The sequence below is a fragment of the Brevibacterium sp. NPDC049920 genome (assembly GCF_040656435.1).
In the GTDB taxonomy this organism is placed as follows: Bacteria; Actinomycetota; Actinomycetes; order Actinomycetales; family Brevibacteriaceae; genus Brevibacterium; species Brevibacterium pityocampae.
Genome location: NZ_JBFAMF010000004.1, coordinates 1 through 115,343, shown reverse-complemented (window position 1 = coordinate 115,343; position 115,343 = coordinate 1). Strand labels below are relative to the sequence as shown.

The 115,343-nt window shown below is 69.6% G+C and carries 94 protein-coding genes, 3 tRNA genes and 1 pseudogene (1 of these 98 running past the window's edge); 52 read left to right on the top strand and 46 right to left on the bottom strand.

What is annotated here, in order from left to right:
* Positions 1-1,262 carry the 3' portion of an aspartate aminotransferase family protein gene (locus AB0I45_RS05115; protein WP_247424286.1) on the top strand. It extends 124 nt beyond the left edge of the window, so 1,262 of the gene's 1,386 nt are visible here — the last part of the coding sequence; the start codon falls outside the window, past its left edge; it ends in the stop codon at positions 1,260-1,262.
* Between the two features lie 42 nt (positions 1,263-1,304).
* Here the strand turns inward: AB0I45_RS05115 and AB0I45_RS05110 are convergent, their stop codons facing one another.
* Both AB0I45_RS05110 and AB0I45_RS05105 read right to left on the bottom strand, forming a co-directional pair.
* Positions 1,305-2,522 carry an FAD-dependent monooxygenase gene (locus tag AB0I45_RS05110; protein ID WP_345029113.1) on the bottom strand — a complete coding sequence of 406 codons (1,218 nt, stop codon included), beginning with the start codon at positions 2,520-2,522 and terminating at the stop codon, positions 1,305-1,307.
* Between the two features lie 181 nt (positions 2,523-2,703).
* Positions 2,704-2,946, bottom strand: coding sequence for a hypothetical protein (locus AB0I45_RS05105; protein ID WP_345029112.1), 243 nt, complete (start codon positions 2,944-2,946; stop codon positions 2,704-2,706).
* Here AB0I45_RS05105 and AB0I45_RS05100 point away from each other — a divergent pair.
* The 3 genes from AB0I45_RS05100 to AB0I45_RS05090 all read left to right on the top strand — a co-directional run bounded on the left by AB0I45_RS05100 (position 2,945) and on the right by AB0I45_RS05090 (position 6,461).
* Positions 2,945-3,631 (top strand): hypothetical protein, encoded by a 687-nt coding sequence (locus AB0I45_RS05100; RefSeq protein ID WP_101652931.1) that lies wholly within the window; start codon positions 2,945-2,947, stop codon positions 3,629-3,631. The genes AB0I45_RS05105 and AB0I45_RS05100 overlap by 2 nt on opposite strands.
* Before the next feature lie 160 nt (positions 3,632-3,791).
* On the top strand, positions 3,792-4,784 hold the full coding sequence (locus AB0I45_RS05095) for a bile acid:sodium symporter (RefSeq protein ID WP_345029110.1): 993 nt from the start codon (positions 3,792-3,794) through the stop codon (positions 4,782-4,784).
* 33 nt (positions 4,785-4,817) lie between these two features.
* Positions 4,818-6,461: a gamma-glutamyltransferase gene (locus tag AB0I45_RS05090; protein ID WP_345029108.1), complete on the top strand. Its 1,644-nt coding sequence runs from the start codon at positions 4,818-4,820 to the stop codon at positions 6,459-6,461.
* A 73-nt stretch (positions 6,462-6,534) separates the two neighbouring features.
* On the opposite strand, the gene AB0I45_RS05085 is transcribed toward AB0I45_RS05090, so the two are convergent.
* Positions 6,535-6,942 carry a metalloregulator ArsR/SmtB family transcription factor gene (locus AB0I45_RS05085; protein WP_295687141.1) on the bottom strand — a complete coding sequence of 136 codons (408 nt, stop codon included), beginning with the start codon at positions 6,940-6,942 and terminating at the stop codon, positions 6,535-6,537.
* Positions 6,943-7,022: 80 nt separating this feature from the next.
* Here AB0I45_RS05085 and arsB point away from each other — a divergent pair, with 80 nt between their 5' ends.
* Both arsB and AB0I45_RS05075 read left to right on the top strand, forming a co-directional pair.
* Positions 7,023-8,171, top strand: coding sequence for an ACR3 family arsenite efflux transporter (gene arsB / locus AB0I45_RS05080; RefSeq protein ID WP_345029107.1), 1,149 nt, complete (start codon positions 7,023-7,025; stop codon positions 8,169-8,171).
* A 59-nt stretch (positions 8,172-8,230) separates the two neighbouring features.
* Positions 8,231-8,674 (top strand): low molecular weight phosphatase family protein, encoded by a 444-nt coding sequence (locus tag AB0I45_RS05075; RefSeq protein ID WP_345029105.1) that lies wholly within the window; start codon positions 8,231-8,233, stop codon positions 8,672-8,674.
* A 66-nt stretch (positions 8,675-8,740) separates the two neighbouring features.
* Here the strand turns inward: AB0I45_RS05075 and AB0I45_RS05070 are convergent, their stop codons facing one another.
* The gene (locus tag AB0I45_RS05070) at positions 8,741-9,172 is read right to left on the bottom strand and encodes a DUF1772 domain-containing protein (protein ID WP_137318541.1); all 432 of its coding nucleotides are present in this window, start codon (positions 9,170-9,172) and stop codon (positions 8,741-8,743) included.
* A gap of 70 nt (positions 9,173-9,242) precedes the next feature.
* On the opposite strand from AB0I45_RS05070, the gene AB0I45_RS05065 reads away from it, so the two are divergent.
* The 3 genes from AB0I45_RS05065 to AB0I45_RS05055 all read left to right on the top strand — a co-directional run bounded on the left by AB0I45_RS05065 (position 9,243) and on the right by AB0I45_RS05055 (position 12,551).
* Positions 9,243-9,977: a TetR/AcrR family transcriptional regulator gene (locus AB0I45_RS05065; protein WP_254668901.1), complete on the top strand. Its 735-nt coding sequence runs from the start codon at positions 9,243-9,245 to the stop codon at positions 9,975-9,977.
* Positions 9,978-10,117: 140 nt separating this feature from the next.
* Positions 10,118-11,419 (top strand): TRAP transporter substrate-binding protein DctP, encoded by a 1,302-nt coding sequence (dctP, locus tag AB0I45_RS05060; RefSeq protein WP_345029103.1) that lies wholly within the window; start codon positions 10,118-10,120, stop codon positions 11,417-11,419.
* Positions 11,420-11,843: 424 nt separating this feature from the next.
* Complete coding sequence (locus AB0I45_RS05055) at positions 11,844-12,551, top strand: M23 family metallopeptidase (RefSeq protein ID WP_345029102.1); 708 nt, start codon at positions 11,844-11,846, stop codon at positions 12,549-12,551.
* Between the two features lie 90 nt (positions 12,552-12,641).
* Here AB0I45_RS05055 and AB0I45_RS05050 read toward each other — a convergent pair whose 3' ends face one another.
* Positions 12,642-13,946 carry a C4-dicarboxylate ABC transporter substrate-binding protein gene (locus AB0I45_RS05050; protein ID WP_345029100.1) on the bottom strand — a complete coding sequence of 435 codons (1,305 nt, stop codon included), beginning with the start codon at positions 13,944-13,946 and terminating at the stop codon, positions 12,642-12,644.
* Positions 13,947-14,473: 527 nt separating this feature from the next.
* Between AB0I45_RS05050 and AB0I45_RS05045 the strand changes: the two genes are divergently transcribed.
* Positions 14,474-16,126 (top strand): DEAD/DEAH box helicase, encoded by a 1,653-nt coding sequence (locus AB0I45_RS05045; RefSeq protein ID WP_345029097.1) that lies wholly within the window; start codon positions 14,474-14,476, stop codon positions 16,124-16,126.
* Between the two features lie 54 nt (positions 16,127-16,180).
* Here the strand turns inward: AB0I45_RS05045 and AB0I45_RS05040 are convergent, their stop codons facing one another.
* Both AB0I45_RS05040 and AB0I45_RS05035 read right to left on the bottom strand, forming a co-directional pair.
* Positions 16,181-18,217: an N-6 DNA methylase gene (locus tag AB0I45_RS05040; RefSeq protein ID WP_345029096.1), complete on the bottom strand. Its 2,037-nt coding sequence runs from the start codon at positions 18,215-18,217 to the stop codon at positions 16,181-16,183.
* Positions 18,218-18,219: 2 nt separating this feature from the next.
* Positions 18,220-18,708, bottom strand: a complete 489-nt coding sequence (locus AB0I45_RS05035) for an NYN domain-containing protein (RefSeq protein WP_345029095.1) — start codon at positions 18,706-18,708, stop codon at positions 18,220-18,222.
* A 349-nt stretch (positions 18,709-19,057) separates the two neighbouring features.
* Here AB0I45_RS05035 and AB0I45_RS05030 point away from each other — a divergent pair, with 349 nt between their 5' ends.
* Positions 19,058-19,411, top strand: coding sequence for a hypothetical protein (locus tag AB0I45_RS05030; RefSeq protein WP_345029093.1), 354 nt, complete (start codon positions 19,058-19,060; stop codon positions 19,409-19,411).
* A 161-nt stretch (positions 19,412-19,572) separates the two neighbouring features.
* On the opposite strand, the gene AB0I45_RS05025 is transcribed toward AB0I45_RS05030, so the two are convergent.
* The 13 genes from AB0I45_RS05025 to AB0I45_RS04965 form a co-directional block, all read right to left on the bottom strand.
* Positions 19,573-20,529 (bottom strand): VOC family protein, encoded by a 957-nt coding sequence (locus tag AB0I45_RS05025; protein WP_345029091.1) that lies wholly within the window; start codon positions 20,527-20,529, stop codon positions 19,573-19,575.
* A 188-nt stretch (positions 20,530-20,717) separates the two neighbouring features.
* Positions 20,718-21,542, bottom strand: coding sequence for an endonuclease/exonuclease/phosphatase family protein (locus tag AB0I45_RS05020; protein WP_345029089.1), 825 nt, complete (start codon positions 21,540-21,542; stop codon positions 20,718-20,720).
* 63 nt (positions 21,543-21,605) lie between these two features.
* Positions 21,606-22,955 carry a replicative DNA helicase gene (gene dnaB, locus AB0I45_RS05015; RefSeq protein WP_345029087.1) on the bottom strand — a complete coding sequence of 450 codons (1,350 nt, stop codon included), beginning with the start codon at positions 22,953-22,955 and terminating at the stop codon, positions 21,606-21,608.
* 186 nt (positions 22,956-23,141) lie between these two features.
* Positions 23,142-23,996: a MerR family transcriptional regulator gene (locus AB0I45_RS05010; protein ID WP_345029779.1), complete on the bottom strand. Its 855-nt coding sequence runs from the start codon at positions 23,994-23,996 to the stop codon at positions 23,142-23,144.
* 183 nt (positions 23,997-24,179) lie between these two features.
* Entirely contained in the window at positions 24,180-25,490 is a 1,311-nt protein-coding gene (locus AB0I45_RS05005) for a DUF445 domain-containing protein (protein ID WP_345029086.1), read from the bottom strand.
* Positions 25,491-25,834: 344 nt separating this feature from the next.
* The gene (rplI, locus tag AB0I45_RS05000) at positions 25,835-26,293 is read right to left on the bottom strand and encodes a 50S ribosomal protein L9 (RefSeq protein WP_295687190.1); all 459 of its coding nucleotides are present in this window, start codon (positions 26,291-26,293) and stop codon (positions 25,835-25,837) included.
* Between the two features lie 19 nt (positions 26,294-26,312).
* Positions 26,313-26,552 carry a 30S ribosomal protein S18 gene (gene rpsR / locus AB0I45_RS04995; RefSeq protein WP_137318531.1) on the bottom strand — a complete coding sequence of 80 codons (240 nt, stop codon included), beginning with the start codon at positions 26,550-26,552 and terminating at the stop codon, positions 26,313-26,315.
* Between the two features lie 28 nt (positions 26,553-26,580).
* On the bottom strand, positions 26,581-27,225 hold the full coding sequence (locus AB0I45_RS04990) for a single-stranded DNA-binding protein (protein WP_247424337.1): 645 nt from the start codon (positions 27,223-27,225) through the stop codon (positions 26,581-26,583).
* A 34-nt stretch (positions 27,226-27,259) separates the two neighbouring features.
* On the bottom strand, positions 27,260-27,550 hold the full coding sequence (rpsF, locus tag AB0I45_RS04985) for a 30S ribosomal protein S6 (protein ID WP_137320359.1): 291 nt from the start codon (positions 27,548-27,550) through the stop codon (positions 27,260-27,262).
* 115 nt (positions 27,551-27,665) lie between these two features.
* Positions 27,666-29,039 carry a hypothetical protein gene (locus AB0I45_RS04980; protein WP_345029080.1) on the bottom strand — a complete coding sequence of 458 codons (1,374 nt, stop codon included), beginning with the start codon at positions 29,037-29,039 and terminating at the stop codon, positions 27,666-27,668.
* A 111-nt stretch (positions 29,040-29,150) separates the two neighbouring features.
* Positions 29,151-31,520, bottom strand: coding sequence for a transglycosylase domain-containing protein (locus AB0I45_RS04975; RefSeq protein WP_345029078.1), 2,370 nt, complete (start codon positions 31,518-31,520; stop codon positions 29,151-29,153).
* Between the two features lie 137 nt (positions 31,521-31,657).
* Positions 31,658-33,370: an AMP-binding protein gene (locus AB0I45_RS04970; protein ID WP_345029076.1), complete on the bottom strand. Its 1,713-nt coding sequence runs from the start codon at positions 33,368-33,370 to the stop codon at positions 31,658-31,660.
* Between the two features lie 96 nt (positions 33,371-33,466).
* On the bottom strand, positions 33,467-34,936 hold the full coding sequence (locus tag AB0I45_RS04965) for a CCA tRNA nucleotidyltransferase (protein ID WP_295690802.1): 1,470 nt from the start codon (positions 34,934-34,936) through the stop codon (positions 33,467-33,469).
* Between the two features lie 134 nt (positions 34,937-35,070).
* Here AB0I45_RS04965 and AB0I45_RS04960 point away from each other — a divergent pair, with 134 nt between their 5' ends.
* The 7 genes from AB0I45_RS04960 to AB0I45_RS04930 all read left to right on the top strand — a co-directional run bounded on the left by AB0I45_RS04960 (position 35,071) and on the right by AB0I45_RS04930 (position 44,934).
* Complete coding sequence (locus AB0I45_RS04960) at positions 35,071-35,559, top strand: NUDIX hydrolase (RefSeq protein WP_137318527.1); 489 nt, start codon at positions 35,071-35,073, stop codon at positions 35,557-35,559.
* Positions 35,556-37,928 carry a DUF6049 family protein gene (locus AB0I45_RS04955; protein ID WP_345029074.1) on the top strand — a complete coding sequence of 791 codons (2,373 nt, stop codon included), beginning with the start codon at positions 35,556-35,558 and terminating at the stop codon, positions 37,926-37,928. The genes AB0I45_RS04960 and AB0I45_RS04955 overlap by 4 nt, the downstream gene beginning before the upstream one ends.
* A gap of 8 nt (positions 37,929-37,936) precedes the next feature.
* Entirely contained in the window at positions 37,937-39,577 is a 1,641-nt protein-coding gene (murJ, locus tag AB0I45_RS04950) for a murein biosynthesis integral membrane protein MurJ (protein WP_137318525.1), read from the top strand.
* A 61-nt stretch (positions 39,578-39,638) separates the two neighbouring features.
* Complete coding sequence (locus AB0I45_RS04945; protein WP_137318524.1) at positions 39,639-42,278, top strand: hypothetical protein; 2,640 nt, start codon at positions 39,639-39,641, stop codon at positions 42,276-42,278.
* 165 nt (positions 42,279-42,443) lie between these two features.
* Positions 42,444-43,385, top strand: a complete 942-nt coding sequence (gene trxB, locus AB0I45_RS04940) for a thioredoxin-disulfide reductase (RefSeq protein ID WP_247424355.1) — start codon at positions 42,444-42,446, stop codon at positions 43,383-43,385.
* A 1-nt stretch (position 43,386) separates the two neighbouring features.
* Positions 43,387-43,707 (top strand): thioredoxin, encoded by a 321-nt coding sequence (gene trxA, locus AB0I45_RS04935; protein ID WP_137318522.1) that lies wholly within the window; start codon positions 43,387-43,389, stop codon positions 43,705-43,707.
* 87 nt (positions 43,708-43,794) lie between these two features.
* Complete coding sequence (locus tag AB0I45_RS04930; RefSeq protein ID WP_247424358.1) at positions 43,795-44,934, top strand: peptidoglycan-binding protein; 1,140 nt, start codon at positions 43,795-43,797, stop codon at positions 44,932-44,934.
* A 494-nt stretch (positions 44,935-45,428) separates the two neighbouring features.
* On the opposite strand, the gene AB0I45_RS04925 is transcribed toward AB0I45_RS04930, so the two are convergent.
* From AB0I45_RS04925 to rpmH, 8 genes are all read right to left on the bottom strand, one after another.
* A complete protein-coding gene (locus AB0I45_RS04925; protein ID WP_345029067.1) occupies positions 45,429-46,823 on the bottom strand; it encodes a ParB/RepB/Spo0J family partition protein in 1,395 nt (464 codons plus the stop codon).
* Positions 46,816-47,715, bottom strand: coding sequence for an AAA family ATPase (locus tag AB0I45_RS04920; RefSeq protein WP_247424367.1), 900 nt, complete (start codon positions 47,713-47,715; stop codon positions 46,816-46,818). Before AB0I45_RS04920 ends, AB0I45_RS04925 begins: the two co-directional genes overlap by 8 nt.
* A 158-nt stretch (positions 47,716-47,873) precedes the next feature.
* Positions 47,874-48,494, bottom strand: coding sequence for a 16S rRNA (guanine(527)-N(7))-methyltransferase RsmG (rsmG, locus tag AB0I45_RS04915; protein WP_345029065.1), 621 nt, complete (start codon positions 48,492-48,494; stop codon positions 47,874-47,876).
* A 146-nt stretch (positions 48,495-48,640) separates the two neighbouring features.
* Positions 48,641-49,159 carry a R3H domain-containing nucleic acid-binding protein gene (locus AB0I45_RS04910; protein ID WP_137318517.1) on the bottom strand — a complete coding sequence of 173 codons (519 nt, stop codon included), beginning with the start codon at positions 49,157-49,159 and terminating at the stop codon, positions 48,641-48,643.
* Between the two features lie 15 nt (positions 49,160-49,174).
* The gene (yidC, locus tag AB0I45_RS04905; protein WP_137318516.1) at positions 49,175-50,134 is read right to left on the bottom strand and encodes a membrane protein insertase YidC; all 960 of its coding nucleotides are present in this window, start codon (positions 50,132-50,134) and stop codon (positions 49,175-49,177) included.
* Positions 50,135-50,542: a membrane protein insertion efficiency factor YidD gene (gene yidD, locus AB0I45_RS04900; protein ID WP_137318515.1), complete on the bottom strand. Its 408-nt coding sequence runs from the start codon at positions 50,540-50,542 to the stop codon at positions 50,135-50,137.
* Positions 50,539-50,877 carry a ribonuclease P protein component gene (rnpA, locus tag AB0I45_RS04895; protein WP_137318514.1) on the bottom strand — a complete coding sequence of 113 codons (339 nt, stop codon included), beginning with the start codon at positions 50,875-50,877 and terminating at the stop codon, positions 50,539-50,541. The genes yidD and rnpA overlap by 4 nt, the downstream gene beginning before the upstream one ends.
* A gap of 2 nt (positions 50,878-50,879) precedes the next feature.
* The gene (gene rpmH, locus AB0I45_RS04890; RefSeq protein ID WP_137318513.1) at positions 50,880-51,017 is read right to left on the bottom strand and encodes a 50S ribosomal protein L34; all 138 of its coding nucleotides are present in this window, start codon (positions 51,015-51,017) and stop codon (positions 50,880-50,882) included.
* Between the two features lie 526 nt (positions 51,018-51,543).
* On the opposite strand from rpmH, the gene dnaA reads away from it, so the two are divergent.
* From dnaA to AB0I45_RS04835, 11 genes are all read left to right on the top strand, one after another.
* Positions 51,544-53,199 carry a chromosomal replication initiator protein DnaA gene (dnaA, locus tag AB0I45_RS04885; protein WP_247424373.1) on the top strand — a complete coding sequence of 552 codons (1,656 nt, stop codon included), beginning with the start codon at positions 51,544-51,546 and terminating at the stop codon, positions 53,197-53,199.
* Between the two features lie 545 nt (positions 53,200-53,744).
* Positions 53,745-54,890 carry a DNA polymerase III subunit beta gene (gene dnaN / locus AB0I45_RS04880; protein ID WP_295689085.1) on the top strand — a complete coding sequence of 382 codons (1,146 nt, stop codon included), beginning with the start codon at positions 53,745-53,747 and terminating at the stop codon, positions 54,888-54,890.
* Complete coding sequence (recF, locus tag AB0I45_RS04875; protein WP_345029058.1) at positions 54,890-56,017, top strand: DNA replication/repair protein RecF; 1,128 nt, start codon at positions 54,890-54,892, stop codon at positions 56,015-56,017. The genes dnaN and recF overlap by 1 nt, the downstream gene beginning before the upstream one ends.
* The gene (locus AB0I45_RS04870) at positions 56,014-56,532 is read left to right on the top strand and encodes a DciA family protein (protein WP_295689088.1); all 519 of its coding nucleotides are present in this window, start codon (positions 56,014-56,016) and stop codon (positions 56,530-56,532) included. Before recF ends, AB0I45_RS04870 begins: the two co-directional genes overlap by 4 nt.
* Positions 56,533-56,542: 10 nt before the next feature.
* Positions 56,543-57,256 carry a M50 family metallopeptidase gene (locus AB0I45_RS04865; protein WP_345029056.1) on the top strand — a complete coding sequence of 238 codons (714 nt, stop codon included), beginning with the start codon at positions 56,543-56,545 and terminating at the stop codon, positions 57,254-57,256.
* Positions 57,257-57,462: 206 nt separating this feature from the next.
* Positions 57,463-59,460 carry a DNA topoisomerase (ATP-hydrolyzing) subunit B gene (gene gyrB / locus AB0I45_RS04860; RefSeq protein ID WP_345029054.1) on the top strand — a complete coding sequence of 666 codons (1,998 nt, stop codon included), beginning with the start codon at positions 57,463-57,465 and terminating at the stop codon, positions 59,458-59,460.
* Between the two features lie 106 nt (positions 59,461-59,566).
* Complete coding sequence (gene gyrA, locus AB0I45_RS04855; RefSeq protein WP_265809772.1) at positions 59,567-62,182, top strand: DNA gyrase subunit A; 2,616 nt, start codon at positions 59,567-59,569, stop codon at positions 62,180-62,182.
* Positions 62,179-63,006, top strand: a complete 828-nt coding sequence (locus tag AB0I45_RS04850; protein WP_345029052.1) for a DUF3566 domain-containing protein — start codon at positions 62,179-62,181, stop codon at positions 63,004-63,006. Before gyrA ends, AB0I45_RS04850 begins: the two co-directional genes overlap by 4 nt.
* A 515-nt stretch (positions 63,007-63,521) precedes the next feature.
* Positions 63,522-63,595: transfer RNA gene (locus tag AB0I45_RS04845), tRNA-Ile, on the top strand.
* 154 nt (positions 63,596-63,749) lie between these two features.
* Positions 63,750-63,822 (top strand) — tRNA-Ala (locus tag AB0I45_RS04840).
* Positions 63,823-63,976: 154 nt separating this feature from the next.
* Complete coding sequence (locus AB0I45_RS04835) at positions 63,977-64,642, top strand: lysophospholipid acyltransferase family protein (RefSeq protein ID WP_295689097.1); 666 nt, start codon at positions 63,977-63,979, stop codon at positions 64,640-64,642.
* 35 nt (positions 64,643-64,677) lie between these two features.
* On the opposite strand, the gene AB0I45_RS04830 is transcribed toward AB0I45_RS04835, so the two are convergent.
* The 4 genes from AB0I45_RS04830 to AB0I45_RS04815 form a co-directional block, all read right to left on the bottom strand.
* Complete coding sequence (locus tag AB0I45_RS04830; protein ID WP_295689099.1) at positions 64,678-64,995, bottom strand: SMR family transporter; 318 nt, start codon at positions 64,993-64,995, stop codon at positions 64,678-64,680.
* The gene (locus tag AB0I45_RS04825; protein WP_345029043.1) at positions 64,995-65,429 is read right to left on the bottom strand and encodes an SMR family transporter; all 435 of its coding nucleotides are present in this window, start codon (positions 65,427-65,429) and stop codon (positions 64,995-64,997) included. The genes AB0I45_RS04830 and AB0I45_RS04825 overlap by 1 nt, the downstream gene beginning before the upstream one ends.
* A 33-nt stretch (positions 65,430-65,462) precedes the next feature.
* Positions 65,463-66,965, bottom strand: coding sequence for a tryptophan-rich sensory protein (locus AB0I45_RS04820; protein WP_345029041.1), 1,503 nt, complete (start codon positions 66,963-66,965; stop codon positions 65,463-65,465).
* Between the two features lie 89 nt (positions 66,966-67,054).
* Positions 67,055-67,441 (bottom strand): hypothetical protein, encoded by a 387-nt coding sequence (locus tag AB0I45_RS04815; protein ID WP_345029039.1) that lies wholly within the window; start codon positions 67,439-67,441, stop codon positions 67,055-67,057.
* 46 nt (positions 67,442-67,487) lie between these two features.
* On the opposite strand from AB0I45_RS04815, the gene AB0I45_RS04810 reads away from it, so the two are divergent.
* Positions 67,488-67,910: a ChaB family protein gene (locus AB0I45_RS04810; protein ID WP_345029037.1), complete on the top strand. Its 423-nt coding sequence runs from the start codon at positions 67,488-67,490 to the stop codon at positions 67,908-67,910.
* 72 nt (positions 67,911-67,982) lie between these two features.
* Here the strand turns inward: AB0I45_RS04810 and mgtE are convergent, their stop codons facing one another.
* Positions 67,983-69,299 (bottom strand): magnesium transporter, encoded by a 1,317-nt coding sequence (mgtE, locus tag AB0I45_RS04805; protein ID WP_345029034.1) that lies wholly within the window; start codon positions 69,297-69,299, stop codon positions 67,983-67,985.
* Between the two features lie 241 nt (positions 69,300-69,540).
* Between mgtE and AB0I45_RS04800 the strand changes: the two genes are divergently transcribed.
* Positions 69,541-72,141: a hypothetical protein gene (locus AB0I45_RS04800; protein WP_360317155.1), complete on the top strand. Its 2,601-nt coding sequence runs from the start codon at positions 69,541-69,543 to the stop codon at positions 72,139-72,141.
* 3 nt (positions 72,142-72,144) lie between these two features.
* The gene (locus AB0I45_RS04795; protein ID WP_345029030.1) at positions 72,145-72,996 is read left to right on the top strand and encodes a lytic murein transglycosylase; all 852 of its coding nucleotides are present in this window, start codon (positions 72,145-72,147) and stop codon (positions 72,994-72,996) included.
* Between the two features lie 103 nt (positions 72,997-73,099).
* Here AB0I45_RS04795 and AB0I45_RS04790 read toward each other — a convergent pair whose 3' ends face one another.
* Complete coding sequence (locus AB0I45_RS04790) at positions 73,100-73,915, bottom strand: hypothetical protein (RefSeq protein ID WP_137318471.1); 816 nt, start codon at positions 73,913-73,915, stop codon at positions 73,100-73,102.
* A 245-nt stretch (positions 73,916-74,160) separates the two neighbouring features.
* On the opposite strand from AB0I45_RS04790, the gene AB0I45_RS04785 reads away from it, so the two are divergent.
* The gene (locus AB0I45_RS04785) at positions 74,161-74,703 is read left to right on the top strand and encodes a peptidylprolyl isomerase (protein WP_137318470.1); all 543 of its coding nucleotides are present in this window, start codon (positions 74,161-74,163) and stop codon (positions 74,701-74,703) included.
* A gap of 52 nt (positions 74,704-74,755) precedes the next feature.
* A complete protein-coding gene (locus tag AB0I45_RS04780; protein WP_345029027.1) occupies positions 74,756-75,574 on the top strand; it encodes a rhomboid family intramembrane serine protease in 819 nt (272 codons plus the stop codon).
* A 102-nt stretch (positions 75,575-75,676) separates the two neighbouring features.
* On the opposite strand, the gene AB0I45_RS04775 is transcribed toward AB0I45_RS04780, so the two are convergent.
* Both AB0I45_RS04775 and AB0I45_RS04770 read right to left on the bottom strand, forming a co-directional pair.
* Positions 75,677-76,321, bottom strand: coding sequence for a hypothetical protein (locus AB0I45_RS04775; RefSeq protein ID WP_137318469.1), 645 nt, complete (start codon positions 76,319-76,321; stop codon positions 75,677-75,679).
* Complete coding sequence (locus AB0I45_RS04770) at positions 76,318-77,277, bottom strand: cell division protein CrgA (RefSeq protein WP_345029026.1); 960 nt, start codon at positions 77,275-77,277, stop codon at positions 76,318-76,320. Before AB0I45_RS04770 ends, AB0I45_RS04775 begins: the two co-directional genes overlap by 4 nt.
* Before the next feature lie 145 nt (positions 77,278-77,422).
* Between AB0I45_RS04770 and AB0I45_RS04765 the strand changes: the two genes are divergently transcribed.
* From AB0I45_RS04765 to AB0I45_RS04750, 4 genes are read left to right on the top strand one after another with little or no spacing between them, the layout of a single operon-like run.
* Positions 77,423-78,139, top strand: coding sequence for a DUF881 domain-containing protein (locus AB0I45_RS04765; protein ID WP_345029024.1), 717 nt, complete (start codon positions 77,423-77,425; stop codon positions 78,137-78,139).
* Positions 78,139-79,368 carry a class E sortase gene (locus AB0I45_RS04760; protein ID WP_345029023.1) on the top strand — a complete coding sequence of 410 codons (1,230 nt, stop codon included), beginning with the start codon at positions 78,139-78,141 and terminating at the stop codon, positions 79,366-79,368. Before AB0I45_RS04765 ends, AB0I45_RS04760 begins: the two co-directional genes overlap by 1 nt.
* Positions 79,368-79,541: a hypothetical protein gene (locus tag AB0I45_RS04755; protein ID WP_175406846.1), complete on the top strand. Its 174-nt coding sequence runs from the start codon at positions 79,368-79,370 to the stop codon at positions 79,539-79,541. Before AB0I45_RS04760 ends, AB0I45_RS04755 begins: the two co-directional genes overlap by 1 nt.
* Entirely contained in the window at positions 79,538-80,191 is a 654-nt protein-coding gene (locus tag AB0I45_RS04750) for a gamma-glutamyl-gamma-aminobutyrate hydrolase family protein (protein ID WP_137318465.1), read from the top strand. Before AB0I45_RS04755 ends, AB0I45_RS04750 begins: the two co-directional genes overlap by 4 nt.
* 146 nt (positions 80,192-80,337) lie before the next feature.
* Here AB0I45_RS04750 and AB0I45_RS04745 read toward each other — a convergent pair whose 3' ends face one another.
* The 8 genes from AB0I45_RS04745 to AB0I45_RS04710 form a co-directional block, all read right to left on the bottom strand.
* Positions 80,338-81,114 (bottom strand): hypothetical protein, encoded by a 777-nt coding sequence (locus tag AB0I45_RS04745; protein ID WP_345029021.1) that lies wholly within the window; start codon positions 81,112-81,114, stop codon positions 80,338-80,340.
* Between the two features lie 102 nt (positions 81,115-81,216).
* Complete coding sequence (gene pknB, locus AB0I45_RS04740) at positions 81,217-83,217, bottom strand: Stk1 family PASTA domain-containing Ser/Thr kinase (RefSeq protein WP_345029019.1); 2,001 nt, start codon at positions 83,215-83,217, stop codon at positions 81,217-81,219.
* On the bottom strand, positions 83,214-85,064 hold the full coding sequence (locus AB0I45_RS04735) for a protein kinase (RefSeq protein ID WP_345029017.1): 1,851 nt from the start codon (positions 85,062-85,064) through the stop codon (positions 83,214-83,216). The genes pknB and AB0I45_RS04735 overlap by 4 nt, the downstream gene beginning before the upstream one ends.
* A 17-nt stretch (positions 85,065-85,081) precedes the next feature.
* Positions 85,082-86,551, bottom strand: coding sequence for a penicillin-binding protein 2 (locus AB0I45_RS04730; protein WP_137318461.1), 1,470 nt, complete (start codon positions 86,549-86,551; stop codon positions 85,082-85,084).
* Positions 86,548-88,212: an FtsW/RodA/SpoVE family cell cycle protein gene (locus AB0I45_RS04725; RefSeq protein ID WP_345029014.1), complete on the bottom strand. Its 1,665-nt coding sequence runs from the start codon at positions 88,210-88,212 to the stop codon at positions 86,548-86,550. The genes AB0I45_RS04730 and AB0I45_RS04725 overlap by 4 nt, the downstream gene beginning before the upstream one ends.
* Positions 88,212-89,882: a PP2C family serine/threonine-protein phosphatase gene (locus AB0I45_RS04720; protein ID WP_345029012.1), complete on the bottom strand. Its 1,671-nt coding sequence runs from the start codon at positions 89,880-89,882 to the stop codon at positions 88,212-88,214. The genes AB0I45_RS04725 and AB0I45_RS04720 overlap by 1 nt, the downstream gene beginning before the upstream one ends.
* Entirely contained in the window at positions 89,879-90,418 is a 540-nt protein-coding gene (locus AB0I45_RS04715; protein WP_345029010.1) for an FHA domain-containing protein, read from the bottom strand. The genes AB0I45_RS04720 and AB0I45_RS04715 overlap by 4 nt, the downstream gene beginning before the upstream one ends.
* Positions 90,415-91,248 (bottom strand): DUF3662 and FHA domain-containing protein, encoded by an 834-nt coding sequence (locus AB0I45_RS04710; RefSeq protein ID WP_345029008.1) that lies wholly within the window; start codon positions 91,246-91,248, stop codon positions 90,415-90,417. The genes AB0I45_RS04715 and AB0I45_RS04710 overlap by 4 nt, the downstream gene beginning before the upstream one ends.
* 449 nt (positions 91,249-91,697) lie before the next feature.
* Here AB0I45_RS04710 and AB0I45_RS04705 point away from each other — a divergent pair.
* From AB0I45_RS04705 to AB0I45_RS04670, 8 genes are all read left to right on the top strand, one after another.
* Positions 91,698-91,781: transfer RNA gene (locus AB0I45_RS04705), tRNA-Leu, on the top strand.
* 136 nt (positions 91,782-91,917) lie between these two features.
* The gene (locus tag AB0I45_RS04700; RefSeq protein ID WP_345029006.1) at positions 91,918-93,339 is read left to right on the top strand and encodes a TIGR01777 family oxidoreductase; all 1,422 of its coding nucleotides are present in this window, start codon (positions 91,918-91,920) and stop codon (positions 93,337-93,339) included.
* A 194-nt stretch (positions 93,340-93,533) separates the two neighbouring features.
* The gene (locus tag AB0I45_RS04695; RefSeq protein ID WP_345029005.1) at positions 93,534-95,237 is read left to right on the top strand and encodes an amino acid carrier protein; all 1,704 of its coding nucleotides are present in this window, start codon (positions 93,534-93,536) and stop codon (positions 95,235-95,237) included.
* 260 nt (positions 95,238-95,497) lie between these two features.
* Entirely contained in the window at positions 95,498-97,051 is a 1,554-nt protein-coding gene (locus AB0I45_RS04690; RefSeq protein ID WP_345029003.1) for a DUF3375 domain-containing protein, read from the top strand.
* The gene (locus AB0I45_RS04685) at positions 97,048-97,767 is read left to right on the top strand and encodes a DUF4194 domain-containing protein (RefSeq protein ID WP_345029001.1); all 720 of its coding nucleotides are present in this window, start codon (positions 97,048-97,050) and stop codon (positions 97,765-97,767) included. Before AB0I45_RS04690 ends, AB0I45_RS04685 begins: the two co-directional genes overlap by 4 nt.
* Positions 97,764-101,255 carry an SbcC/MukB-like Walker B domain-containing protein gene (locus AB0I45_RS04680; protein ID WP_345029000.1) on the top strand — a complete coding sequence of 1,164 codons (3,492 nt, stop codon included), beginning with the start codon at positions 97,764-97,766 and terminating at the stop codon, positions 101,253-101,255. The genes AB0I45_RS04685 and AB0I45_RS04680 overlap by 4 nt, the downstream gene beginning before the upstream one ends.
* Complete coding sequence (locus AB0I45_RS04675) at positions 101,252-102,556, top strand: Wadjet anti-phage system protein JetD domain-containing protein (protein ID WP_345028998.1); 1,305 nt, start codon at positions 101,252-101,254, stop codon at positions 102,554-102,556. The genes AB0I45_RS04680 and AB0I45_RS04675 overlap by 4 nt, the downstream gene beginning before the upstream one ends.
* A gap of 164 nt (positions 102,557-102,720) precedes the next feature.
* Positions 102,721-103,809 (top strand): Fic family protein, encoded by a 1,089-nt coding sequence (locus AB0I45_RS04670; RefSeq protein WP_345028997.1) that lies wholly within the window; start codon positions 102,721-102,723, stop codon positions 103,807-103,809.
* 33 nt (positions 103,810-103,842) lie between these two features.
* On the opposite strand, the gene AB0I45_RS04665 is transcribed toward AB0I45_RS04670, so the two are convergent.
* Positions 103,843-104,367 carry a DUF1801 domain-containing protein gene (locus AB0I45_RS04665; RefSeq protein ID WP_345028995.1) on the bottom strand — a complete coding sequence of 175 codons (525 nt, stop codon included), beginning with the start codon at positions 104,365-104,367 and terminating at the stop codon, positions 103,843-103,845.
* 383 nt (positions 104,368-104,750) lie between these two features.
* Here AB0I45_RS04665 and AB0I45_RS04660 point away from each other — a divergent pair, with 383 nt between their 5' ends.
* Positions 104,751-105,029, top strand: a complete 279-nt coding sequence (locus tag AB0I45_RS04660; RefSeq protein ID WP_137318450.1) for a glutaredoxin domain-containing protein — start codon at positions 104,751-104,753, stop codon at positions 105,027-105,029.
* Between the two features lie 163 nt (positions 105,030-105,192).
* The gene (locus AB0I45_RS04655; RefSeq protein WP_360317135.1) at positions 105,193-105,660 is read left to right on the top strand and encodes a GNAT family N-acetyltransferase; all 468 of its coding nucleotides are present in this window, start codon (positions 105,193-105,195) and stop codon (positions 105,658-105,660) included.
* Between the two features lie 52 nt (positions 105,661-105,712).
* Here the strand turns inward: AB0I45_RS04655 and AB0I45_RS04650 are convergent, their stop codons facing one another.
* Positions 105,713-106,387 (bottom strand): GntR family transcriptional regulator, encoded by a 675-nt coding sequence (locus AB0I45_RS04650; RefSeq protein ID WP_360317132.1) that lies wholly within the window; start codon positions 106,385-106,387, stop codon positions 105,713-105,715.
* A gap of 107 nt (positions 106,388-106,494) precedes the next feature.
* On the opposite strand from AB0I45_RS04650, the gene AB0I45_RS04645 reads away from it, so the two are divergent.
* The 4 genes and pseudogenes from AB0I45_RS04645 to AB0I45_RS04630 all read left to right on the top strand — a co-directional run bounded on the left by AB0I45_RS04645 (position 106,495) and on the right by AB0I45_RS04630 (position 115,084).
* On the top strand, positions 106,495-107,514 hold the full coding sequence (locus AB0I45_RS04645) for a 1-aminocyclopropane-1-carboxylate deaminase (protein WP_360317129.1): 1,020 nt from the start codon (positions 106,495-106,497) through the stop codon (positions 107,512-107,514).
* A gap of 309 nt (positions 107,515-107,823) precedes the next feature.
* Positions 107,824-110,312: pseudogene (locus tag AB0I45_RS04640) on the top strand (pyruvate dehydrogenase).
* 48 nt (positions 110,313-110,360) lie between these two features.
* Positions 110,361-111,293, top strand: a complete 933-nt coding sequence (locus AB0I45_RS04635) for a hypothetical protein (RefSeq protein WP_345028987.1) — start codon at positions 110,361-110,363, stop codon at positions 111,291-111,293.
* A 260-nt stretch (positions 111,294-111,553) separates the two neighbouring features.
* Complete coding sequence (locus tag AB0I45_RS04630; RefSeq protein ID WP_345028986.1) at positions 111,554-115,084, top strand: TM0106 family RecB-like putative nuclease; 3,531 nt, start codon at positions 111,554-111,556, stop codon at positions 115,082-115,084.
* Positions 115,085-115,343 lie beyond the last annotated feature (259 nt).

Below are 115,343 nucleotides of genomic sequence, written 5' to 3'. Positions count from 1 at the left end.
GACCGTTCTCCCCGATGACGGTGCTCCGGGCCGAGGGTTCCCGGGTGTGGGACGGCGAGGGGCGCGAGCTCCTCGACTTCTCCTCCCAGCTCGTGAACACGAACATCGGGCATCAGCACCCGGCCGTCGTGGCCGCGATCCAGGAGCAGGCGGGGAAGCTCTGCACCATCGCCCCGCAGCACGTCAACGATGCCCGCTCCGAGGCTGCGCGCCTCATCACCGAGCTCACACCGGACGGGCTCGACCACGTGTTCTTCACCAACGGCGGGGCGGATGCGAACGAGCACGCGATCCGCATGGCGCGGCTGCACACGGGCCGTCACAAGGTGCTCTCGGCGTACCGCAGCTATCACGGCGGGACGCAGCTCGCGGTCAACGTCACCGGTGATCCGCGCCGGTTCCCCAACGACTACTCGGCCGAAGGCGTCGTCCATTTCATGCCCGCCTACCCGTATCGGAGCTACTTCGGATCGGAGACCGAGGAGCAGGAGACCGAGCGGGCGCTGCGCCACCTCGAGGACATGATCCTCCTCGAGGGACCGGACCGGATCGCCGCCCTGGTCCTCGAGACCGTGCCCGGCACGGCCGGGATCTATGCGCCGCCGCCGGGGTACCTCGCAGGCGTCCGGGAGCTCACCCGGAAGCACGGGATCGTCTACATCGCCGATGAGGTCATGGCCGGGTTCGGGCGGACCGGCGCCTGGTTCGCCGTCGACCACTGGGACGTCGCCCCGGACCTCATCACCTTCGCCAAGGGGGTCAACTCCGGGTACGTGCCGCTGGGCGGGGTGGCGATCTCCCGGCCGATCTACGAGACCTTCGTCGATCGCACCTATCCGGGCGGCCTGACCTACTCGGGTCACCCGCTCGCCTGCGCGGCGGCGGTCGCGACGATCACCGCGATGCGCGAGGAGGGGATGGTCGAGAACGCCGCACGGCTGGGGACCGATGTCATCGGCCCGCGCCTGCGGGAGATCGCCGAGCGCCACCAGTCCGTGGGTGATGTGCGCGGTCTCGGGTGCTTCTGGGCGGTCGAGCTCGTCAAGGATCGGACGACCCGGGAGCCGCTGGCGCCCTACGGCGGCAGCTCGAAGGCGATGGCGGAGCTCATGAAGGCACTGCTGGCCGGCGGTGTGCTGGCGTTCGCGAACTTCAACCGCATCCACGTCGTGCCGCCGCTCAACACCCCGGACGAGGACGTGATCCGCGGTCTCGAGGTGCTCGACGAGGCGCTCGCAGTGGCAGACGCGCACGTGGCCTGAGGGGCGTGGGCCGAGGGGCGCCGAGCGGCCCTCGGCCCGCCCTCACCCCGCCGGCGGCTCCCAACCCTGCACCTGTCGGATCTGCCGGACGAGCGCGCGCTCCGGGGTGAGGCGGAGCACCTGGTCTCGGACCCGGCTCACCGCAGCACCCCTCACGTGCCCCATCTGTCCCACCAGGCGCGACATCCGGGCGATGCGCTGGGAGCGCGGTCGGCGCAGGGCGTCGTAGCGGGCGAGCGCGGAGCCCACTTGCACCGGATCTGGGGCGTCATCCCGCGCGAGCCCGCCGAGCGCCACGGTGAGGACGGCGGCGTCCTCCATCGCCTGGCCCCCGCCCTGTCCCAGGTTCGGTGTCATAGCGTGCGCGGCGTCGCCGAGCAGCACCGTCCGGCCGCGGACGTAGGACGGGAGCGGACCGGCGAGCTCGTTGATCGGCAACCGGTGGACGCGGTCCGCGGGCGTCGCCTCGAGCAGCGCGGGGATGGGTGCGTGCCAGTGCCCGAACGTCGCGCGGACTGCCGCCATCTCGTCCTCGATCCGCACGTCCTGTGCCATCGTCGCCACCGCGAACCAGTACACGCGCCCGTCGGACAGGGGTGCCAGGCCGAAGCGCTGCCTGATGCCCCAGGTCTCCCCGGCCTCGCCGTGCAGGTCCACCGGCCGGTCGGTGATGCCCCGCCACGCGGAGTAGCCGGCGTACCGGATGCCGGGGTCGCCCGGCCAGGAGCGCCGGACCGTGCTCCGCAGCCCGTCGGCGGCGACGACGAGGTCGAAGGATTCGTCCGATGTCCCGGACGGCCCGGCCTCGGCGTCCTGTCCGGAAGCCGGGGCGCCGTCTGCCTCGGGCTCCCTGCCCGGGTCCACAACCACGGACCCGTCGGGATCCGCCCGGACAATGCGGCATCCCGAGCGCACCGTGCCGGGGGCGAGGTGGCCGAGGAGGAGATCGTGGAGCACCGCCCGGTCGATGACCCGGAGCTCCGCGACGGCCTCGGTGGGGATACGCGCGAGCCAGGCGCCGTCGGGCCGGCGCTGCCCTCCGCGCAGCTCCCGCACCTCGGCCGAGGTGGCCTGCCGGAAGGCGTCACCCACGCCGATGACGTCGAGGGCGCGGAGTCCGTTGGCGAACACGGACAGACCGGACCCGCCGGCGCGGAGCACCGGAGCCTGCTCGAACACCGTCACCTGTGCTCCCGCGCGCTGCAGCCCGATCGCCGCGCACAGCCCGCCGATCCCTGCTCCCACGATCCCGATCCGCATGTGCGCCTCCTGCCCCCTCGGTGCCGGCCGTCGACTGCGACCGGTGATGCTCCTGCCAGTCTGACCCGACTCGCACCTCGGCGGTAGGGGACGAGCCGGTCGCGGTGGGTCCCCGGATCATGGGCCGCGGCCTCCCCGCCCGGGACCCGGCCACGCGCATTCCCAGCAAGTACAGAGGTATTCAAATCGAGTCGCACACTGATTGAAGGCTGTGGGCGGCGACGCGCAGGCGCGAGCGCCTCGGCCCCGATCGTTGAAGCGTCAACGCACCGATTTCCGAAATGCCGTCCACCTGGCGTTCACCGGCGGCATGGCAGGCCCGCTTGTCGGACGAATCCGCCGGTGACAAGGTTGTGGACGTGGTTGCGATCACAGCTCGCGGCCCGCTGCGAAACGGAATCCATACGAAAGGTTCGAGACTCATGCGCACAGTACAGACTGCACACTCCTCCACCCGCCCCCTCCTCCAGCGGATCGGCGTCCTCGGAGCCGCCGGCGCCGTCGCGGTCACCGGATTCGGGTTCGGGGCCGACGCGATCGGTCTCGGCACCGCACCCGTCGCCGCCGCAGAGGCCTCCGGCACGCAGAGCCCGTCCTACGTGGCGATCGACCAGTTCCAGGGCCAGCCCACTCAGGACGCCGACTGCGGCCCCACCTCCGCGGTCATCGCGATGCTCGCCGAGGGCTACCAGCCGCAGGGCTACGATCAGGGGCCGCGCGCTGCGATCGAGACCGCCCGCGGACAGACCGGACTCGCCTCGGGACCGACCGTGGAAGCCCACATGGTCAGCATCCTCGACGCGCAGGGCGTCCCGGCGAATGCCGACACCGACTTCACCGGTGCCCTCGACGAGGTGCGCGACGGCAAGTCCGCGATCATCACCGGCTACATGGACGCGCTCCCCTACGTCTACGACTACCGGGCCGCCCAGGGCGTCAACCCGCACATCGTCCACGCCGTGGTCATCACCGACTACGACTCCGCCGACGGCACATTCCGCATCCTCGACCCGAACACCGGAGTCGATGCACGGGCCACCGCCGGCCAGCTCGAGACCTTCCAGGGCAGCCTGTCCCCGGCCGAGCAGCACCAGACCGTCGTCGGCTGAGCACCGCGGCCGTTCCCAGCACCTCTCGGAGCACACGACCGGCACCGCCGCAGTCATCGCCGACTGCGGCGGTGTCGTGCTGGGTGCTCCCGCCCGCGGGGCCCGCCGGTGCTCGCCCGGCGTCTGCGGTGCACCGCGCGTCGTCTGGGACGATGGTCCCGTGGAGAGAATCGTGGAGTGGTGGGATTGCCACCAGGTCACCCTCTATCTCGTGGCGATCGCCGTCGGGGCCGGGATCGGCCTCGGTCTGCCGGCGCAGGCGCCCGCACTCGCCCACGCGATCGAGCCCGCGCTCTTCCTGCTCCTCTTCGCCACCTTCGTGGGCATCCCGCTCATCACCGTCGGCCGGGCGCTGCGCGATGTCCGCTTCCTCCTCACGGTCCTCGTGGCGAACTTCCTCGTCGTCCCGATCATCGTCTTCGCGCTCTCCCGCGTCGTCACCGACGACCCCGGACTCGCGGCGGGCGTCCTCCTCGTCCTCCTCACCCCGTGCATCGACTACGTCATCGTGTTCACCGGTCTCGCGGGAGGCGCGCGCGACCGGCTCCTCGCCGCGGCCCCGCTGCTCATGCTCGTGCAGATGCTCCTCCTGCCGGCCTATCTCCTCGCATTCACCGGCGGCACCGCGGCGTCCGCGGTCGACCTCGCGCCGTTCGGCCGGGCATTCCTCGTCCTCATCGTCCTGCCCCTCGGGGCGGCAGCCGCCGTGCAGGCCCTGGCGCGGCGGCACCGGTCGGCTCGGGTGGCGACCGACGCCTCGGGGGCGCTCATGGTGCCGTTGATGATGGTGACCCTCGTCGTCGTCATCGGCTCGCAGATCGCGGCGGTCGGCGGGCAGATCACCGCGGTGCTCCGTGTCGTTCCCCTCTATACGGTCTTCCTCGTCCTCGCAGTGGGGGTTGGGCTGCTCGCCGCGCGCAGCGCCCGCCTCGACGTGCCCGGTGCGCGCGCCGTGGTCTTCTCGACCGCCACCCGGAACTCGCTCGTCGTCCTGCCGCTCGCCCTCGCCATGCCCGCGGAACTCGCCCTCGCTCCGCTCGCGGTCGTCGCGCAGACGCTCGTCGAGCTCCTCGGCATGGTGCTCCTGGTCCGACTGGTGCCGGTGCTCGTGCCGCACCGCCCGGGTGGGATCAGGGCGACCGGACCCCACTGAGCAGGTCGGCTCTCCTCCGCTAGCGTGGATCCCATGCTGACCCCCACACCGCGCGCCCGCCGCTTCCGCTCGATGATCACCACCCCGCAGCCCGAGGCTACCGACGCCGGGGTCGAGGTGCTCGCCGCGGGCGGCAACGCCGTGGACGCCGCGATCGCCGCGGCCATGGTCCAGGGCGTCGTCGACCCGCTCATGTGCGGGATCGGCGGGATGGCCGACATGCAGATCGTCACCCCGGACGGCACCCGCCACATCATCGACGGCCTCGGCACGAGTCCGGCCGGGGTGCGCCCGGACATGTGGGAGGCCGACCTGCTGGGTCCCACCACGGACGGCTTCGGCTACCGGGTGGCGGGCTTCGTCAACGAGACCGGCGCCCAATCGGTGATGACGCCGGGCACCCTGCGCGCCTTCGGCCGCCTCCACGCACGGTTCGGCTCGCTGCCGTGGGCCGATCTCTTCGCCGCGGCGATCCGGCTGGCCCGCGAGGGATGGCTCGTCCGCCCCCACACGTACACCGTGCTCACCCAGAACGAGCGCCGCTACGGGCGGATGAACATGGGCGAGAAGCTCGCGATCACGCCTGATGGCCGCCGCATCTATCTGGGCGAGGGCGGCAGCTTCCCGAGCGTCGGCGACACGATCATCAACCCGGAGCTCGCCGACACCCTCATCCACCTCCGCGATCACGGCGCGGAGGCGCTGTACACCGGTGAGCTCGCCACGGCGGTCGCCGATTCGGTGGCCGCCGACGGCGGATTCCTCACCGCCGCGGACCTCGCCGACTACGAGCTCCTCGAGCCCGCACCGCTCTCCGCGAGCTACCGGGGCCTCACCGTCTCCGCCGCCCCGGCACCGGCCGGCGGGGTCCAGCTGCTCCAGACGCTGGGCATCATGGACCGGTTCGACCTCTCCGCACTCGAGCACAACAGCCCCGAGCACATCCGGATCCTCGCCGAGGCGATGAAGACCTCGCTGCGGGACAAGGAGCGGCTGTGGAACGAGGCCGATGCCTCACCGGAGGACTTCGCGGCCCTCCTCACCGCCGACTCCCTCGACGCGGCGGCCCGGGCCGTGCGCTCCGGGGAGAAGGCCGACGTCGACGCCGCCCGGCCGCAGGTCTCATCCCACGAATCCCGGCACACCACGCACCTCTGCGCGGCCGACGAGTCGGGGCTGACGATCTCCCTCACCCACACGCTCGGCAACCCGTCCGGCTACATCCCGGCGGGCACCGGTTTCGTGCTCAACGGCGGCATGAGCACCTTCGATCCGCGGCCGGGCCACGTGAACTCGATCCAGCCGGGCAAGCGCCGCAACACGACGATGGCCCCGGTCGTCGTCATGTCCGGCGATGAGCCGGTGGTGGCGATCGGCGCACCGGGCGCTTCGTGGATCACCCCGGCGGTGGCCCAGGGGATCTCGAACATCCTCGACTTCGGGATGAGCGCGCAGGAGGCGGTCATGGCACCGCGCGTGGTCGCCACCTCGAACGCGATCGACATCTCCAACCGGATCCCGCGGCGCGTGCAGACCGCGGTGGAGGACATGGGCTACGAGGTGCGGCGCTCGGCGCTGTCCTACGCCTTCGCCGGCGTACATGCACTCACCCGGTTCGAAGGGACGCTGGCCGGCGGCGCCGACCCGCAGCGCGACGGGTACGCCTCGGGCGTGTGAGCCCCAGTGCACCCCCGCCCGTGGCGGCGCTCGCCCGACGTGGAGATGCGCCGGCGGGTGCCCGGGAGCAGGGTCAGCGCAGGGCGAGGAAGCCGCTGAGGTCGTCGAAGGCCTCGCGGATCACGGTGTAGTGGGCCCAGCGGCCGCGCTGCTCGCGGGTGAGGAGGCCGGCGTCGACGAGCTTCTTGAGGTGGTGGCTCACGGTGGGCTGGCTGATGCCGAGCTCATCGGTGAGGTCGCAGGCACACACCGCCTCGCACCCCTGGGCGGCGACGTGGGAGAGCAGCCGCAGCCGCGTCGGGTCGGAGAGGGCCTTGAGCTTGAGCGCCATATGCTCGGCATGCTCGACATCGAGCGGCGCGGCGGTGAGCGAGCAGCAGGGCGCCTCGGCTGCGGCACCGGCATTCGACGGAACGGTCTGCCGGGGCGAGGACGGGCGCGGCGAGCCGGGGATCACCTCGGGAGCGGTCGCTGCAGTCATCGCCCCATTATACATTGACACCCGTCGATCAATGGGCGTAGCCTTTCATCGACGGATATCGATATGAGGAGTGCACGCCGATGACCACGACCGATGCCCGGCCGGAGGCGGTACCGGTGATGAGGGAGATGTCCTTCCTCGACCGCTGGCTGCCGGCCTGGATCCTGCTGGCGATGGTCGCCGGCCTCCTGCTCGGCCGGTTCGTCCCCGGGCTCGGCGCGGCGCTCGATGCAGTCGCGATCGGCCAGGTGTCCGTCCCGATCGCCATCGGCCTGCTCGTCATGATGTACCCGGTGCTCGCGAAGGTCCGCTATGACGAGACCCACCGGGTCACCGGGGACAAGCGCCTGCTGCTCCTGTCCCTCGCGCTCAACTGGGTCGTGGGCCCGGCGCTGATGTTCGTCCTCGCGTGGATCTTCCTCGCCGACCTGCCGGAGTACCGCACGGGGCTCATCATCGTCGGCCTCGCCCGGTGCATCGCGATGGTCCTCATCTGGAACGATCTGGCCTGCGGCGACCGGGAGGCCGCGGCCGTGCTGGTCGCGATCAACTCGGTGTTCCAGGTCGTCGCGTTCGGCGCGCTCGGCTGGTTCTACCTCCAGGCGCTGCCGTCGTGGCTGGGGCTGCCGACGACCTCGGCGGACTTCTCCTTCTGGGCGATCGTCGTCTCCGTCCTCGTGTTCCTCGGCATCCCGCTGCTCGCCGGCTTCCTCACCCGCGTGCTCGGGGAGAGGGCCAAGGGGCGCGAGTGGTACGAGGAGCGCTTCCTGCCCAAGCTCGGGCCGTGGGCGCTCTACGGCCTGCTGTTCACCATCGTGCTGCTGTTCGCACTCCAGGGCGAGGCGATCACCTCCCAGCCGTGGGACGTCGCGCGCATCGCGCTGCCGCTGCTCGCCTACTTCGTGGTGATGTTCGCCGTCGGGCTGCTGTCGGCGAAGGCGGTCGGGCTCGACTACGCGCGGTCGACGACGACGGCCTTCACCGCCTCGGGCAACAACTTCGAGCTCGCGATCGCCGTGGCGATCGGCACCTTCGGCGTGACCTCGGGCCAAGCGCTCGCCGGAGTGGTCGGCCCGCTCATCGAGGTGCCCGTGCTCGTCGCCCTCGTCTACGTGTCGCTGTGGGCCGGGAAGCGCCTGTTCCCCGGGGACCCGACCGTGCCCGGCGCCGGTCCCGAGGTGCGTGCCGGCTCCGCAGTCGCCCCGCCGGGCACCGCGCGTCACCGCTGAGACCACGAATTCCGCCCATGAACCCAGGAACCCGTCGAACCGTGAACCCAGGAGACCCCATGACCGCCACCCCTCCCGCCGCCTCGGCCTCCCGCCCGAGCGTGCTCTTCGTCTGCGTGAAGAACGGCGGGAAGTCGCAGATGGCCGCCGCCCTCCTCCGCCGCCGCGCCGGTGACGCGATCGAGGTGCACTCCGCCGGCACCCGGCCGGGCTGGGCGATCAACGGGCTCTCCGCGGAGGCCGTCGCCGAGGTCGGAGCGGATATGAGCGAGGGCTCACCGAAGCCGATCGACCCGGAGCTGCTGCGCCGGGTGGACCGGGTGATCGTGCTCGGCGCCGAGGCGCACGTCGAACCCGTCGAAGGCATGCGCGCGGAGATCGAGACCTGGCACACCGACGAGCCCTCCGAACGCGGCATCGAGGGGATCGAGCGCATGCGCCTGGTCCGCGATGACATCGACGCCCGAGTGGAGGAGCTGGTCGGGGCGTTGACCGAGCGGTGAACACGAGCACCGACTTCTCCCGGCGTCCGGGGTCGGGTCAGCAACGCCCCGCCGGCCCGCCCGCGATCACCCTGCGGCAACGGCGAGAACGACGAGGACGAATCCGAGCAGCTGCAACGAGCCCCGAATCCCTTGGAAGACGTCCCACCGGCGCCGCATCCGGATGAATGATTCGGGCGCCTCGGTCAATCTGCGAGTGCGTTCATTGATCGGGACGTTGCCGACGATGGTGACCACCAGGGCCACCGTGAGGACGAACGCAGCCGCAATGAACCAGCTGGAAGAATCACGCGCGGCGGCGACTCCGGCGAGGATCGGCGCGGCGGTCATGCCGACGGGCATGGTCCTGCCAAACGTTTCGAGCAGCCCCTTCTCCATGATGAACTGCGCGTCCTCGGGAAGTTTCCGGATGATTGGATGGACGAAGGCGACGGACCCGAACTCCGCGCAGCCGACGAAACCCGAGACCAGTACCACTGCGAACGTCAGCACGTCCATGAGTCGGCTCCTTCTCCTTACGCACACATGTTGTGAACAGTGTTCACAACGGCTAGCGTACACTTGCAATGTGAACACCGTCAACCGCGCCCATGCACGCACCACTTACCGTCATGGCGATCTCCGTACCGCACTGATCAGGATCGGCGTCGACCTCGCTGCGACCGGTGGTCCCCCCGCCGTCGTCCTGCGCGAGGCCGCACGCCGGGCCGGAGTCTCCGCCTCGGCCGCCTACCGTCACTTCGCGAACCACCAGGATCTGCTGGCAGCCGTGCGCCACGAGGTGCTCGAACGACTCGCCGACCACATGCGCAACGGCCTCGCGTCGCTCCCGCCGCGGACTCCGGCAACCGCGCGGCTCGCTGCCGCAGGCCGCGCGTACTTCGAGTTCGCCGTCACCCAGTCGAGCTCTTTCGCCTGCCTCATCGATGCCGTGCCGCTGGGCAGCGCCACACTGGGCAAGGACACCGCGGACCCCCTTGCGGTCCTCCAGGAGCTCCTCGACGCACGCCGGCAGGAACTCCTCGCAGCGGATCGAACAGACGCACTCGAACCTGCCGTCCAGCAGTCGGAGGGCTCAGCCGACCACCACGCGGGCACACAGCCCCCGGAATCGGACTGTGCTCCTGCGCCTGCATCGGCGGCGGGAACGCCTCAGGTCGACCCAGAGGTCGTCGCGCTGTGGGCGCCGATCCACGGAATCGCGGTGCTGTGCAGCGTCGGAGCGCTGGCCTGCCTTCCGGCCGACGACCGCACCGCATGTTTCGACGCCACCCTGGCAGCAGCCCTGCGAGGCATCACCTGAAGGCGGCGATCCCTGCGCTGGCGCACCCCACATCCCCCGACTCTTCAAAACTGCCTGAGCATTTGTTAGGGTGTTTTTGAGGTCGGTTCGACGATGAGCGACCCATCCGACTGCGCGAGTCCCGATTCACAGGTGAGATCATGAAGCGCCCCCTCTCCACAGATTCGCCCTTTTCCCCGTCCACAATTCGGCACCGCCGCAGCCACGTCATCGCCTTCGCAGCGGCCCTCTGTCTCACCCTGTCCGCCTGTGCTGGCAGCGCCGGCGGAGGTACCGGCGGCGGTGAGCGCGGCGAAGGCTACGCGTTCGGCACCTCCCCTGAGGTCGTCTCCGCCGCGATCGAGGACCTCGAACCGGTGACGATCACCTACCAGATCCCGGCGACCTCACAGAACTCCCCACAATCTCCGATCCGCACGTCCTTCAAGGAAGCCGTCGAAGAGATGTCCGACGGGCAAATCACGGTGGAGCTCGCCTGGAATCAGTCGATCGCCACCTACGACGAAATCCATAACGCATTGGCCGATGGCCGCGTCGACATGGCGTTCACTCTGCCCACGTACGACCCGGCACGGTTTCCCGCGTTCAATGCACTCAACCCAATCCTGGCTGGTGACGAATCCACCCCGGTAGTCGGCGAGCTCGTCACCAACCTCGCGGCAGCCGAACTGTCGTGGAACACCCCGGAGATCCTCGCCGAGTACGAGGAGAACGACGTGACACCGTTCCTCCCCGTCATGGCGTCCGGTGAGTACTACTCCGTCTGCACCGAGCCCAGCCCAGAACTCGACGACTGGCAGGGTCTCCAGGTGCGCGTCGGCTCTCCGGCGGCCTCCGACATGGTGAGCCACGTCGGCGGATCGCCGGTGTCGATCGCCGGAGTGGAGGCGTACGAAGCCCTGCAGCGCGGCACGATCGACTGCTCGCTCGCGGTGCTCTCCGACGTGGTCCAGGGCGGATTCTTCGAGGTCGCCCCGAACCTCGGCTACACGACCACGACGAGCTTCCCGCGCGTGTCCGGTGCCATCCTCACCGGTTCGGGAGTCGAGGAGCTGCCACTCGCATACCAGCAGATCCTCTTCGACAACTTCGCCGACTACTTCCACGGTGCAACGGTCTCCAGTTCGAAGAGTGAAGCCGTCGCCTCTACCCGCGAGCAGGGCGTGCAGATCGATGAAGCTTCGGAGGAGCTCCAGGCCGAGGTGAAAGCCTTCGCGGACGGAAAGCGGCAGGAGGTCGAGGAATCCGGCATCATCGGCGACGACATCCTCGACCGGATGGCGACCGTGCGCGAGGAATGGACGACCGAGGTCGAGGAGCTCGGGTACTCCGACGGTGGATCGCTCGCCGACATGGACGAGTGGTACGACATGGACACCGATTACCGGCCGCTCGGTGAGGCCTTCATGGAGAAGACGATGAAGGACCACCGCCCCAGCTGATCGACAAGCAGCGCAGGTCCGGATAGGAAACATCTCCTTGAAGGTCGGAGTGCTGTGCCGGCCCCGACGCTAGGAACCCCCATCACGGACCGGCAAGGCATCTGATTGCCCCCTGAGGGGGTGCTGAACTGCCTGCCAGGCGGGCCCGGTCGAGGTGAACCGCAGGTGAAACACGCGCTAGCCGCCCCGTGGCAGGGCCCTTAGCATCACCTTGGAGAACCCGTCCGAGACCCGAACGGAATCCGCGGTCCGCGCCCGGGGTCTGCCCCATGCTCATGCCGCACGCGCCGTCCGAACCGGCACGCACCTCGGCGCCGGGGCGATGAGGCGGTACTCAGACTCCGCTGTTCGGGTGAGTCGTGTCAGTTCAGCCGGACTGATGCGCACGTCCAGATCCCCGATTCCTCGCAAAAAATGATTCACAGTGACACGCACCATCCACACGGCTGCCGCAACTGAACACCCCCACCGCCCGACTCGCCGCGGCCACCGTCGCGTGGCGCCGGCCGTCGGACTCGCCGTCGGCCTGGGCCTCGCCTTCGGCGGGCCCGGACTGGTAGCCAACGCCGCCGAGGCGAGCGCCGGAGCGGACACCGCGCAGGAGAGCGTCGAGGCCGCCGCCGACCGCGTCTACAGCTCACCGGTTCCCTCCGGGACCGAGGTGACGGCCGATTTCGACAATCCGGGCTACCCCGGACACCTCGGCACCGACTACGGGACCCCCACCGGCACCCCGATCACCTCGGTGACGGACGGGAAGGTCCTCCGGGTCGAGGACGGCAAGACCGTCGGCGACACCTCGCCGAGCTCCGCGCTCAAGCACCACACGGGCAACGGCCTCGTCGTGGCCCACGGCGACATCAACGGCGACGAGATGTACACCTACTACGGACACCTCAGCAGCGTCGACGTGAAGCCCGGCGACACCGTCGAGGCCGGCACCAAGCTCGGTGAAGCCGGCAACACCGGCAACAGCGAAGGCCCCCACCTGCACTTCGGCGTGTTCCTCAACTCCGCGGAGCCCAGCGGTGCGATGTGGAAGTCGTCGACCGGAGTCGGGTTCATCGACCCGCACGACTGGCTCGACCGCAAGGGAGTCGATGCGGGAGCCGACTCCCCCGTGAAGCCGTGACCGGCTGACGCCCGCACGAGAACGGCCCGAGGCGAATTCGCCTCGGGCCGTTCGTCGTTCCGCTCACCGCTGGGAGGTGATAACCCGGTGTCACTCCGTCGGCCGGTGATCGAGGGCACCGGTGTTCTCGTAGACGTCCTTGGCGAAGGCCGACCAGTCGTCGTCGGCGCTGTACCAGTCGTCCATCTCCTCCATCGAACCCTCGTCCTCGTAGCCGAGGTCGGCCACCCGCTGGGTCCACTTGTCGGTGAGGTCGGACACCTGCTCCTTGATGTCCTCGGGCAGGTGGCCTTCCTCGACCGAGGCGTCCTGCAGCTCGATGAGGAACTTCCCGAGCTCGTCCTGGAACTCGTCATCGAACTCGTCGATCGTGCCGTCGACGCTCGCCAGGTCGGCGACGTGGACCGCGTTGGAGTCGACGTAGCTCTGCGTCGAACCGCTGACCATCGTGCCGCCGGCATCGAAGATGATCTGCTTGTAGGCCAGCGGCAGGTCGTTGAACTTCTGACCGGCGAGGTAGGTCGCGGAGAACCGTGGCCAGTTCGCACGAGTCGAGTAGGCCAGGTGGGGGGCCGCCTCGTAGATGCCGCTGATCTCCTTCGCGCTCATCGGGGAGAGATCGCAGTCGACGGTGCCGCGCTGCAGCGCCTCGAACGCCTCGGTGAACTCGAGGCTCGTCGGCACCGCGCCGAAGTGGTCGAGCGCCTGGCTCTGCGGGGCACTGCCGGCGCGCACCTGCTTGCCCTTGAGCACCTCGGCGGTGTTGATCTCCGAGTTGCAGTTGAGCGAGTAGGCGCCGTTGGCGAGGATCGGGGAGAGCACGGTGACGCCCTCCGCCTCGTAGCGATCGAGCAGCGCCTGGTCGTTCCAGCCGATCTCGGAGCCGACCGCGTTCGCCACCATCTCCCCGACGAGCGGGGAGTAGGGCACACTGCCCAGCGCAGTGCCGATCGCGCTCGCCTCGGGGAAGCGCTGGGGCTCGTAGGACACGAGGTGGTAGGAGATGTCGACGCGGCCGTCGACCACGGCATCGACGGCCTCGGGATAGCCGGCGACGGCCATGCCCCAGATGATCTCGACCTCGATCTGTCCGTTCGAGGCCTCCTCGACCGCCTTCTTGTAGTCCATCGAGCGGCGCCCGGCGACGGAATTCTCCGACGGCGCTCCGGTCTGGAAAGAGAGCTTCACCGGCTCGAGGTCGGCGATGGCCTCGTTGATCTCATCCTGCGAGGCGCCGTACTCATAGCCCTCGCCGCCGGTCTGTCCGCCTCCACCGGCGCCGGCGCTGCCGGCACATCCGGTGACAGCAAGCATCGCGGTGGCCAGCACACTGCCGGCCAGGAGCTTGGTGGTGCGTGATGCGAGCGCTCGGCTCGCTCCCGTGCTGATCCTCAAGACGTCATCGTCCTTTCACGAGGCGGTCCTCGATCCCCGCAGGGACTCCGGATCCACATTGCTCGACACCCTGGCGCTGAGGAAGCAGGGCCTCTTCGCCCAGCTCATCCCGTGTGCGCCTCGGATGCGTATCCACGTCGATACAGTCCCGAACCTAGACCGGGATCGTTCAAGAGTCCATATCTAACGTTCGATCTGTAAGCAGTTCGTGACCGAGCGAAGGAGCGCGCGGGGGTGTGCCGTCGGGCACGGCATCGCCCGGTCCCAAGTCCGCTGCGCCGGTAGCCGGACGGTCCCGAGTCCGGCCGATTCGGGTCAGCGGCACATCCGCGATAGGCTGAAGGTACTTGCGAACCCGTCATTCGGGTTCCCTGCGTCGTCAGGACTCCTCGTCATGGGAACCGTGTCCCCTTCCGGTTCGTGTTTCTGAAGCTACTTCCTCGCGGCGATCGAGAGCACCGTCCGGTGCTCCCGCCACCAGCCAGCTCCAGGGCCCCGCACCATGCACCACGCCTCGGCCTGGCACAATGAAAGGCCCCACCATCACCTCCACGCACACCACCCCGCAGTCCCCCGCGCGTTCGCGCAACCGCACCCGTTCGCAGAAGGCGACGCGCGCCCAGGGCGCACCCGGCGCCCAGCACGCAGTGCGGACCGAGGACTCCTCGGCCACCCGGGCACCCCGCAACCAGGAGCGCCCCGCACGCTCCCAGGACGCGGACCGCTCGACCGGTGCGGCCGCCCCGCAGCGCTCCGCCCGCACCTCGGCCCCGGCCGCGAAGACCCAGGACCGGAAGCCGTCGGCGGCCAAGGCACCGACGTCGAAGTCCCCGGCCCAGCCGACCACCTTCGCCGCACTCGGCGTGCCCGCGCGGCTCGTCGATTCGCTCGCCGCCGAGGGCAAGACCGAGGCCTTCCCGATCCAGCAGGACACCCTGCCCGACACCCTCGCCGGGCGCGACGTGCTGGGCCGGGGCAAGACCGGCTCGGGCAAGACCCTGGCGTTCTCCATCCCGATGGTCGCGCGCCTCGGCGACGACGCCCGCGGATCCCGCCGCCCCCAGCGCCCGCGCGGCATGGTGCTCGCGCCCACCCGTGAGCTCGCCACCCAGATCGATGCCGTGCTCAAGCCGCTGGCCGCGGAGTACGGGATGCGCACGACGACGATCTTCGGCGGTGTCAGCGCCGGCAAGCAGATCAGCGCACTGCGCAGCGGCGTCGACATCATCGTCGCCTGCCCCGGGCGCCTCGAGGACCTGCTCCAGCAGCGGGCACTGACCCTCGACGAGATCGAGATCACCGTGCTCGACGAGGCCGACCACATGGCCGACCTCGGCTTCCTCCCGGGCGTCACCCGCCTGCTGCAGAAGACGCCGGCCGACGGCCAGCGCATGTTCTTCTCCGCCACGCTCGACAACGGCGTGGACAAGCTCGTCAAGCGCTTCCTCCACAACGAGGTGCTCCACTCCGTGGACGAGGCGACCTCGCACGTGTCGGCGATGACCCACCACGTGTTCGAGGTGAGCAACGACGACAAGAAGCCGCTCATCGCCAAGCTCGCCTCCGGCACCGGCAAGCGGATCCTCTTCACCCGCACCAAGCACCAGGCGAAGCGCCTGGCCAAACAGCTCACCACCCAGGGCATCCCGGCCCGGGATCTCCACGGCGACCTGTCCCAGGGCCAGCGCGACCGCAACCTCGGCGCGTTCGGCGACGGGGACGTGCGCGTCCTCGTGGCCACCGACGTCGCCGCCCGCGGTGTGCACGTCGACTCCGTCGAGCTCGTCGTCCACGTCGATCCGCCGGCCGAGCACAAGGCGTACCTCCACCGCTCGGGCCGCACCGCGCGGGCCGGCAGCGCCGGTGACGTGGTCACGGTCGTGCTCCCCGAGCAGCGAAAGGACACCCGCGACCTGCTCCGCAAGGCCGCCGTCAAGGTCTCCCCGATCTCCGTCACCGCCGATTCCGACGAGGTCACCCGCCTCGTCGGTTCGCTCGCGCCGCACGTCGAGCCCGCACCTCGGGCGCCGCAGCAGCAGCAGGGTCAGGGCCGTGGACGCTCCGGCGGGCGCTCGTCCGGCCGCGGTGCGCAGGGTCAGGGCGCAGGCTCCTCCGGCGGACGCCGTCGTCGCGGCGGCCAGTCGCGTCGCAGCGGCGGGCGCTCGTACGCCGGGCGGTGAGGCGGTGCGGGGGAACGAATAGCGACATCACACGCACATCCACGTAGGAGATCGCTATTCGTTCCCCCCGTACCTGACAGCAGTGAGCGTGGCATCGATCAATTTCCCGGATGCCGATTTGAGGCTATCGACTTGCGACGTGAGATCCTCGAGCGTATTCAAGTAGTCCACGAGGAGCTTCTGAGACTCCAATGAGATGAGTGGAACCTGTATATCCTTCATCGACCGTCGAGGTATCCCGGAGCTCGTGGCTGTCGGCTCGTTCCACTTTGCGTTGACGCACCAATTGAGGTACTCCGCGTCCAGCTGTGACGACTCGATGACTCGAATGACTCGGCCACCGGATGACACACCGACGTTGTCGACCGGCACCCATATGGAAGGGCGGATGCCGATGATCGGGATTGCGATATCACCGGTCATTGCCGCGTCGTAATCGTCGGGCACCGGAGCAAACCCGCCGCTGTCGTCAGATGCGATCTGCTCGGCCATCAACCCTACTTCTCCGAGTGGAAGAATTAGAATCTTCCGGTTCCACTGGGACCCCTCTTCACTACGAGGTCGGGTGTGACAATTCACCGTCCGGACGACACCCAGCTTGAGGAGCTGTGCGATTGAGACAACTGGAGCCTTCTCGAAATCGGGTCGGGAATCCACATCGACCACCTCAAGAAATTCGTTCAGCCGTGCAACCTCCGTCTCAACTGCATTCGCTGCGGTGAGCCAGGACGATTGTGCTTCAGTCGCGGTTGGAGGCACGTAGAGGTGCGGTGCGGCTCGAAGATGCGTAGTGCGATTGGTCAAATCAGCTGTCGTGATAGAGACGTGGGGAACAGGCGGCACGTCGCCCGAACGTATTGTTGTCAGCCACCCTGCAACTTTGGATTCGACTTCTTTCTGCCCCGTTGCGTCAATGAGCATAGTCTGGTCGGCACCAGACGCCCTCAGCACCCAGAGGGCTGTGCCGATGTTCGTGTTCTTCATGAAGCCCTTCGGAAGCTCAACTACCGCTTCTACCTGGCCAGCTGCCACGAGGCGCTGCCTAAGGGTGCCAAGGCCGGTTGCAGTGAGAAGGTTGCTCGCGGTGATGACGTAGGCACTGCCGGTTGCGGAAAGATGATGAACAGCGTCCAAGATGAACCCGGCATCTGCAATTCGCGGGCCGGTCACTTCCGAGTATGAAAGCCATCGACGGTCAGTCGGGTTCATAGTGCCCGTGACCGACGGACCCAACGGCGGTTCAGCGATTACGACATCTGCCTTCAGGCTTGAGTGAGGATCGAACTCAATGATGTTCGCGCTAGACGCCGCGGCCTGTACACCGCAGAAAAACAACCTGAGCACCGCAATTGCGGTCGCGCTTGGGTCCACGTCGTTCGCAAAGTAATCGCAGTCGCCCCGAGTGTCAGCAATCTGCACCAGGGCATCGCCGATTCCACAAACTGGGTCGTATATTGAATTGCCGCCAGTCAGCGAAGTTCTTGCAAGCTCGGCGAGGAGTCGGCTTGCGGACGACCGGTAAGTACCGATTGCTACGGAATCAGCACGGCTGACGTCCGTGAACAGGCGTTCAACTATCTGCTCGCTGATGGATCGGGGTGTTTCAGACTTCATCGAAGATAGAACGCGAAGAGTGTCGAGCTCCGCCCGGGTGAGGCCATTTCGGGATCGCATCGCATGAGCAATCGTGTCTCGCACTGGCGTCGGGAGATCAAGTGCAAATGGCGCCAGATCACTCCACGTTTGCATTTTGCGAATTGCAGCGGTGGATAGAGGGTTCTCGCCGAATGATATGGCGAGGAGCATCAAGGCTGTCTCTGCCGCCGACTCTCGATCTTTTGATTCGGCTTGCAATCCTGTTATGACAGAGGCTAGATCAGCTTCTTGATTTTCCGAGAGAGGTGGATGATGGCCGTGCTGCGTCAACCACTCGATGATCTCTTCTCGGTCGAAGTACAGTCGCCGGGACGTGGATTCGGCGGACGGTGCTGGAAAGTCCTGGTATCGGGCCCGCCAGTTGGAAACCGCAGCGCGCCCCACGTGCGCCAATGCAGTGATGTCCTTGATCGTCACCAGACCTGAAGTGCTCATTATCAGGCTCCTTCTTTCCATTCGATCGAACCCGGCTCGTGCGGTTCCTGCGGCCTCAGCGTAGAAACTCGGGTTGCCGCCAGCTTCAAAGCCGGTGCCAGCGATTCCGTGTGGGCAAACACATGTGTCGGCAATCCATTGGTAGCCAGGTGAGCGATCATCGGAGCGAAGATGTGATCCCCCGACACCAGGAGAAGTTCGTCGAATCGTTGCGGCAGGTCTTCAGTCATGACTTGCAGAAGAGCGCAATCTGCTCCGTCTGTGCCCGGCTCAGCGACATACCGAACGCGTGTTCCCCAAGCGGAATAGAGGTTCGTCAGCGATAGCCCATCTCGGTTGCATCCGATGACGACCTGGTCTCCGGCTTGAAGTCCGAGCCGATGGGTCAGGATTCGTTCGACCCATGCACCCTGAGCAGGCGACGCGATCGGACCTCCGTTGACGTTTTCGACATCGACCACGATCATCCGACGGTTTGTATTGCGCTTCATGGCTGTTCTCCTGGAAGAGTAACTTGTGGTGCCTTGAAAACAACAATAGGCACGACACATGTCAGATGCAAGGCGTCGATGTACACAGTTTAGTACACAGCTTTCGCCTCCCCCTTCGCCCGGGTATCAAGCGAACCGTGGAATGGCCTCGAAACGATCCCTGGTACGAATCGAAACCTCACGCCCTACGACCACTCGCGTCGCAGCGGCGGGCGCTCGTACGCCGGCCGCTGAGGCGGTGTCCCTCGAGTACATGAGGGTGATCTCATAAACTCGGGGCAAAGCTGAGCTGCACCGGTCCTCCTCGCTCGACGACGCCCTGCGGTCCTCCGTGATTCCGCTCGAGAATGTGCCATGGATCCGTGCATCCGCCCACCACATCGACTTCTCCGACTATTACGGGACCTCCGGGTACATCAAAGCTGTTCGAGCTGAACCCGGGCCGGCGATGCACATCGGCTACGGGTGGAGCGAGGGCTTCACCAGCGCGGACGAAGCGATCAATGCGCTCGGTGACCTGGCTCCGGCGGGTTTCGAGCCCTGGCCCGGCACCCGGACGGGGATGTGGGGCATCTGGCATCCGGGCAACCGGGGGTACGACGGCAGCGAGCGGCGGTCGCGCAACGAACGCCGGCGGTCGACCTGCGACTCCTGCTTCATCGAGCTGCCGGAGTCCGGGATCTGCTCGAACTGCGACGACTGAACCAGGCAGGTGCAGTCGACGTCGACTGTCGGCGAGCACCAAGCATGACCCACTGTGCATGACGAAGGGGCGACACGGATTCCGTGTCGCCCCTTCGTCATGGGTGGGTGCCGGTGGGGCCGTGCCGTGATCGCTCGGCGGCCGAGGTCGGCCCGGCGCGCTCAGCCCTCCGAGGTCAGCGTCACCGGGGTGCGCCACGGGTCGAGGACCCGTACGGCCGCGCCGTCGTCCTGGAAGTCGATGCGCCGGTCGCGCAGGCGCTCGGCCACCGCCTCGACGTCGGTACGCGCCGGGAGCGTGATGCGCACGTCGCCGAGGCCCAGGCTGGCCGCCCGCGGGCCGGCGCCTCGGCTGTTCCACACGTTCATCGCCATGTGGTGGTGGTAGCCGCCGGCGGAGATGAAGAGCGCGCTCGGCATCATCAGGGTCTGCTCGAAGCCCAGGGTGTCGACGTAGAACTGCTTGGCAGTGCCGATGTCACCCACCTGCAGGTGGACGTGGCCGACCTCGGCGCCGGGACGCTCGGTGGCCGGACGGGCCTCGGGGTCGGCGGGGGCGAGGTGCGCCTGCAGGTACCGATTGGGGTCGAGGTGGATCGTGTCCATCGCCACCTGCCCGTCTGACCAGGACCAGTCTTCGCGCGGCCGGTCCCAGTAGAGCTCGATCCCGTTGCCTTCGGGGTCGGTGAAGTAGAAGGCCTCGCTCACGAGGTGGTCGGAGCTGCCGACGAACTCGGAGTGCGGGTGCCGGGCGGCGGAGAGCACGGTCGCAGCGAGCTCGGCCTGGGTCTCGAAGAGGATTGCGGTGTGGAAGAGGCCGGCGGACTGCCGGGACGCCCGGGGCAAGCCGGGTCGGTGCTCGAGGACGATGAGCGGTGTCGTGCCGCGGCCGAGCACGGCGGTGCGCACTCCGTCTGCGGCATGGTGACGGGAGTCGGTCAGTTCGGTGAGTCCGAGGGCGTCGCGGTAGTAGGCGACCATCGCCTCGAGATCGCCGACGGCCAGGGTGACGACGTCTATGCGGAGGTCGTCGGGCAGCAGGTCGCCTGCAGTGCGGCGGTGCTCGTCGCGCGACACGTCGATCGTCGGTCGACGCCGGGTTTCGGTCTGGTCGGTCATCGTGCTCCCTCTCGGGCGCGACGCGTGTCGGATGATCAGCAGGCTCGCCGCGCTGGATAGTAGAACATTCAACTAATGGCGGGGATTCCGTCGCCTGCGTCACAGTGCCCGACAATTTGCTCAGGACGAGCGGGGCAGTCCTGCCGCATTCGTCCCGAGCTCGCCGGGAGCGCGGCAAATCTCGTACCTCACCACTCGATCGTCAGCGCGGCGTGCACCGGTTCGTGATCGGATGCCGCGCGGCCTGCGAATCGCGCAGCGTTGATCCCCGCGGCATGCACGGTGATGCCCGCGCTCACCAGGATCCAGTCGATGCGCCGCCCGCCGGTGCGCGGCGGACGGTAGCCGGAGTAGGTGGCCCATTCCTCGGTGAGGCGGTGCTCCGCCGTCGTCCACGAGTCCCGCAGCCCGCCCTCGCGGGTGAGTACTCCGTACGGCGGTGAACCGACCCGGCAGTTGGCGTCGACCGTGAGCACCACCGCCCCTGGCTGCGCCGCAGCCAGGGCCCCGAGCATGTGCGCCGAACGGAGCCGGGACCTCGGCGACAGGTGATCGAGGTGGGTGTTGATGGCGGTGAAACGCTCCCCGGTGCGCTGATCGGCGAACTCCGCGGTGACGACGGCGCGCGGGATGAGGTTCCCCCAGCTGCGCGATCCGGGCTGTTCCGGGGTGTCGGAGAGCGCCAGCTGATTCCACCCCAGGAGTTCCAGCCGTCGGCTGTCGTAGAGGATCGGGATGCCCTCGTCGCTGCCATCGGCGCTGCGGCCCCGGCCGACGCTGCGATAGTCGGGTCCAAGGCTGTCGCGCACCCACGCGGCCTGGTCCGGCAATGCCTCCTGCACCCCGAGGACCGTGGGCTGCTCTGCCCGCAGCAGTTCGCGGACCAGCCATCGGCGTTCCGTCCACCGGTCGAGGCGCCTGCTGCCGAGGAGCCCTCCCCGCCGGCGGATGTTGAAGGACGTGACGTGCAGGCCCGGGGGTCGGATCGGCCCGATCAGCGCGGAGTGGGACATGCCTGCCGGCGTGGGGGTGCCACGCGCACTCCGACCGTCGGCAGGGGTCTCCACACCTGCACCCTACTGCGGCATGTTCGCGAAGCGGCTCCGCGCGCCCTGGAAGGCGACCTTGATCTCCCCGGTCGGGCCGTTGCGGTGCTTGGCGACGATGATGTCGGCCTCGCCGGCGTGCGGCGACTCCTTGTCGTACATGTCGTCGCGGTGGATGAGGAGCACCATGTCCGCATCCTGCTCGATCGAACCGGACTCGCGGAGGTCGGAGATCATCGGCCGCTTGTCCGTGCGCTGCTCGGAGGAGCGGTTGAGCTGCGAAAGCGCGACCACGGGCACCTCGAGCTCCTTGGCCAGCAGCTTGAGCGAACGCGAGAACTCCGAGACCTCCTGCTGACGCGACTCGACGCGCTTGCCCGAGCTCATGAGCTGGAGGTAGTCGATGACGACCATCTTGAGATCATGCTGCTGCTTGAGGCGGCGGCACTTCGCCCGGATCTCGGTGAGCGCCATGTTCGGCGAATCGTCGATGAAAAGCGGCGCCTCATTGATCCGCGCCATCGTCGACGCGAGCGTCGTCCAGTCCTGCGGCGTGAGCTCGCCGCGGCGCAGATTCTGCAGCTTGATGCTCGACTCCGCGCTGAGCAGGCGCATCGACAGCTCGATGCGCCCCATCTCGAGCGAGAAGATCACAGTCGTCTGCTGCGCATGGATCGTAGCCGACCGCACCATGTCGAGCGCGAGCGTCGACTTGCCCACGCCGGGCCGGGCGGCGATGACGATCATCTGCCCGGGGTGGAGGCCGTTCGTCAGCTGGTCGAACTCGGTGAATCCGGTGGGCACACCGGCGGTGTCGCCTTCGTGGTCGCCGGACCGCTCGATCTCCGCGGCCGTGGCCTCGATGATCTCCGAGAGCCGGACGTAGTCCTCCGCCGTGCGCCGCTCGGTGACCTGGTAGATCTCCGACTGCGCCCGGTTGACGAGCTCATCGGTGTCACCCTCGGCGTCGTAGCCCATCTGCACGATCCGGGTGCCGGCCTCGACGAGGCGGCGCAGCAGTGCCCGCTCGCGCACGATCGTCCCGTAGAACCCGGCGTTCGCCGCCGTCGGCACCGAGGACATGAGCGTGTGGAGGTAGGCGGCTCCGCCGATCCGGGCGAGGTCGCCGGACTTCGACAGGGCGTTGGACACCGTCACCGCATCGGCAGGTTCGCCGCGGGCGTAGAGGTCGAGGATGCAGTCGTAGACGGTCTCATGGGCCGGCTTGTAGAAGTCCTCGCCGCGCATGCCCTCGACGACGTCGGCGATCGCGTCCTTCGACAGGAGCATCGCACCGAGCACGCTCTGCTCGGCCTCGAGGTCCTGGGGCGGGGTCCGCAGACCGCCCTCGGCCCGCTGCCAGTCGTTCGATTCGCTCATTCTCCCCGTCCCGCGCACAGCTCGATCCACCGGCATCGCACCGGCCACACAACTCTATCGCGGCCCGCGGACACCGGGTGCCGGGCGGTGAGCACAGGGCGCTCGGTCACCCGCCGCCGAGGCGCGCACCGGCGACGCTCTCACGCCACCGGCCGCGCGCCTCGGCTCCGGTCGGGTCACCGGGGATCACTCCCACTCGGCGGTCTCCGGGTCGACCCCGTGGGCCCGCGCCTCGGCCTCGATGACCTCACGCAGCCACGCCGCCAGGCCCGCCTCACGGGTGTCGTAGTGCTCGCGGAAGCGCGGGTCCTCGGTGTATCCGCGAGCGATGAGCACGTGCTTGGCCCGGCTCACCTCGAACCACTGCCCGATCGACTCCCGGTGCCGTTCGGCGAGCGCGCTCGCCTCCTCGGACCCGGGTTCCACTCCACGGCGCTTCGCTGCCGCGAGGTCCGCCTCGAGCGCCTCGGCCTCCTGCTTGACCTGCTCCCAGTCGGACCGGCCCATCTGCGCCTTGCGCCCCTCGGCCTCGGCCCACTCGTCGGTGGCGCCCCAGCGCTCCTCGGCCTCGTAGTGCCACTCCGGGTTCCAGTTCGAGCCGAGGACCTCGGCCTGCTGCTCGGGGGTGAGCTTCTTCTCCATGGTTTCGACCTCCATCATCTGTTCGACCGCAGACTTCATGGCCTGCAGGCGGGCGATCCGATCGGCGAGGAGATCATGCTGGCTGCGCAGCTGCTCGGCCACATCGGCCTCCGGAGCGTCGAGCAGGTCCCCGATCCGCTCCAGGCTCATCCCGAGCTCGCGATAGACCAGCACCTGCTGCAGCCGGGCGACGTCCGCCCGCCCGTACAGCCGGTACCCGGCCCACGTCCGCGCACTCGGGCACACGAGCCCCAGCGCATCCCAGTGGTGCAGCGTCCGCACGCTCACGCCCACGAGCTCGGCGGTGCGGCCGACGGTGAGTCCCGCCTCGGCATCCCCGAGGCCGGTCCCGTCCTCCGCCGGTTCCCGCCGTGCCCGAGGTGCGTGCCCGTCCGGCATCACTGCCACCGTTCTCCTTCGATCGTCGTCGTCCACAGGATCACTGTCGTGCCTCACGCGATGTGAGGGTCAAGCCCATGCACTTGGAGACCTGCCGCCCCGGGCCCACCGCCCTGCTGCCGGCCCGCGAGCCCATTGCCGACGCCGCCGGGCGGCCCTCCTCGGCGCCTGCGGCCCCGCGCCTCAGATCCTCGGCAGGATCAGCGTGATGGCGTGGATGACCAGGCCGACGAGCGCGCCGATCACCGTGCCGTTGATGCGGATGTACTGGAGGTCGCGGCCCACGTAGAGCTCGATCCGGTCCGAGGCCTCGCGCGCGTCCCAGCCGGCGATGGTGTCGGAGATGACGCTCGCGAGCTCGGGGCCGAACGACTCCGCGAGGTCGCCGGCGGCTCTCGCGATGCGGTCGTCCATCGACCGGGCGAACTCGACGTCGTTGACCATCCGGTCCGCGATCTGGGCGAGCAGGCCGCGGATCCGGGCGTGCACCTCGCCCTCGGTGTCGAGCACCGCGCCGCGCAGCAGGCGCTTGAGCGAGGCCCACACCTCGAGCACCGAGTGGACGACGCCCTCCTGCCGCAGCAGATCGTCGAGCACACCTTCGGCCCGTTCCGCGATCGTGGTGTCGCTCTTGAGCGCCTCGGCGAGTTCGAGCAGCCAGCGGTCGAGGGCCTGCCGGGCCTTGTGGTACGGCTGATCCCGCACCTCGGCGACCCAGCCGAGCACCTCCTTGCGCAGGCGGTTGGACACGGTGTCGTTGAGAAACCCGGGCACCCAGTCCGGTGCCTTCTGCGCGACGATCTCATCGATGACGCGTGGGTTGTTCGCCAGCCACACATAGGCCTCGCCGACGACGAGGTCGACGAGCCGGTGGTGCGCCCCGTCCTGCACGATCTCCTGGAGCAGCCGGCCGAGCACCGGGGACTTGTGGGTGGAGACGAGCTTGGGGACGAGGACGTTTCGGGTGATGCCCTCGATCGCATCGTCGTCGACACGCTTGAGCACGTACTCGAGGCCCTGCCCGGCCCGCTCGACGACGATCGCCTGGTTCTTCTCCTGCTCCAGCCAGTTCCCGGCCCGGCGGGTGATCTCCGCCTTCCGCAGCTTCGGCGCCACGGTGTGCGACTTGAGGAAGTTCACCGCGACGAAGTTCGACAGGCTCTCCCCGAGCACGTCCTTCTTGCGCGGAATGATCGCGGTATGGGGGATCTTGAGGCCCAACGGGTGCCGGAACAGCGCGGTGACCGCGAACCAGTCCGCGATCGCACCGATCATCGCCGCCTCGGAGGCGCGCGCAACGAAGCCCCACACGCCGGTGAGGTCGGTGAACAGATGGGTGACGAGGAAGACGAGAGCGGCGAGGACGAGCAGCCCGGTGGCCAGCCGGCGCATCCGCCGCAGCCCTTCGGCCCGCTCGGCGTCCTCCGGCTCGGTGGTGAGCGCGGGGCGCGGGGCCGGTGGCGCGATGTTCTCTCGGGTCGGAAGCTGGGTCATGTGCGCCATTGTTCCACTCCCCGCTGGAACCGGAGCACACGCGTGGGCTCGCGATCGTGGGAGTTTCGGTGGAGTGTACGCCCGTCGATGCCACCACTCTCCACCGGAAGTCGCACAGTCCGCCCGCCGGCGCCGGCCGAGCACGACGCCCCGTTCGACGGCCCCGCTCGACGGCTCCGCCCGACGGCCGCGCGCACCGCGGCCCGGCACCTGCCCGACAACGCCCGAGGCGCCGCGCCCCTGTGGGGACGCGGCGCCTCGATCGAGCGGCCGTGCGCTGAGACTGCACTATCCGGCGATTCCGTTCTCAGGAACCTTCGGATTCTGCAGTCTGGAGCAGTCGATCAGGCCTTGCCGATGACGTCGAACTTGGCGTTCGCGGTGATCTCCTCGTGCACGCGCACGGTGGCGGTGTACGAACCGGAGCTCTTGACGTGACCGGGCAGCGCGACGGCGCGACGATCGATGTCGACACCGGCGGAGGCGGCGAGCGCCTCGGCGACGAGGGCCGGGGTGACGGCGCCGAACAGGCGACCCTGCGCACCGGCCTTCATCTCGATCTTCGCCGAGGTCGACTCGAGCTTCTCCTTGAGAGCCAGGGCCTCGTCGCGGTCCGCGATCTGGCGGGTCTGACGCGACTTGCGCAGGGCGTCGATCTGCTTCTGCGCGCCCTCGCTCCACGGGGTCGCCCAGCCGCGCGGGATGAGCAGGTTGCGCGCGTAGCCCGCACGCACCTCGACGACGTCGCCGGCGGCACCGAGGCCGTCGACTTCATGGTTGAGAATGAGCTTCTTGGTAGCCATGGTTGATTCCCCTAACGGATCAGCGAGACGAGCTCGAGTAGGGAAGCAGAGCCATTTCGCGGGCATTCTTCACTGCCTTGGCGATGACGCGCTGCTCCTGCACGGTCACACCGGTGACGCGGCGGGCACGGATCTTGCCGCGGTCGGAGATGAACTTGCGCAGTGTGGACGTGTCCTTGTAGGTGATCTGCGAAGCCTCACCCGGCTTGAGCGGGTTCGCCTTCTTCTTGATCGGCTTCCGGGGGTCCGGCTTTGCCATGAGTGTCTCCTGTCAGAAAAAGTGTTGATCAGAACGGGGGCTCGTCGTCGGTCGGGTTGCCCCAACCGCCGCCCTGTCCGCTCTGCGGGGTGGACGATGCCCAGGGGTCGTCCTGCTGCGACTGCTGCGGGGGGCGGTTGTAGCCGCCCTGGCCTCCTTGGCCACCCTGGGAGTAGCCGCCACCGCCGGCATTGGGGTTCTGTCCCCATCCGCCGCCGGAGTTGCCGCCTCCCTGGCCGCCGGCGCCGCCCGCGGCATTGCCGCCGCGTCCGCCGCCATAGTTGCCGCCGCCGCCGAAGCCGCCGCTGCGCTCGTTCTTCGTCACGCTCGCCGTGGCGTAGCGCAGGCTCGGGCCGACCTCGTCGACGTCGAGCTCGAAGACCGTGCGGCGTTCGCCCTCCTTGGTCTCGAAGGTGCGGGACTTCAGGCGTCCCTGGACGATCACTCGGGAACCGCGCTGGAGCGACTCGGCGACGTTCTCGGCCATCTCGCGCCAGGCGTTGCAGCGGAGGAACATCGTCTCCCCGTCCTTGAACTCCTGGGCCTGGCGGTCGAACGTCCGCGGGGTCGAGGCGACCGTGAAGTTGGCGACGGCCGCGCCGTTCGGGGTGAACCTGAGTTCGGGATCGGCGGTGATGTTTCCAACGACGGTGATGATGGTCTCGCCTGCCATGCTGGCTCCTTAGATCAACGGCTCCGGTGAGTGATTACTTGGCGTCCGGGCGAAGGATCTTGGTCCGCATGACGGTCTCGTTGAGCCCGAGCTGGCGGTCCAGTTCCTTGGTGGTGGCCGGAGTGGCGTGGAAGTCCACAACCACGTAGTAGCCTTCGGCCTTCTTCTGGATCTCGTACGCGAAGCGACGACGTCCCCAGACATCCACATTGTCGACGGTTCCGCCATCAGCGGGAACCACCTTCAGCAGCTTTTCGACAGTGGCGCTCACATTGCGCTCGTCGAGTTCCGGATCAAGGATGAGCATGAGCTCGTAATGACGCACGTGTAACCCACCTCCTCTGGTCTCAGCGGCCATGGTCGGTCCATGGCAGGAGGGTACATACGTTGTGTCGGGCCCACCGGCGGAACGGTCCGCCGGCAGCACAGACCTCACCATTCTAGTGATTCGGCCGGGCCGTGTCACCTTCGCCGGAGCCCCCGCCCGGCACGCTGCTCGCGATGTCGGATCCGGCGGCGGCCGACACCGCATCGGCTGTCGCGTCCCGCGACATGCGGGCCGGGGGTGCGGCGCGGAGCCGCTCGGTGGCGAGGTACACGAGGAAGGCGAGGGCGAAGAGGCGCAGCAGGGTGAAGACCGACAGCCACATCGGGGACAGCCCTTCGCTCGCGTCGAGCGCGGTGACGTCGGACAGGTGGACGGCCGCCGCGAGGGCCGCCTCGGACAGCCCCCAGGCCACCTGCACCCACAGGTGCCGCACGGCGAGCGCGGCGAAGGGGACCAGCCACAGCGCGTTCCACGTGGGGGCGGCGGGCATGAACAGCAGGCTGAGGCCGAGCAGCACGGTCGCCACCGCCGGCAGCGACAGCGGTGCGGCCGACCGGCCGGCGAGCATCACGGCGCAGGCGATGCCGAGCGCGAGCACCCAGACGATCACCGATACCGCGGTGAGCAGGCCGGGGTCGAGGGACCGCTCGTAGCTCAGCAGGGAGACCACGGAGCCGCGGTCGATCGCCTCGGCCCACCAGGCCGCGAGACGGCCGAACAGGCGGCCGTCGAGGACGATGAGCACGCCCACGGCGACGATGAACGCACCGCACGCCGCGATGAGGTCGGTGGTCTCGCGGCGTGAGACCAGGACGAGGGCGAGCGCGAGGACCACGACGAGGGCGAGCGGATTGATGAACGCGGCGAGCGCGAGCAGTGCGCCGGCGACCAGGGGCGAACGCGGCACCCGGGAGGGCGCCGGCCGCAGGAGGACGACCGCCCACAGCGCCAGCGCCACGCCCACGGGGTCCAACGACTGCCCGAGGGTGAACACGATGACCGGGGAGACGAACGCCACCGGGATCCACACCCGGTCCCCGCGGCTGCGCCCGAGGAGGAGCAGGGCGATGCCGGCCGCGGCGATCGCGAGCACGTTGAGGAGGAGGACGAGGACCATGAAGAAGGCGGTGTCACCGGTCTCCGCTCCAGCGCCCAGCCGATCCGCGAGCCCCACGAGCCAGGCACTGGCGGGAGAGAACTCCGTGCTCGCTCCGGGGGCCCGGCCGGGGGCGTCCGGGAAGGTCGTCGCTGTGATCCCGTTGGCCAGGGGCGAGGCGCACATCCGGAACGAGGCGAAGGGCTGCTCCCAGCCGCGCGCCACGCACGGGGCCTGGAGGAGCACGCCGAGCAGCGTGGTCACACCGAGCAGGCACATCGCGAGCACCCCGCCGACGATCCCGTGCTGCGGGCCGCCGGTGGCCAGACGCGCACCGCTGGGGCCGCCGAGCAGCGGGCGGGCCAGGGTCTCCGGGGTGAAGCGGGTCATGGAATCAGCCTAGAGGACCGGTGACCGTGCCGCCGGACCGCAGGGGCACCGCAGGGCCCGGAGAGATCTCTCCGGGCCCTGCGATTCCGTACGGTCGAGTGCGCCGAGGTGTCAGCCGCCGCCGATGCTGTTGCCGCCGTCTTGGTCGCCTCCGCCACCGGAGCCACCGCCGGGCGGGGGCTCCGGGGCTGGGGGCGGTTCCGGCGCCGGGGGCTCCGGTGCCGGCGGCTCCGGTGCGGGAGGCGGCTCGGGTGCCGGCTCCTCGGGCGGGGGCTCCGGTGCGGGCTCCTCCTCGCGCGGCTCCTCCGGCTGCTCCTCGATCGGGGCCTCGTCCTCCTCGTCGCGCGGACGCTCCTGGCGCGGCTGGTCGTCGTCGTCATTGCCGCGCGGCCGGTCCGGATTCGGGTTCGGGTTCGGGTTCGGGCGGGCGGGCGGAGCCTGGTTCGGCACACCGGAGTCGTTCTTCGGCTTCTCGACGTCGGGCAGCTCACCGCGCTTGGGGAACTTCTCGATGTCCTCGCCCTCGAGCGCGTCATCCATGTACTGGGTCCACGCCTGGACGGGGAACGAGCCGCCGGTGATCGAGCCGCGGCCGCCGTAGGCGCCGATCTCCATCGGGTTGCCGGCCTCGTCCTCGCGGTAGATCGCCACCGAGGTCGCGAGGTTCGGGGTGTATCCGGCGAACCACGCGGAGTAGTTGTCCTGCGAGGTGCCGGTCTTGCCGGCGGCCGGGCGGCCGAGGTTCTGGGCGTAGGAGCCCGAGCCCGAGGTCACGACGCGGGACAGCGCGTAGCTCGTCTCGGCCATGACGTTCTCGTCGAACACCCGCTCGCCCTCGGTGTCGGCCTCGTGGACGACCTCGCCGTCGGGGTTCTCGACCTTCGCCACGGAATGCGGGGCCCGGTGGATGCCGTTGGCGGCGAAGGTCGCGTAGGCCGTGGTCATCCGGCCCACCGTCGGGCTCGCGGTGCCGAGCACGTTCGCCGCGTTGGCCTCGAGGCCGCTCGTGTCCTCGCCGAGCCCGGCGCGGATCGCGACGTCCTTGGTCTTCTCCGGCCCGACCTCGATGTTCAGCTGCGCGTAGGCGGTGTTGATCGAGCTCTCGGTGGCCCGGAGCAGGCTCACCGAGCCGTAGTTCGCGCCGCCGTAGTTGTTCGGCCGCCACGGGGTGCCGTCGTACATCATCGTCGTGCCGCTGTTGCCGGCGAAGTGGTCGGTGAGTCGGAACCCGTTCTCGAATCCGGCGACCAGGGTGAAGGGCTTGAAGGTCGAGCCCGCCTGGGTGATGTCCTCCGTCGCCTGGTTCTGCTGCCGCTCGAGGTAGTCCTCGCCGCCGTACATCGCCTTGATGCCGCCGGTCTTCGGGTCGATCGACATGAGTCCGACGTGCATGCCCTTCTTGAGCTCGGGCAGGTCCTCGACGGCATCGATCGCGGCCTCGACGTCCTCCTGGTTGTAGGTGGTGTGGATCTGCAGGCCGCCGCGGTCGAGCATCTCCGGGGTGATCCCGGCGTTGACGAGCTCCTTGCGGACATTGTCGAGCAGGTAGCCGTTCTGGCCGCGGAACTGGTTGTCCTTCTTCGCCTCGGACAGCTCCGGCATCTCGGTGCTCGCGGCCTCGTCCTCGGTGATATAGCCGAGCTCGGCCATGTTCTCCAGCACGTAGCGGAAGCGGTCCTCGTACTCCTCCGGGCTCTCCGCGGGGTCCGCGGCACCGGGGCGCTGGATCATCGCGGCGAGCAGCGCGCTCTCCGGGACGTCGAGCTCGGAAGCGGGCTTGCCGTAGTAGTTCTGCGCGGCGACCTCGATGCCGTAGCTCTGCCGGCCGAGGAAGATCGTGTTGAGGTAGTTCGCGAGGATCTCGTCCTTCGTCAGCTCCTGGTCGACCTTGATCGCGATGAACATCTCGCGGACCTTGCGGTCCATGCTGCGCTCGTTCGTGAGGTAGAAGTTCTTGACGTACTGCTGGGTGATCGTCGAGCCGCCGCCGGCGTAGTTGTCGGTGACGACGCCCCACACCGCGCGGGACAGGCCCTTGATGGAGATGCCGCGGTTCTCGTAGAACGACTGGTCCTCCGCCGCGATCGCCGCCTGCTGCATCGCCGGGGAGATCGCGTCGATCGGGACGCTGCGGCGGTCCTCGATCTTGAAGGTGCCGAGCGCGGTCTCGCCGTCGTCCCAGTAGACGGTCGAGGTCTGACCCTCGGCCTCGACGTTGGGCTCGGGCACGTCGGTCACCGCGTAGCCGATGCTGAACAGGCCGATGACGAGGACGAACAGCGCCAGCACCCCGACGCCGATGAGGCGCAGGGACGGCAGCCAGCGGGTCCACCCGGTCACCCCCGAGCGGGGGTAGTTGAGCAGACCCTTGTTCACCCCGGACCTCCCGGTGGAACTTGCGGCGGCCGAACCGGCCGCGGCGGTCTTCTGGTGCTTGGCCAAAGATTCTCCCTCGTCGCGCGAACCGGGCAATTCAAACACGCTAACTTTGGAAGTCGATGAGCGTGAGGTGTGAGCGTGCGCACTCGAGCCCCGGACCCGAACGCCCGCGACCCGTCTCCGAACCGCCGGGCCGGCCCCGCCCGAGGCGCCCCGGGCCGGGCGTCACCGGTCCGGACTCAGCCGCGCAGCTCGGGGAAGTCGGCGTCGGAGTACTCGGTGTGCTCGACCGTCGTCGCCCCCTCGTCGGGGTGGAGATCGCGCTCCCGGCTCCGCAGCTCGACCCGGCGGATCTTGCCGGAGATCGTCTTCGGCAGCTCGGTGAACTCGATCCGCCGGATCCGCTTGTACGGGGCGAGGTTCTCGCGGCAGAACCCGAGGATGTCGCGCGCGAGCTCCGGGCTGGGATCCCAGCCGTAGCCGAGCACCACGTACGCCTTGGGCACCGCGAGCCGGACCGGGTCGGGCGAGGGCACGACCGCGGCCTCCGCCACGGCCTCGTGCTCGATGAGCACGCTCTCGAGCTCGAACGGGGAGAGCCGGTAGTCGCTGGCCTTGAACACGTCGTCGGCACGGCCTACGTAGGTGATGAAGCCGTCCGCGTCCCGGGAGGCGACGTCGCCGGTGTGGTAGACGCCGTCCTCGAACGCCTCGGCGGTGCGCTCCTCGTCGTGCCAGTAGCCGGCGGTCAGTCCCACCGGGCGCGGGTCGAGGCGCAGGCAGATCTCGCCCTCGTCGCCGATCTCCCCGGTCGCCGGGTCGCGCAGCACCACGTCGTAGCCGGGCAGCGGCCGGCCCATCGAGCCGTACTTGATCGGCTGGCCGGGCGGGTTGCCGATCTGCAGGGTGGTCTCCGTCTGGCCGAAGCCGTCGCGGATGAGCACTCCCCAGCTGTCCTTGACCCGGTCGATGACCTCCGGGTTGAGCGGCTCGCCGGCGCCGAGCGCCTTCTGCGGCGGGGTGGACAGCAGGCCGAGGTCGGCCTGGATGAGCATGCGCCACACGGTGGGCGGGGCGCAGAAGCTCGTCACGCCCACCCGCTCCATCGTGGCCATGAGCGCCGGGGCGTCGAAGCGGGAGTAGTTGTAGAGGAACACGCAGGCCTCGGCGATCCACGGGGTGAAGATGTTCGACCACGCGTGCTTGGCCCAGCCCGGGGAGGCGACGTTGAGGTGGATGTCGCCGGGCTCCATGCCCATCCAGTACATCGTCGACAGGTGTCCGACGGGATAGGACACATGGGTGTGGGCGACCATCTTCGCCTTCGAGGTGGTGCCCGAGGTGAAGTAGAGGAGCAGCAGGTCGTCCGCCGGGGTCGGCCCATCGGGCTCGAACTCCGCGGGGAACTCGTCCGCCGTGGCGTAGGCGATGTCCCCCTCGCGGGTCGGCTCGCCGCCCACGAAGATCCGGGTCAGCGGCAGGTCGACGGCGTCGAACTTCGCGGCATCGGCGGCGGTGGCGACGACGAACGCGGCCTCACCGCGCTCGGCCCGGTCGGTGAGGTCGGCGGCCTGGAGCTGGGTGGTGGTCGGCAGGAGCACAGCGCCGAGCTTGATCCCGGCGAGCATGGTCTCCCACAGCTCCACCTGGTTGCCGAGCATGACCATGACGTGCGAGCCGCGGGTGACGCCGGCGGCGCGGAGCATGTTCGCCACCTGGTTCGAGCGCGCTGAGAGGGTGCGGTAGCTCCAGATCCCCTCGGTGCCGTCCTGCTCGACGATCCACAGCGCCGGGGAGTCGTTGTCGCGGGCGACCTCGTCGAACCAGTCGAGGCCGAAGTTGAAGTGCTCGAAGCGGGGCCAGGTGAAGGCGGCGCGCGCCTGTTCGAGGTCGGTGCGCATCTCGAGCAGGCTGTCGCGGGCCTGCCGGAACGTGTCCGTCGCGGTGCTCATACGGTCTCCTTCGATGTATTCCGTCACCTCTGGCTTCAAGGTACCAGGCACCGGAGGCGCGGAACCGGGCGTCTCACGGCACTTCCCGCACTCCGGTCATCCCTGTCGTGCGTCCCACCATTCGCGCAGCACCGCCGCAGCGCGCTCCTCACCGAGCGGGCCGTGCTCCATCCGCTCCTCGAGGAGGAAGCGGTAGGCCTCGCCGACCTCGCGCCCGGGCGGGATGTCGAGCAGCGCCATGATCTGCTTCCCGTCGAGGTCGGGGCGGATCGCGTCGAGCTTCTCCTGCTCGGCGAGCGCCGTGATCCGCTCCTCGAGGTCGTCGTAGGCATGCGCCAGCCGCTCGGCCTTGCGGCGGTTGCGGGTGGTGACGTCGGACCGGGTGAGGATGTGGAGCCGGGGCAGCAGGTCCCCGGCGTCGGTGACGTAGCGGCGCACCGCGGAGTCCGACCAGCCGGCGTCCCCGTAGCCGTAGAACCGCAGGTGGAGCTCGACGAGCCGGGCGACCTTCTTCGTCGTGTCCTTGTCGAAGTGGAGGGCCTTCATCCGCTTCGCCGTCATCTTCGCCCCGACGACGTCGTGGTGGTAGAAGGTCACCGCACCGCCCGGCTCGAAACGGCGCGTCGAGGGCTTGCCGATGTCGTGCATGAGCGCGGCGAAGCGGACGACGAAGTCCGGCACCGGGAGGCGCTGCGGGTCTCCTTCGGCGATCCCCGCCTTCTCCTGCCGGGCGGCGTACCGGGATTCGAGCTCGATCGCCTGGTCGAGCACGGTGAGGCTGTGCTGGTAGACGTCCTTGTGGCGGTGGTGCTCGTCGCGCTCGAGGCGCAGGCCGGCGACCTCGGGCAGGATGCGCTCGGCGAGCCCGGTGTCGACGAGCAGCTCGATGCCGCGGCGGGGTGCCGCCCCGCACACGAGCTTGACGAGCTCGTCGCGCACGCGCTCGGCGGACACGATGTCGATCCGCTCGGCCATCCCGGTCATCGCCTCGACGACCTCGCCGGCGGCGGCGAAGTCGAGCTGGGAGGTGAAGCGGGCGGCGCGCATCATCCGCAGCGGGTCGTCGCCGAAGCTCATCTCCGCGCTCCCCGGGGTGCGGATCCGGCCGGCCTCGAGGTCCGCGAGCCCGCCGAAGGGGTCGACGAACACGCGGGCGGGCAGCCGCACGGCCATCGCACCGATCGTGAAGTCGCGGCGCAGCAGGTCGTCGTCGAGGGAGTCGCCGAACGCCACGGTGGGCTTGCGGGACTCCGGGTCGTACGCCTCGGCGCGGTAGGTGGTGATCTCGATCTGGTAACCGGAGCGGATCATCCCGATCGTGCCGAACCTCCGGCCGATGTCCCAGTGCGCATCCGCCCAGCCGGTGATGAGCCGGAGGATGTCGTCGGGCCGGGCGTCGGTGGTGAAGTCGAGGTCGGGCATCCCCCGGCCGAGCAGCGCATCGCGCACCGAGCCGCCGACGAGTGCGAGCTCGAACCCGGCGTCGGCGAACCGCTGCCCCAGGGGGCCGAGGATGGGGTCGAGCCCGTCGAGGGCATCGGCCAGCCGGGCATGGGCCTGGGCCAGGAACACCTGGGACCTCCTTGGGATCGCGTCGTCCCGGACCGTCGGGTCGGGGACCCTCACCAGGGTACCGGCGCAGGTCCCGGTGCGGGCGCGACGGCCACGAAACCTCCAGGTGCGGACGATAGAGTGAAGTCATGCCCAGGCCGTTGCCGAAGCCCGGACCGTTTCCGGTGCGCTCCAACACCGTGGAGGAGACCTCCGCGGGCGGCATCGTGGTCGATTTCTCCCGTGCGGACCGGCCGGTCGCGGTGATCGCACGGATCAACCGGGCCGGGCGCCTCGAATGGTGCCTGCCCAAGGGTCACCTCGAGGGCGAGGAGACCGCCGCGCAGGCGGCCCGCCGCGAGGTCGCCGAGGAGACCGGCGTCGAGGGCAGCGTCGTCGCCCCACTCGGCAGCGTCGACTACTGGTTCTCCGTCGCCGGCTACCGCGTCCACAAGGTCGTCCACCACTTCCTGCTCAGCGCCACCGGTGGGGAGCTCACCGTCGAGAACGACCCGGACCAGGAGGCGATCGACGCCGCCTGGGTGCCGTTCGACGAGCTCGGCTCGCGCCTGACCTTCGCCAACGAGCGCCGTATCGTCGCCGCGGCCCGCACCGTCCTGCCCCGGTACGCGCCGTGACGCTCGCCTCCCCCCGGCGCGGCGCCACCCTCGTTCTCCTCGCACTCCTCGTGCTGCTCCTCAGCGGGCTGCCGTTCCAGCTCATCCCCGCCGCGGCCGGCCCCGTGCCCCAGCCCCCGGTGGGGGCCCCCGATCCCGCAGCCGAGGCGCCCAGCACCCCGGAATCCGCCCAGGAACCGGGCACCGAGCTCGTCGTGGTCGACGAGATCACGCCCTGGCTCGACCCGGACGGCGCCCTGCGGGTGTCCGGCACGGTGATCAACCGCAGCGACACCGATCTGCGCACCCCGGCGCTCGAGCTGCGGATGTCCACCGATCGCCTCGACTCCCGCCTCCAGATCAACCGGTGGAGCGAGCGCGGCGGCCGCCACCGGATCCTCGCCGCGAGCACCGACACCCCGCCCGACGACGCGGACGGCGCGCCCCAGGTGCCCGACCTGCCGGACTCGCTGGCACCGGGACAGGTCGCCGAGTTCACCTTCGAGGTGCCGGCCGACCGCCTCGAGCTGCCCACCTCCTCCCCGATCTCCGCCTGGGGGGCGCGCGGGGTCGAGGTCGCCCTGTCCGGCCGGACCGATTCCGGTGCCGTCGCCGGCTCCGCGACCGGGTTCACCACCTGGTATCCGGACCCTGACCCGGACCCCACCTCGATCACCCTCGTCATGCCGGTGACGCTGCCGGGCTTCTCCTCCACCGGTCTCCTCCCGCAGGAGACGCTCGAACAGGCCGCCGGGCCGGAGGGCCCGCTCACCGCGCTCCTCGCCGCAGCCGAGGTCGACCCGGCGATCGCGCTCGCGATCGACCCGCGCCTGCTCGCCTCGATCGACTCCGCGCTGCGCGCGTCCGAACCCGCCGAACCGGAACCGTCCGCACCCCTGCCCACCGGGACGGCCGCGCCGAGCGAACCGTCCGAGCTCGTCACCGAGCCGGCCGACGGCACCGACCCCACCCCACTCCTGCGGGACTGGTTCACCCGCTTCGCCGATCTCGCCGAAGGCCGCACGCTCATCGCGCTGCCCTGGGCCGACGCCGACCTCGCCTCGCTCACCGAGGGTGACCTCGACGGACTCGCCGAACGGGCGCAGGAGGACGCGGCGATCGTCACCGAGATGTTCCCACAGGCCCGCACCGATGTCGTGTGGCCGGTGTCGGGCACCGTGACACAGGAACACCTGCCCGACCTCGTCACCCCGGACACGAACACCGTCGTCGTCTCCGACCTCCAGCAGCCGGCCCTCACCGGGTACACCTCGGACGCGCACTCGACGGTGACCGTCGCCGCGGGCCCTGAGGACGGAACGGGCGCGGACGACTCGGGATCCCGCGCGGCGGCCGACGACCCGGGCGACGGCTCCGGCGCCATGGAGGGCGGCGCGCGGGACACCTCGGCGGTCTCCCCGCGGATCCTCGACTCGCTCGTCGTCGACACCGGGCTCTACGACGCCGTCGCCACCGCTGGCGCAGCCGGGGCGCCCGCCGCAGCGGTGAGTGAGTACGTCGCGGAGAGCTCCGCGATCACTGCCGAGCGCCCCTACGACTCCCGCCACCTGTTCGTCACCCTGCCGCGCACGGCCGCGGACAGCTCCTGGCGGGACATCGCCGAGGCCACCCGCTCCGCCCCGTGGCTGGCCTTCCGCTCCGTCGACGCACTCCTCGAGGGGCAGCCGGTGTCCCGCGCCCCGGTCGTGGCCTCGACCCGTCGCACCGGTCTGACCGCCGAGGCCATCACCGGGCTGCGCTCCGCCCACTCCGCGGTGGGCGATTACGCAGCGGTGTTCAGCGATGCGGACTCCGCGCGCCGCGACCTCGACCGGATGATGCTCGGCTGCGCACAGGCCGCCTGGGCGGACGCCCCCAACCGCGCCGAGTGCACCGAGGCGCTCGACACCGAGGTCGCCGCGCTCACCAGCAGCATCCGACCCGAGGAGGGGTCCCCGGTGCTCCTCGTCACCGGCGAGCGCACGACGATCCCGATCCGGGTGGAGAACACCTCGGGTCGACCCGCGACGGTCACCGTGCGCGTCACCGCGCCCACCCCCCAGCTGCGCACCGCGGTGAGCGAGACGGTGGAGCTCTCGCCGCACGAGAGCACGCGCGTTGACGTGCCCGTCGAGGGGCTCGCGAACGCCGACCTCATCACCCGGGTGGAGATCGTCGCGGACAACGGCTATGTCGTCCCGCACACCGGGGAGCTCATGGTGCGGGTGCGCGCCGACTGGGAGAACATCGGCACCGCCGTCATCGCCGCGGGCCTCCTCATCGTGTTCGTCGTCGGCCTCGCGAAGTCCGTGTCCCGCGGTCGGCGTAAGATTCCCAAGAGCCAGCTCGAGGCCGCCATGGCCCGGGCGCAGCAGAACGACCGAGGATAGGAGAACGGGTGGCACGCACCGGGATCTCCTCACTGGCGAAGTCCTCGGCGGTGATGACTGCCGGCACGCTCGCCTCGCGCATCCTCGGCTTCGTCAAGACCATGCTCCTGGCGACCGCGATCGGCGTGACGATCGGCGGCGCGGCCGACGCCTTCGACGTCGCCAACAAGGTCCCGAACAACCTCTACATGCTGCTCGCCGGCGGAGTCCTCAACGCCGTCCTCGTCCCGCAGATCGTCCGCGCGACCCGCCGCTCCGACGGCGGCCGGGACTTCACCAACCGGCTCCTCACGCTCACCCTCGTGCTCCTCCTCGGCGTCACGGTCATCGCCACCCTGTGCGCTCCGCTCCTCGTCCGCCTCTACTCCTCGTCCGCCTGGAGCCCGGAGCAGACCGCGCTCGCCGTCGCCTTCGCCTACTGGTGCCTGCCGCAGATCTTCTTCTACGGCCTCTACACGATGCTCGGGCAGGTGCTCAACGCGCACTCGTCCTTCGGTCCGTACATGTGGGCGCCGGTGGTCAACAACCTCGTGTCGATCGCCGGCCTCATCGTCTTCATCGTCGTGTTCGGCCCCGGCGAGGCCGGTCAGCACGCCGTCGGCACCTGGGACACCCCCAAGCTCGTCCTCCTCGCCGGCTCCGCCACGCTCGGCGTCGTCCTCCAGGCGCTCGTCCTGCTGTGGCCGCTCAAGCGCATCGGGTTCTCCTACCGGCCGACCTTCGGCTTCCGCGGCTTCGGCCTGCGCACCGCCGGCACCGTCGCCGGCTGGACCTTCGCCGCGGTGCTCATCGGGCAGCTCGGCTTCATCGTCACGAGCCGGGTCGCCGCCTCGGCGTCCTCGACCGGCGGGGAGGCCTCGGCATCGAACGCCGCGTACTCGGTCTCGTACCTCATGTTCATGCTCCCGCACTCGCTCGTCGCGGTGTCGCTCGCCACCGCGCTCTTCACCTCGATGAGCTCGTACGCCGCGGAGGACGACACGCGCTCGGTGCGCGGCTCGCTCACCCTCGGCCTGCGGGTGGTCGGGCTCGTCAACATGTTCGCCACCGTCGCCTTCATCGCGCTCGCCGGCCCCGCCGCGATGCTCATCGGCGGCGGATCCCAGGCCCAGGCCCGCTCGATCGGCCTCGTCCTCGTCACCATGGTCATCGGCCTCGTCCCGTTCAGCGCGAACTATCTGCTCCAGCGGGTGTTCTACGCCTACGAGGACGCCCGCACCCCGTTCTGGGTGCAGGTGCCGCAGGTCGCGCTCACCGCCGGCGGCGTGATCGCCTCCGGTGCGCTCCTGCCACAGCAGTTCGTCGTCGCCGGGATCGGACTCTCGATGAGCGTCGGCTACCTGTTCGCCTGCATCACGAGCGCCGCCCTGCTGCGCCGCCGCCTCGGGCATCTCGAGTCGACCGCGATCCTCGTCGCCCACCTCAAGTTCGCCGTCGCCGGTGCGCTCGCCTGCGCGGCGGGGATGGGTCTGCTCGCGTGGGCGGGCGAGGGCGCCTGGGCCGGGCGCGCCGGTGCGCTCGTCACCGTCGGCTGGATCGGCATCGTCATGCTCGGGGTGTACCTCGGCGTGTGTTGGCTGCTGCGGGTGTCGGAGCTCCACGCGGTCGCCGCCACGGTGCGCGCCAAGGTGAATCGCGGCGCGGGCTGAGACGAGGGCGCGGTGCCGAACGGTAGTATTCGACTCTGAGGCGAAGCATGACTCTGCGGAGGTGGTCCCCCTGATCAACATCGAACGCGGCACGGTCATCGCCGACCGGTACGTCGTCTCCGAAGTCCGCCGACCCTGGTTGGCCGAGTTCCCCGAAGCGGGAACCGTGTGCCTCGTCATCGACGCCATCCTCGATGAGCCCGCGCAGCTGTTCGCCGCCGACGCCTCCCGCTCCGGCGACCTCCTCGACGCCGCCCGCCGCGCCTCGCTCCTCACCGATCCCCGGATCCCCGACATCCACGACGTCGGACGCGCCGACGGCATCGACTTCGTCGTCGTCGACCGCACCGAGGCCGTCGGCCTGCCCGCCCTCCTCGGCCACGGGCCGCTCGACCCCGAGGCGGCCCGCGCACTCGTCGGCGAGGCCGCGACCGCCCTCGTCCACGCCTCGAAGCGCGGCCTCCACCACCTGTGCCTGGGCCCGGAGTCCATCGCCCTGACCCCCACCGGAGAGGTCGAGGTCCAGGGGGTGGCGATCGACGCCGCCGTGGCCGACGGCCCCTACGAGCTCGGCCTCGACGCGCTGTCGAGCCGGGAGGCGCTGCGCGAGGACGCGCTCGCGCTCGTCAACATCCTCTATGCCGCGCTCACCGCGCACTGGCCCGGGCCCGAGGCGCGCAGCGGACTCGAGCCCGCGCCCAAGAAGAACGCCCTCATCGTCCGCGCCGAGTCGGTCACCCCCGGCATCCCGCGCGACCTCGAGGAGTTCGTCTCCGGAGTCGTCTCCAAGACCGAGGCCGGCCCGCGCAGTCCGAGCGAGATCGTGCGCTACCTGGGCGAATGGGACACCCGCGCCCTCCACCGGCTCGCCCGGGGCGGAACGGCCGAGCCCGGTGAGCCGCTGTTCCCCGGCGGCACTACCGACTTCAGCGGCACCCCGCGTGATTCTGCGCCCGGCAGCACCGCCGACGCTGCGAAGCGGGCGCCCGGACAGGCCCCGGGCGCCGAGTCCCCGGCGGGACGCCTCCCCGACACGGCAGGTCCGGCCGGAACCGGCGCTGCCGCGGCCGCCGCCGCCGCGGCGGGCACCACCGCCGGAAGCACCCCGTCGCTCCCCGAGCGCAACACTCCCGCAGGGACTTCCGCCGGTGGCCGCAGCGGATCGCGGCCGAGCCGCACCCCCGTTGCGACACCCGCACCCGCCGCAGAGGAGTCCGCACCCACCCGCCGCGCCACGCCGCAGCAGCTCCAGGCCGCGCTCAAGCGCATCGGCATGGTGCGACCGGGCACCACCGGGCTGGCCGCAGGCCGCTCCGGCAGCGAGACCTCCCCGTTCGACGACCAGATGCAGATGCGTCGGGCGTCGACCTTCCCCGTGGCCGCGGCGAGCATGGACGAGGTCGCCGACGACACCCGCGAATGGCAGCCCGAGGACACCTTCTCGAGCTACTCCGAGTACGCCTCCCGCGAACAGGACCCCAACCTCACCGCCCCGATCCTCGATCGTGACGCGATGTGGAACGACAGCGAGGACACCCAGGTCATCGAGCTCGACCGGGCCCCCGATCCCGAGGGCTCCGGTGAGGACGAGGACGACGGCTCGTGGTTCCTCGGCGGGATGTTCACCACCCGCGAGGAGGAGCTCGCCCGCCAGCGCGCCGAGTTCGAGCGCGAGCGCCGTCTCCAGCAGGAGGCCGAGGAGCGGCTGCGCCTCTCGGACCCGAACCGGCGGACCTCGCGCGGCGGAGTCGCCCACGACCTCGACGATTCCCCGATCGATGACGCCGCGGGGCCCAGGCCCGGGGCCGGGGCCGGGGCCGGAGTCAGGGCCGGTAACGGGGCCGCCGCAGCATCCCGCGGCGGGGCTGCGGCTGCTCTTCGCAGCGGTTCCGAAACGAACGGCGATGATGCTGCCGAGACTCCGGAACAGGGTTCGAACCCTGCCGAGAACGCCGTCCGCTCGGACGCGACTACAAACGTTTCCGCACTTCAGACGGGTTCCAGCCCTACGCATTCCAAGCGCGCTCACACGAGTGCTGTCGCCGGTGCCGCCGCCGGAAGCGGATCGTCCGGTGCCGGTCCCGCGGATCGCGGATCGCGCAGCAGCTCGCTCAAGCCGCTGCCGCTCATCATCGGGGTCCTCGCCGTGCTCGTGGCGATCGGCCTCATCATCGGTCTCTTCGTCCGCCCGGGCGACGATCCGACGGCCGGTGAGACCACCGCTCCGCCCGCGGAGCCGTCCTCCGCAGAGCCCTCGCCCACCGAGGAGGCCGGTCCGCCCCCGGTGATCGCGGCCGCCGAAGCTCTCGACCCGGAGGGGGACGGCAGCGAGAACGACGCCGATGCGGAGAACGTCCTCCCCGGAGTGTCCGGAGTCTGGGAGACCGACCGGTACAACTCCGCAGAGTTCGGCAACCTCAAATCGGGCCTCGGGCTCGGCCTCGAGCTCGAGGATGAAGCGACCATCTCCTCCGTCGCGATCATCTCCGGCACCCCCGGTGGCGCCGTGGAGATCCGCGTGGGCGACTCGGCCGACCCGGAGGACGCGGAGACCGTCGCCACCGGCGAACTGCCCGACGACACCGGGACCATCGAACTCGACGAACCGGCCACGGGCACCCACGTGTTCGTCTGGATCACCGAGCTGCCCTCGGTCTCCGAGGGCTACCGCGCGCGGATCAGCGAGATCGAGCTGTCGTGACACCGCGGTCCCGGGCCACCTGTCCGGGCCCGCGGCAGCGCGCGCGGAATAACCCCGTGCACCGTCCTGTTGTGCGTACATCGAACTGATCCACCCCTCGCCTGCTCATCACGAGCAGGCGCCGTCACGACCGGCCCGCTGAGCCCCGGTCACCGAGGAGAATCCATGACCGAACGCCACGTCGTCATCATCGGCTCCGGCCCTGCCGGGTACACCGCCGCGATCTACGCCGCACGGGCGAATCTGCAGCCTGTCGTCATCGCGGGATCGGTGACTGCCGGCGGCGAGCTCATGAACACGACGGACGTCGAGAACTTCCCGGGCTTCCCCGAAGGCGTGCAGGGGCCCGACCTCATGGAGAGCATGCGGGCGCAGGCCGAACGCTTCGGTGCCGAGGTCGTGTACGACGACGTGACCGAGCTGCGGATGAATCCCGGCGCCCACGGCATCACCACGGCCCTCGGGACGGAGTACACGGCGCGCGCGGTCATCCTCGCCACCGGCTCGGCCTACCGGGAGCTCGGGCTCCCCAATGAGAAGGCGCTCTCCGGCCACGGCGTGAGCTGGTGCGCCACCTGTGATGGGTTCTTCTTCAAGGATCAGGAGATCGCTGTCGTCGGCGGCGGGGACTCGGCGATCGAGGAGGCGACCTTCCTCACCCGATTCGCCTCCAAGGTCACCCTCATCCACCGCCGCCAGGAGCTGCGCGCCTCGCAGGCCATGCAGGACCGTGCCAAGGCCGACCCGAAGCTCGAGTTCCTCCTCGACTCCGAGGTGGCCGAGATCCACGGTGAGGACGCGCTCACCGGGCTCACCGTACGCAGCACCGCCACCGGAGAGACGAGCGAGCTGCCCGTCACCGGTCTGTTCGTCGCCATCGGCTCCGATCCGCGCACGGAGCTGTTCAAGGATGCCCTCGAGATCCGCCCCGACGGCTATCTCGCCGTGGACGGCCGGAGCTCGCGGACCACGGTTCCCGGGATCTTCGCCGCCGGCGACGTCATCGATCCCATCTATCGTCAGGCGATCACCGCCGCCGGCTCCGGCTGCGTGGCCGCCACCGACGCCGAACACTACCTCGCATCACTCAACGACAAGGAGTCCTGAAATGACCAAGGAAGTCACCGACGCCACCTTCGACGCAGAGGTCCTCCAGTCCGACAAGCCTGTGCTCGTCGATTTCTGGGCACCCTGGTGCGGGCCCTGCCGCATGGTGTCCCCGATCGTCGACGAGATCGGCGAGGAGCAGGCGGAGAAGCTCACCGTCGTCAAGGTCAACACCGACGAGAACATGGAGACCGCCGCGAAGTACGGGATCACCTCGATCCCGGCGCTCTACGTGTTCCAGGACGGCGAGGTCGCGAAGACGATCATCGGCGCCCGGCCCAAGCCCGCGCTGCTCCAGGAGCTCGCAGAGTTCACCAGCTGATCCGTACTCAGCCGACCGCAAGGCGCCTGTTGTAAACTCAACAGGCGCCTTGCCCGTTCCCACCCCTAGTCGACCATTGCGAGAACGATGACACCCACCTCTGTTTTCCCCTCCCTGTCGCGGGGAGACCGCAGCGACATCCTGCTGGCGACCAAGTCGCAGCTGTCGCGCCTGGGGTACCCGGTGGGGGACTCCGATTCTCCGGAATTCGATCACCAGTTCGATTCCGTGATCCGCCGCTTCCAGCAGGAGCGGGGCCTCCTGTGCGACGGGCTGCTCGGCCCGGAGACCTTCGGTCAGATCGAGCTCGCCCGCTTCCGGCTCGGCGACCGGGTGCTTCGCTTCGATCCCGTCCGCCCGCTGCGCGGAGACGACGTGGCCGAGCTCCAGAAGATCCTCAGCCGCCTCGGCATCTACACTGATCGCATCGATTACATCTTCGCCGAGGCCACCGATGCGGCTGTCCGGGAAGCTCAGACCGGACTGGGGCTCCGATCGGACGGCATCGCCGGGCCGACCACGCTCAGCGGCCTCCGTGCAGTCAAGAGGGACCAGGGAGAGGGCGATGTCTTCGCGCTCCAGGAGCGCGCCCGCGTGACCGCCTCAGGACCCTCGCTCGCCGGGCGCGTCGTCGTCATCGAGGCGGCGACCACACGGACCGACTTCGTCACGACCACGTTTCCGCCCGGTACTCAATCATGTGCCGAGGAGTACGCTGCGGACATCGCCCGCCGGCTCGAGGGACGACTGTCAGCGCTCGGCGCCGCGACCGTCTACGTCGAGGACAGTGCTGAGCGCGCCACCCTCGGTGACGAGCTCGGCGCCTCGGCAATCGTCACGATCAATCTCGACAGCTCATCGTCCCCGAAGGCACAGGGAGCTGCGACGTACTACTTCGGACGCGGTGACGATCCGTCCGTCGCCTCCCCGGTGGGACGACGCCTGGCCGAGCTCATGCAGAAGGAGCTGTGTGCTCGCACCGGTCTTCTCGACTGCCGCAGCCACCCACGCACATGGGAGTCGCTGCGCAGGGTGCGCACGCCCAAGGTCCACGTCATGCCGGGCTACATCAGCAACGACGAGGACCGGGCCGCCCTCGAGGATCAGCGCCTCCGCGATCTCATCGCCGAATCCGTGGCCGTCTCCCTGCAGCGCCTCTACCTGCGCGAAGAGACCGACCCGCCCACCGGCACGCTCGACCTCGCCGCCGTCAGCTCTCAGCTCTGACGATCGCCCGCGCCACGGCCTTTCCGCGGCATCGGTCGGCCGCACTGCCCCGAGCGGCCCACTTCCGGTTGCGCAGCATTCACGGGCCGCCCTCGACCTCCGCCTTTAGCTCATGGATTGTGTTGCGGTGCCTCGACCGCCGATGTGTCCGAACCGTCCGGGGCCATCTGAAGCCGTCTGAGCTGTCTGAGCTGTCTGAGCCATCTGAGCTTTCTGAGCTTTCTGAGGATTGTTTCACGTGAAACATCCCCTGCCGAGCGAAGTGGCATGTCTGCGCGTTCTCAACCACAAGCTCTGCGGTGCTGTCATCGGTCGAGCAACCGCTCGTGCATGACCCGAGCCGGACTCATTCGGTCAACCCCTGCTCATCCGACAACTACCAATCCCGCGATGTATCGCTGATCTCCACGCCGGATAGCTCTCGACCCAGAACAGCAGAGGGCGGGCTGCCATCGTGGCAGCCCGCCCTCGTCGAATCCTCCGGAGCGGCAGCGTCAACTCACAGTGTCACCGGAATCGGCCTGGGTGATCCCGAGAGTCTGGAGAATCCGCTTAAGATCATCCTCGTTTGCGAACTCGACGCTGATCTTGCCTTTGCGCTTCCCCATGGTGATGTTGACTCGGGTATCCAGCCGGTCTCCGAGGTCTCGCGCGATGCTCGAGAGCTCGGGATTTGCGGCCCGTGTTTCACGTGAAACATTCACACGATCACCACGATTGAGGAGGACGACAGCTTCCTCCGTTGCACGCACCGACAGCCCCTCGGCCACCACGCGTTGAGCCAGCACCTCCATCGCTGCAGGGTCGATGAGTCCGAGGATCGCGCGAGCGTGACCTTGAGAGATCACGCCGGCGGCAACTCTGCGCTGGACCAGTGGAGGTAGTTTGAGAAGCCTCAGGGTGTTGGTGATCTGCGGACGAGACCGCCCTATGCGCTCGGACAGCTCCTGCTGTGTGCAGGCGAAGTCATCGAGCAGCTGCTGATAGGCGGCTGCCTCTTCGAGGGGATTGAGATCAGCGCGATGGAGGTTCTCGAGCAGTGCGTCACGGAGGAGATCGACGTCATCGACCTGCCGGATGATTGCTGGAATGCTCTCGAGCCCGGCCTCCCGCGAGGCCCGGAGCCGTCGCTCACCCATGATGAGCTCGAATCTGGGCTCCTCAGGGTCGATCACACGAACGACGATCGGCTGAAGCACCCCGACTTCGCGTATCGAATGGACGAGCTCATCGAGCGCATCCTCATCGAAGACCGACCGCGGCTGCCGAGGATTCGCTGCAATCGCATCGACAGGCAACAGTCCGAAAGCAGTGCCGGGAACCGATTCGAGCGATGTTTCACGTGAAACACCGGCCGTCTCTGCCTGCGTGCCGGCTTGCGCGGAATCAGCGTGCTGATCCTGATCCGCGGTCGGGGTCTGCGCGCCGGGGCCAGTGTGTGCGGGGTTCTGCTCCGGTGACCGCTGGGTGTCGGCACCAGCAGATTCTGTCGATCCCTGCGACTTCTTCCGCCCGGTGGGCCCTGGTGGCACAGACGTGCCCGCAGTGGCGTTCTTCGCGGTCATGCTCGTCGCCCTGGAGCCGTTCGTGGTCGAACTGTTCGCGGATTCGTCAGCGACCGCCGTGTCGCTCACCGACGCCGACTCAGTCTTCGCTGTTCGGCGCGTGGTCGCCTTCGAGCGCGAGCTGGCGGGGGACTTCTTCTCAGCTCGTGCGCGACGCATGGAGACTGCCGGATCCTTGCTCGATCGGGCTTCGGATGTTTCACGTGAAACATCCGAGCCTTTCTCCTGCGCGGGGAAGAACACGTCCACGGGCCGCTCGTCGCTCACGACGTCCGGGATGAGCGCCCCCAGTCCACGTCCCAGTCCACGTCGGCGTTCAGCCATGGCTCTTCACTCCTCGCTGTGAGATCTCTTCGGCGGCTTCGCGATAGGAGAGCGCGCCGGAAGAGTTCGGTTCATAGGTGATCACGGTCTGTCGATAGCTCGGCGCCTCGGAGATCCTCACAGATCGTGGGATCGCCACGTCGAGGACCTGACGGGGGAAATGAGCTCGCACATCCTCGGCGACCTGCGAGCTCAGGTTGGTGCGGCCATCGAACATCGTGAGCAGGATGGTGCTCACCTGCAGCTCGGGGTTGAGGTGCTTCTGGATGAGCTGGATGTTCTTCAGCAGCTGACTCAGACCTTCAAGCGCGTAGTACTCGCACTGGATGGGGATGAGCACCTCTCGTGCCGCGACGAATGCATTGACCGTGAGCAGGCCCAGGCTCGGCGGACAGTCGATGATGACGTAGTCGACCCGGTCCTCGGCCTCGGCCCGCAGTTCGAGGTACCGAGCCAGGGATCTCGCCAGACGCTGCTCGCGAGCGACCAGGGAGACCAGCTCGATCTCAGCCCCCGCAAGGTCGATGGTCGCCGGCACGCAGTGGAGGTTCTCGATATCGGGGCACTGAGCGACTGCCTCCTCCATCGGGAGATCGTCGATGAGCACGTCGTAGATGCTGTTGACCTCTGTCGAGTGCTCGATCCCCAGTGCCGTGCTCGCATTGCCCTGCGGGTCGATGTCGATCACGAGAACGCGGAGTCCCTGCGAGGCGAGCGCGGCAGCGATATTCACCGTCGTCGTCGTCTTCCCGACCCCACCCTTCTGATTGGCAACCGTGAAGATGCGCGTTGCATCGGGCTTGGGGAAGGTCGTCGTCGCAAGCCGCTGGGCTCGGCGGTTGTCGCGTGCGATCTGCGCCCCGAGGGGAGTCGACTCGTCCATGATCGGCATTGTGCATGCTCCGTCCCTGGGAAGTGTGTGCCACGTGAAGTCTACCGACGTCGGTGCAGTGTTTCACGTGAAACATTCACGCGGTGCCGCGGATCAGCGTCGTTTTGCGTTCGAATTACGTTCTATTACTGCTGCTGCAAGCTCTTCCGCACGCCCGCTCAGCGCCGCCGCAGCTCCGCCACGCGGGTAGGGATCTCCAGGGGAGGCGAACCGAGCTCGTGCACCACGGGTGGTTCGAGCTTCGCCCGTCGGATCTGCTTCCGCGCCTTCTCGATCTCCGCATCGACGGACGCACCCTTGAGCGCGAGGAGTCGACCGCCGGGGCCGAGCACCGGAGCGCACCATTCGACGAGCACGGCCAAAGATTTCACTGCCCGCGCGGTCACGACGGTGAACACCTCGTCGTCGACGAGCTCCTCGACGCGTCCCCGGACCACACGGACGTGCGGAAGCTCGAGGTCGTCGAGGACCATGCGCAGCCACTCCACCCGACGTTCCATCGGCTCGATGAGCACGTACCGGGCGTCCGGCCGGGCGAGTGCCAGGGGAATGCCCGGCAGCCCCGCTCCGGAGCCCACGTCGCCGACGACGTCGTCGGGCGCGATGAGCTCCGCGACCACGGCGCAGTTGAGGATGTGGCGCGTCCACAGTCGCGGCAGCTCTCGGGGGCCGATGAGCCCCCATTCGACACCGGTCGTCGCCAGGTGGTGCGCATAGCAGCGGGCGGCATCGATCCGCTCCCCGAACAGTTCAGCGGCGAGCGCGGGCTCGGACTCCACCGATGCGTCATCCGGTGACCCCGCGCCCGCAGCAGAGCGTTCCGGCTGGCCCCGGGTCCCCGACGCCGCGGCCTCGGTGCCCTGTCCGCCTGTGCTCCGGGCGGTGCTGTCGCTGCGTGCGTCGTCCGTGCCGGCCTCCACGGGGTTCACTGCGCGTGGATGACCACGTGCCGGCGGTCGCCCTCGCCCTCGGACTCGGAGCGCAGGCCTGCCTTGGCGACCTGGTCGTGGACGACCTTGCGCTCGAAGGAGTTCATCGGCCGGCAGGTGTAGGGCTCGCCGGTCTCGGTGACCTTGCCGATCGCGCGATCGGCGAGCGCCCGCAGGTCATCTTTGCGACGGTCGCGGTAGCCGTTGATGTCGAGCATGAGCCACGAGCGCTGACCGGTGCTCGTCTGCACGGCGAGCCGGGTGAGCTCCTGGAGAGCGGTGAGCACGGCGCCATCGCGTCCGACGAGGGTCGAGAGGTTCGAGTCCTCGTCCTCGCAGACGATCGCGACCTCGGCCCGCCCATCGGCCACATCGATGTCGATGTCGCCGTCGACATCGGCGATGTCGAGCAGCTCCTCGAGGTAATCGGCTGCGATATCGCCCTCCTCCTCGAGCATCTCCGCACGAGTGGGCTTGGTGTCCTCGACCGGCGCGGTCTCGGTGTTCTCAGTCATCGCTCTCCCAACCTCTTATCTCTTCTTCTTCTTTTTCTTCTGCCGGGCCTTGCCCACCGGTTGCTGACGCTGTCCGGCGGCGGGCGCCTCGGGCTCGGGGGTCATCTCGATCGGCTTGGAGCCGGGGAGCGGGGACTTGCCCTTCTTGGCGCGGCGCTCCATGAGCTCCTTCTCGGCCTTCGAGCCGGGCGCCGGCATGTTCCGGATGACGACGAACTGCTGGACCATGGTCCACGTGTTCGACACGAGCCAGTAGACGAGCACGCCGAGCGGGAAGTAGACACCGCCGACGGCGAACACCACGGGCATGATGTAGAGGAGCATCTTCTGCTGCTGCATGAACGGGTTGTTCATCGCGGCTTCGGACATGTTCTTCGTCATCATCTGCTTCTGGGTGATGAACTGCGTGACACCCATGATGACGATGAGGACGGCGGTCAGCGCCTTGGCGCCGATCCCGTCGGTGAGGAAGGTCGCCTGGAGCGGGATCCCGAAGATCGTCGCGACGTCCGCCGACTGCGCCAGCGCCTGCGTCACACCGCCGATCGGCGGGAGGTCGCCGACCGCGATGAGATGCATGTTGTTGATGACGCGGAACAGCGAGAAGAAGATCGGCAGCTGCACGAGCAGCGGCAGGCATGAGGCCCACGGGTTGGTGCCGTGCTTCTTGAACAGCGCCATCTGCTCCTCGGCCATGGCCTGCCGGGAGAACTGGTCCTTCTTGCCCTTGTACTTGGCCTGGAGCCGCTGGATGTCCGGCTGGATCAGCTGCATCTTGCGCTGCGCCTTGATCTGGTACACGAACAAGGGGATGAGGATGGCCCGGATCACCACCGTGAGGCCGGCGATCGACAGCACCCAGGTCCAGCCGCTGCCGGCGTCGAGGCCCAGGCTGGTGAACACCTGGTGGAAAATTGCGAGGATCCACGCGACCACCCACTGCAGGGGCAGAAGCAGATTGTCAATCCATGACATTCAGTCTCTCCTTGGCCGCGGATCGGCGCGGTCGTCCGTGATGAGGTCTCGATACATTGTGCCACTGTTGCGGTCGGCGTTGATCTCCCGGCTCCGGGCCTCCATGAGGGACCCGGGTGCGTAGTCCACCCCACCGCCGGAGAACGGGTTGCACCGCAGCACCCGCCACGTCGTCAGCAGCGCACCGCGCACGGCACCCGTCGACTCGAAGGCGTCGAGCGCGTACTTCGAACAGCTGGGGTAGTAGCGGCACACGTCACCGTACAAGGGCGAGATGATCCTCCGGTACAGGCGCATGAACCACACGAACGGCATCCGCGGGGCGATGCGCAAGAGGTGGACGAACCGCGCCCGGCCGCCGGCCGGTGCCGACGGCAGCGAGGACGGGGTGTCCTCCCCGTGCCTCATCCTGCAAGCCGTTCGAATGCCCGGTCGACCGCGCGTGACAGCTCGGCGGAGTCGGCGTCAGCGGCTGCCGGCAGTGCGCGCACCACGATCATGTCCCCGATGCCGAGCTCCGGGAGCCGGGTGTGGAGGATCGCCCGGAGCCGGCGCTTGACCCGATTGCGGACGACCGCGTTGCCGACGGCCCGGGAGACGACGAATCCCACGCGCGGAGCGTGGGATTCATCGAGTGTCGACAGGAAATGGATCACCAGATGCTTCGTCCCGGCTCTGCGGCCGGTGCGGAAGACGCGGCGGAAATCGTCGCCCTGATGAATCCGGTTCCTACCGGGGAGCACGATCAGGCGGACAGCGCGTTGCGTCCCTTACGGCGACGCGAAGCCAGGATGGCGCGTCCGGCGCGGGTGCGCATGCGCAGCCGGAAGCCGTGGGTCTTGGCGCGCTTGCGGTTGTTGGGCTGGAAAGTACGCTTGCTCACTTCGGTTCTCCGATTATCTGTCGTTGCTGGTGCCGGGCAGCACGGTTCTGCTTTCGCATCTCACACGAGGTGGACCACTCACGGCCGTGCACTCCTGATGCTGTTGGCCGTGGGGAAGTCACTCACACCTCGTCGATGGGCCCGCAACACAGGACACTCCAGCATAGACGCCACGCCGAAAGACGGTCAAACCGGGCGCTCGCGGACGGAATCGTGTAATGCCGCGGCACCCGACCCATGACCGCAGACGGGCTCCTGCGCCCCTCCATCGTTCAGGCGCACATCACCGGCCGGCCGCTCCGTCGACCGGGTGCCGGTTCCCGTTCACCGCCGATCCTCTCGGAGTTCACCACTCGGCCGTGAACAGGCCGGTCCACAAATGACATCCGTGTACTTTCCACACCTTTCTCCACCGATGTGGATGAATCCGGGGCCTCACCCGGTCCTCCTCCACAATGTGTGGAAAACTATGTGGAAGCGAGTCGCCCCTTATCCACAGTTCCGGGGAGGCAGGACAGGAGCAGCAGTGAGCAACCCGAGCACATCCGACGATCTGCATGAGATCTGGCAGGTCGTCCTGTCGAATCTGCTCAATGATCCGACGATCACCGCGCATCAGAAGGGATTCCTCTCCCTCGCGGTGCCCAAGGCGCTCGTCGAGGGTCAGCTCGTCGTCCTCTCCGTCCGCAACGATCTCACCCGCACGACCCTCGAGACCCATCTGCGCGAGCCGCTCGCCCGCGAATTCTCCACCGCGCTCGGTCACGACGTCACCTTCGCCATCGCGGTCGACCCGGCGCTCGACGTCCCGGCGCCGCTGCCGCCGGAGACCCGGGGCACCGCACACCCCGGGTCCGGCTCCCCCGGTGCCGCCGCCGGCGCACCGGGCACCGCCTCCGCGGCCGAGGCGCCCTCCCCGGGGACCGGTCCCGCCGCCTCCGCGAGTCCTCCCGATCCGGCCGGCACCTCGGCCGCCCCCGCGGGCCCCGCCGACCTCACGCACCCCGGCAGCGGCGACCAGCCTGCCGTCGACACCGCCGGGAGCTCTCCCACCCCGAGCGCACCGGGTCGTCCGGCAGCCGCCTCGGCTCCGGCCGGGGCCGCACCGACGACCGCCGACGACCCGAGCGGGGTGTCCCAGCTCAACTCGAAGTACACCTTCGACACCTTCGTCATCGGCGCCTCGAACCGGTTCGCCCACGCCGCGGCGTTCGCCGTCGCCGAATCCCCGGCCAAGGCCTACAACCCGCTCTTCATCTACGGCGACTCCGGGCTCGGCAAGACCCACCTCCTCCACGCGATCGGCCACTACGCCGCGCAGCTCTACCCGAACATCCGGGTCCGCTACGTCTCGAGCGAGGAGTTCGTCAACGACTTCATCAACACGATCGGCTCCTCGACGACCTCGAACTCGCTGCGGCCGGCGTTCCAGCGCCGCTACCGCGAGGTCGACATCCTCATGATCGACGACATCCAGTTCCTCCAGGGCAAGGATGCGACCGTCGAGGAGTTCTTCCACACCTTCAATGCGCTCCACAACGAGCACAAGCAGGTCGTCATCACCTCCGACCAGCCGCCCAAGATGCTCAAGGGCTTCGAGGAGCGCCTCCGGTCCCGCTTCGAGTGGGGCCTGCTCACCGACGTGCAGCCGCCCGACCTCGAGACCCGGTTCGCGATCCTGCGGAACAAAGCCGCCGGCGAGGGCCTCCCGGTGCCCGACGACGTCCTCGAGTACATCGCCTCGCGCATCTCCTCGAACATCCGCGAGCTCGAGGGCGCGCTCATCCGCGTGTCCGCCTTCGCCAACCTCAATGACCAGGCGATCGAGGTCGGCCTCGCCGAGACCGTGCTCAAGGACTTCATCACCCACGAGGACACCCCGGAGATCACCGCGACGGACATCATGGGCCAGACCGCGGCGTACTTCGGGCTCACGCTCGACGACCTGTGCGGCTCGTCCCGGTCCCGCACCCTGACCACCGCACGCCAGATCGCGATGTATCTGTGCCGCGAGCTCACCGACCTCTCGCTGCCGAAGATCGGCCAGGAGTTCGGCGGCCGCGATCACACCACGGTGATGCACGCGAACAAGAAGATTCGAACACAGATGGCCGAGCGCAGGGCGCTCTACACCCAGGTCACCGAACTCACAAACCGCATCAAACAGCAGCATCGACTATGAACCGCATTGTGCACAGCTGTGGATAACCCTGTGGGCGAAGGCCCTCGGCCTGGGTACGGGGACGTGCACGGATGACACGGCGTCGGTGGAGAGCTGTGTACTCACATCGATGTGATTCACATTCCTCCCCCTCGCGTCACCACGGCGTCCACACGATGTCCACCGGTGCCCGGAGGCGCTGCGCCCGATGGATACTCGATGACATCGATGTAGTTCCACAGTTTCCACACGTGCTGTTACTACGACTGCATATTCATTCGAGGACATCCCTTCGAGCACCGCTGATCGCGGGACGGGGACCTCGGGTGATCCGAGCGCGGAGGATCGACGAGCTCGAGGACCGATGGTTCGAATCGAACGCCGGGCCGGCTGCGGAGCGTCTCCGGACGGGTTCCGGCCGGTCCCGGTGCGGGCTTCGGAACCCGGGTGAGAAGCACATCCGACGGGGTGTTTCCAATTCGCCACGCCGGTAGGCTGAGTGTAGAGTTTCAACTCGCCATCAGACCGCGCTGCAGCGCATGCGAGACCTCAACCACAGGAGTGCCGTGAACGCCGAATCCGCCGGGGCCGTGAAGTTCAGAGTCGAACGCGATGTCCTCGCCGAGGCCGTCACCTGGGCGACCAAGAGCCTCCCGCAGCGCCCCGCCGTCCCGGTCCTCACCGGCATCCTCATCACCGCCGATCCCGCCGGCTCCGTGCAGCTCTCAGTGTTCGACTACGAGGTCTCCTCCCGCGTCGAGATCGCCGCGGAGGTCGAGGCCCCCGGCACCCTGCTCGTCTCCGGCCGGCTGCTCGCCGACATCGCCAAGGCCCTGCCCAACCAGCCCGTCACCCTCGAGCGCAACGGCTCGAAGGTCGACCTCACCTGCGGGTCCTCCCGGTTCTCGCTCATGACGATGCCCGTCGACGAGTACCCCGCGCTGCCCACCGTGCCGGAGACCTCCGGCGTCGTGTCCGCCGGCGAGTTCAGCCACGCGGTGTCCCAGGTGAGCATCGCGACCTCGCGCGACGAGACCCTGCCGATCCTCACGAGCGTGCGCGTCGAGATCGAGGGTGACACCGTCACCCTGCTCGCCACCGACCGCTACCGCCTGGCGGTGCGCGAGTTCCACTGGAACCCCCGCACCCCCGACATCTCCGCCACCGCGCTGGTCCGCGGCCGCACTCTCGCCGATGCGGCGAAGGCGATGGGCGGCGATGTCGAGATCGCACTTGCGGAGTCCGGCGGCAAGGACATGCTCGCCTTCTCCTCGAGCGGCCGCATCACCACCTCGCTGCTCGTCGAGGGCGACTACCCCAAGGTCCGCTCACTGTTCCCCAAGGACGTGCCGATCCACGCCGTCCTCGAGACCGCCGCCCTGCGCGAGGCGGTGCGCCGCGTTTCGCTCGTCGCCGAGCGCAACACCCCGATCAAGTTCGAGTTCGCCGACGGCGCGCTCACCCTGAGGGCCGGTGCCGGCGACGACGCCCAGGCCAGCGAGTCGCTGCCGGTGGAGATCACCGGCGAGGACATCACCACCGGCTTCAATCCCGGCTTCATCTCCGAGGGCCTCGCCGCGATCGATTCCCCGTTCGTCCGGTTCTCCATGACCGAGCCGAAGAAGCCCGTGGTGATCTCCGGCCAGCAGGAGATCGACGGTGAATACGACTCCTCGTACCGCTACCTGCTGATGCCGATCATCAGATTCTGATGTGGGTGTCACGGCTCTCGCTGCGTGACTTCCGCTCCTACGCCTCGCTCGATCTCGAGCTCGAGCCGGGGGTCACGGCCTTCGCCGCTCCCAACGGCTGGGGCAAGACCAACCTCGTCGAGGCCGTCGGTTACCTCTCCGGACTGCGCTCCCACCGGGTGTCCCAGGATGCTCCGCTCGTCCGCCACGAACAGCCGGAGGCGACCGTCTCCGCCTTCGCCCATCGCGGCGAGCGGCAGGTCACCGTCGAGGTGACGATCAAGGCCCGCGGTGCCAACCGGGCCCGCATCAACCGCCGCGGGGTCCGCACCCGCGAGGTGCTCGGCCTCCTCCCCAGCGTGGTGTTCGCCCCGGAGGATCTCAGCCTCGTCAAGGGTGAGCCGGCCGACCGGCGCGACTTCCTCGACACCCTTCTCGTCGCCCGCCAGCCGCGGATGGCCGGGGTGATCGCGGACCTCGACCGGGCCCTGCGGCAGCGCAACGCGCTCCTCAAGAGCCTCCGCGCCCAGCCGGACCCCGCGCTCGAGGCGACCCTCGACATCTGGGACCAGGCCTTCGCCGAGTCCGCCGCCCAGCTCGTCATCGGGCGCCGCGAGCTCATCGCCGACCTCCGCGAACCGCTCGCCGACGGCTTCGCCTACGTCGCGGCCGAGGCGCGCAGCGAGCGCCGTGCCGCCGTGGTCGACTACGCCTCCCGGCTCGACTACTCCGGGGCGCACACCCCGGAGGAGGTGCAGGCCGTCGTCGTCACCGGGCTGCTCGATCGGCGGCGCCCGGAGATCGAGCGCGGCCTCACCCTCATCGGCCCGCAGCGCGACGACGTCGAGCTCACGATCGGCACGATGCCGGCGAAGGGCTACGCCTCCCACGGGGAGAGCTGGTCGCTCGCCCTCGCACTGCGCCTCGCCGGATGGGAGCTGCTCACCGGCGGCTCCGAGGAGCGGGAGGACCAGCCGGTGCTCGTGCTCGACGACGTGTTCGCCGAGCTCGACGCCGGCCGCCGCCGTCGCCTGGCGGCGCGGATCGGGGAGGCCGAGCAGGTGCTCATCACCGCCGCCGTCGGCGAGGACATCCCGGCCAACCTCGCCGGGCGGGTCGTCGACCTCACCGAGGTGACGACCCCGTGAGCACCGAGTCCGGGGATCTCTCCGCGGTGCCGGCCGCCGCGCTCGAGGCGCTCGACCGGATCCGCCGGATGGCCGACTCCGACTTCCGGCCGCTGTTCCGGTCCACCCGCACCCGCGGCGGACCGGTCGAGCCGGTCTACACCGGGTCGAAGGCGGACCCCCGGGATCCGCAGCCGCTCCGTGCGGGGCTCGGGCGGATCGCGCGCGAGCACGGCTGGTCGACCTCGCTCGAGGTCGGCACGGTGCTCGGCCGCTGGCCCGAGCTCGTCGGCCCCGACGTCGCCGCACACTGCACCGTCGAGAAGTTCGAACCCCCCGTCCTCGTGGTGCGGGCATCGTCGACGACCTGGGCCACCCAGCTGCGGATCATGACCACCCTGCTCCTCGATCGGTTCGAGCGCGAGCTCGGCAGCCGGGTCGTCGAGGAGCTCACCGTCCTCGGACCCACTCAGCGGTCGTGGAAGCGCGGCCGGCGCAGCGTCGCCGGCCGCGGTCCGCGGGACACCTACGGCTGAGGTGCTGCGCATGGAACCCCTCGACATCCTCGACCGGGCACTCACCCCGACCGGGCTGCCGGACTCCCCGCAGCTCCTCGTGGGCACCGCGCTCGCCCTCGCCCTGCTCCTCGTCGTGCCCGGTGCCGTGTGGCGGCTCACCGGGATCGTCGTGACGATCGTCCACGAGCTCGGGCACGGGTGCGCCGGGCTGCTCACCGGCAGGCGTGCGGTGGCGATCCGCCTGTCGCCGGACCACTCCGGCCTGACCACCTCCCACGGCCGGGCCGCCTCGGTCCCGTGGACGACCTTCTGGGGCTACCCGGCGCCGGCGCTGCTCGGTGCGGCACTCGTGATGAGCGGGCTCGCCGGCCGCGGTGCGACGGCGCTCCTCGTGTGCGCCGCCGTGCTCGCCGTCTCGCTCGTCTTCATGCGCGGGATCCTCGCCTGGCTCGCCGTCCCGCTCACCGCGGCGGTGCTGCTCGGTCTCCTGGGTTTCGCGCCGGATCCATGGCTGACGAGTGCTGCCGTGGGGCTCGGGGTGTTCCTCGTGTGCGGGGCGGTGCGGGCGCTGGCCAACCTCACCCGCCTGCACGCGCGCGGCCGCACGCATGGGAGCGATGCCGCGATCCTCGCCCGGGAGACGCGGGTGCCCGGTGCTGTCTGGCTCACCCTGATGTGGCTCGTGGTGCTCGCCTGCGCGGCCGGTTCCGGCTGGATGCTCCGGGTCGCGGTCGGAGTCTGAGCGGGACCGGCACCGAGCTCGGCGGAGGTGCGATGCGGCACCGGCTCAGAACCGCGCACACGGCTTCAGAACCCTGGGAGACGAGTCGGGGTACGGAGGACGGCTCGAAAATCCGGATGCGCACCCGCCCAGGCGCGCTCAGGGCAGGATTCGCGCGCCGTCCGGGGTAGAATCGAGGGAGTTCACGACCGATGACAAGGAGATCCATGGCTCCCGAGGAGAACCAGCCGTACGACGCGGGTGACATCACCGTTCTGGAAGGCCTGGAAGCGGTGCGCAAGAGGCCCGGTATGTATATCGGCTCGACCTCGGAGCGCGGCCTCCACCACCTCGTCTACGAGATCGTCGACAACTCCGTCGACGAGGCGCTCGCCGGCTACTGCAGCCACATCGAGATCACCATCCTCGCCGACGGCGGCGTGCGCGTGGTCGACGACGGCCGCGGGATCCCCGTGGCGATCCACCCCACCGAGGGCGTCCCGACCCTCCAGGTGGTCCTCACCATCCTCCACGCCGGCGGCAAGTTCGGCGGCGGCGGGTACGCGGTGTCCGGCGGTCTGCACGGCGTGGGCTCCTCCGTCGTCAACGCCCTGTCCGCGCGTCTCGACGCGGAGATCCACCGCGACGGCAACGTGTGGCGCCAGGACTACCGACGCGGCGTGCCGACCGGCGAGATCGTCAAGGGCGAGACCACCGACCGGACCGGCACGATGATCACCTTCTGGCCGGACGAGGAGATCTTCGACACCACGGAGTTCACCTTCGAGGTGCTCCGCGCCCGGTTCCAGCAGATGGCGTTCCTCAACAAGGGACTGAAGATCTCGCTGCGCGACGAGCGCGTCGAGCAGGTCGACGACGCCGACGTCCAGCTCGACGCGGAGGACACCGCGGAGTGGAAGCCGCGCGAGGTCACCTTCCTCTACGAGAACGGGCTGCTGGACTACGTCGCCTACCTCAACTCCGCGAAGAAGACCGACCTCGTCAACGAGGAGATCATCGCCTTCGAGTCCGAGGACACCGAGCAGAAGATCGCCCTCGAGGTCGCGATGCAGTGGACGAGCTCCTACAACGAGTCCGTCCACACCTACGCCAACACCATCAACACGCATGAGGGCGGCACCCACGAGGAGGGCTTCCGCACCGCGCTCACCAGCCTCCTCAACAACTATGCCCGCGACCAGAAGCTGCTGCGGGAGAAGGACGCCAACCTCACCGGCGAGGACGTCCGCGAGGGCCTCACCGCGGTGCTGAGCATCAAGCTCGGGGAACCCCAGTTCGAAGGCCAGACGAAGACGAAGCTCGGCAACTCGGAGGCGAAGACCTTCGTGCAGCGCGTCGTCCGCGACGAGCTCGGCCACTGGATGGAGTCGAACCCCATCCAGGCCAAGGAGGTCGTGCGCAAGGCGATCCAGGCCTCGCAGGCCCGGCTCGCCGCCCGCAAGGCGCGCGAGGCGACCCGCCGCAAGGGCCTGCTCGAGTCCTCGGGCATGCCGGGCAAGCTCCGCGACTGCCAGTCGAAGGACCCCTCGCTGTCGGAGATCTTCATCGTCGAGGGCGACTCCGCCGGCGGTTCGGCCGTGCAGGGGCGCGATGCGATCCACCAGGCGATCCTCCCGCTGCGCGGCAAGATCCTCAACGTCGAGAAGGCCCGGCTCGACCGGGCGCTCGGCAACCAGGAGATCCAGTCGCTCATCACCGCCTTCGGCACCGGGATCGGCGAGGAGTTCGACATCTCCAAGCTCCGGTACCACAAGATCGTGCTCATGGCCGACGCCGACGTCGACGGCCAGCACATCGCGACCCTGCTCCTCACCCTGATCTTCCGCTACATGAAGCCCCTGGTGGAGCACGGCTACGTGTACCTCGCGACCCCGCCGCTCTACCGCCTGAAGTGGAGCAACGCCCCGCACGACTACGCCTACTCCGACCGGGAGCGCGATGCGCTGCTCACCGAGGGGCGGGCCGCCGGCAAGCGCCTGCCCAAGGACATGGCGATCCAGCGGTACAAGGGCCTGGGCGAGATGAACTACGCGGAGCTGTGGGACACGACGATGAACCCGGACCACCGCCTGCTCAAGCAGGTGACGCTCGACGACGCCGCCCGCGCGGAGGAGATCTTCACCATCCTCATGGGCGAGGACGTCGAATCGCGCCGCCGGTTCATCCAGGAGAACGCGAAGGACGTCCGATTCCTCGACATCTGAGGCCCGGTCCGCTCTCCGCTTCCCGGCGGAATATCCCAGAGTCTAGTCAATTTCCGATACTCACTGATACAGACCGATCAGCGACGAACACGAGGTAAGCAGGCACGTGGCCGACGACACCGAGAACACCCAGCACATCGATCCCGACGCCCCGCTCGAGGGCAACCGCGTCGAGCAGGTCGATCTCAACCTCGAGATGCAGCGCTCGTACCTCGACTACGCGATGAGCGTCATCGTCGGGCGCGCGCTGCCCGACGTTCGCGACGGCCTCAAGCCGGTGCACCGCCGTGTGCTCTACGCGATGTACGACGGCGGCTACCGCCCCGAGCGCTCGTTCAACAAGTGCTCGCGCGTGGTCGGCGACGTCATGGGCCAGTACCACCCGCACGGCGACACCGCGATCTACGATGCGATGGTGCGCCTCGTGCAGCCGTGGGCGATGCGCTACCCGCTGATCTCCGGCCAGGGCAACTTCGGCTCCTCGGGCAACGACGGCGCGGCCGCGCCGCGGTACACCGAGTGCAAGATGGCGCCGCTGGCCATGGAGATGGTCCGGGACATCGAAGAGGACACCGTCGACTTCCAGGACAACTACGACGGCAAGAACCAGGAGCCGATCTACCTGCCGAGCCGGTTCCCCAACCTGCTCGTCAACGGCTCGGCCGGCATCGCGGTGGGCATGGCGACGAACATCCCGCCGCACAACCTCCGCGAGGTCGCCGCCGGCGCCCAGTGGCTGCTCGCCCACCCCGAGGCGACCAACTCCGAGGCGCTCGAGGCGCTCCTCGGGATCATCAAGGGCCCGGACTTCCCCGGCGCGGCGACGATCCTCGGCCGCAGCGGCATCGAGGACGCCTACCGCACCGGACGCGGCTCGATCACCCAGCGCGCCGTCGTCGAGGTCGAGGAGATCCAGGGCCGCACCTGCCTCGTCGTCACCGAGCTGCCCTACATGGTCAACCCGGACACGCTGGCTGCGAAGATCGCCTCCTACGCCAAGGACGGCAAGGTCGCCGGGATCGCCGACATGCGCGACGAGTCCTCCGGCCGCACCGGCCAGCGCCTCGTCATCGTGCTCAAGCGCGACGCGGTGGCCAAGGTCGTCCTCAACAACCTCTACAAGCACACGCAGCTGCAGGACAACTTCTCCGCGAACATGCTCGCGCTCGTCGACAACGTGCCGCGCACGCTCAGCCTCGACGCGTTCCTGCGCCTGTGGGTCAAGCACCAGATCGACGTCATCGTGCGCCGCACCCGCTACCGCCTGCGTAAGGCCGAGGAGCGCGCCCACATCCTGCGCGGCTACCTCAAGGCCCTCAACGCCCTCGACGAGGTCATCGCACTCATCCGCCGCTCGCCGTCCTCGGACGAGGCGCGCACCGGGCTGATGGAGCTGCTCGACGTCGACGAGATCCAGGCGAACGCGATCCTCGACCTCCAGCTCCGCCGGCTCGCCGCGCTCGAGCGCCTCAAGATCGAGGAGGAGGCGACGAAGATCGAGCAGCAGATCAAGGAGTACAACCACATCCTCGAGACACCCGCGAAGCAGCGCGAGATCGTCTCCACCGAGCTCGACGAGATCGTCGAGCGCTACGGCGACGACCGCCGCACCCGGATCCTCGCCGGGTTCGACGGCGACGTGTCGATGGAGGACCTCATCCCCGAGGAGGAGGTCGTCGTCACGATCACCCGCGGGGGGTACGCCAAGCGCACCCAGTCCGCGCTGTACCGCGCCCAGCACCGCGGGGGCAAGGGGATCACCGGCGCCCGGCTGCGCGGGGACGACGTCGTCGACCACTTCTTCGTCACCTCGACCCACAACTGGCTGCTGTTCTTCACGAACACCGGCCGGGTCTACCGGGCCAAGGCCTACGAGCTGCCCGAGGGCTCGCGCGACGCCAAGGGCCAGCACGTGGCGAACCTGCTCGCCCTGCAGCCCGGGGAGACGATCGCCCAGGTGCTCTCGATCCGCGACTACGAGGAGCAGGACTACCTCGTCCTCGCCACCCGCAGCGGCCTGGTGAAGAAGACCCGGCTCGCGGAGTACGACTCGAACCGGACCGGCGGCGTCATCGCCGTCAACCTCCGGGAGATGGCCGACGGCACCCCGGACGAGCTCGTGTCCGCCCGGCTCGTCAGCGCCGAGGACCACCTGCTGCTCGTGTCCCGCAAGGGCATGTCGATCCGCTTCAAGGCCGACGACGCGACGATCCGCGCCACCGGGCGCGCCACCTCGGGCGTCACCGGCATGAAGTTCAAGGGTGACGACACCCTGCTCACCATGGACGTCATGACGCAGGACACCTACGTCTTCGTCGTCACGGAGGCCGGCTTCGCCAAGCGCACCCCGATCGACGAATACCGGATCCAGGGGCGCGGCGGCTACGGCATCAAGGTCGCGAAGATCACCGAGCAGCGCGGCGACCTCGTCGGCGGGCTCATCGTCGCCGACGGCGAGGAGGTGCTCGTCGTGATGGAGCGCGGGAAGGTCGTGCGGTCCTCGATCGACGAGGTGCCCGCCAAGGGCCGCAACACCATGGGCGTGGTATTTGCCAAGCCTGGCAAGAACGACCGTATTATTGCCGTAACCCGCGGCCCGGAGCAGGCCGTGGAGGACGAAGCCCAGACGCCGGTCGACGAGGCAACCGTGGAAGCGGCTGTGGATGCGCTCGATCCGAGCGATCCGGCATCGACCGCGAGCGAAAGTGAAGACCAGCAGTGAGCGACAACGATCAGAAGCCCGGCAAGGTCATCCGCACCTCCTCCGGCTCGACCCGGCTGTCCGCCGGGGGGTCCGCGAAGGGCGCCGGCGCGAGCGGCGGGGCCCCCGTCGGCTCCGGTCCCGCGGGTGCCCAGGGCGCCTCGGGCCCGGCGACCCGCGTCGATGCGCCGGCCGTGCCGAGCGACCGTGGCCCCTCGGGCGCTCCTGCCGGCACTGCACCCGCCCGGCAGACCGTGTCCGCTCCGACGGGGTCCGCGCCCACGGGCTCCGCTCCGACCGGCTCGGCTCCGACCGGGTCTGCTCCCACTGGGTCTGCTCCCACTGCGGTGAAGACCGATGGGTCGGCGCGCACCTCCGGCACCACCCGCTCGCCCCTGTCCGCCGGGGCCGACGACGACGGCGACTCCCCGGTCCGCGCCTCCTCCGGGGGCGTGAAGATGGGCGGGAAGTCCAAGCGCAAGGGTCCGCGCACGGTGCGGCTCACCGTCGCGAAGCTCGACCCGTGGTCGGTCATGAAGATGGCCTTCCTGCTCTCCGTGGCGATCGGCATCGCGACCGTCGTCGCCGCGCTCGTGCTGTGGCTCGTGCTCCAGGCCACCGGCACCATCCAGGGGCTGCAGACGACGCTCGCGGAGATCGCCGGCACCGAGGGCGCCGACCAGCTGCTCGGCCTGTTCAGCCTGGGTCGCGTGCTGTCGTTCTCCGTCATCCTCGCGCTCGTCAACGTCGTCCTCATGACGGCGCTGTCGACGCTGTTCGCGTTCCTCTACAACATCGGCTCGTCGATCGTCGGCGGCTTCCACCTCACCCTCACCGACGACTGATCGCGGCGCGGCCGGCTGCCGGACTGGCCGACTGCCGGACCGCCCGGCGGACCCGCTCGACCCCTCCCTCAAGCTTCAATATCCTGCGGTTCCTGAGAACGGAACCGCAGGATATTGACGTCTGGGCAGGGTGCGGCAGCGGGCTCGACGGAGACGCATCGCTCTCCAGGCAATCCCGTGTGGCCGGGGCGGTTCCGCAGGCAGTCCAGTGGCGCCCAGGCGGTTCCGCAGTCATTACAGTGCGCTTTCGAGGGCCGAACCGCACTCGATCGATCCTTGAGCCGCGCTTGCCCGCCACTCGCGGAGAGTGGGGCTTTCGGTCGAGGGTGGTGGCATCGATGCCACCACACACGGTCGAAAGCCCCACAGTTCCGGTTGGCTGCCACGGCTGCCGGCGAGAAGAGCGCGATGGCCGGGGTAGTCGAGGCGAGCGAGATGCGGAGCGACCGGCGGCAGCCGGGATTTGGCACCCGGTCGACTTGTGGCTATAGTTGATTTTCGGTTCATCCCGATTCGGGCCTATAGCTCAGGCGGTTAGAGCGCTTCGCTGATAACGAAGAGGTCAGAGGTTCAAGTCCTCTTAGGCCCACGGAACCACGACCGGACGGAGACGTTGTGAAGAAGTGGTTGACCCTGACGGGAGTGCTGTCCGCGGCAGCCGGAGTTCTCCTCGGATTCCGTAGCAGACGGCAGCGCACTCATCAGACCTGGTCCCAGTACACCGATCACGTGTGACGGACCGCGGGGGTATGGCGCAATTGGTAGCGCACCTGCTTTGCAAGCAGGGGGTTAGGGGTTCGAGTCCCCTTACCTCCACAGAACGGACCGGCCTCTGATTCGCAGACATGCGATCAGGGGCCGTCGTCGTCCCCGCTCCTCGCAGGCACGAGCCCCGGAGACTCCAGGACGACCGCCGGAGACACAGCGGAACGTCGCCTCACTCCCGCCATCCGCCGACTATCCTGGACCCATGCGCACCCCAGACTCCTCTCCTACCGCCGAGTACGACCGTGCTTACGAAGCGGTGCGCACCGCCTTTCGCCATTCCATCCGGCTCGTCCACCGACCCACGGTGACCGGGCTGGAGAACGTGCCGCGCTCGGGGCCGGTGATCATCGCGAGCAACCACCGCTCGTTCGTCGACTCGGTATACCTCTCCGCGCTCGCACCTCGGCAGGTGAGCTTCATGGCCAAGGAGGAGTACTTCACCGGCACCGGCCCCAAGGGCTTCGCCTCCCGCACCTTCTTCGAGGCCGTGGGCAGCTTCCCCGTCAAGCGCGGCTCGACCGCCGACGCCGTCAAGGCTCTCGAGGAGGGCGAGGAGATCCTCCGCCAGGGCCGGATCTTCGGCATCTACCCCGAGGGGACCCGCACCCGCACCGGTGCGATCGGCACCGGCAAGACCGGGGCCGCCGAGCTCGCGATCCGCACCGGGGCCACCATCGTGCCCGTCGGCATCATGGGCACCGAGCGCGTCATGCCCGTCGACAAGAAGTTCCCGCGCCCGGTGACCTTCACCATGCGCTTCGGAAAGCCGATCCCGGCACCGGAGCGACGGCAGCCGGCCGGCCCGCAGCGCCGTGCGCTCACCGAGGAGATCATGACCGCGATCGCCGGTCTCATCGACGACGTGTGACCCCATCGGCAACCCCGCCGAGGCGCCGGCCGGCCTCAGTGCCCGCCCACCTCGATGAGGAGCACCCCGCCGATGATGAGGACGACGCCGAGCCCCATGACCCAGGTGAAGGGTTCGGCGAAGAGCACCCGTCCGAGCACTGCGGTGAGCGCCACCCCCGCGGCCGCCCAGATCCCGTACGCCACCCCGAGCGCCATCCCCTGGGCGAGGGCGAGGGCGAGCATGCCGAACGCGAGGACATAGCCGGCGCCGACCGCCGCGAACCAGGCCCGCCGGCCCACCGCGGCCATGCGCAGCGCGAGCGTCCCGCCCACCTCGCAGACGATGGCGCCGATGAGGAACAGCCAGGCCATCAGCGGTCAGCCTCTTCGGCCGGGCCGGTGTCCGGTGCGCGCCCTGCCGGGGCGGCGGGCGCCTCGGCCCCGGTACCGTGATCCTGCGCACCGGTCGGCCCCGTGCGCGAACCGAGCTCGACGCACAGGACCCCGGTGATGACGAGCGCGATCCCCACCCCCATGAGGGGAGTGAGCGGCTCGCCGTAGACCGCCATCGACAGGACGGCGGTGAGCGCCACCCCCGCTGCGGCCCAAATCCCATACGCCACCCCAAGGCCCATGCCGGTGCGCAGCACCGCGGTGAGCAGGGCGAACGCGCCGAGGTACCCGAACACCACGACCGCATACAGTGCCGGGGCTTCGAGCGCGCCCTTGAGCGACAGGGTGGCCGTGACCTCCGCGGCGATCGCGCAGCCGAGCAGCGCCCAGCCGCGGGCGGCCATGGATATCATGTGTGGTCTCCTGGACAGGAGCCCCGCCCCGACTCAGCGGCCGCGATTGAGGCGGGCGATCGATGCGGACAGAGCGACGGCGAGCCCGGTCCATGCCGCGTACGGGGCCAGGACGACACCGCGCTGCGGGGCCGAACGTGCAGCCCGGCGCACGAGGTCGGCCGAGCTCAGCGCAAGAGCAGCGGCCTCGATCGTGGAGAGGACCGGCTTCTTCCCCCGGAAGAACAGCCCCGTCCAGCCCGCGTTGAGCACGAGATTCGTTCCGAGCGCGATCGCGGAGTTCCGCACCGCCTTCCGGTTCCCGGCCTCGAGGTCGTCGGCTGTGACGAGGGCCGAGATCACAGCGAGGTCGGCGTAGAGCAGCGTCCACACGATCGGGAACGCGGCCGCGGGAGGCTGCCACGCCGGCTTCCGCAGGGAGCGGTACCAGCGGTTGCTCGGATCGGTGAGGATCGTGCCCACGGCCGCACATGCACCGACGGCCGCCGCCGAGCTCAGGAGCACCCGGCGCCAGCGGCGCGTGTCGAGACCCTCGCCGTGCTCTCCGTCCGCGACCGCGGTGCGGACCGCTTCCTCGAAGGTCTGGTTGCCGCCCGGCGGGCGACCGACGAGGTCCTCGAGATCGCGCTCCCCGAGCACGGTGTCGTTGAGGAGGCTGCCGATAAGCGGTTCCGCGAGACCTGCATTCACAGGGGTGACGAGGCCGATCCACTGGGAGGCGAGGCTCGGGGTGGTGACCGGTGCGGTGAGGACGCGCCGTTTCGGCAGATCGACGGCCGCGGCGTACCGCTGCATCATCTCCGCGTAGCTCAGGGTGTCGGGCCCGCCGATGTCGAAGCTGCGGTCGACCTCTGCGGGCAGGTCCGCGGCACCGACGAGGTAATGCACGGCATCGCGCACGCTGATCGGCGTGATCCGGTTTTCGACCCACTGCGGTGCGACGGCTCCGGGCAACCGCTCGGACAGGTGACGCAGCATCTGGAAGGATGCGGACCCTGCACCGAGCACCACGCCGGCCTGGAGCGCGGCGGTCGGCACGGCGGAGTCGAGGAGGACATCCCCGACCGTCACGCGGGAGGCGAGGTGCTCCGACAGCTCCTCACCCTCCGGGTGGAGACCGCCGAGGTACACGATCCGGCCCACCCGCTGCTGCTCGGCCGCGCGGGCGAAAGTGCGGGCCATCTCCCGCTCGTGCTCCGCGAACCCCTTGCCAGTGCCCATTGAGTGCACGAGGTACCAGGCGACATCGATGCCGGTGAGTGCTGCGGCGAGATCCTCGCCGGAGTCGGCGTCGCCGACGTGCACCTCGACCTCACCCGATCCGGCGGCCTGTCCCTCCGGGACGACCCGGCCCGCCCACGGCATGGTGAGCGCCTTGTCCCTCGAACGCGACAGGGTCCGCACCGTCCACCCCCGCTCGAGCAGCTCGGTGGTGACCTGGCTCCCGATGTACCCGGTGGCGCCGGTGACGAGTGCGCGCCGCGCCTGCCCGGTCTCTGGTGCGGCGGGCAGTGTCGGTGCGTTGTCTGCGGTCATGGGTGACTCCCTTCATCCGCCGTCAGCCTATATCCGCAACCTCAAGGCTCCTTGAGACTCGCAGAGGCCGCGCACGCGGCGATGGTCGATCAGTCGTAGATGAGCGGGACGAGGGAGCACCCGCCGTGCTCGGTGATCTCGATGCTCCCGTCGTCCGACTCCCGCACCCGCAGGGTCGGCGCGGCAACCGGGATGACCATGATCCCGCTGGGAGCCAGCTGCGCGATGAGTGCCTCGGGCCGGTCCCGGGCACCGGCGGACACGAGGATCCGGTCGAACGGCGCCTCTTCCGGAATCCCGATTCGTTCCGGGTCCGCCTGCCGCACCTCGGCCCAGGGCATCCCGAGCCCGGCGAGCACTTCGGCCGAGGCGTCCCGCAGCTCGGGCACGAGCTCGCACCCGAGGACCCGGCCGGAGGGGGTGTCGTCATGCGCCCTCCCGAGGGGCTGTTGCGGGCTGGTGCTGCGTGCCACCATGGTAGCCACCGCGATCCGCTCACACAGCCCCCCCGAGGAGGCCGCCATGCCGAAGACGAACCAGGACGGGCACGCGAAGAAGTCCGAGATCCCGTCCACCCTCGAACGCTCGGATCAGTTGGCCCAGGACACCTTCGCCGAGGCCTATGACGCCGCCGCGGAGCAGTACGACAGCGGATCCCGCGCCGCACGCACCGCCTGGGCCGCCGTCAAGCACACGCACGAGAAGGTCGGTGACCACTGGGAGCCCAAGGACGAGGCCGGGCCGTCCGACGAGCGCGTCGAGCGCGGCGGCCCCGGCACCGCGGGTGCCGCCGGCGGGGTCGACGCGAACGCGTCCAAGGAGCACCTCTACGGGCTCGCGCAGCGGCTCGACATCCCGGGCCGCTCGGAGATGACGAAGGACGAGCTCGACGAGGCCCTGCAGAAGGCCAACGACCGGGAGACCGCGGAGTCGCGCGAGGAGTGAGCCGGCCGAGCGGCCGCAGCACCGGTGGCCGCCCGTGCGGCGGTGCCGCCGGAACCGCCCCCGTGCTGCCCGCTACACCCCGAGGATCGCCCGGGCGACGAGGAAGTAGAGGACCAGCCCGCTCGCGTCGACGAGCGTGGTGATGAACGGCGCGCTCACCACCGCTGGGTCGATCCCGACCTTGGTGGCGAGCAGCGGCACCACCGCGCCGGCGGTCGCGGCGAGCACGCAGATCCCGACGAGCGAGATCGCGAGCACGAGCGCCACCTCGAACCCGGCGAACAGGGTGACCGGGACGAGGGTGCACAGGCCGAGGGCGGCGCCGAGCAGCAGGCCGGTGCGCAGCTCGGTGAAGGCGACCCGGAAGAAGTCGGAGAAGGTGATGTCGTGCGTCGACAGCGCCCGCACCACCGTCGTCACTGCCTGGGCGCCGGTGTTGCCGCCGGTGCCGATGAGCAGCGGGATGAAGAGGGAGAGCACGACCATGCTCTGCAGCGACTCCTCGAAGGCATCGAGCACCCCGACGGTGAGCGAGGCGGCGACGAGGAGGACGAGCAGCCACACGATCCGCTTCGAGGCGAGCCGGATCACCGAGGTCGCGAGGTACGGGCGGCGCAGCGGTGCGGAACCGCCGGCGAGCGCGGCGTCCTCGTCGGACTCGAGGTGGAGGACGGCACGGGCGTCGGGTTCGGTGAGCATGCCGACGAGGCGGCCCTCCGCATCGACCACCGGGACGAGGTCCGCCGAGGAGTGCATCACCGCGTTCGCGGCGTCCTCCTGGTCGTCGTGCGTGTGGACGCAGATGTCATCGAGCGTGAGCTCGCCCAAGCGTGCGTCGGGGTCGGCCGCGACGATCGAGGACAGCGGGATCATCCCGAGGTAGCGGCGGGTGGCGTCGACGACGGGGGCATCGGTAATGCGCGCGCCGCCCGCGGCACGGTCGCGCAGGGTGTCGAGCGCCTCGGCGGCCGTCGCATCGGCACGGAGGATGAGGTCGAGCGGGCTCATCCGGCGCCCGGCGGACTCCTTCGGGAAGCCGAGCAGCCGCATGGTGTCCGCACGGTGCGCCTCGGGCAGCTCCTGGAGGATCCGGTTCGCGACCCCGGCGGGCATCTCGTCGAGGATCGCGGTGCGGTCGTCGGGGGCGAGCTCGGAGAACACCTCGCGCACGGGGCCGTCGGAGAGGTCGGCGACGAGCTCGGAGCCGATGCCCGGGCCCAGACGGTCGAACACCCGGGCCGCCCGGTCCTTGGGCAGCAGCCGGAACACGACCGCGCGGCGGGTCCGGTCCATCCGGATGAGGTCGGTCACGAGCGTGGCGTCGGGGATCTCCGGCAGCCGCTCGGAGATCGTGTGGAGCGGGAGCCGGCCGATCGGTGTCGTCTCCATGGGGTCCTCCGGTTCGGTGGCGGCACGGTCCCTCGATTGTCCCGCACGGGGGTCGAGAACGCGGCCCGCGGGGTGGTGCGAGGTGATGCGACCCTGCTGGTGGCGGCTCGGGACGGGCGGGTGTCCACCAACGGCAACCCGCACGATGCCTGCTGTTAGTATTCAAGTCACCCGTACCAGATTGGCTCGAAGGCTGAGCCACCCACCCCCTCGATACCCCTCGAAAGTGAGCACCGGCGCTGTGACTCGCCTCCCCGCATCATTGTCCCGTGCCCTGACGGGCGCGCTCGCCGCTGCTCTCGTGCTGCCCGGAGCCGTCGTCGGCCTGCCTGTTCAGGCGCTCACCCCGGGACCGAGCGCGCAGCCCGAGCCCTCCGCGGAGGGCACCGATCCGACCGCACCACCGACCGGCGACGAGCCGGGCGGCCGGGACGAGCCGGGCGGGAACGATCCCGACGGGGACGAACCGGGCGGGGACGAGGGCGCCGAGAAGTCCGAAGTCAGGGTCGCCGAGTTCCCCGAGGACGCGCGGTTCGTCCTCAACGACGGGAAGTACCGCAGCTCCATCCTCACCCTCCGCAATGGGGACGATGAGGCCCAGGGCCCGGTGTTCAGGATCCCCTCCGACGATTCCGGGACTCCCGAACCCGAGGAGCCCGGTGACGATCCCTCGGACCCCGAGGACGATCCCCGGATCCCCGATGACGTCATCGCCTACAGCGCCGCCGACCTCGGAGTGGACTTCGCCCACGACGGCTCCGCCGCGGCCGGCCTCGATCAGCCCTACACCTTCGCCGTGACGGCGATCTCCGGGGGTCGGCTCACGATCACCGGCAGCGACGAGCGGATCAACGGCGGGGCGGACACGACGCTCGTCGACGTCGGTCCGGAGGACACTGACGAACGGTGGGCATTCGACGTCGATCATGCCTTCTCCACCACGTGGAATCTCGAGCCGGATCGGGGGATCGGCGGCGAGGTTCCCGAGGGGCCCGGCACCGACGACCCCGAGACGGACCCGGACGACCCGGGCACCGAGGATCCCGGCAACGAGGAGCCGGACCCCGGAGACGAGGAGCCGCCGTCCGAGGTGATCCCGCCTCTGGACGACGAGACCGCGCCGATCATGTGCGTGGCGCTCGAATCCCGCTCGACCGATGAGCACGGGGGGACCCTGCCGACCGGGGAGACCGCACGGACAGTGCTGACCTTCGCATTCGGCGAGGGACCCGTGACGGAGACCTGCGCGAATGATCCGGCGAGCTGGCCCGGCGGGGCGACCGCCTCGACCGGGGAACCCGCGTTCTTCCCCGGAGACGCCTCGGTCGACGTCGACTGGACCGAGGACCGCTCCGGAGACTTCCACCCCGGTCCCGGGCTCGACCTCTCGGGCCCCGCAGAGGGCGTCTGGGCCGGCATCCGATTCGAGCTGTACAAGGCTCCTGAGAACGGCGCGGTGACCTACCGCAACTCCTCTCTCGGGGGCCCTGGGCCCGAGGACGAGCCGTGGTTCCACGCGAACGGCTACACCGAACGCCGATTCACCGCTGCCCATCCCTCGGGACAGAACTACCGCGCCCTGCCCTCGCGTGATGCCCACGCGTCCTGGCAGTTCACCGAATCCGGCACCTATTGCGTGGCGGCAGGTGTCCGGGCCTATGACGAGGACGACGCGGATGCAGGACCGCTCGAGGTCACCCCGGAGATCCTCCGCTTCACCGTCGGAGACGACGCCGATACGAGCGTCGACTGCGAGGACGGTGCCCCCGAGACCATCGAGATCCCCGCTCCGGGGGACGGCGAAGGGCCCACCGACGGGATCGCGCCCCCGGGGGACAACGCCAACGGCAAGATCCCCGCGCGTGGGATGGAACCGCCCGCCGGCCCGGGCGAGGGCGGGATCCGTGCCCGCGACGGCGCCGGAGACGGCGGGATGCGAGCTCCGGGAGACGGAGGAGGCCCGGGCGCCTCGGCGACCCCGTCCCCGACTCCGAGCACACCGGCGACGCGGATCCAGCAGGCACCGCCGCTGATCCAGCAGTGCCCGGTCGAGGCCACCGGCACCCAGCAGGTGCGCAGCGGCCGGATCGACATCCGGGCTGCGAGCACCGACGACGGACTCACCGGCGGCTTCACCGACCTGCGCGGGGCGGAGCCGCGCACCCTCGACTCCGCGGTCTCCGTCGTCATCCCCTCGACCTCCTCGCGCTCGCTCGGTTTCGAGACCGGCGAGCTCGGACCGGCAGGGACGACGATCTGGTCCACCGCGCTCGGCGTGGGAACCTCGGTGCCGCGGATCGGCTGGGACTTCCGGGAGCTCGCTCCCGATGAAGCCGGGGGCACCGTCACCCTTTCCGTCGGGCGGGTCGAGGGGCCTGGCGACTTCGCGATCCTCGACGGCGGCGCCGGCAACATCCTCGCCGACGCATCGACCCCGCTCACGGCGGAGACCGGCCAGCAGGGCACCGCCGCCTTCGCCTTCAACCGGCCCGGCGACTACACGGTGACCTTCGACATCGCCGCAGAGTCCGAGGACGGGGAGAGCCTGGGCGAGACGAGCGTGAAGATGGACTTCGTCGTCGCGGACACGAACTCCGTCGTCGGCAGCTCGCCGCTCATCCGCGCCCTCGTCACCGAATGCGCCGGGATGAACCTCCACGGCCAGTTCGCCGGATTCTCCGATTCCGGACCGAATGCACAGACCGCACCCGAGGCCACCGATCCCCAGTCGGAGGACGTGCTCGGGGACCAGTGGTGGCTCGTCGCGGGAATCGGGTTCGGTCTCGCCTGCCTGCTCGCCATCGCGGTCCTCGTGGTGCTCATGCGCGAAGGGAGGCGGTGAGCGATGACCCGGGCGACCAAGATCTTCATCGCCGTGGCCAGCGTGCTCGCGCTCGTCCTCGGGATCGGCTCCGCCGCTCTCATGCTCCGGCTCGCCTCACAGCCCGGCGTGGCCTCGGAGCCCGGGGACAGCCCGGCTTCGCCGCCACCGATCGCTCAAGCGCCGCCGGCACCGTCCGCGGGACCTATCGGGCCCACGGAACCGGCGGACAGCATGGACGCGAGTTCGGTGGACTCTGCGTGGCTCGCATCCACCGCGCAGAGCACCGGGATCCCCGAGCGCGTGCTGCAGGCGTACGTCGCCGCCGGGGTATGGGCGGAGAAGAACCGCAACGGGTGCCGCCTGGGGTGGAACACCATCGCCGCGATCGGCTCCGTCGAGACGAACCACGGGCGCTACGAGGGGTCGAGCGTGCAACCCGACGGGACCCTCGACACCCCGATCATCGGCGCGCAGCTCAATGGCATGGGTGTCGCACAGATCGACGACACCGACGAGGGACGCCTCGACGGCGACGACGAATACGATCGGGCCGTCGGGCCGATGCAATTCATCCCCGACAGCTGGAACCGTCACGGACTCGACGCCAACGGCGACGGGGTCAAGGACCCGAACAATATCGACGACGCGGCGATGACGACTGCGTCCTACCTGTGTGTGGCCGGCGACATGGGGACTGCACCCGGCTGGGAGCGTTCCGTCCTCAGCTACAACAACTCGCTCGACTACGTCTCCAAGGTCTACAACGCCGCGGTGCTCTACGCGCGCTCGGTCGATCCCGGCGCACCCGCCCCGCCCGCCCAGACGGTCCCGGTGGCGACGCCGCCGGCGCCCGGGCGCATCCCGGGACAGTGAATAGCGGATGCCCCGCGGTCGTCGACCGCGGGGCATCCGCTCAACTGCTCCTCAGGTCCTCAGGCCCTCAGGCCCTCAGGGGCGCCTGCGCCCGGTGGAGGCCTCAGTGCTTCGGGGCGTCGGAATCCGTGTCCGAGCCGACCGTGTCCGCGTCCGCGGAATCCGGGTCGGCGGTGACGTCGGTGCTCGCCTCGGCCTTGGCGGCCGGAACGGGGGCCTCGGTCACCGTCGGGGTGACGGCGGTCTGCTGCGAGGCCGGGACCGAGCCCACGGGGCGGGCGTCGGCCGGACGGTTGGCCGGCAGCGGGGTCGACCACGGGTCCTCGACCGGCTGCGCCTTCTTCCACACGTAGTACGCGATACCGGCGAGGCCGCCGATCGCGAGGATCCACACGAGCGCGGAGCCGAAGCCGCCGGACTTCTTGGCCTGCGTGCTCTTGGTGATGTCCTTGCTCGCGCGGGCCAGGGCCTTGCGGGCCTTCTTCACGGCCTTCTTGTCGCCGGTCACGCGGACGGCGAGGTCGTCGACGAACTTGGGCGTCTGCGCGGTGGCGAGCAGGCCGGCCGCGCTCGCGGCCACGGCCCCGGCGCGCTCGGTGGCCTGCGGGGCGATCTCGTCGGTGAACCGGTGGCGGGCGTCGTCGAAGCGCGCCTGGCCTTCGGCGGAGAGGTGGTCGAACTGCGAGCGGCCCTGCTTGCCGAGCTCCTCGAGCCGGGGGCGCAGCTGGTCGTTGAGGCGATCCACGCGCGGGCGCACCTGCGAGGCCGCGTCCTGGAGCTTGACCGAGGCGTCGCGCAGGCGGGGCGCGGCGGCGTCGATCGCGTTGGCCGAGCCCTGGCGCACCACATCGCTCACCGCGTGCACGACGTCGGCGACTTCGTCCTTGATGGTCTTGGGCTGGGTCTTGCGCTTGAACATCTCACCCTCCGATACGGCGGAGCCGTTGGTTGATCCGAACGGTGCTGCCGTCTGCGCGCTGACCGCGCGCAGGGTCCGGCAGTGCTCACCGTGTGTCGTCCCCTCCATTCTAGGGCCTCGCCCGGAACCGGCGACGCCGGGCCGTCCCGATTTGCCTGGGCATTCGCACAGGATCGGGTCCGAGGTGCGTGCGGGGACCCGGATCCGGGAGCGGCCCCCGGCCCCCGTCGTGGAACAATGGGGGCATGACGATTGCAACGCAGCAGGCGATCCTGCACACCAACAAGGGCGACGTGACTCTCAACCTCTTCGGCAACCACACGCCGAAGACCGTCGCGAACTTCACCGAGCTCGCCACCGGCGCCCGCGAGTTCGAGGACCCCAAGACCGGCGACAAGGTCTCCCGTCCGTTCTTCGACGGCCTCGGCTTCCACCGGATCATCCCCCAGTTCATGATCCAGGGCGGCTGCCCGCTCGGCACCGGCACCGGCGGCCCGGGCTACACCTTCGACGACGAGATCCACCCCGAGCTCCAGTTCGACCGCCCCTACCTCCTCGCCATGGCGAACGCCGGCAAGCGCATGGGCAAGGGCACCAACGGCTCGCAGTTCTTCATCTCGACCGTGCCCACCCCGTGGCTCAACGGCAACCACACGATCTTCGGCGAGGTCGCCGACGACGCCTCCAAGCAGGTCGTCGACGCGATCGAGGGCGTGCAGGTGGGCCCGGGCGACCGCCCCGTCGAGCCCGTCGTCATCGAATCCGTCGAGGTCCTCCCCGCGTCCTGACCGCCCGGCCGCCCGCGGCATGCGTCGCGGGCGCCCCAGCGTCACCGATCCGATGGCGGACGAACCCAGCACCCCGGAGACCCCGGACAGCACGCCGGCAGGCGAGCCGTCCGGGGTCCCGTCGTCCCCCCGGGTCCCGAACTCCCCGGGCCTCCCCGCCCCCGCCGAGGCGCCCGCCGGCTCCGGGCACCCGGCCGCCGGTCCGCGCGCCCACGTCACGCATGTGCTCATGGGTCTCATCGGCGCGGTCTTCCTCCTCCAGTACATCCCTCCGCTCGGGCTGCTCGAGCGGTTCGGCTTCATGCCGGCGCTCGCCGCCGAGCAGCCGTGGCGGATGCTCACCCACGCCTTCATCCACTCCCAGCCCTCGCCGCTGCACGTCGGCTTCAACCTGCTCGCGCTGTTCTTCTTCGGCAGCTTCCTCGAACGGGCGATCGGGCACGTGCGCTTCGCCGTGCTCTACGTCCTCGGCGCGCTCGGCGGGGCGGTGTGCGTGCTCGTGCTCGCCGACCCGACGAGCCCGGCATCGTGGTTCGCCCTCCACGTGGGCGCCTCGGGGGCGGTGTTCGCGCTCGTCGGCGCCCTCCTCACCCCCACCCGGGAGCTCGACCGGAACCTCGGCGGGGTGCTCGCGCTCGTCGCGCTCAACGCCGCGATCCCGCTCGTCGAGCCGAACATCTCATGGGAGTCGCACCTCGGTGGGCTCATCACCGGCTTCCTGCTCGGCTGCGCCGCCCTGCTCCCGCCGCCGCGCCGCCGCCCGCTCGTGTTCGGGGTCGCGGCGCTCCTCATGGTCGCGGTGCTCGCCGGGCTCACCGTGCTCAAGCTCCTCGCCGTGGCGTCGCTGCCGCCGGCGCTGTCGACGTTCTGAGGGTCACCGGCGGGCCGCCGGGTCGGGCTGTCGGTGCGCCGCCGAGTCGGGCGATCGGCGCGCTGCCCCGGGCACCCGGGGTCTCGCCGCCGGCGGGAGGCGTCAGGTGTGCTCGCTCGCCATCGGGTCGGCCGGGCCGAGGAGGCGGGCGGCGAGGCGGAGGAACAGCTGGGTGACGGGCCCGATCCCGAAGGCGTAGAGCACCGAGCCGACGAAGAACACGCCGCCGAGCAGCCAGCCGACGGCGATGACGACGACCTCGATGCAGGAGCGGACCACCGTGACCGAAGCACCGGTGCGCTGCACGAGACCGGTCATGAGACCGTCGCGGGGGCCGGGACCGAAGTTCGGGATGATGTAGAGCACCGTGGCCAGCCCGTTGAGCACGATGCCGGCGCACATGAGCAGGATCTGCGCCCACAGCACCTGCGGGCGGTCGACGACGAGCAGCGTGAGGTCGATGAACACGCCGACGAGCAGGGCGTTGGAGATCGTGCCGAGGCCGGGGCGCTGGCGCAGCGGGATCCAGGTGAGGAGCACGAGGATCGACACGATGATGCCGACGACGCCGATGGTCAGCGGCACGTGGAGCGAGATGCCCTGGTGGAGGACGTCCCAGGGCATGTTGCCCAGGCCGGCGGCGATCATCAGGCCGCCGGAGAAGCCGTAGAGTGCGAGGCCCCCGAACAGTGCGAGCAGTCGGACCGGCAGCGGATGCTGAGCGAGCAGCCGGAAGCCGGAGCTCATCGCCAGCGGGTCGACATGATGAGTCCGGCGACGAGGATCGCGAAGCCGGCGACGAGGTTCCAGTTGCCCCAGGCCTCGACGGGCCAGCTGCCGCCGGTGATGTAGAACACGACGAGCCAGGCGAGCCCGAGCAGCAGGATGCCGACCATGACCGGCGCGAACCAGCGCGGGTTCGGCTTGATCGTCTGGCTCGTCCCGCTCGAGGTGTAGGTCGAGGTCTTGCGGGTCGTCGAGCGCTTGGCCGGGTTGCCCGAGCGCGAGGTGCGCTTGGGGGAGTCCTCGCCGGTCTTCTTCCCGGCCTTCTTCGCCTCGGCATCCGCCTTCGAGGTCTTCGCGGCGGAGGCGGCGGACTTCTTCGTGCCGGCGGCGCCCGCGGCCGCGGATGTGCGGGATATCCTCTTCCCGGCGGTCTTCCGGCCGGCCGACTTCGCCGCGGCAGCGTCGTCGGTCTGCTCCGCGGACTTCCCGGTCGACTTCGTCCCGGTCGAATTCGCGGTGGCCGACTTCGCCGTGGACGCGGTCTTCCCGGTCTTCGCGGTGCTCTTCCCTGCCGACGCGGTCTTCCCCGCCTTCGCCGCGGACTTCCCTGCGGACTTCGCGCCGGCCGCCGTCGACCCGGTCGCGGCATCGTCCGTGTCGGCATCATCCGCGTCGGTGCCAGCAGTGTCGGAGTCCGCAGCGTCGGCCTCGGAGTCCGTGCCATCGGCGTCGAGATCGTCCGCGGCGGGCTCGTCGGCGAGGTCCGCGTCCGCGGTCACCACGACGACGTCGTCCTCGGTCACCTCGGCCCCGGCGGCATCCGTCGACTCCGCAGTCGCCTCGGACTCGGTGAGCTCGGACTCGGTGAGCTCGGTGTCGGTGCTCTCCGGCTCGGTCGCCGCGGGTCGCTTCGCAGAGTCCGCCGCGGAATTCCGCGAGGTCCGGTGAGCTTTGCTGGCACGGCTCGGCTTGGCCACGTTACTCCTCTGTCGGGCGGCGGACCCCGCGCACGCGCGTGCGACTTGGGGACCCCCGGCACCGGTCGGTACATTGGTTCCTCAGGGCAATCATGCAAAGTGTACTCGTCCGCGCCGTTCGCGCGCATATCCCGAAAGTTCACCGATGACCACGCTGGCCGCGCGCACCGCCGTCTTCGTCGTGCTCGTGCTGTGCGGACTCCTCATGACGACGTCGGCCCGGGTGGCCGACGGCACCCAGCTGCGCAACGAGACCTCCTCCCTGTCCGACATCGTCGCGCAGCGCTCGCAGAGCAACGAGGAGCTCCAGCAGCTCATCAGCGAGCGGCGAGCCTCGATCGAGGAGCTCGAGAAGAGCGCCGCGGGCGGGGACAGCGGGGTGGAGGAGGCCCAGAGCGCTGCCGAGGGCCTCGCCGTCGCCGCGTCGACAGCGGCGACCACCGGCCCCGGGCTCTCCGTCACGCTCGACGACGCGCCCCCGGAGTCCGCGGGCATCGACGGCGCCACCGCCAACGACCTCATCATCCATCAGCAGGACCTCGAGGGCGTGATCAATGCGCTGTGGGCCGGCGGCGCGCAGGGGATCTCCGTGCAGGGCCAGCGCATCGTCTCCACCTCCTCGGTCAAGTGCGTGGGCAACACCCTGCGGATCAACGCCCGCGTGTTCTCCCCGCCCTACACCGTCGAAGCGGTCGGGGACCAGGAGGCGCTCAGCGCAGCGCTCGAGGCGTCTCCCGCGGTGACCGTCTACCGGTCCTACGCCGAGCGTCTAGGATTGGGCTGGAAAGTCGAGTCGGGGCCGATCACGCTGACGGAGTATGCGGACTCCCTCGAGGTGGACCAGGCGAAGGTGAAGCAGTAGTGGACGAACCCCTGACGCGGCGGGAGCGCAAGGCGCGCGAAGCCGCAGCCCGGGCGCAGGCCGAGGCCGGAGAGGCCCCGGCGCAGCCCGCGGCCCCCGCGAGCCCCCGGCCGATGATCCGCCCCGCCCAGCGCACCTCGACCGGGCGCGGCGACGGCCACCCCGGCGGGCAGTCCGGATATTCTCCGTCCGGCCCGGTCGGAGGAGCCTCGTCGTGGGGCGCGCCGCCGTCCGGCACGCCGCGCCCCACCATCGCGCAGCCGCACGTTCCGCAGTCCGGGCACCCGCAGTCCGGTGGCCACCATTCCGGCGCCCCAGCGCCCGGCGCCCCGGCGCCCGATGTCCGCTACTCCGACCCGCGCTCCGCCGTCGCCGCCGCCTTCGCCGAACCCATCGCGACCCGCCGGGACCCGCACCCGGCGGACGACGGCACCGGGCACCTCGACGAGGGCCCCGGTGAGCGCAGCCGCTCCGCACGGGGCTCCGGCGAGCGCGAGCCGCTCGGTGTGGTGCGCGGGACAGTGCGCACCTTCGGCGAGCTGTGCATCACCGCCGGCCTCGTCCTCATCCTCTTCGTCGTGTGGCAGCTGTGGTGGACGGACATCGCAGCGAACGAGGACAACGCCAACCTCGCCGACCAGCTCACGAGCGAATGGGCGGACAATCCGCGCAACGAGCTGCCTCCGGACCCGGAGACCCCCTTCGTCGCCGAGCCCGTCGACATGAACTCGGCGTTCGGGATCGTCTACATCCCGCGCTTCGGCGAGGACTACTACCGCACCATGGCCGAGGGCGTGGCGATGGAGCCGGTGCTCAACCGGATGGGTCTGGGCCGCTACCCGAACTCCGCGATGCCCGGCGAGGTGGGGAACTTCGCGCTCGCCGGCCACCGCGTGACCTACGGCAAGCCGCTCAACCTCATCGCCGAGATGCGCCCCGGCGACGAGATCATCGTGCAGACCGCCGACGGCTTCTACACCTACACCTTCCGCAACTTCGACATCGTGCTGCCCGACGCCACAGAGGTGCTCGCCCCGGTGCCGGACATGCCGGAGTTCAAGGGCAAGGACCGGATCATGACCCTCACCGCGTGCAACCCGATGTTCTCCGCCCGCGAGCGCTACATCGCCTACGCCGAGCTCACCGACTGGCAGCCCGCGGCCGAGGGTGTGCCGGAGAGCCTCGCGGACTCCCCGGCCTTCGAGAAGGCGACGGGGGGCGAGGTCTGATGTACGGACTCATCTGGCGCGCGCTGCCCGGCCCGTGGGCCGTCAAGCTGCTGCTGAGCCTGCTCCTCATCGCCGCGGTCGTCTACCTGCTCATGGAGTACGTGTTCCCCGTCGTCGCGCCCTACATGCCGTTCAACGAGGCGACCGTGACCGAGGACGGGGGCGGGGCGTGAGCGCGCGGATCCTCGTCGTCGACAACTACGACAGCTTCGTCTACACCCTGGTGGGCTACCTCCGGGAGCTCGGCGCGGACACCACGGTGATCCGCAACGACGACGTCACCGACGCCGAGGTGCCCGCCCTGCTCGCAGAGTACGACGGGGTGCTGCTGTCCCCGGGCCCCGGCGTGCCGGCGGAGTCCGGGATCTGCCCCGCCGTGGTGCGCGCCTGCGCCCAGGCTCAGCTGCCGCTGTTCGGCGTGTGCCTGGGCCACCAGACCCTCGCCGAGGTGTTCGGGGCCACCGTCGACCACTCGCCGACCCTCATGCACGGCAAGACCTCGCAGCTCACCCACACCGGGACAGGGATCTTCGCCGGCTGCCGGACGCCGCTCACCGCGACCCGCTACCACTCGCTCGCGATCGTCGACGCGACCCTGCCGACGGAGGTGTTCGAGGTCACCGCGCAGACCGCCGACGGCGTCGTCATGGGCATCGCCCACCGCAGCGCGCCGCTGTCCGGGGTGCAGTTCCATCCCGAGTCCGTGCTCACCGAGGACGGCTACCCGATGCTCGGGAACTTCCTCGCGCAGTGCGGCATGCCCGAGGCGGCGCTCACCGCCCGCGGCCGCTCCCCGATCGCCTCGGCCGGCCTCCACGACTGAGGCGAGCCGCCTCGGCGACGGGGTGCGGCACGATTGACGGCCCCGACCGTTCATCGGCCTGAGCGGACTGTGGGGCTCTTCGCCGAGAGTGGTGGCGTCGATACCACCATTCCTCGCCGGAACCCCCACAGTTGCGCGGCGTACGCTCAGGACCGATCCGGTGAGCCCGGGGTCGCCGCCGCCCGTTCGCGGGCCCAGTCAGCGTGGATCGCGGCGCGGGCGGCGGCGAGGTCGACGTCCGCGAGGTCGCCGACGAGCGTGAGCCGCCCCGATCCCCCGGACATCTCCGGCGGCACGATTGCCATCACCGTGAGCCCGGCGTCCATCGCCGCGGTGATGCCGTCCGAGCCGGATTCCACCGCCACCCCGAACCGCGCGGGGATGCCGAGCTGGTGGACGGCGAGCAGGTGCGCGTACGGGTGCGGGCGGCGCCGGCGGACCTGTTCGGCGGTGAGCAGCACGTGCGGCTGCGGCAGCGCCAGGTGCTCGCTCAGCGCCTCCACCCAGCTGCGGGGCATCGAGGTGAGATAGGCGATCCGGGCATCCGTGGCGGCCGCCCGGGTGAGGAACGCCCGCGCCGCGGGGCAGGCGAGGTCGCCGTCGCGCGCGGTCGCGGACAGCCGGTGGAAGATCCGCATCCGCAGCAGTGCGCTCGTCACGTTCGTCCCGGGCCCGTCTGCGATGACCCGGGCGAGCGCCTCGCTGATGTCGACGAGGTCCCCTGCGGCGAGGGCCAGTGCGAGGGGGTCCGGCAGGGTCCCGGCGGCGAGCTCGGAGCACCCGCAGTCGGCGAGCACCGCGCGGCCCACCCGCTCCCAGACGGTCTCGGCGTCGAACACGACGGAGTCGAGGTACACCGTGAGCATCCAGGGCGGCGCCGGATCCGAGTCGGGTCCGAGCATGTCGAGCGGCCCGGTCATCATCTCGGTGACCCGGGGCGGAGGGGATCCGGTGGGCGGGGGGTCGGCCGGGGGATCGACGGGGAGGGGGGATCGAGGGGGAGTGAGCGTCACGGTCGGCGGGTCCTATCCCCGCCCGTGGCGACCCGGCCGGTCCCGGGCCTCGTCGGGGCGGCCGGGCCGGTCGCGCGCCTCGTCGGATCCGCTGTTGCCCTGGATGCCACCCTGCTCGTCCCCCTCGTCACCCGGGGGCCCCGGGATCGAGGGGAAGGTGGGCACCTCGGCGGTCGGCTCGGCCGGCGGGGGCGTCGGGCTCGGGGACGGCGCCTCCTGCGCCACGGTGATGGTGATCGCCGAACCCTGGCTCACCTCGCCGCCGCCCTCGGTGCTCTGCTCGAACACCTCGCCGGCCGGGTGGTCGGCGGTCTCCGACTCCTCGACGGTGCAGTCGAGCTGGTAGTCCTCGCCCTCGAGGGTCTCGCACGCCTCGTCCTCGGTCATGCCGAGGACGTCGGGGACGTCGACCTTGCCGGTGGAGATCACGAGGTCGACGGTGGAGTCCTTGGCGACCGTGGAGCCGGCGCCGGGCCGGGTCTCGATGACGGTGCCGGCGGCGACGTCGGGGGAGTTCTCGTCGATGTTGCTGCCGGCGGTGAGGCCGGTGTCGCCGATCCGCTGGCGTGCCAGCGATTCGGTGTCGCCGGCGACATCGGGCACCTCGACGGAGTCCGGGCCGGTCGACACGTAGAGCACGATGAGGTCGCCCTCGCTGACCTGGGACCCGGCGGGCGGGTCGGTGCTCACGACGTTGCCCTCGGCGATCTCGTCGTCAGCGGTCTCCTCCCGGTCGACCCGCAGGCCCTCCTGGAGGAGGTACTGCTCGGCGTCGTCCGCGGGCCGGTCGCTGAGGTCGACGAGCTCGAAGGTGACGACCTCGGGCTCCTTGGACATGGTGTAGACGAACAGGCCGAGGCCGGCGAGGACGAGCACGAGCAGCGCGCTGCCCACCCACAGCCAGGTGCGGCTGCGCTGCTCCGGCTCCTCGTCCCGGTCCTCCTCCAGCACGGTGGTCACCGCATTGGTGGTCGGGGGCTGGTCGATCGCCTGTGTGGGCTCGCCGAGCTGGGAGTACGCCATCGTCGCCTCGGTCGGCGGGTTCGCGTACCCCGGTGCGGCGCCGGCGCCGAGCGCGGCACCGGCCGCTCCGCCGGCGAGCGCCCCGGGCACGGCGCCGAACGCCTGCGTGGCGGCGTCGTCGCCGTCGATGCTCAGCGGCCGCCCGTCGCGGGCGGCGAGCACGTCCTCGCGGAAGGTGTGCGCGTCCTGGTAGCGGTCGTTCCGGTCCTTCTGGAGGGCGTGGAGGAGCAGCCGGTCGACGGCCGGGGGCAGCTCGGGCTCGTGGTGCGAGGGCGCCTTGGGGTCCTCGCCGACGTGCTGGTAGGCGACCGCGAGCTGGGAGTCGCCGACGAACGGCGGCCGGCCGACGAGCAGCTCGTAGAGGAGACAGGCGGTCGAGTAGAGGTCGGAGCGGGCGTCGACGATCTCGCCGCGCGCCTGCTCGGGCGACAGGTACTGCGCGGTGCCGACGACCGACTGGGTCTGGGTCAGGCTGCCGGTGTCCTCGAGGGCACGGGCGATCCCGAAGTCCATGACCTTGATGTCGCCCTCGGGGGTGAGCATGACGTTGCCGGGCTTGATGTCGCGGTGGACGATCCCGTTGCGGTGGCTGTAGTCGAGCGGGGCGAGCACACCGGCGGTGACGTCGAGGGCCTCGCGCACCGTGAGCCGGCCGTGCTCGGTGAGCACCTGGCGCAGGGTCAGGCCCTCGACGTACTCCATGACGATGAAGGGGACGTGGACGACATCCCCGCCGGACTCGACGAACTCCTGCTCGCCGGAGTCGTAGACGGCGACGATCCCGGGGTGGTTGAGGCTCGCTGCGGACTGCGCCTCGCGCTTGAGGCGGGCGTGGAACGAGGGGTCGCGGGCGAGGTCGGAGCGCAGCAGCTTGATCGCCACGCGCCGACCCAGGCGGGTGTCGATGCCCGCGTGGACCTCGGCCATCCCGCCGCGGCCCAGCAGCTCCCGGACCTCGTAGCGCCCGGACAGCATCCGCACGTCGTTCATCGGGTGCCTCCAGCGGGGCCGGGCAGGCCGGCCGGGGAGGTGCCGGCTCCGGCGGTCACGGTGTCGACGAGCGCACCGGCCGGGAACGAGGCGCCCTGCCCCTGATTGCCCTGGCCCTGGTTGCCCTGGCCGCCGCCGAGGCCGGGGTCGTCCTCGCCCTGGCCGCCGCCCTCGTTGCCGCCGCCTTCGTTGCCGCCGCCGTTGTTCCCGCCGCCGTTGCCGTTGTTCCCGTCCTCGGATCCGCCGCCGTCACCGGGGTCGGTGTCCTCCTCCGGTGCGGGCGCCTCCTGGGTGGGGCGCTCCGGGGCCTGGGTGGGGCGCTCCGGGGCCTGGGTGGGCTGCTCGGGGGCGTCCTGGGTGGGCTGCTCCTCCGGCTCCGGCGCCTCGGCCGGGCCGCCGGAGATCTCGAGGGTGACGGTGTCGCCGGCGGAGAACTCGTAGCCGTCGTTGCCGCGGCGCACTCCGTCGACGGTGCCCTCGGAGCGCGAGGACTCGACGGTGACCGTCTCGACATTCAGCCCGAGGTCCTCGAGATTGCGGGTCGCGGTGCTCTCGCTCTGCCCGATGTAGTCGTCGGGGTCGATGGTGATCGTGTCCTCGGTGGGCTCCGCGGAGGCGGTCGGGGACTCGCCGGGTCCCGGCTCCTCGTCGCCGCCGCCGAGGAACAGCCACAGGATCCAGCCGAGGCCGAGCAGCGCGAGGACGACGAGGATCGTGATGACGATCGCGGGGGTCTTCGACTTCTTCGGCTCCTCGTCCTCCGGGGCGAGCTCGTCGGTGCGCTGCTGGGCGCTCGCCGCGATCATCGGATCGTGGTAGCTGTGCGCTCCCGTCTGCGCGGGGTCGCCGGACCAGTCGTTCTGCGGGTGCCCGGCGGAGTGAGCGGCACCGGCCCCCGCGGCGGCGCCCAGACCGGCACCAGCCGCGGCCGCCCCGGCGGCGGGCATGACGCGGGTGGCGGAGTCGTCCTGGTTGAACACGCGGGTCACGGCCTCGCTCGCGGCGTTGCCGCTCACCATCTGCGGGACGGCGGCCTCGGCGGCGGCGACATCCCCGGCGAGCAGTGCGCGGGCGGCGGTCGCCACCTCCTGGCCGCTGTCGGGACGGTCGTCGGGGTTCTTGGCGAGCATCGCGTCGACGAGCCGGCGCACCGGCTCCGACACGGTGTCCGGCAGCGGCGGGTGGTGGCGGTTGACCTGTGCGATCGCGATCTCGACCTGCGACTCCCCGGTGAACGGGCGGACGCCGGCGAGCGCCTCGTACATGATGATGCCGAGAGAGTAGATGTCGGACTTCGGGATCGAGCCCTTGCCCGTGGCCTGCTCCGGGGCGAGGTACTGGGCGGTGCCCATGACCTGCCCGGTCTTGGTCAGCGGCGCTTGGTCGGCGACCCGCGCGATCCCGAAATCGGTGATCTTGACCCGGAAGTCCGGGGTGATGAGGATGTTGCCGGGCTTGACGTCGCGGTGCACCACGCCGGAGCGGTGGGCGGCGTGGAGCGCCTGCGCGGCCTGCGCGCCGACGTCGAGCACGTCGCGCTCGGGCATCCCGCCGTTGCGGTCGAGGATCGCGGACAGCGCCTCGCCGGGCACGTACTCCATGACGAGGTACGGCGAGCCGTTCTCCTCGCCGTAGTCGAACACGCCGGCGATCCCGGGGTCGGAGACCGCTCCCATGCTGCGCGCCTCGGCCCGGAACCGGTCGAGGAACGTCTGGTCGGAGAGGTACTCCTCCTTCATGATCTTCGCGGCGATCTCGCGCGCCAGCACGGTGTCGCGCCCGCGCCACACCTCGCCCATCCCGCCGATCGCGATCCGGCTGGTGAGCTCGTACCGGCCGCCGAGCATGGTTCCTGCGCCTGGTCTCATTCGTTGATCACCGCTTCCATCACAGCTTTCGCAATCGGTCCGGCCACGCGTCCGCCAGAGGCCTGGCTCCCGGCGTTGCCGCCGCTCTCCACCACGACGGCGACGGCGACCTGCGGGTCGTCGGCCGGGGCGAAGGAGGTGAACCACGCGTGGGGCGCGGCACCCTGCGCGTGCTGCGCGGTGCCGGTCTTGGCGGCCACGTCGACCCCGGGGATCTGCGCCGCGGTGCCGGTGCCGTCGTCGACCACGCTGACCATCATGTCGGTGAGCGCGCTCGCGGTGTCCCCGCTGATCGGCCGGGAGAACTCGCGCGGGCTCGGCTCGCTGATGAGGTCGAGCGTGCGCGCATTGCGCACCTGGTCGATGAGCTGGGGGTGCATGAGGGATCCTCCGTTGGCGATCGCCGAGGACACCATCGCCATCTGGAGCGGCGTGGCGCGGACCTCGAACTGGCCGAGCGATGACTGGGCGAGCTGCGGGGGATTCGTGTCCGAGGGGAAGCTCGAGGCGCTGACCTGCAGGGGGATGTCGAAACTCTCCCCGAACCCGAACTTCTGCGCCTGCTCGCTCATCGCGTCCGACCCCAGGGTCATCCCGAGGTCGGCGAACGAGGTGTTGCACGAGTTCTTCAGGGAGTCGGCCAGGGAGACGGTGCCACCGGAGCCGCACGCGCCGCCGCCGGAGTTCGAGATCGTCGCCGTGGTCTGGGGCAGGTCGAGCGTGGCCGGCCCGGACAGCTGGGAGTCCGGGGTGTACTCGCCGGATTCGAGCGCGGCGGCGGCGGTGACGAGCTTGAAGGTCGAGCCCGGCGGGTAGAGGTTGCCGCCGATCGCGCGGTTGTAGGCGGGGTTGTCGTCGTCGGCGATGAGGCGCTCGTAGGCGTTGAGGGCCTCATCGCGGTCGTGCGAGGCGATCGGGTTGGGGTTCCAGCCCGGCGAGGACACCATCGCGAGCACGTCGCCGGTCTTCGGGTCGAGCGCGACGACGGAGCCCTTCTGCCCGCCGAGCGCGTTCCAGGCCGCCATCTGCGCCTCGGGGTCGAGCGTGATCTCGATCGCCGCTCCGGCGGGCTGGCTGCCGGTGAAGATCGAGGAGATCTTGTCGTAGAACAGGGCGTCGTCGGTGCCGGCGAGCAGGCCGTTCTCCGTCTTCTCCAGGCCCGAGGCGCCGGACACGATGGAGAAGAAGCCGGTGACGGGGGCGTAGACCTCCGCCGGCATGCCGTCTGCGCCGTAGGTGCGCTGGTACTCGTAGGTGTCGTCGACGGGCACGGAGTAGGCGACCGGGGTGCCGTCGACGAGGATCGGCCCGCGCTCGCGCGACAGCTCCTCGACGAGGGTGCGGGTGTTGAGCTCGTGATCGCGCAGCGCCTGCGCCTGGAAGTACTGGACGAAGCTCGTCGAGCCGAACAGCAGCGCGAACATCACGAAGCCGACGACGGCGACGTGCTTGAGCGGGTTGTTCATCGCGGGTCACCCCCGTGCTCGGGCTCTCCGTGCTCGGGCGTGGGCTCGGCCCCGTGCTCGGGGGCGGTGCGGTGGGCCGTGGTGGCGACGTCCGCCTCGGGGCCGGGTGCCGCCGCGGGGTGGACGGTGGTGGCGACCTCGGCCTCGGGGTCCCGGGGGTGCCCGTCGGCCGCCTCGGCGCCGGCCGGGTCCGCGGCGTCGCGGTTCCGGAGCCCGCCGAGCAGTCCGCGGGACGGGCTGCGCTGCCCGGCGCGCTCCTCGGGGTCGGTGAGGACGGTGAGGACTCCGGTCTGGAACTCCTCGGCGGGGCGGCGGGCGTAGTCGGAGATCCGCAGCAGCAGCCCGATGATGATCCAGCTGCCGATGAGCGAGGAGCCGCCGGCGGCGAGGAACGGCGTGGTGAGGCCGGTGAGCGGGATGAGCCGGGTGACGCCGCCGATGACGATGAAGCACTGGAGGCAGATGGTGAACGTCAGGCCCACGGTGAGGAGCTTGCCGAAGCCGTCGCGCACGCTCGAGGCGATCTTCATGCCGCGCTGGAACAGGATGAGGTAGAGCATGAGGATCGCGAACAGGCCCACCATCCCCAGCTCCTCGCCGAGCGAGGCGTAGATGAAGTCGGACTCCGCGTACGGCACGACGCTCGGCCGGCCCTCCCCGAGGCCGGTGCCGGTGAGCCCTCCGGAGGCCATGCCGAACAGGCCCTGGACCAGCTGGTAGGAGCCGCCGGGGGTCTTCTCGAACTCCTCGCGGGTGAGCGCGCCGAGCCAGCCGTCGATGCGCTGCTGGACGTGGGTGAAGATCTGCGCGGCGACGAAGGCGCCGAGCGCGAACATGCCGAGACCCAGGAAGATCCACGTCTTCTTGCCGGTGGCGACGTAGAGCATCGCGACGAACAGTCCGAAGAACAGGAGCGAGGTGCCGAGATCGCGCTGGAGGACGAGGATGCCGACGCTCGCCACCCAGGCGATGATGATCGGTCCGAGGTCGCGCAGGCGCGGGAACCGGATGCCGAGGATCTTGGGCCCGGCGAGGACGAGCTGGTCGCGGAAGCTCACGAGGTAGCCGGCGAAGAACACGGCGAGGAGGATCTTGGCGATCTCGCCGGGCTGGAACGAGAACGGGCCGACGTTGATCCAGATCCGGGCGCCGTTGATCGTCGTGCCGAGGCCGGGGACGAGCGGCAGGAGCAGGAACGCGAGCGCTGCGAAGCCGCAGGTGTAGGTGAAGCGCCGGAGCAGCCGGTGGTCGCGGAGGAACACGATGACGAGGCCGGCGAGGATCGAGCCGAGCGTCATCCAGACGAGCTGGGAGGTCGCGGTCGAGGACTCCGTGGCGAGGTCGATCCGATAGATCATCGCCAGCCCGATCCCGTTGAGGAGGATCGCGAGCGGGACGAGCACCGGGTCGGCGTACTTGGCGCGCCACCAGGTGAGGACGTGGAGGCCGAGGCCGAGTGCGGCGAGCCAACCGGTGTACCAGTAGACGTTCGCCGGCACCGTGTCCGCGGCGCCGAGCCCCACGAGGGCGTAGGCGCCGGCGGCGATCACGACGGCGAGGGCGGTGAGCATGAGCTCCGCGAACCGGTAGGGGCGCGGGGCCTGGGAGCGCGCGACGGCGTCCGGGGCGCGCTGCTCGGCCACGGCGGGGGCGTAGGTCATCACGGGCCTCCCGCGGCGTTCGGCTCCTCGGCCGGGGCGGGTGCGGGCGAGGCGGGGTCCGGTGATGCGGGATCCGGGGAGACCGGGGCGTCAGTGACGCCGCCCTGCATCTCGGTGGCGGCATTCGCCGCGGCCTCGTCGCGGAGGGTCTCGACGACCTGGTCGGCGGCGGCGCGGTCCCCGGCGGGGATCGTCGCCTCGAGACGTGACTGCGAGAACGCGGAGAGCTCGTCGACCGGGATGTCGGTGGTCTCGTCGAGGGAGCTGAGCTCGAGCGGGCCCAGCGTCTGCGCGACGCCGCGGTAGATCGCGACCGTGCCGGATTCCTCACCGACGTAGTACTGTCCGCGCACCCAGTTCCAGCCCACGACGCCGGCGATCGCGACGGCGGCGAGCACGAGGATGGTGATGAGGAGGGGCAGCAGGCGCCGGCGCGGACGCTCCTCGGCACCCCAGCCGTCGAGGTCGTCGTCCGGGTGGTGGCCGTCGGTGCGGTCGCGCTCGCCCGGCTGGGCGCGGGTCTCGGCGCGGTCGCGGTGCGCGGCTCCGGGGCATGCTGTCGCGGCGGCGCCGGTGGCAGCGGCGCCGGCGGCAGCGGTGCCGACGGAAGCGGGTGCGGCGGAGTCGGTCGGGATCTCCTGGGTGTCGCCGGTGCGCGCACCCCGGGAGTCCGGGGCACCTCGGCCTCGGCTGCCGTGCTCGTCCCCGCTGTCCTGCCGGCCTCGGGAGCCGTCCTCGTCCGGGGCGGCGCGCTCGGCGCCGACGACGTCGAGCTGCTGGGTGTCGGCGGATTCGTCGACCGTGTCGAGCGGGCCGGTGGGGATGAGCTCGGTGGGCGTGTCGGTGCGGCCGAGCAGGGCGTACTGCGGGTTGGTGCGCACGGAGCCCACGGACTCGCCCGCACCGCGCGCCGCCGCTCCCGCTCCCGCGGCGTCCTCGGGCGCGACGACATCGCCGATGACCACGGTGACGTTGTCGGCGCCGCCGCCGGCGAGGGCGAGGTCGACGAGCCGGTCGCAGCAGGCGCCCGGATCCGCGATGCCGGCGAGCGCCTCCTGGATGTCCTCGATCGAGGCGAAGCCGGTGAGCCCGTCGGAGCACAGCATCCAGCGGTCGCCGAGCCGGGTGTCGCGGAAGGACAGGTCGAGCTCCGGTGCCGAGCCGACGTCGCCGAGCACGCGCATGACGACGGAGCGCTGGGGGTGGGACTCGGCCTCCTCGGGCGTGATCCGACCCTCGTCGACGAGCATCTGGACGAAGGTGTGGTCGTGGGTCACGAGGGAGAGCTCACCGTCGCGCAGCAGGTAGGCGCGGGAGTCGCCGATGTGGGCGAGCGCGAGCCGGTCGCCGGTGCGCAGGAGCGCGGTGACGGTGGTGCCCATGCCGGCGAGCTCGGGCTGCTCGGCGACGCAGGTGGTGATCCGCTCGTTCGCGTCGAGGATCGCCTGGCGGAGCACATCGAGGGCGTCGCTGCCGTGGCCGGGGGCGTCGAGGTCGGACAGGCGGGCGACGGTGATCGCGGAGGCGACATCGCCCCCGGCATGACCGCCCATGCCGTCGGCGACGAGGAGGAGATCGGGTCCGGCGTACCCGGAGTCCTGGTTGTTCTTGCGGACCAGGCCGGTGTTGGAGCGAGCTGCGTGCCGCAGCGTGAAATCCAGGCTGCTCACGGACGAAGCTCCAGGGTGGTGTGGCCGATGGTGACAGGGGTGCCGATGCGCATCTGCACCGGGGAGTGCAGACGCTGGCCGTTGATGAAGGTGCCGTTGGTCGAGCCGAGGTCCTCGACGTACCAGTGGCCGGAATCCGGGACGATCCGCGCGTGGTGGCCCGAGGCGAAGTCGTCCTCGAGGACGACGGTGTTGCCGCCCGCGCGGCCCAGGGTGATCGGCCCGGCGCCGAGCGGGATCACCATCCCGGCGAGGGCGCCGGAGGTCAGGTGGAGCGCGCGCGGGACCGGCGGTGCCTGCTGCTGCGGCGGTGCGGCCCGGGACGGGGGTGCGTGCTGCGGCGCGGCCCGGCCGGGCGGGGGCCCGCCTGCGGGGACCGCCCCGCGCTCTCCCCGGGAGCGGCCGCGGCGGCCGACGCGGTTGCTGCGGCGGGGCCCGAACAGGTCCTGGCGCAGCACTCCGGCGACGAGGAAGACGAAGATCCACAGCAGTGCGAAGAACGCGAAGCGCAGGACCATGACGGTGAACTCGCTCATCGGCCTCCCGTCTCCGTCTCGCGGAACACCACGTCGGTGTCCCCGGCAGTGAGGGTGATGCCGTCGTTCAGGGGCAGCGAGGTGATCCGGCGGCCGTCGACCAGGGTGCCGTTCGTCGAGCCGAGGTCCGTGGCGGTCGCCTGGTCGCCGGAGACGGCGATCTCGAAGTGGCGGCGGGACACGCCGGGGTCGTCGAGGACGATGTCGGCGCTCGAGGAGGAGCGGCCGAACACCGTGGTGCCCTGGGGCAGGTGGGTGAGGCGGCCGCGGATCTCGACGGCGGGCTGGCGGGGGTCCTCGGAGCGGCGGACCGGCGGGGGAGGAGTGGGGGCGGGTGCCTCGGCGGCGCGGAGCTGCCCGCTGTGGGCGTGGACGTAGGCCTCGGGCACGATCGGGTTGGCGCGCGAGGGCGGGTCGTAGCCGCCGCGGTTCTGGGGCTGCGCGGCCGGGGAGCCGTCGGGGCGCTTGGTCGAGGCGCGCACCCGGTACATGCCGGTGTCGAGGTCGTCGGCGGCTTCGAAGGTGACGATGACGGGGCCGATGAAGCTGTATCCCTGCTCCATCGCGTGGTCGCCGACGACCTGCCGGAGGTCGGCGCGGAGCTCGGACTCGATCGGTTCGAGGCGCTCGTGGTCGGACTGCGAGAGCTCGATGATGAAGCTGTTGGCGGTGAGCGTGCGGCCGCGGGACACCACGGCGGCGTGGGTGTCGGTCTCCTTGCGCAGCGCGCCGGCGAGCTCGACGGGCTCGACCTGGGCGCGGAACGCCTTGGCGAAGGCACCATTGACGACGCGCTCGATGCCCTTCTCGAAACGGTCGAGTACGCCCATGGCCTGCCTCCTTCGGTCCGCTGCACCGGTCGCCGAGGCGGCGCCGTCTGCCAACACTGTCAACACTCCATGCTAACGGCAGACTCCCGCGTTGACATGTTCGCACGTGCGCGGGCGGGGATTCCGACAGGGATTGCCGGGCAGCTCCGGGGGAGCTCCGGGCGAATTCCCGGGTGCTTCCTGGGTGGGTGCCGGGGTACGAGTGGGGTGCCCCGCTGCCGGGCGCCCCGCTGCCGGACTGCGCAGTATCCGACGATCGACGCGCAATTGCGCGCTCGGTTCCGGATACCGCGCAGTCGGGCGGCGCGCGGCCCGGGCGGACCGGGTGCGGAGGTCGTGCGCAGCGCGGGATCCGAGAGCGTTCGGGCGGCCCGGAGTCCGGTTCCGACGGCCCGGAATCCGGTTTTGGCGCGGAACGGCGGTGATGTTAGAGTCTCCTACTGTCGCTCGCGCGAGTGGCGGAATTGGTAGACGCGCTGGCTTCAGGTGCCAGTGATCGAAAGGTCGTGGGGGTTCAAGTCCCCCCTCGCGCACACTTCTCGAAGGCCTCGGACCCCACGGTCCGGGGCCTTCGTCATGACCTCATGGCTTCCCGCTGCCCCGGCGCGGAACCCGCGCAGCCCGTGCGGCATGCCCGGTCGACGGTGAGCGGGCTGGCATGATGGGGACATGGCAGTCTTCACGCACACGGCCGAGGCGCCCTACTCCCTCGACACCGTCTTCTCCTGGCACATGCGCCCGGGCGCGCTCACCCGGCTCAGCCCGGAATGGGCGCAGGAGGTCGTCGAGGAGTCGCATCCTCCGCTCACCCCGGGCACCCGCGCCCGGATGAAGACCTCCGTCCCGGGCACCCGCGGGGTGGTCCGCGTGCCCTTCGTGTGCGAGCACGCGGCGGGCCCGGAGCCCTTCTCCTTCGTCGACCGGATGACGACCGGCCCGCTGCACTCCTGGACGCACACCCACCGGTTCATCGCAGCCGCGGATCCCGCCGCCTGCCGCATCGACGACCGGATCGACTACCACCTCGCCGCGCCCAGCGGCCGCCTGTCCGAGGGCTTCGACACCCTCGCCATGGACGCGGTGCTGACGAACACCTTCGAGGCCCGCACCCGCCGGCTGCTCGGCGACCTCGATTTCCAGGCCGACCTCACCCGCCGCACCGGGGGCGCACCGCGGCGGATCCTCATCGCCGGCGCCTCGGGCCTGCTCGGCCGGCAGGTCGCCGCCCTCCTGTCCACCGCCGGGCACGAGGTGCGCCGCCTCGTCCGCACCACCCCGTGGCGCGAGGACGAGGTGCGGTGGAACCCCGGCCTCGGCCTGCTCGACGCCCGGGCGCTCGCCTGGGCCGATGTCGTCATCTGCTTGAGCGGGGCGAGCATCGGCACCCGCTTCACCGAGCGTGCGCGCGAGCGCATCCTGTCCTCCCGCCTCGACAGCACGCGCCTCCTCGTCCTCACCATGGAGCAGCTCGACCCCGCCGACCGCCCGGACACCTTCGTGTGCGCCTCGGCCGTGGGGTACTACGGCGCGGAGCGCGGCGACGAGCGGCTCACCGAGTCCGCCGACTCCGGAGACGGCTTCCTCGCCGAGGTGTGCCGTCGGTGGGAGACCGAGGCGGCCCGGGCCGAGGAGCTCGGCGTGCGCCGGGTGTCGATCCGCACCGGGGTCGTCCTCACCTCGCTCGGCGGGCCGCTGCGCCTTCAGCTGCCCCTCTACCTCACTGGTCTCGGCGGCCGGCTGGGAACCGGCGACCAGTGGCTGTCGTGGGTGTCGCTGGACGACATCGCCCAGATCTACGCCCGCGCCGCGCTCGACGACTTGATGTCCGGGCCCGTCAACGCCGTGGCACCCGAGCCGGTCCGGCAGCGGGAGTTCGCGCAGACGCTCGGCGACCTGCTGTCGATGCCCTCGGCGCTGCCGGTGCCGCCGCTCGCCCCCACGCTGCTGCTCGGCCCGCAGGCGGCCCGCGAGCTCGCGCTCGCCGACCAGCGGGTCGTGCCCGAGGCGCTCACCGGGGCGGACTACACGTTCCGGCACCCGACGCTGCGGGCGGCGCTCGCCTCGACCCTGGGGTGCCCGCCCGAGGACTGAGCGTGCTGAAGCGGGATCCGGTGGGGTGCACGGTGTCGATTCCGCGGTACTCGGCCCCAGGTCAGGGCCACTACCGCAGGCTCATGTGCACCGCCTGTGTTGGGCCTGGGCAGAGCCTGCTTGCTAAGGTTCGTTGACGGTGCCGAAACCGGACCGACCATCCGGACGTAAAGCTACTGCCGCGCCACGTGACTATGAATCCTGAATCCGCACTCGCCCATGCCTTTCCACCGTCCTCAGATGTCACACTCTCCGCAGCACAGACGACGCTGACCGCCTCCGGCTTCGACCAGGCCGTCGAGAACGCGTTCGCCCCGATCGCCGATGTGCTGTCCGCCATCGTCTTTTTCGGAGTGCCGGTCGCCGGCACCGAGCTCCCCCTCATCGTCGTGTGGCTCATGGCGGCCGCGGTGTTCCTCACCGTCTACCTGCGCTTCCAGCCGATCACCGGGCTCGCGCACTCCGTGAAAGTGATCCGGGGAAAGCTCACCCGGAAGACCGACCCGGGTGAGGTCTCCTCGTTCCAGGCGCTCGCCACCGAGCTCTCCGGCACCGTGGGACTGGGCAACATCGCCGGTGTCGCGGTCGCGATCACCATCGGCGGACCCGGCGCGGCCCTGTGGATCATCATCTTCGGCTTCTTCGCGATGACCGTGAAGATGGCCGAGGCGACGCTCGGCGTGAAGTACCGGACGATCATGCCCGACGGCACCACCTCGGGCGGGCCGATGTACTACCTGCGCGACGGCTTCAAGGACATCGGCCGTCCCAAGCTGGGCAAGTTCCTCGCCTACTTCTACGCGATCGCCACCGTGGTGGGCGTGTTCGGTGCCGGCAACCTGTTCCAGGCCAACCAGTCCGCGGCCATCCTCGTGAACTCCACCGGCGGCGAGGCCAGCTTCTTCGCCGACAAGCTGTGGCTCATCGGCCTCATCATGGCCGTGCTCGCCGGCATCGTGATCCTCGGCGGCATCACCTCGATCGCCCGCTGGACCTCCGCGATCACCCCGCTCATGGCGATCCTGTACTTCGTGTCGGTCGTCATCATCCTCCTGCTGAACTTCACCGCGATCCCCAACGCCTTCGTCCTCATGTTCCAGGGCGCGTTCACCGGTGAGGGGATCGCCGGCGGCATCATCGGCGTGGCGATCGTCGGCATCCAGCGTGCGCTGTTCTCCAACGCCGCCGGTGTCGGCTCGGCCGGTATGGCGCACTCGGCCGTGAAGACCTCGCGTCCGGCGACCGAGGGCTTCACCGCGATGTGGGAGCCGCTCATCGACTCCGTCATCATCTGTACGCTGACCGCGCTCGCGATCATCACCACCGGCCTCTACGACGCGGACGCCGGCGACGGCTCCACCGAGGCCGGCGTCAACCTCACCGCGCAGGCCTTCGGCACGGTCACCGACTGGTTCCCCTACATCCTCACCATCTGTGTGATGCTGTTCGGGTTCTCGACGATCCTGTCCTACGCCTACTACGGCCAGAAGGCGATCGGCTTCCTCACCAAGGAGTCGTTCTTCGCCCAGAAGGGCTTCCAGGTCGTGTGGGTCATCGCGGTCGTCGTCGGTGCCTCGATCTCGCTCGAGAGCGTCGTGGCGTTCTCCGATGCGATGTTCTTCCTCATGAGCGTGCCGAACCTGCTCGGCATCTACTTCCTCGCCAAGATCCTCCGCCTGGAGATCCTGCGGCACAAGCACCAGGCGGCCTCCGGCACCCTCGAGGAGATCCCGGAGGACCTCCAGGTCGGGCTGCGCGATCACCAGCCCACCGAGGAGCAGGTGGCCTCGGAGAAGAAGCGCCGCGCCGGCGTGCGGGAGAAGCGCAAGCGGATCCGCGCCGGCTTCCGCAAGGCGCAGAAGGACCGCGGCGTCGACGTCACCGACGACCGGGTGTGACGGTGTCCGGGTGTGAACCGGTGAGCTGATCACCGCACCGGTGTTCCGACACCGCCGCACCGGCACCGGTGTTCCGACACCGCCGCACCGGCACCGGTGTTCCGACACCGCTGGTCGTGCGCTGTTCGGTCAGCGCCGCCGGCCCGGCACCGCTGACGAGGCGGGTCATGGTCTCCGACCAGGGCCCGCCTCGGGCGTTGTGGGGGTGTGAGGGCAGCCGCGGTGGCGTCGGTGTCCGTGCCACCCCATAGGCTGAGGGAATGGATGTGCTGACCCAGGCTCTGGCGCACCGGCGGCTGCTCGAGGACGACGCCGCCTGGGCATTCCTGCGCGGCGACAACGTGTGGTTCGCCGCTGCAGTGCTGCGAGTGCATCTCGCCGGCCCGGATCGGCGACTGCCCGCCTCCGCGCTCTTCGAGCGGATCGATGCGGACCTCGAACTCCTGCGATCGCACGGGCACGAGATTCCGGGCACGGCTCAGCACTACTGCGCCGAATGGCGGAAGAACGGCATCCTCATCCGCCGCAGCGCGGAGTCCACGAGGGACGAGACCTTCGAACTCTCGCCCTCAGGGCTGACAGCGCTCCAGTTCATCGAACGACTCGACTCCAACCGCACCACCGTGACGCAGTCGCGGCTGTCGAACATTCAGGAGCGGCTGCGTGTCCTCGTCCGCGACACCGACCCTGATGTCGAGACGCGGCTCACCGCGCTCCACGCCGAACGCGATCGGTTGGACGCCCGCGTCGCCGCCGTCCGCGCAGGTGAGGACACCGGACTCGATCCTGAGCGGGCGCGGGAAGCGGTTGAGGACCTGATCGCGCTCGCCGAAGAGCTGCCGAGCGACTTCGCCCGCGTGCGCTCCGCGCTCGAGGAGATCAACCGCGGGCTGAGGGCCCAGCTCATCGAGAACACCGGCGCGCGATCGCGCGTCCTTGACGACGTGTTCCGCGGAGTCGATCACCTCGCGGATTCCGAGGCCGGACGGAGCTTCGATGGGTTCTACGCACTCATTCTCGAACACGAGTCCGGGTCCGAGTTCGAAGCGAACATCGCTGCGCTCCTCGACCGCGCTTTCGTCCGTGCGCTCGATCGGGCCGACACCAGGTTCCTTCGTCGTCTGACGCCGATGCTCCAGGACCGTTCCGCAGAGGTCGGCGATGTGATGACAGGTCTGACCCGGTCCCTGCGACGGTTCGTCCAGTCCGAGGAGTTCCGCGAGGACCGGGCAGTGAACACTGAGATCCACGCCGCCCGCGCGCTCGCTCTCCGTCTCGCGGTTGAGATACCTCCTTACAGGCAGCTCGATGTCGAATTGGGTCGTACCTCGGTCAGGATCGATTCGGTGACGAGCTTTCGGCTCCACAACCCCGCCGACGCCCGGGTGATCGAGCCCGTGGAGATGCGGGCGACAGGCACGGTCGACATCGAGGCGCTGCGGGAGATGGCCCGGCTGACCGAGATCGATATCGGCGAACTCGTCGAGAACATCAACGAGACCTTGGAGGCCGCGCGCTGCGGGGAGCTCGACGGCCGGAACCGTGAGGCAGGCGAAGGGGCGCCTCGGACGGATGGCGTCACCATCGCCGAGGTGCTCCGCCGCCACCCGGCCACCCAGGGTGTGGCGAGCGTCGTCGGGCTCCTCGATCTCGGAGTCGGGCACGGGATCCGGGAAGCCGGAGGTGAGTCGGTCACCTGGTCGTCGATGACAGGGCGTTCACGGCGAGCCCAGCTCGACCGATTCCGCTTCACCGAGGACGTTCCCGGCGGGCGTCGGCGCCGACGGGCGCAGCAGAGGAGGGGTGGCGCATGAACGATGGAACAGGTGCCCACGCGAAGGAATCGACGACGGCCGGGCTCGGTGCGGAGAAGGGCGAGTCCCGACGGCCGCTCTGGGCGACCGATACAGGAGTGCTCGCTCTCGATACGCGGCGGGCGCTCGTGGCCTTGATCAAAGGCCCGTACGTCTCCGGTCGCAGTCACCCGCAGCTGTGGCGATCCGTGCTCGGGGACGAGGCAGCGTTGCGAGCCCGGTTGTCCGACATGTTCCTCGAGCTCGTCGTGGATACCGATTCGCGCCTCGCGTTCGTGCGCAATGCGGAGGTACCCGACGAGCAGGTCCCGGCCGTGGTCCGTACGCACACCCTGACCTTCCTCGATACCGCTCTGCTGCTCCATCTGCGGCACGAGCTGCTTAGAGCGGACCGGTCCGAGCGCGTGATCGTCGGTGTCGACGAGTCGCGCGATGCACTCCGGGTGTACGGCAGCGCATACGGACTCGACGAGGTGGGCTTCGCGAAGCGCTTCAACGCCTCGTGGACCAAGATGCACAAGTACGGTCTGCTCGCCGACACCGCGACGGAGGACCGGTTCGAGATCTCGCCGGTCCTGCGGTTGATCTTCGGACCGGACGAGATCCGTGCGGTGCGTGAGGAGTACGAGCGGCGGCTCGCCGAGGTCGGGACGAACGCCGCTCACGCACGGGAAGACCGGGATGAAGTCATGGACGCGATGGAGGACGACGAATGAACCGACCCGCTGAATCGCCGGCGACTCTGTTCGACGTCGAGACTTCCGCCGGTGAGGACCTGGTGTCGACCGAGCAGACTGCGGCCTCCGGGACGGTCGATGCACCGTTCCTCCGATCCGGCACGCTGCCTGCCGCAGCCGCCTCACCCGATGTCTCCGGGCAATGGCGCCTGTCGCGGATCGATGTGGTCAACTGGGGGACCTTCAACGGTCATCACGTCATCGACGTGCCGAGGACCGGTCTGGTGATCACCGGGGATTCCGGGACCGGCAAGTCCTCGCTGCTCGATGCGGTGACCACGGTACTCACTCCGCGCTCGAAGGTGCGGTACAACGCCGCAGCACAGGACCAATCGGTCCGTGCAAGTGATCGGAGCCTGGTGAGCTACGTCCGCGGTGCATGGCGATCGACCGATGCCGAGGACGCCGACGAGGTGCGCAGTGACTTCCTTCGCGCGGGAGCCTGCTGGTCGGGAGTGCGCCTGCGCTTCGACACGGCTGACGGGCAGGATCCGGTGGTGCTCGTCAAGCTGTTCAAGCTCAACCGCGGACAGATGTCATCCGGCGACGTCAAAGAGATCTGTGTGCTCGCGCGGGAGGATCTCGATCTCGCGAATCTCGGGGCATTCGTCTCCGAGGCCGTCGACCTCCGCGGCCTGAAGAAGGAATATCCGCAGGCGACGATCACGGAGAAGCACTCCGTCTTCCAGCAGCGGTTCCAGCGCTTCCTCGGCATCGTGTCGGATTCGGCGATCCTGCTGCTCCACCGGACGATGGCGGCGAAGAACCTCGGCAGCCTCGATGCTCTGTTCCGTGAGTACATGCTCGACGAACCGAAGACCTTCGCCACTGCGGATATGGCGGTCGAACAGTTCTCGGAACTGTCGCTGGCGCAACGCAGTGTGGTCGAGGCCCGCCGCCAGTTGGACGTCCTCGACACGATCGCTGAACTCCTCGACCGATGGGAGACGGCGAGTGGTGACAGTGCTCGGGCCCGAGCACTCGTCGAGGCGCTCGACCCGGTGACGAACGAATGGATCATCGAGCTCGCGGAGAAGGAGCTCGACCGGGCTCAGGCGTCGAACGCACGGGCCGAGGGCGAGCAGAGACAGGCGTCGACTGCGCTCGCCGAAGCGGAGCGGGATCGGGATGCCGCGCGCAGCCGACTGCTCGAATCCGGTGGCGCCGAGCTCGAAAGCCAGCAGACACTGCTCACTCATGCGCGGCGGGAGCACGAGCGGATCACGCGCACCCGAGAGCGCCTGGCTGCCCGGATCCGCACGGTGGGCATCGAATCACTGCCGGATTCGTGGGAGGAGTTCGCTGAACTGCAGCGGACCGGGCAGAAGGAAACCGTAGATACGGACCTGCTCGATCGTCTCGACAACGCCAAGCTCGTCGCCCATGACCGGCTTCGGGATCTGCGGCAGACGCGGTCCGGCCTCGAAGCGGACCGGGACGCCGCCCGCAGGCAGCAGTCCAATCTCGACCGCCGACTGCTCGCCGCGCGGACACTGATCGCTCGCTCCACCGGCCTCAACGAGTCCGCACTGCCGTTCGCCGGGGAACTCATGGAGGTCCGCCCCGAGCACACCGAATGGACCGGGGCCATCGAACGGGTGCTGCGTCCCCTGTCACGCACGATCCTCGTCGAGGACCGGCATCTGTCCGAGGTCACGCGCGCCCTCGATGAGCACCATTTCGGCACCCGGGTGGTCGTCGAGTCCGTTCCCGCCGAGGTGCCCGCCCCGCGGTCGCTCGCCGACGACCGCTCACTCGTCTATCGGGTCGACCTCAAGGACTGGTCGCCCAAGGCCGCCTGGCTGCGGACCGAGCTCGCCCGTCGATACGACTATTCGTGTGTGGGCAGCACTGCGGAGCTGACCGGCGTGGATCGCGGTCTCACCCGCGCCGGTCAGGTCAAACGCGGGCCCGGCCGATTCGAGAAGGACGACCGTTGGCGGGTCGATGACCCGAGCACCTGGGTGATGGGTTTCAGCGCCGAGGACAAGATCGTTCGTCTCCTCGAACAGCTCGAGCACATCGACCGACAGATCGCGAACGCGGACAAGGAGCTCGAACAGGCCATGCGCCGACACTCGCAGGCTCAGGAGCGCCGACGACTCATCGTCGATCTCGCCGACACCGATTGGGTAGACCTCGATATCACCGCAGCGGCCGCAGCGATCTCCGCGGCGGAGCACCGGATCGAGACTCTCACTGCGGCGAGCGCCGGGCTGGCGGCTGCCCGGCGTGATCTCGACGCGGCCGAGAAGTCCCTGACCGCAGCTCGGGTGCGGTGCCGGGACGCCGACCGCGAGCACGCTCGGATCGGGCAGGAGCTCAAAGCCGTCACCCGGGCCTTGGACGACGCGCGTGCCGACCTGAGAAGGACCGTGGAGGGACAGGTCGTCGCCGAAGACACGTCTACGGGCGAAGTCCCGGCGCCGGTGGTGGCATCCGGGCAGCGAGACGTCATTCGCAGGCGCATTCGAGCGGCCAAGCGGCACGTCGAGTACTTCGATCTGGTGCGGCTCTCGAAGAACCTCTCCATCGAACTCCAGCGGGAGGAGAAGACCGCTGACCGGGCGCGCACCGAGGCGGAGGCCGGGTTCACGGCCGCAGCCGGTGAGTTCAGGAGGACGTGGCCGGGCGTGAGCGCCGACCTCACCGGCTCGGTGGACGATCGCGGGGGCTACCGTGAGCTGCGATCACGGCTGAAGTCCGACGGTCTGCCGGAATTCGAGGATCGGTTCGCCCAGATGCTGCGCAAGCAGTCGACGCAGAACATGGGCAAGCTCAACACCATGCTCCGCAACGCCGCACAAGAGATTCGTGCACGGGTCGATCCGGTGAACACCTCGCTCCTGCGATCCCAGTTCGATGTGGGCCGATACCTCCAGATCCGGGTCAAGACCCGATTCAACGCCGATGTCCGGGAACTCATGCAGAAACTGCAGACCGTCACCTCCGGCGGACTGTCGGACATCGAACCGGCTGAGGCGGAGAGGAAGTTCGCCGTGATGGAAGAGATCATCACCCGGCTGCAGTCGTCGGAGCCCGCCGACCTCCGCTGGAGGCGCGCGTGCCTGGACACCCGCAGGCACGTGAGCTTCGTCGGGGTCGATCAGGACGCGGAAGGCGAGGTGGTGAGCGTGTACGAGTCGGCCGCCGGACTGTCCGGAGGACAGCGGCAGAAGCTCGTCGTGTTCTGCCTCGCCGCCGCGCTGCGGTATCAGCTCACCGACGGAGCCGAGGACGTCCCTCGGTTCGGCACCGTGTTCCTCGACGAGGCCTTCGATCGGGCGGACCAGGACTTCGCGCGGATGGCGATGGACATCTTCGTCGCTTTCGGGTTCCACATGATCCTCGTGACTCCGAAGAAGCTCCTGCAGACTCTCGAGGACTATGTGGGCGGCATCACCCTGGTGCGGAACAGTGATCGCCGCGATTCCCAGCTGAGCCGGACGACCTGGGACGACGCATGAGCACGCGGGAGTCGTCGGCGCCGACAACGCCTCTCACCGTTGCCGAGGCGCGGGCGCGCGTTCGGCGCGCTGTCACCGCGCATCAGCGCGCGTGGGCAGTCGGCCTCGAGTTCTCCCCGATCACGGTCGGCCTGCGTCCTCCCACCGAGGCGGCCGCCCTCGCCGATCTGCCCGAGGTATCCGCGTGGATCGCGGATTGGAACCATATCGCTGGAGGGGGCCGCCGCTCAGCACCGTCACCGCCCGACGTACCGGAGGTGGAGTTCACCGTGCGCCGGTGGGCGGGCCTCGGAACTCAGCAGCTGCCTACCAGGTTGCGGCTCGGTTCCGCCGGTGCGGTGGTGGAGTTCGTCGGCGGTCGCGCACAGTTCCGGCGGCTGCAGAGCCGTGCGGCGGGTGTGCTCGACTGGTTGAGCACGGTGCGGGCGACGGCGGATCCGAGCACGGAGGACCGGCAACTGGTGCGAGCACTCCTCGGCGACCTCGTCACACTTGAGGAGAGCGATTTCATGAGGCTGCTCGGAGTCCTCGAATGGCTGACAGCTCACCCGGAGTCGGGGATGTACATCCGGCAGCTGCCGATCGCCGGGGTCGATACGAAGTGGTTGGGCCGTCATCGGCGCGTGGTGACCGGACTCGTCACAGCGGTTACGGGAGCCGACGATCTGGGGCTGGCGGCGATGGAGTCGCGGGTGCGCCTGCGCCTGCTGCACCCGGAGCTGCGGATCGTCGGACTCGACGATCTCGAGATCCCGTGGTCGCAGGCCGCTGCTCTCTCCTTGCCGGGGCTCGGCGCGGAGGATCGGCGTGTGCTCGTGGTGGAGAACCTCGAGAGCTTCATCGCATTGCCGACCGACGGGTCAATGGGATGGGTGATCGCGATCTACGGGGGTGGGTACGCTGCATCCCTGGTGGCCGATCTCCCATGGCTGAGCTCATGCCGGGTCTACTACTGGGGAGACATCGATTCCCACGGCTTCGGGATCCTCAACCGATTCCGCGCGCATGTCGGTCATGCGGAGTCGGTGCTCATGGATTGCGGGACGCTCGATACCTTTCGGCATCTGGTCGTGCACGAACCGCGTCCCCTCGATGTCGAACCCGAGCATCTGCAGACCCTCACCGAGGACGAGCGTGACGTCTACCGATCCCTCCGTGCGTGCTCTGCCGGCTCGGATGATGCTGAGGGCGTTGACAGCAGCGGACCTGGTGGCGTGAATCGGATGGGCGGGCTGCGCCTCGAGCAGGAACGCATCGCGTGGCCCTTTGTTCTCGAACGGCTGACGTGGGCCCTGAAGTGACTCCCGGGTGGGGGTCCGACCGTTGGTGACGGCGATCGATTGGTCAGTGCGACGGTGTCGGTGCCCGTATGTGACGTGTCAAAACCGATGACAGATCGGCGGAACGTGTAAAGAATCAGGTGATTTTTTTACACGTTCTGGCGATCTGCAACTATTGTTTGCATATGCACTGGGATCCTCAGAAGCCGTACAACGATCTGCCGCCGCTTCCTCCGACCGCAGATGTCGAGTCCAGGGAGATCCTCAAGGAGACGATCGAGGCACGGGCGTCGTTGGCATCGTTGGACCAAGCCGTGCAGAGGATCCCCAATCCGTCGATCCTCATCAACTCGCTGTCGATTCTCGAAGCCCAGGCGAGCTCCGAGATCGAGAACATCGTGACGACGAGCGACGATCTGTTCCGCAACGTCCAGCGCGAAGCGGAATCGGCCAGCCCGGAGACCAAGGAGACGCTGCGCTATCGGACCGCCTTGTTCGCCGGCTTGGAGAGCATCAGGAGCAGGCCGCTGTCCACGAACACTGCCGTGCAGATCTGCACGATCATCCATGACCGCGAGATGGCCATCCGGCGCACGGCTGGAACGATGATCGCGGATCAGCGTACGCGTACGGCCGTGTATACGCCGCCGACGGGCGAGCAGACGATCCGCGATCTGCTGTCGAACTGGGAGCGCTTCATCCATGCATCGGATGAACTGGATCCGCTCATCGCCATGGCCATCGGGCACTACCAATTCGAAGCTATCCACCCGTTCGGCGACGGCAATGGACGAACGGGAAGGATCCTCAACGTGCTCCACCTCGTGCATGCCGGGCTTCTCGAAGTCCCCGTGCTCTATCTCTCGCGGTACATCATCGAGCACAAAGATGATTACTACCGTCTCCTGTTGCAGGTCACGACGGAAGGCGCGTGGGAGGAATGGATCCTCTTCATGCTGAGAGGCCTCCGCGAAACGGCACGATCAACACTGCGGAAGATCGACGGGATCGAGGAGACGCAGGGATCGGTCATGCAGAGCATCCGCGATGTCACGACCGCCGGTCCCAACGCCGATCTGCTCGATGTCCTGTTCGAGAACGTCTACTGCCGGATCAGTGATGTCGTCGCACGGTGCGAGGTCTCCCGCCCGACAGCGACCGGCTGGCTCAATGCTCTTGTCGAGAACGGCACGCTGGTGGACCACAAGATCGGGAGAGAGCGTCTCTTCCTCAACGTCGCGTTCTCCGAGGTGCTCGCGCGTCCTGAGCTGTGACCATGGGAGTCGCGATACGCAATGCTGAATCTGTCAGCAGCACGGCGTGTCGGAATCCCAGCCGATCCGGATGAGCTCGCGCAGCACCGCGAGGTCGATGTCCTCGGGCTTGTTGACGTAGACGCAGGAGGCACCGCGCCGGTGCTTGCCGAACCGGGCCCAGAGCTCGGGCGCGTCGTCTTCCTGCGGCAGCCCGTAGAGGGAGAGCGCGGCCTTGCGCGGGGCGAAGCCGGAGCGGAAGTACGTGCCCGACCAGCCGGACGCGTACGTGTAGTCGTAGGTCCCGTAGCCGATCATCGTCGGCCCCCACATCACCGGCGGCTCCCCGGTGACCTCGGAGTAGATGTCGAGCAGCAGGTGCCCGTGCACCCGCCGCCGAGGGGTCTCGAGGGAATCGATGTATGCGCGCGGGTCGACGTCGGTGGGGCCCGTCGCGGGGCCCGAGGCCGAGGCGCCCGCGTCGGGTGTTCGCGTGCTCGACTTCGCTGTGCCGGAGGATCTGGCACCGGACTTCGAGGTGCCGGACTTCTTCGCGCCGGTCTTCGCTGCGTCGCTCATGCCCCGATTGTGCCGCCGCCGACGCACGGTGTCGAGAGCCGGTGGTGTCGAGGTGCGCGCCGCCCCGGCCCATTGCTGGCGAAGCGGGGCCCGCACCGTGCGATTGCGGGTCTTTTCGGAATCGGCAACCGGATCTTCGGCGTACTGGCGAGTACAGCTGAGATCCAGTTGTCTTTCGCAGAAACACCTGTATCGGCGCTCGGTGTCGAAAGCCGGTGGTGTCGAGAGGCGGTGGAGTCGGGAGCCGGTGGTGTCGAGGTGCGTGCCGCCTCGGGCCCGGGAATAGCGCGTGGGGGTGCGCGGTTGTGGGTGGCGAGCACCATCACCCGCACGGCCCGGCCGACCGGAGGCCGGAGACCGTGCACGACTGCCGAGGAGGCACGATGAGCGTCAGCGTCGAGGAGTTCCTGCCCGAGACCGGGTCCGTCACCATGTTCACCACGAGCTGGTGCGGCTACTGCAAGCGCCTGCGCCCGCAGCTCGACCAGGCGGAAATCCCCGTCACCGAGGTCAACATCGAGACCATCGACAACGGCGCGGCCGTCGTCGAGCAGGCCAACGGCGGCAACCAGACCGTCCCGACCCTGCTGTTCTCCGACGGCACCACGCTCACCAACCCCTCGCGCGCCCAGGTGCAGGACAAGCTCGCCGCGATCGGCTGAGCCGGAGGCTGTCGCCGAACGCCGCTACCGCCGCCGAGCACCTGGCCGCCCGGCATGTCTGCGGACGAGCGCCGGGTCCGTCGCCGAGCACCTCTTCGGCAGCGCTCGGACGCAGGCCGGTGCTACGGTCGCTCCAACGGACCCGCAGGACCGAGGAGGACCCATGGCCGGCACCGACATCACCATCCGCCCCGTCACCCGGGACGATGCCGCCCAGTGGCACCGCCTCTACACGGGCTACGCCGAGTTCTACCGGGTCGAGCAGACCGCGGAGATGCGCGACACCGTGCTGTCATGGCTGCTCGACGACGCCCACACCTCGCAGGGCCTCGTCGCCGAGGCGTCCGACGGGACGCTCGCCGGGCTCGCCCATTTCCGGCCGTTCGCCCGCCCGCTGTCAGCGTCGACCGGCATGTACCTCGATGACCTGTTCGTCGACCCGGAGCACCGGGGCTCGGGTGCTGCGCGCCTGCTGCTCGCCGATCTCGCCCGGATCGCGGCGGACCGCGGCTGGACGCTGACCCGCTGGATCACCCGCGACGACAACTATCGCGCCCGCGGTCTCTACGACCAGGTCGCCGCGCGCACCGACTGGATCACCTACGACATGCCCCCGGCGGACGCACGCTGACCTCCGGCTCGCGAGCGCTGACCCCGGCCCAGGAGGGGTTCCGGTCCTCGGCTCAGGCGGGCTGATCCGCTGACGCGCCCTCGCCTCGGATCGCCAGCGTCGACCAGTTGCGGCGCGTGAGCTCGGCGGCGCGCTCGGCGTCACCGTCAGCGCAGGCGTCGATGATCGCGGCGTGGTCGGCTGCGGAGTCGATCGCGCCTACGTCCCCGAACCGCAGGTACTCCGCCCGGCGCAGCATCGCGGTCACGGGTTCGAGGTGCTCGGCGATGAGCGGGTTCCCGCACAGCTCGACGGCGACGGCGTGGAACGCATCGTCGGCCCGCACGGCCGCCTCGGCGTCTGCCGAGGTGAGGGCTGAGTCGAGAGCGGCGTTCGCCTCGGCCATGGTGTTGATGTGGTGCTCGGTCATGAGGGGGACGGCCAGGCGGACGGCGAGCGCGTGGAGCTCGGCGGCGATCTGCTGGGCGTGGGCGACGGCCTCGTCGGTGACGGGGGAGACCATGGTCAGCCGGCCGGGTTCGGCGATGACGAGTCCGGAGCGCTCGAGCCGGAGCAGCGCCTCGCGGATGGGGGTGCGGGACACACCCAGCCACTCGCTGAGCTCGGCGTCGCGGAGCTTCTCGCCGGGGGCGAGCCGGCCGCTGACGATCGCGTCGCGCAGAGAGGAGTAGACGTCGTCGCGCAGGAGGGTGCGACGGTGGACGCCCCGAGCGGCGGGGACCGGCATGGAAGACCTCCTGGTGGGCGGGGTGACTGTTGACATCCTACCTCGCGAAGTGCAATATATTGCATACCACGTGATGACCATCACGCCACCGACCCGTAGGAGCTCCCGTGGCACTCTCCGACTTCGAACGCTATCCCCTGACCTTCGGGGCCAGCCCCGTCCACCCGCTCGACAACCTCACCAAGCACCTCGGCGGTGCGCGCATCTGGGCCAAGCGCGAGGACGTGAACTCCGGTCTGGCGTTCGGCGGCAACAAGACCCGCAAGCTCGAGTACATCGTGCCCGACGTGCTCGCCTCCGGCGCGGACACCATCGTGTCGATCGGCGGCTACCAGTCCAACCACACCCGCCAGGTCGCCGCCGTCGCCGCCCACCTGGGCCTCAAGGCGCGCCTCGTGCAGGAGAGGTGGGTCGACTGGGACGACCCGGTCAACGACAAGGTCGGCAACATCGAGCTGTCGCGGATCATGGGTGCCGACGTGCGCCTCGACTCCGCCGGCTTCGACATCGGCATCCGCTCGAGCTGGGAGGAGGCGATGGAGGACGTGCGTGCCAACGGCGGCACCCCGTACCCGATCCCGGCAGGCGCGTCCGAGCACAAGCTCGGCGGCCTGGGCTTCGCCAACTGGGCCTATGAGGTGGCCGAGCAGGAGAAGGAGCTCGGCGTCTTCTTCGACACCATCGTCGTGTGCACCGTCACCGGCTCGACGCACGCCGGCATGATCGCCGGATTCGCCGCGCTCGAGGACGCCGGCGGCCGCAAGCGGAAGGTCATCGGCATCGACGCCTCCGCCACGATCGACAAGACCCGCGACCAGGTGGGTCGGATCGCTGCGAACACCGCGGAGCTCATCGAGCTCGGCCGCGAGCTGCGCAACGACGAGATCACCATCCTCGAGGGGTGGGCCGGCGACTACTACGGCATCCCCGTCGAGTCGACGGTCAACGCCATCCGCACCGCCGCGAGCCTCGAGGGCTTCATCACCGACCCGGTGTACGAAGGCAAGTCCATGGCCGGCCTCATCGACCTGGTGAAGTCCGGCGAGATCGGCAAGGACTCCAACGTCCTCTACGCGCACCTGGGCGGACAGCTCGCCCTCAATGCGTACTCGTCGATCTTCGACTGATCTCCCCGGGCACCGGGGCCGCGGGCACCGCCGGCCCGGACCGGACGGCGGCTTCCGGTTCCGTGGTGGTCCAGCGGGCTCCGGTTCCGTGGTCGATCCAGTGCGGTTCGCCTGCCGATTCCGCACTGGATCGACCACGGAGCATCCCGGACCGCACTGGAGTGGCCATGGAACCCGCCGCCCGCACCAGAAAGACTGTGGAATCGGACGGCTGCACCGCCGCCCGCCCCGCCCCGCACTGTTGCCCCATCCTGCACCGCCCGCCGACCTGTACCGCCCGCGCACGCCGACCTGCTCGACAGGAGAATCATGAGCTCGAACCCCACCGCCCCTCAGGATGCAGCCGCCCCCGACAGCCGGACCCCGGACGCCCGGTCCCAGGACACCCGCACCCCGGACGCCCAGCCGGAGGACCGCCACCAGTTCGAGACGAGCACCCAGCTCGACCCGCCGAGCGTGAACTCGCGGCCCCTGTCCGCGACCGCCTCGGCGGACGAGGCGGTGCTCGACGAGATCGCCCAGCGCGTGCTGTGGATCGCGACCGCGATGATCGACGCGGCCAACCGCGGGCGGGAGAACCCGGACGGGGTCAAGGTCGGCGGGCACCAGTCCTCGAGCGCCTCGATGGTGGGCATCATGACCGCGCTGTGGTTCTCCGAGCTCACCGCCGCGGACCGGGTGTCGGTGAAGCCGCACGCCTCGCCGGTGCTCCACGCGATCAACTACCTGCTCGGCGACCTCGACGAGAAGTACCTCACCACGCTGCGGTCGGAGGGCGGGCTGCAGCCGTACCCCTCGCGCGCCAAGGATCCCGATACCGTCGACTTCTCCACCGGCTCGGTGGGCATCGGGGCAACCGCGCCGCTGTGGGCTGCGCTGAGCCACCGCTACGTCAAGGAGCACTTCCCGCAGGCGCCGGAGGCCGGCCGCTTCTACTCGCTGCTCGGCGACGCGGAGATGGACGAGGGCGCGGTGTGGGAGGCGATCATCGATCCCGAGGTGCGTCAGCTCGGGGAGGCGGTGTGGATCGTCGACCTCAACCGGCAGTCGCTCGACCGGATCATCCCCGACGTGCAGATCGCGCGCCTGCAGGGGATGTTCGCCGCCGCGGACTGGCAGGTGCTCACCTGCAAGTGGGGCGCGCGGATCCAGGGTCTGTTCGCAGGCTCCGGCGGGCAGGCGTTCGAGCAGCGCATGACCGACATGCCCAACGAGGAGTACCAGCGGATCCTGCGTTCGCACCCGGACGAGGTCGCCGAGCGCGTGCTCGCCGGGGTCGAGGACGCCGAAGAGTCCGGCCTGCGGGCACTCGTGGAGTCGCTCACGCCTCGGGAGCTCGCCGAGGTGGTCCGCGACCTGGGCGGGCACGACATCTCCCAGCTGCTCGGCACCTTCGCGCAGATCGACGACACCCGGCCGACGGTGATCTTCGCCTACACGATCAAGGGCCGCGGCCTGGCGACCGAGGGGCACCCGAACAACCACGCCGCCAGCTCACCGAGTCGCAGATGCGCGAGCTCGCGGAGATCTCCGGGACCGCGCTCGAATCCCCCTGGCAGCGGTTCGACGCGGACACCCCGGCCGGAGAGCTGTGCGCGGCGACCGCCGAGCGCCTGCACCGCGAGCCCATCGCCGAGGAGACCGTGGGCGCGATCCCGGACGAGCTCGAGTGGGGCCACAAGCAGGTCACCAGCACGCAGGCGACGCTCGGCCGGTTCCTGTCCGACCTCAAGCGGGCCGTGCCGGAGGTCGCCGAGCGCGTGGTGACGCTGAGCCCGGACGTCGCGACGTCGACGAACCTGGGCGGCTGGATCAACAAGACCGGCGTGTGGTCGCTCACCGGCCGGCATGACTGGTTCAGCGACGACCGCGAGCGGGTGCTCAAGTGGCAGGAGGTGTCCGGCGGCCAGCACATCGAGCTCGGCATCGCGGAGGTCAACCTGGTCAGCCTCGCCGGGGAGCTCGGCGCGACCTACAGCCGGTGGGGGCAGCCGCTCATCCCGATCGCGACGATCTACGACCCGTTCATCAACCGGGCGCTCGAGCCGTGGACGTTCGGGATGTACGCCGGCGGGCAGCCGATCATGGTCGGCACACCCTCGGGGGTGACGCTCGCTCCGGAGGGCGGAGCGCACCAGTCGTTCAACACACCGTCGGTGACGATGGAGATCCCGGAACTCGTGGCGTGGGAGCCGGCGTTCGCGCAGGACCTCGAGTGGACGATGCTCGAGGCGATGAAGTCGATCGGCATGCCCGGCGGGCACTCGGCGTACTTCCGGCTCTCGACCCGGCCGGTGGACCAGTCGATCGCGGCGCTGCCGGAGGACCCGGTGCTGCTGGCGCGCCGGCGCGAGCACGCGGTGGCCGGCGGGTACCGGATCAGCGCGCACCCGGCCTACGAGGACGAGGTCGTGCTCGTGGGAGTGGGGGCGATGATGACCGAGGTCGTCACCGCAGCACGGGCGCTCGCCGCCCGCGGCATCACCGCAGGCGTGGTGTGTCTGACGAGCCCGGACCTCGTGTTCCGCTCGCTGCAGGACCGGCACCGGGTGGCGGCAGGGGAGCGGTCGGCCATCGCCGAGGCGCTCTTCCCCGCCGACTGCCCGGCGCCTCTGGTGACGGTCATCGACGGCCACCCGCACACGCTGGCGTTCCTCGCCGGGGTGCGCGGGGACCGGACGGTGAACCTGGGCGTGAGCAGCTTCGGCCAGGCGTCGTCCGTGTCCGAGGCGTACGCGCTGCACGGGATCGACGCCAGCTCGATCCAGCGGGCGGCGCTGGATGTGGTGGGGCGGTAGAAGAAACGACCCCTGGTTCGAGGGGAATCGCGCCGCTAGCATCGGAGCATGACTGCCGAGTTTGGTAATGGGAGCCAGTACCAGGCAATTCTCTTCACCCATAACCCCGCGAAGAGCGAGATCTATCCCGAGGTGCTCGATGATTGGATCAAGGCGACGGCCGAAGGCCGGGTGATTGAGGAGAACTGGTCGACGGGTGGAACCACCAAGAAGATCAAACCCGGCGACCGGGCCTACTTGATGCGACTCGGAGTCAAGAATCGGGGGATCTTCGCCAGTGGCTGGGTCACCAGTGACGTGTATCCATGTGATCACTGGGACGGATCAGAGGGTTCTGCAAACTATGCGGATATTCGGTGGGATACCTTCCTCCACCCCGATGATGCGCTTCCTATCGACTTGTTGAAGACCGAGTTTCCACACATTTATTGGACTCCGCAGTCCAGTGGAATGACGATCAGCTTCGAAGTTGCGGACTCGCTCGACTCGCTGTGGGACGAGCACGTCAGAGCAGTGCGCACCCCCAGACGTCGACAACCTGTTGAGGCCACGGTGGTGAAGAGACAGGGACAGCAGACCGATGTTGCTCTGCGTAAACAGATCGAGAACCTCGCTCAGGATCGGTTGATGGACCACTTCGTGGCCCGAGGCTGGGACGTCGAAGACATGCGTATCGGAAACTCGTTCGATGCACGTGCCACCCGGGGCAATGAGGTCCTTTATCTCGAATCGAAAGGCACCGTGACTGCAGGCGAGAAGGTGATTGTCACGCGTGGTGAGGTCAAATTCGCGTTTGAACATCCAGGGCGTTGTGTCATGGGAATCGTTTCTGGAATCGAACTGCTGGACCGCCAGACTGTTGACCCGGATAGCGGATCTCTCACCTTGTACAACTGGAATCCGTCCGCCGACGATCTTGATCCGCGCCACTTCGACTTCTATCCGCCGGACACAGCCAGATTCCCTGACCAGCCTGACTGAGTTCGGTGGGCCGGTACCCCACTTGGAGCCGCCATCTTCAGGAGCATCGGCTCCGTCACGGAGCGTCAGCGATCTCGCCGATGACGGATGCACGAGTCCGGTCTTGAGAGGTGAAGCGCTTCACAGGGGCTGTCTTCTCGGCTTCGCGCTGCATTCGCGCGATGAGCCACTGACCGGACTGCTGCGCGAACTGCTCCCACCCGTGTCCGCACCTGCTGGCAGGATGGAACGGAGATCCAACCGATCCCGAAAGAGGCCTCATGTACATCGACTTCCACGATCGTGTGGTGACGAGCCCGAGCGATCTCACCGCCGCATCGGCCTGCGAGTTCGGCTTCCTCCGCCGGCTCGACGAGAAGCTCGGCAGGATCGCGCCGCTGGCTCGTGAGGCGGACCCCATGCTCGAGCGCACCGCGGAGCTCGGAGCTGGGCACGAGGCGCGGATCGTCGAAGACCTCCGGGCACAGGGGCTCACTGTCGTCACCCTCGACCGGCCGAATCTGCGGGATTCCAGCGGGATCGAGGAGGCGGAACGGGCCACGCTCGCGGCGCTCGAATCAGGGGCCGATGTCGTCGTCCAGGCCGCGCTCGCCGGCGACGACGGGCTGCCGTTCGCCGGCTTCACCGACTTCCTCGTGAGGCGCCCGGACGGCGGCTGGCGGGTGCAGGACACCAAGCTCGCACGGAGCGCCAAGGTCACGGCGCTGCTGCAGGTCGCGGCCTACGCCCAGCGCCTCACCGAGCTTGGGGTGGCCGTAGACGACGAGGTCGACCTCATCCTCGGTGACGGTGCGATGAGCACCCACCGCCTGTCCGACATCGCGCCGATGTACCGACTCCGTCGGGCCCGCCTCGTCGCCATGATCACCGGGCACCAGGCGGAACCGCGGCCGGTCCGGTGGAACGATCCCCGGTACACGCAGTGCGGCTCCTGCCCGGACTGCGAGGCGGAGATCGAGTCGCACCGGGACATGTGGCTCGTCTACGCCCTGTCCACCGTCCAACGGCAGCGGCTTCGCCAGGCAGGCTTGCAGACGATCGACGACGTCGCCGCGTGGCAGCCGGGAGACCCCAACGGCGGCGTACCCCAACGCACGATGACGAAGCTCGCGCGGCAGGCGCGGCTGCAGATCGCGAGCAAGGGCCGGGACGTCCCCGTATTCGAGGTGGGCGATCCGACTGCACTCCATCTGCTCCCGGAGCCCAGCCCGGGTGACCTGTTCTTCGACTTCGAGGGCGACCCGCTGTGGACCCCGGACGGCGTGACGTGGGGCCTCGACTACCTGTTCGGCATGGTCGACTCCGCCGGGCGGTTCACCGCGCTCTGGGCGCACAGCATGGACGAGGAGCGCCAAGCGCTGCTCGACTTCCTCGGCCTCGTCGAGCAGAAGCGCGCCGAGCACCCGGACATGCACATCTACCACTACGCGCCGTACGAGCGCACCCACCTGCTGTCGATCGCCCAGCGCCACGGCGTGGGCGAGGACCGGGTGGACGAGCTGCTGCGGCAGGGCGTCCTCGTCGACCTGTACGCCACGGTGAGCAAGTCCCTGGCGCTCGGGCTGCCCTCGTACTCGATCAAGAAGCTCGAGGCGCTCCACATGGCCGGCGAGAAGGAGCGGGAGGGTGTGTCAGGCGGAGACGAGAGCATCGACCAGTACGCCCGCGCGGTACAGCTCCGGGACGCCGGCCGGACGGAGGAGGCGCAGGAGCGGCTCGCCGACATCGAGCAGTACAACGCCTACGACTGCATCTCGACGCTCAAGCTGCGCGACTGGCTGCGAGCGCTCGCGCTGGAGCATCCGGCTGCGGACGGCTCAGTGCCCGGGGAGCACCCGCCCGAGGCCGAGGTGCCCGCGCCGAAGCCGGAGACGGACTCCGCCCGAGCGCGGCGGGAGAAGCGCGAGGCCGAGGACGAGCTGCGGAGCAGTCTCGAGGACGAGCTCGAGGCCCTGGCCGGAGACCCGTTCTCCCCGGGCCGCACCGACACCGAGCGCGCGTGGGGCATGGCCCGCGCTGCTCTGCGGTATCACGAGAGGGAGGAGAAGGGCTTCTGGTGGGAGCACTTCGCCCGGCTCGAGCAGGCGCGCGACGAGTGGGCGGAGCACCGCAACGTCTTCCACATCGGCCACGCCGAGGTCGTCGACGATTGGGAGAAACGGGGTCGCGCGAGGATGCACAGCCGGCGGCTCGCCCTTCACGGTGCGTGGACCGATGGGAGCTCCGGGGTGCCGGGCTCGGGGTTCCTGCTCTACGAGCACCCGGGCCCCAGGCCGCCGCGCGAGCACGAGACGGGTTCGCGTGATGCTGTCGAGGCCACTGACATCGAGGAGATTGAGCTCGACACCGGGGGCACTCTCCTCATGGTTACCGAGAGGACGACGACGACGTTCCCGGAGACATACGATCACCTGCCGATCGCTCTGGCACCGGGTGCCCCGCCGCGGACCGACAGCCTTCGACAGTCGATCCTCGACTGGGTCGCGGATGCCCGCGAGAACGCGCCGGATTGGCCGATGGGAGCAGCCGCCGATGTCCTGGCGCGGCGTCCCTCCCGGCTGCGCAGCGGCGGACTCGCACAGGTTTCAGGAGACGACACCGTGGGCGCGGTCGTGGACTCTGCGGTCCGGCTGGACGGGAGCTACCTCGCCGTCCAGGGGCCGCCGGGCACGGGGAAGACCTACCTCGCGGCGCGCGCTATTGCCCGCCTCGTCGCCGAGCGCGGGTGGAAGGTCGGCGTGGTCGCGCAGTCGCATGCCGTCGTCGACAACGTGCTCACCGAGATCGTGGAGAACGGCCTCCTCGAGGTCGGGGCGGTGTCGAAGGCGCAGAGTGACGACCGGGATCCGGTGCACCCGGATGTCAGCGTTACGACCACGGGGAAGTGGAAGGACGAGTTCGCCGCCGAGCGCGCCGGTCGCGGATACGTGGTCGGCGGCACCGCCTGGTTCTTCTCGAGTACGACCGCGATTGACAGCGGGCAGCTCGACCTCCTCGTCATCGACGAAGCTGGGCAGTACTCGCTGGCGAACACGATCGCAGTGAGCCGGGCCGCGCGGAACCTCATGCTGTTCGGCGACCCGCAGCAGTTGCCGCAGGTGAGCCAGGGATCGCACCCGGAGCCGGTCGACACCTCGGCCCTGGGGTTCCTCAGCGCCGGACACGACGTGTTGCCGGCGGAGTTCGGGTACTTCCTCGGGGAGAGCCGGCGGATGGATGCGGCGGTGTGTGGGCCGGTGTCTCGGTTGTCCTACGACGGGCGGCTCGACTCGCACCCCAGCACTCGCGCGCGCCGGCTCGCCGAGGTGAGGCCCGGTCTGGAACCGATCGAGGTGCGTCACGCCGGGAACGCGACGAGCTCCGTCGAAGAGGCCGAGGTAGTCGTGGACGTCGTGCGCGACACGCTAGGTGCGCGGTGGGACGATGGCGGAGGCGACGTCAGGAAGCTGGACGAGAGTGATGTCATCGTCGTCACGCCGTACAACGCGCAGGTGGGAACGGTCCGGGCTGCGCTCGACTCAGCCGGGCTGAGAGATGTCCGCGTGGGCACGGTGGACAAGTTCCAGGGTCAGCAGGCGGTTGTGTCGATCCTGACGCTCGCGGCCTCGTCCGCGGCCGAGGTGCCGCGGGGCATCAGCTTTCTCCTCATGAAGAATCGGCTCAACGTCGCGATCTCACGCGCGAAGTGGAATGCGTACCTCGTCTACTCACCGGATCTCCTGGATCATCTGCCGTCGACACCTCAGGCGCTCGCGGAGATGAGTGCGTTCGCGGGGTTGGTGGGGGAGTGATGGTGGGTGGGATGGGAAATGCAGTGCATTCCAGGCAGAGTTCGAGCTAATCGGACGGGTGGCTCTCGACTCCAATGCACCTATCGAAATGAGAGCACGACGACGATTTTCCTGCGCGGATCCCCGCGGTGCCCTAGGTTGACAAGAGGAAGGCAGACGCGCAGGAGGGTGTTTCATTAGTTGTGTAAGGGTCCGGTCTCGAACCGAGGTGTGACCTGGTGTCCCGCCTCTGAAAAGGACCGATGACATGACCGATACT

Coding starts and splice junctions, on each gene's coding strand:
- AB0I45_RS05110 (WP_345029113.1), bottom strand. CDS start 2,522: ATGCGGATCGGGATCGTGGGAGCAGGGATCGGCGGGCTGTGCGCGGCG.
- AB0I45_RS05100 (WP_101652931.1), top strand. CDS start 2,945: ATGCGCACAGTACAGACTGCACACTCCTCCACCCGCCCCCTCCTCCAG.
- AB0I45_RS05105 (WP_345029112.1), bottom strand. CDS start 2,946: ATGAGTCTCGAACCTTTCGTATGGATTCCGTTTCGCAGCGGGCCGCGA.
- AB0I45_RS05090 (WP_345029108.1), top strand. CDS start 4,818: ATGCTGACCCCCACACCGCGCGCCCGCCGCTTCCGCTCGATGATCACC.
- AB0I45_RS05085 (WP_295687141.1), bottom strand. CDS start 6,942: ATGACTGCAGCGACCGCTCCCGAGGTGATCCCCGGCTCGCCGCGCCCG.
- arsB (WP_345029107.1), top strand. CDS start 7,023: ATGACCACGACCGATGCCCGGCCGGAGGCGGTACCGGTGATGAGGGAG.
- AB0I45_RS05075 (WP_345029105.1), top strand. CDS start 8,231: ATGACCGCCACCCCTCCCGCCGCCTCGGCCTCCCGCCCGAGCGTGCTC.
- AB0I45_RS05070 (WP_137318541.1), bottom strand. CDS start 9,172: ATGGACGTGCTGACGTTCGCAGTGGTACTGGTCTCGGGTTTCGTCGGC.
- dctP (WP_345029103.1), top strand. CDS start 10,118: ATGAAGCGCCCCCTCTCCACAGATTCGCCCTTTTCCCCGTCCACAATT.
- AB0I45_RS05045 (WP_345029097.1), top strand. CDS start 14,474: ATGAAAGGCCCCACCATCACCTCCACGCACACCACCCCGCAGTCCCCC.
- AB0I45_RS05040 (WP_345029096.1), bottom strand. CDS start 18,217: ATGAGCACTTCAGGTCTGGTGACGATCAAGGACATCACTGCATTGGCG.
- AB0I45_RS05035 (WP_345029095.1), bottom strand. CDS start 18,708: ATGAAGCGCAATACAAACCGTCGGATGATCGTGGTCGATGTCGAAAAC.
- AB0I45_RS05025 (WP_345029091.1), bottom strand. CDS start 20,529: ATGACCGACCAGACCGAAACCCGGCGTCGACCGACGATCGACGTGTCG.
- AB0I45_RS05020 (WP_345029089.1), bottom strand. CDS start 21,542: ATGTCCCACTCCGCGCTGATCGGGCCGATCCGACCCCCGGGCCTGCAC.
- dnaB (WP_345029087.1), bottom strand. CDS start 22,955: ATGAGCGAATCGAACGACTGGCAGCGGGCCGAGGGCGGTCTGCGGACC.
- AB0I45_RS05010 (WP_345029779.1), bottom strand. CDS start 23,996: ATGCCGGACGGGCACGCACCTCGGGCACGGCGGGAACCGGCGGAGGAC.
- AB0I45_RS05005 (WP_345029086.1), bottom strand. CDS start 25,490: ATGACCCAGCTTCCGACCCGAGAGAACATCGCGCCACCGGCCCCGCGC.
- rplI (WP_295687190.1), bottom strand. CDS start 26,293: ATGGCTACCAAGAAGCTCATTCTCAACCATGAAGTCGACGGCCTCGGT.
- rpsR (WP_137318531.1), bottom strand. CDS start 26,552: ATGGCAAAGCCGGACCCCCGGAAGCCGATCAAGAAGAAGGCGAACCCG.
- AB0I45_RS04990 (WP_247424337.1), bottom strand. CDS start 27,225: ATGGCAGGCGAGACCATCATCACCGTCGTTGGAAACATCACCGCCGAT.
- AB0I45_RS04980 (WP_345029080.1), bottom strand. CDS start 29,039: ATGACCCGCTTCACCCCGGAGACCCTGGCCCGCCCGCTGCTCGGCGGC.
- AB0I45_RS04970 (WP_345029076.1), bottom strand. CDS start 33,370: ATGAGCACCGCGACGGACACGTTCCGGCAGGCCCGCGACAGCCTGCTC.
- AB0I45_RS04960 (WP_137318527.1), top strand. CDS start 35,071: ATGCCCAGGCCGTTGCCGAAGCCCGGACCGTTTCCGGTGCGCTCCAAC.
- trxB (WP_247424355.1), top strand. CDS start 42,444: ATGACCGAACGCCACGTCGTCATCATCGGCTCCGGCCCTGCCGGGTAC.
- trxA (WP_137318522.1), top strand. CDS start 43,387: ATGACCAAGGAAGTCACCGACGCCACCTTCGACGCAGAGGTCCTCCAG.
- AB0I45_RS04930 (WP_247424358.1), top strand. CDS start 43,795: ATGACACCCACCTCTGTTTTCCCCTCCCTGTCGCGGGGAGACCGCAGC.
- AB0I45_RS04925 (WP_345029067.1), bottom strand. CDS start 46,823: ATGGCTGAACGCCGACGTGGACTGGGACGTGGACTGGGGGCGCTCATC.
- AB0I45_RS04920 (WP_247424367.1), bottom strand. CDS start 47,715: ATGCCGATCATGGACGAGTCGACTCCCCTCGGGGCGCAGATCGCACGC.
- AB0I45_RS04910 (WP_137318517.1), bottom strand. CDS start 49,159: ATGACTGAGAACACCGAGACCGCGCCGGTCGAGGACACCAAGCCCACT.
- yidC (WP_137318516.1), bottom strand. CDS start 50,134: ATGTCATGGATTGACAATCTGCTTCTGCCCCTGCAGTGGGTGGTCGCG.
- yidD (WP_137318515.1), bottom strand. CDS start 50,542: ATGAGGCACGGGGAGGACACCCCGTCCTCGCTGCCGTCGGCACCGGCC.
- recF (WP_345029058.1), top strand. CDS start 54,890: ATGTGGGTGTCACGGCTCTCGCTGCGTGACTTCCGCTCCTACGCCTCG.
- AB0I45_RS04865 (WP_345029056.1), top strand. CDS start 56,543: ATGGAACCCCTCGACATCCTCGACCGGGCACTCACCCCGACCGGGCTG.
- gyrB (WP_345029054.1), top strand. CDS start 57,463: ATGGCTCCCGAGGAGAACCAGCCGTACGACGCGGGTGACATCACCGTT.
- AB0I45_RS04835 (WP_295689097.1), top strand. CDS start 63,977: ATGCGCACCCCAGACTCCTCTCCTACCGCCGAGTACGACCGTGCTTAC.
- AB0I45_RS04830 (WP_295689099.1), bottom strand. CDS start 64,995: ATGGCCTGGCTGTTCCTCATCGGCGCCATCGTCTGCGAGGTGGGCGGG.
- AB0I45_RS04825 (WP_345029043.1), bottom strand. CDS start 65,429: ATGATATCCATGGCCGCCCGCGGCTGGGCGCTGCTCGGCTGCGCGATC.
- AB0I45_RS04820 (WP_345029041.1), bottom strand. CDS start 66,965: ATGACCGCAGACAACGCACCGACACTGCCCGCCGCACCAGAGACCGGG.
- AB0I45_RS04815 (WP_345029039.1), bottom strand. CDS start 67,441: ATGGTGGCACGCAGCACCAGCCCGCAACAGCCCCTCGGGAGGGCGCAT.
- AB0I45_RS04810 (WP_345029037.1), top strand. CDS start 67,488: ATGCCGAAGACGAACCAGGACGGGCACGCGAAGAAGTCCGAGATCCCG.
- mgtE (WP_345029034.1), bottom strand. CDS start 69,299: ATGGAGACGACACCGATCGGCCGGCTCCCGCTCCACACGATCTCCGAG.
- AB0I45_RS04795 (WP_345029030.1), top strand. CDS start 72,145: ATGACCCGGGCGACCAAGATCTTCATCGCCGTGGCCAGCGTGCTCGCG.
- AB0I45_RS04790 (WP_137318471.1), bottom strand. CDS start 73,915: ATGTTCAAGCGCAAGACCCAGCCCAAGACCATCAAGGACGAAGTCGCC.
- AB0I45_RS04785 (WP_137318470.1), top strand. CDS start 74,161: ATGACGATTGCAACGCAGCAGGCGATCCTGCACACCAACAAGGGCGAC.
- AB0I45_RS04780 (WP_345029027.1), top strand. CDS start 74,756: ATGGCGGACGAACCCAGCACCCCGGAGACCCCGGACAGCACGCCGGCA.
- AB0I45_RS04775 (WP_137318469.1), bottom strand. CDS start 76,321: ATGAGCTCCGGCTTCCGGCTGCTCGCTCAGCATCCGCTGCCGGTCCGA.
- AB0I45_RS04765 (WP_345029024.1), top strand. CDS start 77,423: ATGACCACGCTGGCCGCGCGCACCGCCGTCTTCGTCGTGCTCGTGCTG.
- AB0I45_RS04755 (WP_175406846.1), top strand. CDS start 79,368: ATGTACGGACTCATCTGGCGCGCGCTGCCCGGCCCGTGGGCCGTCAAG.
- AB0I45_RS04745 (WP_345029021.1), bottom strand. CDS start 81,114: ATGATGACCGGGCCGCTCGACATGCTCGGACCCGACTCGGATCCGGCG.
- pknB (WP_345029019.1), bottom strand. CDS start 83,217: ATGAACGACGTGCGGATGCTGTCCGGGCGCTACGAGGTCCGGGAGCTG.
- AB0I45_RS04735 (WP_345029017.1), bottom strand. CDS start 85,064: ATGCTCGGCGGCCGGTACGAGCTCACCAGCCGGATCGCGATCGGCGGG.
- AB0I45_RS04730 (WP_137318461.1), bottom strand. CDS start 86,551: ATGAACAACCCGCTCAAGCACGTCGCCGTCGTCGGCTTCGTGATGTTC.
- AB0I45_RS04725 (WP_345029014.1), bottom strand. CDS start 88,212: ATGACCTACGCCCCCGCCGTGGCCGAGCAGCGCGCCCCGGACGCCGTC.
- AB0I45_RS04715 (WP_345029010.1), bottom strand. CDS start 90,418: ATGAGCGAGTTCACCGTCATGGTCCTGCGCTTCGCGTTCTTCGCACTG.
- AB0I45_RS04710 (WP_345029008.1), bottom strand. CDS start 91,248: ATGGGCGTACTCGACCGTTTCGAGAAGGGCATCGAGCGCGTCGTCAAT.
- AB0I45_RS04700 (WP_345029006.1), top strand. CDS start 91,918: ATGGCAGTCTTCACGCACACGGCCGAGGCGCCCTACTCCCTCGACACC.
- AB0I45_RS04695 (WP_345029005.1), top strand. CDS start 93,534: ATGAATCCTGAATCCGCACTCGCCCATGCCTTTCCACCGTCCTCAGAT.
- AB0I45_RS04690 (WP_345029003.1), top strand. CDS start 95,498: ATGGATGTGCTGACCCAGGCTCTGGCGCACCGGCGGCTGCTCGAGGAC.
- AB0I45_RS04685 (WP_345029001.1), top strand. CDS start 97,048: ATGAACGATGGAACAGGTGCCCACGCGAAGGAATCGACGACGGCCGGG.
- AB0I45_RS04680 (WP_345029000.1), top strand. CDS start 97,764: ATGAACCGACCCGCTGAATCGCCGGCGACTCTGTTCGACGTCGAGACT.
- AB0I45_RS04675 (WP_345028998.1), top strand. CDS start 101,252: ATGAGCACGCGGGAGTCGTCGGCGCCGACAACGCCTCTCACCGTTGCC.
- AB0I45_RS04670 (WP_345028997.1), top strand. CDS start 102,721: ATGCACTGGGATCCTCAGAAGCCGTACAACGATCTGCCGCCGCTTCCT.
- AB0I45_RS04665 (WP_345028995.1), bottom strand. CDS start 104,367: ATGAGCGACGCAGCGAAGACCGGCGCGAAGAAGTCCGGCACCTCGAAG.
- AB0I45_RS04660 (WP_137318450.1), top strand. CDS start 104,751: ATGAGCGTCAGCGTCGAGGAGTTCCTGCCCGAGACCGGGTCCGTCACC.
- AB0I45_RS04655 (WP_360317135.1), top strand. CDS start 105,193: ATGGCCGGCACCGACATCACCATCCGCCCCGTCACCCGGGACGATGCC.
- AB0I45_RS04650 (WP_360317132.1), bottom strand. CDS start 106,387: ATGCCGGTCCCCGCCGCTCGGGGCGTCCACCGTCGCACCCTCCTGCGC.
- AB0I45_RS04635 (WP_345028987.1), top strand. CDS start 110,361: ATGACTGCCGAGTTTGGTAATGGGAGCCAGTACCAGGCAATTCTCTTC.
- AB0I45_RS04630 (WP_345028986.1), top strand. CDS start 111,554: ATGTACATCGACTTCCACGATCGTGTGGTGACGAGCCCGAGCGATCTC.